The sequence below is a fragment of the Rahnella laticis genome (assembly GCF_015644585.1).
Taxonomy (GTDB): Bacteria; Pseudomonadota; Gammaproteobacteria; order Enterobacterales; family Enterobacteriaceae; genus Rahnella; species Rahnella laticis.
Genome location: NZ_JADOBI010000010.1, coordinates 57,672 through 173,014 on the forward strand (window position 1 = coordinate 57,672; position 115,343 = coordinate 173,014).

98 protein-coding genes, 1 tRNA gene, 1 other RNA gene and 1 pseudogene (2 of these 101 cut by a window edge) are annotated in these 115,343 nt (G+C 50.6%); 60 read left to right on the plus strand and 41 right to left on the minus strand.

The window, feature by feature from the left end; genetic code table 11:
- The 5 genes from IV433_RS19530 to malK all read right to left on the minus strand — a co-directional run.
- Nucleotides 1-340 carry the 5' portion of a DUF2000 domain-containing protein gene (locus IV433_RS19530; protein ID WP_195815621.1) on the minus strand. The gene continues 98 nt to the left of window position 1, outside the view, so the window shows 340 of its 438 coding nt (coding positions 1-340); the start codon lies at nucleotides 338-340; the stop codon falls past the left edge of the window.
- A 49-nt stretch (nucleotides 341-389) separates the two neighbouring features.
- Nucleotides 390-1,229, minus strand: a complete 840-nt coding sequence (locus tag IV433_RS19535) for an AraC family transcriptional regulator (protein WP_195815620.1) — start codon at nucleotides 1,227-1,229, stop codon at nucleotides 390-392.
- Nucleotides 1,230-1,473: 244 nt separating this feature from the next.
- Nucleotides 1,474-2,373 carry a maltose operon protein MalM gene (gene malM / locus IV433_RS19540; protein ID WP_195815619.1) on the minus strand — a complete coding sequence of 300 codons (900 nt, stop codon included), beginning with the start codon at nucleotides 2,371-2,373 and terminating at the stop codon, nucleotides 1,474-1,476.
- 240 nt (nucleotides 2,374-2,613) lie between these two features.
- Nucleotides 2,614-3,912, minus strand: coding sequence for a maltoporin (locus IV433_RS19545; RefSeq protein ID WP_195815618.1), 1,299 nt, complete (start codon nucleotides 3,910-3,912; stop codon nucleotides 2,614-2,616).
- Nucleotides 3,913-3,938: 26 nt separating this feature from the next.
- Nucleotides 3,939-5,048: a maltose/maltodextrin ABC transporter ATP-binding protein MalK gene (gene malK, locus IV433_RS19550; protein WP_195815617.1), complete on the minus strand. Its 1,110-nt coding sequence runs from the start codon at nucleotides 5,046-5,048 to the stop codon at nucleotides 3,939-3,941.
- A 376-nt stretch (nucleotides 5,049-5,424) separates the two neighbouring features.
- On the opposite strand from malK, the gene malE reads away from it, so the two are divergent.
- From malE to IV433_RS19580, 6 genes are all read left to right on the plus strand, one after another.
- Nucleotides 5,425-6,624: a maltose/maltodextrin ABC transporter substrate-binding protein MalE gene (gene malE, locus IV433_RS19555; protein WP_195815616.1), complete on the plus strand. Its 1,200-nt coding sequence runs from the start codon at nucleotides 5,425-5,427 to the stop codon at nucleotides 6,622-6,624.
- Between the two features lie 67 nt (nucleotides 6,625-6,691).
- Complete coding sequence (gene malF, locus IV433_RS19560) at nucleotides 6,692-8,251, plus strand: maltose ABC transporter permease MalF (RefSeq protein ID WP_195815615.1); 1,560 nt, start codon at nucleotides 6,692-6,694, stop codon at nucleotides 8,249-8,251.
- A 13-nt stretch (nucleotides 8,252-8,264) separates the two neighbouring features.
- Entirely contained in the window at nucleotides 8,265-9,155 is an 891-nt protein-coding gene (gene malG, locus IV433_RS19565) for a maltose ABC transporter permease MalG (protein ID WP_195815614.1), read from the plus strand.
- 363 nt (nucleotides 9,156-9,518) lie between these two features.
- Nucleotides 9,519-12,110: a type I restriction-modification system subunit M gene (locus tag IV433_RS19570; RefSeq protein ID WP_195815613.1), complete on the plus strand. Its 2,592-nt coding sequence runs from the start codon at nucleotides 9,519-9,521 to the stop codon at nucleotides 12,108-12,110.
- 22 nt (nucleotides 12,111-12,132) lie between these two features.
- Nucleotides 12,133-13,362, plus strand: a complete 1,230-nt coding sequence (locus IV433_RS19575) for a restriction endonuclease subunit S (RefSeq protein WP_195815612.1) — start codon at nucleotides 12,133-12,135, stop codon at nucleotides 13,360-13,362.
- Between the two features lie 14 nt (nucleotides 13,363-13,376).
- Nucleotides 13,377-16,598 carry a type I restriction endonuclease subunit R, EcoR124 family gene (locus tag IV433_RS19580; protein ID WP_195815611.1) on the plus strand — a complete coding sequence of 1,074 codons (3,222 nt, stop codon included), beginning with the start codon at nucleotides 13,377-13,379 and terminating at the stop codon, nucleotides 16,596-16,598.
- 249 nt (nucleotides 16,599-16,847) lie between these two features.
- Here IV433_RS19580 and IV433_RS19585 read toward each other — a convergent pair whose 3' ends face one another.
- From IV433_RS19585 to IV433_RS19590, 3 genes are all read right to left on the minus strand, one after another.
- Nucleotides 16,848-17,555 (minus strand): COG2958 family protein, encoded by a 708-nt coding sequence (locus IV433_RS19585; protein ID WP_229893559.1) that lies wholly within the window; start codon nucleotides 17,553-17,555, stop codon nucleotides 16,848-16,850.
- Between the two features lie 62 nt (nucleotides 17,556-17,617).
- A complete protein-coding gene (locus IV433_RS26205) occupies nucleotides 17,618-17,776 on the minus strand; it encodes a hypothetical protein (protein WP_229893561.1) in 159 nt (52 codons plus the stop codon).
- Between the two features lie 348 nt (nucleotides 17,777-18,124).
- Nucleotides 18,125-18,209: transfer RNA gene (locus tag IV433_RS19590), tRNA-Leu, on the minus strand.
- A gap of 219 nt (nucleotides 18,210-18,428) precedes the next feature.
- On the opposite strand from IV433_RS19590, the gene ampH reads away from it, so the two are divergent.
- On the plus strand, nucleotides 18,429-19,568 hold the full coding sequence (gene ampH, locus IV433_RS19595; protein ID WP_195815610.1) for a D-alanyl-D-alanine-carboxypeptidase/endopeptidase AmpH: 1,140 nt from the start codon (nucleotides 18,429-18,431) through the stop codon (nucleotides 19,566-19,568).
- Between the two features lie 75 nt (nucleotides 19,569-19,643).
- Here the strand turns inward: ampH and lptG are convergent, their stop codons facing one another.
- Nucleotides 19,644-20,714 (minus strand): LPS export ABC transporter permease LptG, encoded by a 1,071-nt coding sequence (lptG, locus tag IV433_RS19600; RefSeq protein WP_195815609.1) that lies wholly within the window; start codon nucleotides 20,712-20,714, stop codon nucleotides 19,644-19,646.
- Nucleotides 20,714-21,808 carry an LPS export ABC transporter permease LptF gene (lptF, locus tag IV433_RS19605; protein WP_195815608.1) on the minus strand — a complete coding sequence of 365 codons (1,095 nt, stop codon included), beginning with the start codon at nucleotides 21,806-21,808 and terminating at the stop codon, nucleotides 20,714-20,716. Before lptF ends, lptG begins: the two co-directional genes overlap by 1 nt.
- A gap of 278 nt (nucleotides 21,809-22,086) precedes the next feature.
- Between lptF and pepA the strand changes: the two genes are divergently transcribed.
- From pepA to IV433_RS19640, 7 genes are all read left to right on the plus strand, one after another.
- Nucleotides 22,087-23,598, plus strand: a complete 1,512-nt coding sequence (gene pepA, locus IV433_RS19610) for a leucyl aminopeptidase (protein ID WP_101075029.1) — start codon at nucleotides 22,087-22,089, stop codon at nucleotides 23,596-23,598.
- Nucleotides 23,599-23,717: 119 nt separating this feature from the next.
- Complete coding sequence (locus tag IV433_RS19615; RefSeq protein ID WP_101075028.1) at nucleotides 23,718-24,203, plus strand: DNA polymerase III subunit chi; 486 nt, start codon at nucleotides 23,718-23,720, stop codon at nucleotides 24,201-24,203.
- Nucleotides 24,196-27,051 carry a valine--tRNA ligase gene (locus IV433_RS19620; protein WP_195815607.1) on the plus strand — a complete coding sequence of 952 codons (2,856 nt, stop codon included), beginning with the start codon at nucleotides 24,196-24,198 and terminating at the stop codon, nucleotides 27,049-27,051. The genes IV433_RS19615 and IV433_RS19620 overlap by 8 nt, the downstream gene beginning before the upstream one ends.
- Nucleotides 27,052-27,213: 162 nt before the next feature.
- Nucleotides 27,214-27,717 (plus strand): GNAT family N-acetyltransferase, encoded by a 504-nt coding sequence (locus tag IV433_RS19625; RefSeq protein ID WP_195815606.1) that lies wholly within the window; start codon nucleotides 27,214-27,216, stop codon nucleotides 27,715-27,717.
- A gap of 36 nt (nucleotides 27,718-27,753) precedes the next feature.
- Complete coding sequence (locus IV433_RS19630; RefSeq protein WP_195815605.1) at nucleotides 27,754-28,494, plus strand: MurR/RpiR family transcriptional regulator; 741 nt, start codon at nucleotides 27,754-27,756, stop codon at nucleotides 28,492-28,494.
- Between the two features lie 147 nt (nucleotides 28,495-28,641).
- Nucleotides 28,642-30,174 (plus strand): PTS transporter subunit EIIC, encoded by a 1,533-nt coding sequence (locus IV433_RS19635; protein ID WP_195815604.1) that lies wholly within the window; start codon nucleotides 28,642-28,644, stop codon nucleotides 30,172-30,174.
- Nucleotides 30,175-30,231: 57 nt separating this feature from the next.
- Nucleotides 30,232-31,665 (plus strand): 6-phospho-beta-glucosidase, encoded by a 1,434-nt coding sequence (locus tag IV433_RS19640; protein WP_195815603.1) that lies wholly within the window; start codon nucleotides 30,232-30,234, stop codon nucleotides 31,663-31,665.
- Nucleotides 31,666-32,493: 828 nt separating this feature from the next.
- On the opposite strand, the gene IV433_RS19645 is transcribed toward IV433_RS19640, so the two are convergent.
- The 5 genes from IV433_RS19645 to IV433_RS19665 form a co-directional block, all read right to left on the minus strand.
- On the minus strand, nucleotides 32,494-32,871 hold the full coding sequence (locus tag IV433_RS19645) for a hypothetical protein (RefSeq protein ID WP_195815602.1): 378 nt from the start codon (nucleotides 32,869-32,871) through the stop codon (nucleotides 32,494-32,496).
- Entirely contained in the window at nucleotides 32,871-34,094 is a 1,224-nt protein-coding gene (locus IV433_RS19650) for a polymorphic toxin type 30 domain-containing protein (RefSeq protein ID WP_229893563.1), read from the minus strand. The genes IV433_RS19645 and IV433_RS19650 overlap by 1 nt, the downstream gene beginning before the upstream one ends.
- Nucleotides 34,087-35,019, minus strand: coding sequence for a DUF2169 family type VI secretion system accessory protein (locus IV433_RS19655; protein WP_195815601.1), 933 nt, complete (start codon nucleotides 35,017-35,019; stop codon nucleotides 34,087-34,089). The genes IV433_RS19650 and IV433_RS19655 overlap by 8 nt, the downstream gene beginning before the upstream one ends.
- Nucleotides 35,020-35,035: 16 nt before the next feature.
- A complete protein-coding gene (gene tssI / locus IV433_RS19660) occupies nucleotides 35,036-37,024 on the minus strand; it encodes a type VI secretion system tip protein TssI/VgrG (RefSeq protein WP_195815600.1) in 1,989 nt (662 codons plus the stop codon).
- A 75-nt stretch (nucleotides 37,025-37,099) separates the two neighbouring features.
- Nucleotides 37,100-37,618: an Hcp family type VI secretion system effector gene (locus IV433_RS19665; protein ID WP_104924329.1), complete on the minus strand. Its 519-nt coding sequence runs from the start codon at nucleotides 37,616-37,618 to the stop codon at nucleotides 37,100-37,102.
- Nucleotides 37,619-38,160: 542 nt separating this feature from the next.
- On the opposite strand from IV433_RS19665, the gene tssB reads away from it, so the two are divergent.
- From tssB to IV433_RS19740, 15 genes and pseudogenes are all read left to right on the plus strand, one after another.
- Nucleotides 38,161-38,658, plus strand: coding sequence for a type VI secretion system contractile sheath small subunit (tssB, locus tag IV433_RS19670; RefSeq protein ID WP_195815599.1), 498 nt, complete (start codon nucleotides 38,161-38,163; stop codon nucleotides 38,656-38,658).
- A gap of 20 nt (nucleotides 38,659-38,678) precedes the next feature.
- Nucleotides 38,679-40,163 carry a type VI secretion system contractile sheath large subunit gene (gene tssC / locus IV433_RS19675; RefSeq protein ID WP_195815598.1) on the plus strand — a complete coding sequence of 495 codons (1,485 nt, stop codon included), beginning with the start codon at nucleotides 38,679-38,681 and terminating at the stop codon, nucleotides 40,161-40,163.
- Nucleotides 40,164-40,165: 2 nt separating this feature from the next.
- Nucleotides 40,166-40,597, plus strand: coding sequence for a type VI secretion system baseplate subunit TssE (gene tssE, locus IV433_RS19680; protein ID WP_195815597.1), 432 nt, complete (start codon nucleotides 40,166-40,168; stop codon nucleotides 40,595-40,597).
- A 5-nt stretch (nucleotides 40,598-40,602) separates the two neighbouring features.
- On the plus strand, nucleotides 40,603-42,438 hold the full coding sequence (gene tssF / locus IV433_RS19685; RefSeq protein WP_195815596.1) for a type VI secretion system baseplate subunit TssF: 1,836 nt from the start codon (nucleotides 40,603-40,605) through the stop codon (nucleotides 42,436-42,438).
- Nucleotides 42,402-43,431, plus strand: a pseudogene (gene tssG, locus IV433_RS19690) (type VI secretion system baseplate subunit TssG). The gene tssF and the pseudogene tssG overlap by 37 nt, the downstream one beginning before the upstream one ends.
- A 25-nt stretch (nucleotides 43,432-43,456) precedes the next feature.
- Nucleotides 43,457-44,785, plus strand: a complete 1,329-nt coding sequence (gene tagH, locus IV433_RS19695) for a type VI secretion system-associated FHA domain protein TagH (protein WP_229893565.1) — start codon at nucleotides 43,457-43,459, stop codon at nucleotides 44,783-44,785.
- The gene (gene tssJ, locus IV433_RS19700; protein WP_195815594.1) at nucleotides 44,782-45,315 is read left to right on the plus strand and encodes a type VI secretion system lipoprotein TssJ; all 534 of its coding nucleotides are present in this window, start codon (nucleotides 44,782-44,784) and stop codon (nucleotides 45,313-45,315) included. The genes tagH and tssJ overlap by 4 nt, the downstream gene beginning before the upstream one ends.
- A gap of 2 nt (nucleotides 45,316-45,317) precedes the next feature.
- Complete coding sequence (gene tssK / locus IV433_RS19705) at nucleotides 45,318-46,661, plus strand: type VI secretion system baseplate subunit TssK (protein ID WP_195815593.1); 1,344 nt, start codon at nucleotides 45,318-45,320, stop codon at nucleotides 46,659-46,661.
- Nucleotides 46,662-46,665: 4 nt separating this feature from the next.
- Nucleotides 46,666-47,430, plus strand: a complete 765-nt coding sequence (gene icmH, locus IV433_RS19710) for a type IVB secretion system protein IcmH/DotU (RefSeq protein WP_370530271.1) — start codon at nucleotides 46,666-46,668, stop codon at nucleotides 47,428-47,430.
- Nucleotides 47,431-47,446: 16 nt separating this feature from the next.
- Nucleotides 47,447-50,095 carry a type VI secretion system ATPase TssH gene (tssH, locus tag IV433_RS19715; protein WP_195815592.1) on the plus strand — a complete coding sequence of 883 codons (2,649 nt, stop codon included), beginning with the start codon at nucleotides 47,447-47,449 and terminating at the stop codon, nucleotides 50,093-50,095.
- Nucleotides 50,083-50,793 carry a type VI secretion system-associated protein VasI gene (gene vasI, locus IV433_RS19720; RefSeq protein ID WP_195815591.1) on the plus strand — a complete coding sequence of 237 codons (711 nt, stop codon included), beginning with the start codon at nucleotides 50,083-50,085 and terminating at the stop codon, nucleotides 50,791-50,793. Before tssH ends, vasI begins: the two co-directional genes overlap by 13 nt.
- A 23-nt stretch (nucleotides 50,794-50,816) precedes the next feature.
- Nucleotides 50,817-52,238, plus strand: coding sequence for a type VI secretion system protein TssA (gene tssA, locus IV433_RS19725; protein WP_195815590.1), 1,422 nt, complete (start codon nucleotides 50,817-50,819; stop codon nucleotides 52,236-52,238).
- A gap of 80 nt (nucleotides 52,239-52,318) precedes the next feature.
- On the plus strand, nucleotides 52,319-55,801 hold the full coding sequence (gene tssM, locus IV433_RS19730; RefSeq protein WP_229893581.1) for a type VI secretion system membrane subunit TssM: 3,483 nt from the start codon (nucleotides 52,319-52,321) through the stop codon (nucleotides 55,799-55,801).
- A gap of 43 nt (nucleotides 55,802-55,844) precedes the next feature.
- Nucleotides 55,845-57,206 carry a VasL domain-containing protein gene (locus IV433_RS19735; protein ID WP_195815588.1) on the plus strand — a complete coding sequence of 454 codons (1,362 nt, stop codon included), beginning with the start codon at nucleotides 55,845-55,847 and terminating at the stop codon, nucleotides 57,204-57,206.
- 17 nt (nucleotides 57,207-57,223) lie between these two features.
- Nucleotides 57,224-57,703 (plus strand): Hcp family type VI secretion system effector, encoded by a 480-nt coding sequence (locus IV433_RS19740; protein ID WP_195815587.1) that lies wholly within the window; start codon nucleotides 57,224-57,226, stop codon nucleotides 57,701-57,703.
- A 456-nt stretch (nucleotides 57,704-58,159) separates the two neighbouring features.
- Here the strand turns inward: IV433_RS19740 and IV433_RS19745 are convergent, their stop codons facing one another.
- Nucleotides 58,160-58,945, minus strand: a complete 786-nt coding sequence (locus tag IV433_RS19745; protein ID WP_195815586.1) for a DUF4225 domain-containing protein — start codon at nucleotides 58,943-58,945, stop codon at nucleotides 58,160-58,162.
- Between the two features lie 1,348 nt (nucleotides 58,946-60,293).
- Between IV433_RS19745 and IV433_RS19750 the strand changes: the two genes are divergently transcribed.
- Both IV433_RS19750 and IV433_RS19755 read left to right on the plus strand, forming a co-directional pair.
- Nucleotides 60,294-60,938, plus strand: coding sequence for a hypothetical protein (locus tag IV433_RS19750; RefSeq protein ID WP_195815585.1), 645 nt, complete (start codon nucleotides 60,294-60,296; stop codon nucleotides 60,936-60,938).
- 131 nt (nucleotides 60,939-61,069) lie between these two features.
- A complete protein-coding gene (locus tag IV433_RS19755; protein WP_195815584.1) occupies nucleotides 61,070-61,426 on the plus strand; it encodes a hypothetical protein in 357 nt (118 codons plus the stop codon).
- A gap of 65 nt (nucleotides 61,427-61,491) precedes the next feature.
- On the opposite strand, the gene rraB is transcribed toward IV433_RS19755, so the two are convergent.
- A complete protein-coding gene (gene rraB, locus IV433_RS19760; RefSeq protein ID WP_195815583.1) occupies nucleotides 61,492-61,917 on the minus strand; it encodes a ribonuclease E inhibitor RraB in 426 nt (141 codons plus the stop codon).
- A gap of 168 nt (nucleotides 61,918-62,085) precedes the next feature.
- Between rraB and argF the strand changes: the two genes are divergently transcribed.
- Together argF and IV433_RS19770 are read left to right on the plus strand one after the other, a co-directional pair.
- The gene (gene argF / locus IV433_RS19765) at nucleotides 62,086-63,093 is read left to right on the plus strand and encodes an ornithine carbamoyltransferase (protein WP_195815582.1); all 1,008 of its coding nucleotides are present in this window, start codon (nucleotides 62,086-62,088) and stop codon (nucleotides 63,091-63,093) included.
- 164 nt (nucleotides 63,094-63,257) lie between these two features.
- Nucleotides 63,258-65,030, plus strand: a complete 1,773-nt coding sequence (locus tag IV433_RS19770; RefSeq protein WP_195815581.1) for an alpha-amylase family glycosyl hydrolase — start codon at nucleotides 63,258-63,260, stop codon at nucleotides 65,028-65,030.
- A 12-nt stretch (nucleotides 65,031-65,042) separates the two neighbouring features.
- On the opposite strand, the gene IV433_RS19775 is transcribed toward IV433_RS19770, so the two are convergent.
- Nucleotides 65,043-65,513 (minus strand): YhcH/YjgK/YiaL family protein, encoded by a 471-nt coding sequence (locus tag IV433_RS19775; protein ID WP_195815580.1) that lies wholly within the window; start codon nucleotides 65,511-65,513, stop codon nucleotides 65,043-65,045.
- 397 nt (nucleotides 65,514-65,910) lie between these two features.
- Between IV433_RS19775 and pyrB the strand changes: the two genes are divergently transcribed.
- The 7 genes from pyrB (at nucleotide 65,911) to IV433_RS19810 (ending at nucleotide 72,022) form a co-directional block, all read left to right on the plus strand.
- The gene (pyrB, locus tag IV433_RS19780; protein ID WP_195815579.1) at nucleotides 65,911-66,852 is read left to right on the plus strand and encodes an aspartate carbamoyltransferase; all 942 of its coding nucleotides are present in this window, start codon (nucleotides 65,911-65,913) and stop codon (nucleotides 66,850-66,852) included.
- Nucleotides 66,853-66,865: 13 nt separating this feature from the next.
- Nucleotides 66,866-67,330, plus strand: coding sequence for an aspartate carbamoyltransferase regulatory subunit (pyrI, locus tag IV433_RS19785; protein ID WP_101075010.1), 465 nt, complete (start codon nucleotides 66,866-66,868; stop codon nucleotides 67,328-67,330).
- Between the two features lie 53 nt (nucleotides 67,331-67,383).
- Nucleotides 67,384-67,770, plus strand: a complete 387-nt coding sequence (gene ridA / locus IV433_RS19790; RefSeq protein ID WP_101075009.1) for a 2-iminobutanoate/2-iminopropanoate deaminase — start codon at nucleotides 67,384-67,386, stop codon at nucleotides 67,768-67,770.
- A 300-nt stretch (nucleotides 67,771-68,070) separates the two neighbouring features.
- Nucleotides 68,071-69,531, plus strand: a complete 1,461-nt coding sequence (locus IV433_RS19795; RefSeq protein WP_195815578.1) for a circularly permuted type 2 ATP-grasp protein — start codon at nucleotides 68,071-68,073, stop codon at nucleotides 69,529-69,531.
- A complete protein-coding gene (locus tag IV433_RS19800) occupies nucleotides 69,525-70,466 on the plus strand; it encodes an alpha-E domain-containing protein (protein ID WP_195815577.1) in 942 nt (313 codons plus the stop codon). Before IV433_RS19795 ends, IV433_RS19800 begins: the two co-directional genes overlap by 7 nt.
- On the plus strand, nucleotides 70,466-71,260 hold the full coding sequence (locus tag IV433_RS19805) for a transglutaminase family protein (protein ID WP_195815576.1): 795 nt from the start codon (nucleotides 70,466-70,468) through the stop codon (nucleotides 71,258-71,260). The genes IV433_RS19800 and IV433_RS19805 overlap by 1 nt, the downstream gene beginning before the upstream one ends.
- A gap of 30 nt (nucleotides 71,261-71,290) precedes the next feature.
- Complete coding sequence (locus IV433_RS19810; protein WP_195815575.1) at nucleotides 71,291-72,022, plus strand: proteasome-type protease; 732 nt, start codon at nucleotides 71,291-71,293, stop codon at nucleotides 72,020-72,022.
- Nucleotides 72,023-72,081: 59 nt separating this feature from the next.
- On the opposite strand, the gene IV433_RS19815 is transcribed toward IV433_RS19810, so the two are convergent.
- The 6 genes from IV433_RS19815 to uxaC form a co-directional block, all read right to left on the minus strand.
- Nucleotides 72,082-72,231, minus strand: coding sequence for a hypothetical protein (locus tag IV433_RS19815; RefSeq protein WP_195815574.1), 150 nt, complete (start codon nucleotides 72,229-72,231; stop codon nucleotides 72,082-72,084).
- Entirely contained in the window at nucleotides 72,209-72,700 is a 492-nt protein-coding gene (locus IV433_RS19820; RefSeq protein WP_195815573.1) for a hypothetical protein, read from the minus strand. Before IV433_RS19820 ends, IV433_RS19815 begins: the two co-directional genes overlap by 23 nt.
- Before the next feature lie 163 nt (nucleotides 72,701-72,863).
- Nucleotides 72,864-73,424 carry a YgjV family protein gene (locus IV433_RS19825; protein ID WP_195815572.1) on the minus strand — a complete coding sequence of 187 codons (561 nt, stop codon included), beginning with the start codon at nucleotides 73,422-73,424 and terminating at the stop codon, nucleotides 72,864-72,866.
- Between the two features lie 92 nt (nucleotides 73,425-73,516).
- Complete coding sequence (locus tag IV433_RS19830) at nucleotides 73,517-75,007, minus strand: UxaA family hydrolase (protein ID WP_195815571.1); 1,491 nt, start codon at nucleotides 75,005-75,007, stop codon at nucleotides 73,517-73,519.
- Nucleotides 75,008-75,017: 10 nt separating this feature from the next.
- Nucleotides 75,018-76,469 (minus strand): tagaturonate reductase, encoded by a 1,452-nt coding sequence (locus tag IV433_RS19835; RefSeq protein ID WP_195815570.1) that lies wholly within the window; start codon nucleotides 76,467-76,469, stop codon nucleotides 75,018-75,020.
- Between the two features lie 139 nt (nucleotides 76,470-76,608).
- Nucleotides 76,609-78,021, minus strand: a complete 1,413-nt coding sequence (uxaC, locus tag IV433_RS19840; protein WP_195815569.1) for a glucuronate isomerase — start codon at nucleotides 78,019-78,021, stop codon at nucleotides 76,609-76,611.
- Nucleotides 78,022-78,978: 957 nt separating this feature from the next.
- On the opposite strand from uxaC, the gene IV433_RS19845 reads away from it, so the two are divergent.
- The 10 genes from IV433_RS19845 (at nucleotide 78,979) to IV433_RS19890 (ending at nucleotide 86,076) form a co-directional block, all read left to right on the plus strand.
- Entirely contained in the window at nucleotides 78,979-80,271 is a 1,293-nt protein-coding gene (locus IV433_RS19845) for an MFS transporter (RefSeq protein WP_195815568.1), read from the plus strand.
- A 190-nt stretch (nucleotides 80,272-80,461) separates the two neighbouring features.
- Nucleotides 80,462-81,238 (plus strand): transcriptional regulator ExuR, encoded by a 777-nt coding sequence (exuR, locus tag IV433_RS19850; protein ID WP_152327304.1) that lies wholly within the window; start codon nucleotides 80,462-80,464, stop codon nucleotides 81,236-81,238.
- 381 nt (nucleotides 81,239-81,619) lie between these two features.
- Entirely contained in the window at nucleotides 81,620-82,300 is a 681-nt protein-coding gene (locus tag IV433_RS19855; RefSeq protein ID WP_195815567.1) for a DedA family protein, read from the plus strand.
- Between the two features lie 11 nt (nucleotides 82,301-82,311).
- Complete coding sequence (gene mzrA, locus IV433_RS19860) at nucleotides 82,312-82,683, plus strand: EnvZ/OmpR regulon moderator MzrA (protein WP_370530270.1); 372 nt, start codon at nucleotides 82,312-82,314, stop codon at nucleotides 82,681-82,683.
- Nucleotides 82,684-82,812: 129 nt separating this feature from the next.
- Nucleotides 82,813-83,190, plus strand: coding sequence for a DUF1090 domain-containing protein (locus IV433_RS19865; protein WP_152327307.1), 378 nt, complete (start codon nucleotides 82,813-82,815; stop codon nucleotides 83,188-83,190).
- Between the two features lie 136 nt (nucleotides 83,191-83,326).
- Nucleotides 83,327-83,629, plus strand: a complete 303-nt coding sequence (locus IV433_RS19870) for a DUF883 family protein (protein WP_152327308.1) — start codon at nucleotides 83,327-83,329, stop codon at nucleotides 83,627-83,629.
- Between the two features lie 2 nt (nucleotides 83,630-83,631).
- Nucleotides 83,632-84,039: a phage holin family protein gene (locus tag IV433_RS19875; protein ID WP_195815565.1), complete on the plus strand. Its 408-nt coding sequence runs from the start codon at nucleotides 83,632-83,634 to the stop codon at nucleotides 84,037-84,039.
- Nucleotides 84,036-84,320, plus strand: a complete 285-nt coding sequence (locus IV433_RS19880; protein ID WP_152327310.1) for a YqjK-like family protein — start codon at nucleotides 84,036-84,038, stop codon at nucleotides 84,318-84,320. The genes IV433_RS19875 and IV433_RS19880 overlap by 4 nt, the downstream gene beginning before the upstream one ends.
- Nucleotides 84,321-84,563: 243 nt before the next feature.
- Nucleotides 84,564-84,956, plus strand: a complete 393-nt coding sequence (locus tag IV433_RS19885) for a DoxX family protein (protein WP_101074992.1) — start codon at nucleotides 84,564-84,566, stop codon at nucleotides 84,954-84,956.
- Between the two features lie 133 nt (nucleotides 84,957-85,089).
- Entirely contained in the window at nucleotides 85,090-86,076 is a 987-nt protein-coding gene (locus tag IV433_RS19890) for a glutathione S-transferase family protein (RefSeq protein WP_195815564.1), read from the plus strand.
- Between the two features lie 52 nt (nucleotides 86,077-86,128).
- Here IV433_RS19890 and IV433_RS19895 read toward each other — a convergent pair whose 3' ends face one another.
- Nucleotides 86,129-87,034, minus strand: a complete 906-nt coding sequence (locus IV433_RS19895; protein ID WP_195815563.1) for a LysR family transcriptional regulator — start codon at nucleotides 87,032-87,034, stop codon at nucleotides 86,129-86,131.
- A gap of 110 nt (nucleotides 87,035-87,144) precedes the next feature.
- Between IV433_RS19895 and IV433_RS19900 the strand changes: the two genes are divergently transcribed.
- On the plus strand, nucleotides 87,145-87,849 hold the full coding sequence (locus tag IV433_RS19900; RefSeq protein ID WP_195815562.1) for a pirin family protein: 705 nt from the start codon (nucleotides 87,145-87,147) through the stop codon (nucleotides 87,847-87,849).
- Nucleotides 87,850-87,925: 76 nt separating this feature from the next.
- On the opposite strand, the gene rnpB is transcribed toward IV433_RS19900, so the two are convergent.
- An RNA gene (gene rnpB / locus IV433_RS19905) (RNase P RNA component class A) lies at nucleotides 87,926-88,304 on the minus strand.
- 25 nt (nucleotides 88,305-88,329) lie between these two features.
- Complete coding sequence (rsmI, locus tag IV433_RS19910) at nucleotides 88,330-89,199, minus strand: 16S rRNA (cytidine(1402)-2'-O)-methyltransferase (protein ID WP_152327315.1); 870 nt, start codon at nucleotides 89,197-89,199, stop codon at nucleotides 88,330-88,332.
- Nucleotides 89,200-89,260: 61 nt separating this feature from the next.
- On the opposite strand from rsmI, the gene IV433_RS19915 reads away from it, so the two are divergent.
- The 4 genes from IV433_RS19915 to dolP all read left to right on the plus strand — a co-directional run bounded on the left by IV433_RS19915 (nucleotide 89,261) and on the right by dolP (nucleotide 92,929).
- Nucleotides 89,261-91,288 carry a penicillin-binding protein activator gene (locus IV433_RS19915; protein WP_195815561.1) on the plus strand — a complete coding sequence of 676 codons (2,028 nt, stop codon included), beginning with the start codon at nucleotides 89,261-89,263 and terminating at the stop codon, nucleotides 91,286-91,288.
- Nucleotides 91,289-91,354: 66 nt separating this feature from the next.
- Nucleotides 91,355-91,723, plus strand: a complete 369-nt coding sequence (locus tag IV433_RS19920; protein WP_195815560.1) for a YraN family protein — start codon at nucleotides 91,355-91,357, stop codon at nucleotides 91,721-91,723.
- A 30-nt stretch (nucleotides 91,724-91,753) separates the two neighbouring features.
- On the plus strand, nucleotides 91,754-92,344 hold the full coding sequence (diaA, locus tag IV433_RS19925) for a DnaA initiator-associating protein DiaA (RefSeq protein ID WP_013577230.1): 591 nt from the start codon (nucleotides 91,754-91,756) through the stop codon (nucleotides 92,342-92,344).
- 9 nt (nucleotides 92,345-92,353) lie between these two features.
- Nucleotides 92,354-92,929 carry a division/outer membrane stress-associated lipid-binding lipoprotein gene (gene dolP, locus IV433_RS19930; RefSeq protein ID WP_195815559.1) on the plus strand — a complete coding sequence of 192 codons (576 nt, stop codon included), beginning with the start codon at nucleotides 92,354-92,356 and terminating at the stop codon, nucleotides 92,927-92,929.
- A 64-nt stretch (nucleotides 92,930-92,993) separates the two neighbouring features.
- Here the strand turns inward: dolP and mtgA are convergent, their stop codons facing one another.
- Both mtgA and arcB read right to left on the minus strand, forming a co-directional pair.
- Nucleotides 92,994-93,716, minus strand: coding sequence for a monofunctional biosynthetic peptidoglycan transglycosylase (gene mtgA, locus IV433_RS19935; RefSeq protein WP_195815558.1), 723 nt, complete (start codon nucleotides 93,714-93,716; stop codon nucleotides 92,994-92,996).
- Nucleotides 93,717-94,611: 895 nt separating this feature from the next.
- The gene (gene arcB, locus IV433_RS19940; protein ID WP_195815557.1) at nucleotides 94,612-96,951 is read right to left on the minus strand and encodes an aerobic respiration two-component sensor histidine kinase ArcB; all 2,340 of its coding nucleotides are present in this window, start codon (nucleotides 96,949-96,951) and stop codon (nucleotides 94,612-94,614) included.
- A gap of 871 nt (nucleotides 96,952-97,822) precedes the next feature.
- On the opposite strand from arcB, the gene gltB reads away from it, so the two are divergent.
- Complete coding sequence (gene gltB, locus IV433_RS19945) at nucleotides 97,823-102,280, plus strand: glutamate synthase large subunit (protein ID WP_195815555.1); 4,458 nt, start codon at nucleotides 97,823-97,825, stop codon at nucleotides 102,278-102,280.
- 9 nt (nucleotides 102,281-102,289) lie between these two features.
- On the plus strand, nucleotides 102,290-103,708 hold the full coding sequence (locus IV433_RS19950) for a glutamate synthase small subunit (RefSeq protein ID WP_195815554.1): 1,419 nt from the start codon (nucleotides 102,290-102,292) through the stop codon (nucleotides 103,706-103,708).
- 137 nt (nucleotides 103,709-103,845) lie between these two features.
- On the opposite strand, the gene sspB is transcribed toward IV433_RS19950, so the two are convergent.
- From sspB to zapE, 5 genes are all read right to left on the minus strand, one after another.
- On the minus strand, nucleotides 103,846-104,340 hold the full coding sequence (gene sspB / locus IV433_RS19955) for a ClpXP protease specificity-enhancing factor (RefSeq protein WP_195815553.1): 495 nt from the start codon (nucleotides 104,338-104,340) through the stop codon (nucleotides 103,846-103,848).
- 3 nt (nucleotides 104,341-104,343) lie between these two features.
- A complete protein-coding gene (gene sspA / locus IV433_RS19960) occupies nucleotides 104,344-104,985 on the minus strand; it encodes a stringent starvation protein SspA (RefSeq protein ID WP_104924272.1) in 642 nt (213 codons plus the stop codon).
- 334 nt (nucleotides 104,986-105,319) lie between these two features.
- Nucleotides 105,320-105,712, minus strand: coding sequence for a 30S ribosomal protein S9 (gene rpsI, locus IV433_RS19965; RefSeq protein ID WP_013577238.1), 393 nt, complete (start codon nucleotides 105,710-105,712; stop codon nucleotides 105,320-105,322).
- A gap of 16 nt (nucleotides 105,713-105,728) precedes the next feature.
- Nucleotides 105,729-106,157 carry a 50S ribosomal protein L13 gene (rplM, locus tag IV433_RS19970; RefSeq protein ID WP_013577239.1) on the minus strand — a complete coding sequence of 143 codons (429 nt, stop codon included), beginning with the start codon at nucleotides 106,155-106,157 and terminating at the stop codon, nucleotides 105,729-105,731.
- Nucleotides 106,158-106,475: 318 nt separating this feature from the next.
- Nucleotides 106,476-107,615 (minus strand): cell division protein ZapE, encoded by a 1,140-nt coding sequence (gene zapE, locus IV433_RS19975; protein WP_195815552.1) that lies wholly within the window; start codon nucleotides 107,613-107,615, stop codon nucleotides 106,476-106,478.
- A gap of 285 nt (nucleotides 107,616-107,900) precedes the next feature.
- Here zapE and zapG point away from each other — a divergent pair, with 285 nt between their 5' ends.
- From zapG to degS, 3 genes are all read left to right on the plus strand, one after another.
- The gene (gene zapG, locus IV433_RS19980) at nucleotides 107,901-108,302 is read left to right on the plus strand and encodes a Z-ring associated protein ZapG (protein ID WP_013577242.1); all 402 of its coding nucleotides are present in this window, start codon (nucleotides 107,901-107,903) and stop codon (nucleotides 108,300-108,302) included.
- 158 nt (nucleotides 108,303-108,460) lie between these two features.
- On the plus strand, nucleotides 108,461-109,828 hold the full coding sequence (gene degQ / locus IV433_RS19985; RefSeq protein WP_195815658.1) for a serine endoprotease DegQ: 1,368 nt from the start codon (nucleotides 108,461-108,463) through the stop codon (nucleotides 109,826-109,828).
- Nucleotides 109,829-109,915: 87 nt separating this feature from the next.
- Nucleotides 109,916-110,983, plus strand: a complete 1,068-nt coding sequence (degS, locus tag IV433_RS19990) for an outer membrane-stress sensor serine endopeptidase DegS (RefSeq protein ID WP_195815551.1) — start codon at nucleotides 109,916-109,918, stop codon at nucleotides 110,981-110,983.
- 80 nt (nucleotides 110,984-111,063) lie between these two features.
- On the opposite strand, the gene murA is transcribed toward degS, so the two are convergent.
- From murA to mlaF, 7 genes are all read right to left on the minus strand, one after another.
- A complete protein-coding gene (gene murA / locus IV433_RS19995; RefSeq protein ID WP_195815550.1) occupies nucleotides 111,064-112,323 on the minus strand; it encodes a UDP-N-acetylglucosamine 1-carboxyvinyltransferase in 1,260 nt (419 codons plus the stop codon).
- Between the two features lie 65 nt (nucleotides 112,324-112,388).
- Nucleotides 112,389-112,643: a BolA family iron metabolism protein IbaG gene (gene ibaG, locus IV433_RS20000; RefSeq protein ID WP_152327328.1), complete on the minus strand. Its 255-nt coding sequence runs from the start codon at nucleotides 112,641-112,643 to the stop codon at nucleotides 112,389-112,391.
- Nucleotides 112,644-112,803: 160 nt separating this feature from the next.
- Nucleotides 112,804-113,112, minus strand: coding sequence for a lipid asymmetry maintenance protein MlaB (mlaB, locus tag IV433_RS20005; RefSeq protein ID WP_195815549.1), 309 nt, complete (start codon nucleotides 113,110-113,112; stop codon nucleotides 112,804-112,806).
- A complete protein-coding gene (mlaC, locus tag IV433_RS20010) occupies nucleotides 113,112-113,744 on the minus strand; it encodes a phospholipid-binding protein MlaC (RefSeq protein WP_152327330.1) in 633 nt (210 codons plus the stop codon). Before mlaC ends, mlaB begins: the two co-directional genes overlap by 1 nt.
- Before the next feature lie 41 nt (nucleotides 113,745-113,785).
- Nucleotides 113,786-114,352 (minus strand): outer membrane lipid asymmetry maintenance protein MlaD, encoded by a 567-nt coding sequence (gene mlaD / locus IV433_RS20015; protein ID WP_195815548.1) that lies wholly within the window; start codon nucleotides 114,350-114,352, stop codon nucleotides 113,786-113,788.
- Between the two features lie 3 nt (nucleotides 114,353-114,355).
- Nucleotides 114,356-115,138 carry a lipid asymmetry maintenance ABC transporter permease subunit MlaE gene (gene mlaE, locus IV433_RS20020; RefSeq protein ID WP_152327332.1) on the minus strand — a complete coding sequence of 261 codons (783 nt, stop codon included), beginning with the start codon at nucleotides 115,136-115,138 and terminating at the stop codon, nucleotides 114,356-114,358.
- 10 nt (nucleotides 115,139-115,148) lie between these two features.
- A protein-coding gene (gene mlaF, locus IV433_RS20025; protein WP_195815547.1) for a phospholipid ABC transporter ATP-binding protein MlaF crosses the window boundary here: on the minus strand, nucleotides 115,149-115,343 show its end. 609 nt of this gene lie beyond the right edge of the window; the window shows 195 of its 804 coding nt (coding positions 610-804); the start codon falls outside the window, past its right edge; its stop codon occupies nucleotides 115,149-115,151.

Here is a 115,343-nt window from a genome sequence, read left to right on the forward strand (position 1 = left end):
TGGCGACCGCTTCACGAAAGGCCGCGTAATCCGTGGTTTGCTGCCCTTCTACCGGAAAAATAATGCCGTCCATTTCATCATCATTCAGCACATGCTGATGAAGCTGTGTGAGCTGTTCGCTGTCGGCAACCAGCACGCTGATACCAATTGGGATCAGCCCCGGATGCTCGCGGTGATCGGCATCAATCAGCGGCGCACCGACCAGAGACGGATGGCGCTGGCCGAGCGTCAGCGCCATAACGGCGGCGGCATTGGCGGCGTGTCCGGCGGTCAGTTGCTGATTGATGACGATCACGCAGCGTTCAGGCGAAGAAGAAAGAAGTGTTGCAGGCGTATTCATTATTAGGCTCCGGTCTGGTTGAACCCCGAGCTTAGCCTGCCGGTTTTTTTCAATCTGGAAGATTTGTGCACAAGCGCCGGTAATTCGCGGGCGTGAGCTGATAAGCGCGGCGGAACCAGCGCCCGAGATGGCTCTGATCGGCAAAACCTAAATCTGCGGCAACCGCTGCCGGAGTCCGGCCTGACGCCAGTCCATCGCGGGCACAGGTGAGTTTTAGCTGAATAAAATACGCATGCGGCGGCAATCCGAATTCCGCTTTAAACGCGCGGCTGACCACAAAACGGCTTTCGCCGGTGGCGGCGGCCAGCTGTTCCAGGCCCATGTCTTCGTGCAGATGCGCATGCAAATATTCCCGCGCCCGGTGCGCGATACGTGACCACGGCGAGAATTGTTGCGGCTGCGGCGGCTGCCAGGTGAGATGCCCGCCCAGCGCGCTCAGCAAACCGTCGAGCGCCGTCTGGCGGACAATGCGCAGCTCTTTGCCATGCAGCGCCTGAAACGCCAGCGATGTGGCCTGCGCCAGACGCGGGTCATGCGCTAAGGTTTTTTCGAAACTCGGATCACCGGCAGAAGAAAGGGAATCGCGTCGCGCCGTCAGTTCACCGCTGAGCCATTGCGGGTCAAGATACAACATGTGGTAGGTGAAACCGCCGGGCTGCACGGCGTCACCGTCATGAATTTCGCCCGGTTCGAGCATAAACACTTTGCCCGGCAGGCTCTGATGTTTCTGACGACGGCAGCTGAACTGCTGCAAACCCTGCTGCGTGACGCCGACTAAATAGCTGTCGTGCCAGTGCGGATCGTAAGCATGGCCTTCGAAATGGGCGTGGATCGTTTCGATCCCGCTGTCTTTATCTTTCGACAAATCAACCCAGTTTGCAGACGTCATAAATACCTCACTGAACGTATTAACAGCAGAGTAACAAATAGGAGATATGAAGAAAACTCGATCGGCTCCCTCCCCTGCGAAGGGGAGGGTTGGGGTGGGGTATAAAGGTCAAAAACTAAAGTTGAAATGCGCTTAAGCAAAAATTTCTTCTGCTAAACCCCCTCCCAACCTCCCCCTTCGCAGGGGGAGGAGTTAAAAACTGTCTGCTTTATCTCCTGCACTTGCAGGGGGGAGCTAAGAAAACTTACCGTTTAACGCTTTCGATAAAGGTTTTACGGGCAGTTTTCGAGCCCAGACGTTCGGCTTCATCCAGCAGTTTCAGGGCCTTATCAACGTCACCGGCTTTCACGGCTTTCTTAATCGCGTCGTTGAAGTAGCTTTCAGAATCGCTGAGCATCGGTTCGGCTGGTTTCGCAGGCGTGGCAGCGGGCGCAGCGGCAGGCTGGGTATTGCCGACAACCACCGGCGTTGCCGCCGCCGGTGCGGAAGACGGGAAGATCTGACCAATCATCACGTTACCGGTTTTCTGCTCGGCGCTGACTTTCAGGCTCAGCGTACCGGTCGGCGTATGACGCGCAATCGGATCCGGGATATCCGGCACAGCGTTACCCACGCCTGCCGCAAAGGCTTTCGCCGGGTTGGTCATCTGCGTGGTGCCTGCCAGATCCTGACGTGTGGTGTAAACCAGCAGGTAAATTTGTTTCTGACCCAGTGCAGGTGTCAGTTTTAGTGTGCCTTCCAGACGATCGCTGGAGACAATGCCCGGCTTCTGGTACGGGAAATAGCTGGAAGGATAAAACGCCGCCGGACGCATCTGCTCATCGAGCACTAAGACGTTCGGCACATAAAGTGTTTTGCCGGTGGCAATGCTGGTCAGCGTGATTTCAAGCGAACCGCGATCGGCAGGCAGCGCAAACGCGCCCACAGCGCCCTGAATTTCACCCTGATTAATCTGAACGCTGGAGGTTCCGAGCGTCACATCCTGCGTCACTGGCGGAACCAGCGGCGTCCATGAAAGGTTGCGTAAGGTCTGGCTGGAAATCGCCGGTGCCGTATTGGCATCATTTTGCGCAGCGTGCCCGACCGCAGGGGCAGCAGCCATCAGGCTCAGCGACAGACACAGTGACAGCAGATTTTTTTTCATTATTGTTTCCTTTGAAATCACCATGAAGGCTGGCGGTCATCACCGATAATCCGCCAGCCAGCACATCTTCTTTACTGCGATTTTTTTAAAGCTTTCGTTTATGCAATGAGGAGCCGAACCTCTAAATCATTCGTGTCACAGGAAGGCGGCAAGCCTCCAAGCCCCCGGGAGCGTAGCCAACTACGTGACCGGGGCGAGGATGCGCAGCCAACGCACCAGTGGCATGAAGGATGACGAGGTTTACCACCAGATTTCCATCTGTGCACCGAACGTTACTTCATCGTCGTTGCCGCGGCTGAAGGTTCTTGTGCTGGTGTCATTCATCGCTAAGCCATTGTTTGCGCCGCTGTCGGTGTCATAACCCCATTTTTCATCCCAGTTCGCGTAGGTGGCGAAGACACGGATGGCCGGACGTGACCAGATGCTGTCGCCTGCCTGCCACTGTTGCGCCAGGGTGACTTTGTACTGACCGTTGCGGTCGCCGGTACGCTGGGATTTCACGTTGTCGTAGCCGACTTCCAACAAGGTACTCATGATTGGCGTCCATTTGTACATCGGGCGCACCCCCACGGTGTACCAGGTCGTACCGTTGTTGTTGTCGCGGTCAACGTCCTGATACATCGCCACATACATCAGGCTCCAGGTATCGTTGAAGTCGATGGCACCGTGGTCAAGTACGCGAATCATGCTGCCGTTGTTGTCGATGGCTGCACCGTTGGAGTGGCCGTTTGCTGCACCCTGGCCCGGATCGGTCATGGAGTCAGACGCATATTGCAGTACGAATTTGTTGTAGCCGTTGTAAATGCTTTGCGTGTGTTCAGCCGTTAACAGGAAACCGTCTTTGGTCGCATTATCAGCGAAAGAATAACCGTCACGCGCATTGGCACGACCGTAATCCACACCCAGTTCCAGCACGCCGCCAGGGTTAGTTTGCAGACCGGCCAGACGAACGTCGAACACGTCGTTGGAAGTCGGTACTTCATTACGCTGGTCGGCGATGTAACCGTAAGAGCCACCGCTTTCGGTGTTACGGGTCGCGGCCAGAGACAATTTACCGAAGCCCACATCGATATCTTCCAGACCTGCACCCGGGCCGGAAATATCCCAGTAGTAGAAGTCGATCATGTGAACGTCATGACGTTGGTAGAAACGCTTACCGGCCCAGATGGTGGAGCCCGGCAGCCATTCGATCAGGTTCTTACCCTTCACGTTTGCTTCGCGGAAAGCCGGATCGGTTGACTCCCAGTCGTTCTGTTGGGATACGGAATACGCCACGTTGGTGTCGAAGTAGAAGCTTTTATCCCCTTCTTTCCACACTTCCTGACCCAGTTTTAACTCTGCGTACGTCTCACATTCGTTACCGAGACGGTATTTGCTGTCTGCGCCTGTCGCTTTGAAACACTGTTGCTCGCCACCGCTGCCGGTCCAGCCAATACCCGAACGGGCATAACCTGTAAAATCAACCGCCATTGCTTGTGTAGAAAGGATGCCAGCAGCCACTGCCAGCGCCAGGGAAGAACTACGCATTGTAATCATCATTTTCTCCTGTAGGGGATCGCGTGCTTTCAAACACCAGGTTCGGGGTGTAACCGGCGACATGCAGTTCCGTCCTCGCGGAACAGATGGCAGCGGTGTGGCGGCAAACCGATGGCGAATGTTGCACCTTCTTCTACCAGCACCACGTCGTTCTGGCGGTACACCAGGTTCTGACGAATTGCCGGAATTTGGATGTGGATCTGTGTTTCGTTACCCAGTTGCTCAACCACCTGCACTTCGCCGGAAAGCGTCACTTCGGCGACGTCGCTTGGCAGAAGATGTTCAGGGCGGATCCCCAGTGAAAGGTTGCTGCCGACTTTAACGTCGGTGCCTTCCACCGGCAGCCAGACTTGCTGGCGGTTGGGCAATTCGACCTGCACGCGCGCAGGTTCGGCACCGGTGACTTTCACCGGCAGGAAATTCATTTTCGGAGAGCCGATAAATCCGGCGACAAAGCGGTTAGCGGGATAGTGATAAAGCTCAAGCGGCTTACCGACCTGCGCGATATGCCCGGCGTCGAGCACCACGATTTTGTCGGCCAGCGTCATCGCTTCGACCTGATCGTGCGTCACGTAAATCATGGTGCGTTTCAGACGCTTATGAAGACGGGAAATCTCGATACGCATCTGCACACGCAGCGCGGCATCTAAGTTGGAAAGCGGTTCATCGAGCAGGAAAACGGTCGGTTCGGCGACCAGCGTACGGCCAATCGCCACGCGCTGACGTTGTCCGCCGGAAAGCGCTTTCGGGCGACGGTCGAGCAGATGCGCCAGCTGCAACACTTCGGAGACCAGATTCACCCGCTGGTTGATTTCAGCTTTTTTCGCGCCCGCCAGTTTCAGGCCAAAAGACATGTTCTCCGCGACGGACAGATGCGGATACAGCGCATACGACTGGAACACCATGCCGATCCCACGTTCCGCAGGCGGCACTTCGTTCATACGTTTATCGCCAATTTTCAGTTCGCCGGAGGTGATGTCTTCCAGGCCGGCAATCATGCGCAGCAGCGTCGATTTACCGCAGCCGGATGGCCCGACAAACACTACAAATTCGCCCTCTTCGATTTCCAGATTGATGTCGCTGGAAATCACGGTTTCGCCAAAGGCTTTGTACACGCTGTTAAGGGAAACGCTCGCCATCCTGAACTCCTGTACTTGCTGCCAGCGGGAAAACTCAATACAACGAAGAGTGAAGGATTAGCGGTTAAGCGTAATCATCCGTAACAAAGTTTTTCATGGGGGAGGAGCAGGGAGGATGACGAATTCATGCAACCGGATGAAAGTTCACGTCAAAAATCAAATTCGTGATCTGAATGGCAAAAAACGAACCATTTTTTTGAGTGATAAGCCACATAACGCCTGAGAGTGTCGGCGGGATCACATTCTGAGGGACGGGGGCGTAGAGGGGGGGATGATGAAGCCCTGACGGGTTAAATCCACACTGGCGTCGTACCCTGCCTTTTCCGTCTAAGACGGGAAGAAAACCGACTCCTAACAGGAATAAAAGGACTGGATTATGACCCTCAGCATTAAGAAGATCGTGAAACATACACTGGCACTTTCGGCGCTGGCTACTCTGGTGCTGTCATCTTCCGCTTTTGCCAAAATAGAAGAAGGAAAGCTGGTCATCTGGATCAACGGTGACAAAGGCTATAACGGCCTGGCGGAAGTCGGTAAGAAGTTTGAAAAAGACACCGGTATTAAAGTCACGGTCGAACATCCGGACAAACTGGAAGAGAAATACCCGCAGGTCGCGGCGACCGGCGGCGGCCCTGACATCATCTTCTGGGCGCACGACCGTTTTGGCGGCTACGCACAATCGGGCCTGCTGGCTGAAATCAGCCCGGACCAGACCTTCAAAGACAAGCTGTTCCCGTTCACCTGGGACGCCGTGACCTTTAACGGCAAGCTGATCGGCTACCCGGTTGCGGTCGAAGCGCTGTCACTGATTTACAACAAAGACATCATCAAAGAAGCGCCAAAAACCTGGGAAGAAATCCCGGCGCTGGACAAAGAACTGCGCGCTAAAGGCAAGAGCGCCATCATGTGGAACTTGCAGGAACCGTACTTCACCTGGCCTATCATTGCCGCTGACGGCGGTTACGCGTTCAAGTATGAAAACGGCAAATACAACATCAAAGACACCGGCGTAAATAACGCAGGTTCTCAGGCCGGTCTGCAATTCATCATCGATCTGGTGAAAAACAAACACATCAACGCCGACACCGACTATTCCATTGCCGAAGCCGCCTTCAACAAAGGCCAGACCGCGATGACCATCGACGGCCCGTGGGCGTGGTCAAACCTCGACAAGAGCAAAATCAATTACGGCGTGACGCTGCTGCCCACTTTCCATGGCAAACCGTCTAAACCGTTCGTCGGCGTGCTGACTGCCGGGATCAACGCCGCCAGCCCGAACAAAGAACTGGCGAAAGAGTTCCTGGAAAACTATCTGATCAACAACGACGGTCTGGCTCTGGTCAACAAAGACAAACCACTGGGCGCCGTGGCGCTGAAAACCTATCAGGAACAGCTGGAAAAAGACCCGCGCATTGCGGCCACCATGGCGAACTCCAAAAACGGCGAAATCATGCCAAACATTCCGCAGATGAGCGCCTTCTGGTACGCAGAACGTAGCGCGATCATCAACGCAGTGAATGGCCGTCAGACCGTTCCACAGGCGCTGAAAGACGTCGAAACCCGCATTACCAAGTAAGCACTTTTCAAGGCAAACACCGGCGCGGAACTCACGGGTTCCGCGCCGTGAATAAAAGGATTTCCCTATGAATGCTCGAAAAAAACGGCCGTTCAGCACTGCGTTAAAATGGCTGGTGATCAGCCTGCTCGCCTGCTTTACCGGTTATCTGATCGTGCTGATGTATGCGCAGGGTGAATACCTTTTTGCCGTTCTGACGCTGATTTTGTCCAGCCTCGGCTTATACATTTACGGTAACCGTCACGCGTATTCATGGCGCTACGTTTACCCCGGTCTTGCCGGAATGGGGCTGTTTGTCCTGTTTCCGCTGATTTGTACCATCGCTATTGCCTTCACCAACTACAGCAGCACCAACCAGCTGACGTTCGAACGTGCGCAGTCAGTTCTCATGGGACGTGAGTTCCAGGGCGGAAAAGCGCTCAACTTTGCACTATTCCCTGCTGGTAAAGAGCCGGCCGGTGACAAATGGCAGCTGGCGCTGACGTCGGCCGATGACAGCGAGACGCTGGTTTCACCGCCTTTTGCGTTCGACGCTTCCGCACCCAAAACGCTGGAAATGCTCCCGCAAACCCCGCCGTCTGCTGATAAAGCCGGGCTGCGCGTGGTGACGCAAAATCGTCTGGCGCTCGGCCAGTTATCTGCAAAATTGCCTGACGGCGAGATCCTGCGCATGAGTTCCCTGCGCCAGTTCTCCGGCACGCAGCCGCTGTACAAGCTGGGCGAAGATCATAAACAGCTGACCAACGTACAGACCGGCACGATTTACCGCCCGAACATGGACACCGGTTTCTATCAGGCCGTGAACGCTCAGGGCGAATGGCAGGCTGAAAAACTCAGCCCCGGATTTACCGTGGGGATCGGCTGGGATAACTTCCTGCGCGTTCTGCACGACGAAGGCATTCAAAAACCCTTCCTGTCTATTTTCGTCTGGACGATTGTTTTTGCGCTGCTGACCGTGGTGCTGACCGTGGCCGTCGGCATGGTGCTGGCCTGCGTCGTGCAGTGGGAAGAGCTGAAAGGCAAAGCGGCGTACCGCATCTTGCTGATCCTGCCGTATGCGGTGCCGGCGTTTATCTCGATACTGATTTTCAAAGGGTTATTCAACCAGAGCTTCGGGGAAATCAACCTGATGCTGAGCGCCCTGTTTGGCATCAAACCGGCGTGGTTCAGCGATCCGATGACCGCCAAAAGCATGATCATTATCGTCAACACCTGGCTGGGTTATCCGTACATGATGATCCTGTGCATGGGCCTGCTGAAAGCCATTCCTGACGATCTCTACGAAGCTTCCGCAATGGACGGCGCGACGCCGATGCAGAACTTCTTCCGCATCACGCTGCCGCTGTTAATCAAGCCGCTGACGCCGCTGATGATCGCCAGCTTCGCGTTTAACTTTAATAACTTCGTGCTGATCCAGCTGCTGACCAACGGCGGCCCGGACATGCTCGGCACCACCACACCGGCCGGACACACCGATTTGCTGGTCAGCTATACCTACCGCATCGCCTTCGAAGGCGGCGGCGGGCAGGACTTCGGGCTGGCGGCGGCGATTGCCACGCTGATCTTCCTGTTGGTTGGCGCGCTGGCTATCGTGAACCTGAAAGCTTCACGCATGAAATTCGACTGAGGAGAAACACAAAATGCCAATGGTTAAACCTAAGTCGCAAAAAGTCAGATTACTGGTGACGCACCTTTTGCTGCTGTGCTTTCTGGCGCTGATCCTGTTCCCGCTGCTGATGGTATTCGCCATCTCGCTGCGCCCGGGTAACTTTGCAACCGGCAGCCTGATCCCCGATCAGGTCTCGTGGGATCACTGGAAACTGGCGCTGGGGATTGCAGTCACCAACAGCGACGGCAGCATTACGCCGCCGCCGTTCCCGGTGATGCTGTGGTTGTGGAACTCGATCAAGATCGCCGGGATCACCGCCGTCGGGATCGTGGCGCTTTCAACGACGTGCGCCTACGCCTTTGCCCGCATGAAATTCCGTGGCAAAAGTTCGCTGCTTAAAGGGATGCTGATCTTCCAGATGTTCCCGGCGGTGCTGTCGCTGGTGGCGTTATACGCCCTCTTCGACCGCCTCGGCATTTACGTGCCGTTCCTCGGGCTGAACACCCACGGCGGCGTCATTTTTGCGTACATGGGCGGCATCGCATTGCACGTCTGGACCATCAAAGGGTATTTCGAAACCATCGACGGCTCGCTGGAAGAAGCCGCCGCGCTCGACGGTGCCAGCCCGTGGCAAGCCTTCCGGCTGGTACTTTTGCCGCTGTCCGTCCCGATTCTGGCGGTGGTCTTTATTTTGTCGTTCATCGCCGCAATTACCGAAGTGCCGGTGGCATCGCTGTTACTGCGTGACGTGAACAGCTACACCCTGGCGGTGGGAATGCAGCAATATCTCAACCCGCAAAACTACCTGTGGGGCGACTTCGCGGCTGCCGCAATTCTGTCGGCAATCCCGATTACAGCGGTGTTCCTGATAGCACAACGCTGGCTGGTCGGCGGCCTGACGGCAGGCGGTGTGAAAGGTTAACTGTTTTAAAATCTAATGCGCTTTCCTCCAAAATAATTCGAGGTGCAGAAAGGCGGCAAGTGAGTGAATCCCGATGAGCTGACAATAAGTCAGTGATTCGGGTAAGCGAGTGCAGCCAACGCATCTGCAATTCGAAGTATGAAGGAGGGTTTGATTTCCCTGTGTCTTCAGCGGCTTAATAGGCCGCTTTTTTTTGTCTGAAAATTCATGGCTTACAGGGTGCTGAGGCGGGCGGCGATATCGCGCATGGCATTTCGCGCCGTCTGGCTGATTCCGCCAAGCTGGCAAGAAGCTCTTATCAAACGTACAATCAAAACCCTAAAATAGCCCTTTCCAAAAAAATTGCTTTTAACGGGACTCATTGTGAATAAACAGCAGCTTGCGGCAAAAATCTGGGAATCCGCCAACCAGATGCGTTCTAAAATTGAAGCCAACGAATACAAAGATTACATACTCGGCTTTATCTTCTACAAGTACCTAAGCGACCAACTGGTGCAGTTTGTCATCAGACAAGGTATGACCTCCGAAGACATCAAAGCCCTCAATGAAGATGACGCCGACAACGTTAAATACGTGCAAGACAATCTGGGTTACTTTATTTCTTACAACAATCTGTTTTCTACATGGGTTGATCCAACATCCGAATTTGATGAATCTAACGTGCGAGATGCGCTCTCGGCCTTTAGCCGTTTGATTTCGCCAACCTACAAAAAACTGTTTGAAGGCATTTTTACCACATTAGAAACAGGTTTGAGCAAGCTGGGGGAAAGTGCGGGCAAACGCACCAAAGCCATCAGCGACTTGCTACACCTGATCAAAAGCATTCCCATGAATGGGAATCAAGGGTATGACGTACTGGGCTACATTTACGAATACCTGCTTGAGAAATTTGCAGCCAATGCGGGTAAAAAAGCCGGTGAGTTTTACACGCCTCATGAAGTCTCGGTACTCATGTCGAACATCATCGCCCACGAGTTAAAACACAAAGATACCATCAAAATTTACGACCCTACCTCCGGCTCTGGTTCGTTGCTGATCAATATCGGTGAAGCGTTCGAAAAATACGCTAAAAGCAAAGACAGCATCACTTATTACGCACAAGAGTTAAAAGCCAACACCTACAACCTGACCCGTATGAACCTCATCATGCGCGGTATCAAAGCCAGCAACATTAAAACCCGTAATGGCGACACTCTGGAAGAAGATTGGCCGTATTTTGATGACAGCGATCCTCAGGGTTCATACTACGCCTTACATGTCGATGCCGTGGTGTCCAACCCACCTTACTCACAAAACTGGGACCCCAGCTTTAAGGGCAGCGATCCACGCTATTCACGTTTTGGCCTGGCACCTAAAACCAAAGCCGATTTTGCTTTTTTACTGCATGATCTCTACCACCTAAAACCCGATGGCATTATGGCTATCGTACTGCCCCATGGTGTCTTGTTCCGTGGCGGAGAAGAGGGGCAAATTCGGAAGCAACTCATTGAGCAGAATCACATTGATACTGTTATCGGTTTACCGGCCAATATCTTTTTTGGCACCGGCATTCCCACCGTGATTTTGGTCCTCAAGCAAAAACGTCAAAACACCGATGTATTAGTGGTCGATGCCTCCAAGCACTTTATGAAAGAAGGCAAAAACAACAAACTGCAAGCCAGTGATATCAAGCGTATTACCGATGCGGTGATTAACCGCGAAAGTATCGACAAGTTCTCGCGGCTGGTGAGCAAACAAACCCTGGTCGACAACGGCTACAATCTCAATATACCGCGCTATGTGGATTCATCTGCAGCGGCACAAAGCTGGGATTTACACGCCACCATGCTGGGCGGTATCCCCAACAGCGAAATTGCCGAGTTAGACAATTTTTGGCAAGCTTTCCCGCCATTGCACGACACTCTGTTTACGCCAAAATCCGCCGCTTACAGTGAGCTGGCTATTGCCAAACAAGACGTTAACGCAAGCATCAGTGGGCACCCGCAAGTGTTAACGTTTATCAATGCCTACAACCAGGCCTTTAATGGCTTTGATGACCACCTAAACTCCCAATTAATACAAAACTGGCAAAGCGTAAAGCGTAACCAACAAGAGTCGGCATTGAGTGCCGAGCTATTTACTCGCTTAGCCCCCATTACCTTAATCGACAAATATCAAGCCTATCAATTTCTAAACAATCAATGGCAAATCATCAATGCCGATTTAGAAATGATGCAAACCGAAGGCTTTGCCGCCACCAGACAAGTTGATCCTAATATCGTCATCAAGAAGAAAGACGGCAAAGACACCGAAGTACAAGACGGCTGGAAAGGCCACATATTGCCCTTCGATTTAGTGCAACAAACTTACTTAAATGATGACTTACAAGCCCTGGCAGCTAAAGAAACCCGCCTGGCAGAAATCGCCTTCACGCTGGAAGAAATTCTAGAATCCCTGGCCGAAGAAGAAAAAGAGCAAGATACGGTCAAAGAAAGCCAAGACGGCTTTGCCAATGCCGAAGTTGGTAAGGCGGCCAAAGTCTTCCTGAAAGAACAAAAAGACAGCAAAGTTAAATTTGCTGAAGAAAGCTATGAAGCCAAAATCATTCGTGCGAGCAAATTAATCGATGAAGAAAAGGCCCTGAAAAAAACGGTCAAAGATGCCGCCACTGCCCTGCACTTAAAAACCAAAACAACCATCGAAGCATTAAACGATGAGCAAGTGAACAACCTGCTGAACTTTAAATGGATTGCGCCATTAAGCACCGAACTCGCCACCATGCCAAACGCCGTGATTAGCCAACTTACCAGCCAGGTACAAGCCCTTGCTGATAAATACGCCGTCACCTATTCGCAAGTGGCCAATGAGATCAAAACCACCGAGCAAGAACTGGCGGAGATGATGGGCGAGCTCACAGGTAATGAATTTGATTTACAGGGCTTGGCAGAACTCACCAACTTATTGAAGGGCGAATAATAAGATGAGTACGGATAATAAGATGAGTACGGATAATAAGGTGCCAGAGATTCGCTCTAAAGGTTTTAGTGGAGAGTGGGCAGAGGAAATTCTTGGAGATGTAGCTGAAATCAAAACAGGCCCCTTTGGTAGTACATTACATGCTAAAGCATACGTAGAAGATGGACATGCCATTATAACAACTGAGCATTTTAAGTCAGGTGAACTTCCTGTTGATAAAAAAAATATTCCACAGGTCAGTGAAGATGATTATTTAAGGCTTAAAGCATACCTGCTTAAAGTTGGTGATATTGTATTTTCTCGTGTTGGTTCTGTTGATATAAATGCACTCGTAACAAACAAGCAGGAAGGATGGTTGTTTTCTGGGCGAGTATTACGAGTTCGATCTGGGAAAATTATTGATAGCGAATATTTGCATCATGAATTATCAACTTCGCGTGTAAAAAAGAGTGTGGTATCTAGGGCTGTTGGTCAAACCATGCCGTCGATCAATACAGAGATATTGAAGATCACACCCATTCATTTTCCTTTAGACACAACAGAACAAACCACCATCGGCAACTACTTCCAAAAGATAGACGCGCTGATCAATCAACACCAACAAAAGCATGACAACCTCAGTAACATTAAAAAAGCCATGCTAGAAAAAATGTTCCCCAAACAAGGCGAAACCATTCCAGAAATCCGCTTTAAAGGGTTTAGTGGGGAGTGGAAAAACCTAACTTTGGGTGATCTTGGTTCTGTCGCCATGAATAAAAGAATTTTTAAGCATCAAACGACCATAAGCGGCGAGATTCCATTCTTTAAAATAGGTACTTTTGGAAAGCAAGCTGATGCTTTTATTAGTAAAAACCTATTTGATGAATATAAAGCAAAATACCCATATCCAGTCGCAGGAGACCTTCTACTATCGGCTTCTGGAAGTATTGGTCGCGTTGTTGAATACAAAGGAGAAGAGCAATACTTTCAGGACTCAAATATTGTTTGGCTAAAACATGATGGAAAGATAGACAATGCTTTCTTGAAGGTTTTTTATTCTATGGTTAAATGGAGTGGGCTAGAAGGCAGCACTATCCAACGACTCTACAACAAAAACATCTTAGACACCGAAATTAGTACACCTGAAAGACAAGAACAAACAGCCATCGGCAACTACTTCCAAAAACTCGACAACCTGATAAACCAACACCAACAACAAATCACCAAACTCAATAACATCAAGCAGGCCTGCTTAAGTAAAATGTTTGTCTAACAGGGAGCGCCATCATGATCACCTTTAAAACCGAAGCGCAATTTGAGCAGGCCTTTATTGAAGTGTTGACCCATAAGGGCTGGGAAACCGAGATACTCAAAAATAAAACCGAAGCGGATTTACTGCAAAATTGGGCAAATATTTTGTTTGAAAACAATCGCCAGCGGGATCGCTTAAACGATGTTCCGCTTACCGCGACTGAAATGCAGCAAATTATTGAGCAAATCAAAGAGCTTAAAACCCCGCTCAAGCTCAATGGTTTAATTAATGGTAAAACCGTGGCCATTAAGCGCGATAACCCAGCCGATAACTTGCATATGGGCAAAGAAGTCAGCCTAAAAATATACGATCGCCAAGAAATCGCCGCAGGCCAAAGCCGTTACCAAATTGTGCAGCAACCCAAATTTGAACGCGGCAGCCCTTTGCGCAACGACAGACGCGGGGATGTGCTGCTACTGATTAACGGTATGCCGGTGATCCATGTAGAGCTGAAGCGCAGTGGTATTCCGGTTAGCCAGGCAGTAAACCAAATTGAAAAATACAGCAAAGAGGGTGTATTTAGCGGCCTGTTTTCTCTCATTCAGGTGTTTGTGGCCATGGAGCCCAATGAAGCCAAATACTTTGCCAACCCCGGGCTAGACGGCAAGTTTAATTCCGACTATCAATTTAACTGGGCCGATTTTAATAACGAGCCCATGAACCACTGGAAAGACATTGCCTCTACCTTGCTTTCTATCCCTATGGCGCACCAGTTGATTGGCTTTTATACCGTCGCCGACGATACCGACGGCGTACTTAAGGTCATGCGCAGTTATCAGTATTACGCCGCCAATGCGATATCTGACAAAGTGGCCAAAACCAACTGGCAGCAACTGGGTAGCGCGGCCAATAATCCCGATCGCCTCGGGGGTTATGTGTGGCATACCACGGGTTCGGGTAAAACCATGACCAGCTTTAAATCGGCGCAGTTGATCGCACAATCCAAAGATGCCGATAAAGTGATTTTTTTAATGGATCGCATCGAGCTAGGTACGCAATCTCTCCTCGAGTATCAAGGTTTCGCTGACGATAGAGATTCCGTACAAGCCACAGAAAATACTCACGTACTCATTACCAAATTAAAAAGCACCGCCCCCGCCGATACGTTAATTGTTAGCTCTATTCAAAAAATGAGTAATATTTTTGAAGCGGTGGACGATGAAGGCACGGCCACAAACTCTGCGGATATTGAAAAAATTCGCGCTAAGCGTTTGGTGTTTATTGTCGATGAGGCACACCGCTCTACCTTTGGCGATATGCTGATTATCATTAAACATACCTTTCCGCGCGCCTTATTTTTTGGTTTTACCGGTACGCCCATTCAAGAAGAAAACGAAAAAAACGGCAATACCACCAGTACCGTATTTGGCAACGAGCTGCACCGCTATAGCATTGCCGATGGTATACGCGATGGCAACGTACTCGGTTTTGACCCTTACAAAGTGCCTACTTTTAGAGACAGTGACCTAAGACAAGCGGTGGCGTTAGAACAAGCCAAAGCCAACACGGTGATGGAGGCCATGGATAACCCGGCCAAAAAGAAAAAGTTTAACCACTTTATGAAAGATGTACCTATGGCTGGTCATAAAGACGGCACAGGCAAGTACCACAAAGGCATTGAAGACCATGTGCCGAAAAGCCAATATTTAAGCGAAACTCACCAAGCCAAGGTGGTGGAAGATATTCTGCATAAATGGGATGTACTCAGCCAGGGCAATAAATTCCACGCTATTTTTGCCACTAACAGCATTGCCGAAGCCATTGACTATTACCGTCATTTAAAAGCTGCGAAACCTGAACTTAAAGTATCAGCCCTGTTTGACCCGAACATTGATAACGATGGCAGCGGTGACCGTGGCCCCACCTTTAAAGGTGATGGTCTGGACGAGATTATGGACGACTACAATAAGCGTTACGGCCAGGATTTTGATTTTGCCCGCCATGCGGCCTTCAAAAAAGATTTGGCGGCACGCCTTGCCCATAAAAAGCCCTACGAGCGCATTCATACCGAGCCTTCAAAGCAATTAGATTTACTGATCGTGGTGGATCAAATGCTTACGGGCTTTGACTCTAAATGGCTTAATACCTTGTATTTAGACAAGGTGATTAGATACCAAAACATTATTCAGGCGTTCTCACGCACCAATCGCTTATTTGGCCCGGACAAACCTCACGGTATCATTCGTTATTACCGCTACCCACACACCATGGAGCAGCATATCAATGACGCGGTAAAACTCTATTCCGGCGACAGACCTATCGGCTTATTTGTTGATAGGTTAGAAAGCAATCTAAAAGCCATGAATGAATTAGTCGTAGAAATTACCGAGCTGTTTGTCAGTACGGGTGTTGAGAACTTTGAAAAGCTGCCAGACGATATAGAAGCCTGTGCTCAATTCGCCAAATTATTTAACACCTTTAGCCAGCATCTGGAAGCGGCTAAAGTACAAGGTTTGCATTGGGAAGAGTTGGTATATTCCTTTACTGAGAATGATGTAGAACATGAGGTAACGCTGGCTATAGATGAACAAACTTACCTGAGCCTGGTCCTGCGCTATAAAGAGTTGGTCGGTAAAAGTGATGGCGGTGGCGAAGGTGGCGACGATGTGCCTTTTGATATCAGTGGTTATTTAACTGAAATAGATACCGGCAAAATCGATGCCGACTATATGAACAGCCGCTTTGATAAATTTTTAAAAGAGCTGAACCAACACCAGGACGCTGCGAGCATTGAAATCACATTAAATGAGCTACACAAGTCGTTTGCATCGCTCACCCAAAACGAGCAAAAGTACGCCAAACTCTTCTTGCACGACTTGCAGCGCGGCGATGCGCAGTTAATTGAAGGCCATACTTTCAGAGACTACATCAACACCTACAAAGATAACGCTGAAAATGCACAATTAAACGCAGTTGTTAATGCTCTTGGTTTAGATAAAGGACTGCTCGTGGCATTAATGTCTGATAGTGTTAAGGATAAGAATCTCAATGACTTTGGTCGCTTCGACGCGTTAAAAGATTCGGTAGATAAAGTGAAAGCCAAGATCTATTTCGAAAAACAAGACGGCGTAACCATCCCTCTGTTTAAACTGAATGTTCGTATTGAACAGTTTTTAAAACAGTTTATTTTTGCACAAACAGATGATTTCTTAAGCGACAGTGATGTTGTCGGCTTACCAGGTGAAATATTGGAATAACTCTCAGCGTGGGGGGTTATCAAAATGGCAATCTGGTGTTCACTCTTTGCAACTACCGATCTATTAGTTAATGGTGGCCGTTAAAGCGGCCGCCAGGCTCAATAATAAAACGACTCATCGCCAGTTCTGGATCGTCATACTCCATTTTTTCGATGCCGACTGGATCGCAATTTAAATCACTTTATGCACCGCGTCATTTGTCGGCAACACCTTATGCTTCTTTATTTACCTTGGATAAACTGAATCAACTTATCGATTCCACAACGCCTTATGTATTTTACCTGTCTGGTGATAATCAGACACCAGATCGATAAACTCTTTAAAATCCGTATTCTCGACCACCAGGCGGTTGACGGATTGCCAGTCAATACTGGTTCGCTCGCGCGCTGGGATCAGAGTCTGACTATTACCTGGATCTTGCGGGTTAAGCAGGATCACACCGATACCGTGCAATGCACACAGCATCTGCAACTCTCTTTCTACACCACGCTGTTTGTCTTCGTTAATCTCGGTGGCAACCAGATAACCAAAGTGAGCCCAACTGGAATTACTCACTGCCTGGAAGAAACATTCCCGAACATTGCTACGGTTTAGCTGGCGTTTTACTTCAAACGACCACAGGCGGGTTAAACGCCCTTCGCTATACCTTACGCAGTTTTGCACAATGCTATCCCAGCCTTTATCGAGAGGCTGCAATGCAACAATATCAGGATAAAGCCAGTGGTTTGCTCCAAGGCCTTTGTTGTTGCTTGAACGCTTTTCATCGATACGGCGGCAAAGCAGTTCCTCTTCCTCTGAAAGGTACTCAATCAAAAGCGGGTAAAGGGCATGCTCAGTGAAATGCGCTGTTTCTGCCGAAGGCACAGAGGGAACATCAGACAGCGGCTTTTCCAGAACGCTATCTGAAAGTTCACCTCCCCAATAGAATAATCGTGGTCGAGGTTTGTCCCGTGTCATTACTTGTAGGCTTTTGGATTTAGCCCGAGGCAAATCAGCGCCAATCTCAGCCGCTATTTGGCTTAGGAAATCCTCATCACAGGCAAAACGTGTATTTTTTCGTTTTTCAGCCAGCTCATCAGCATATGTTTCGATGATTTTTGTGCCAGTTGGCGAGCTGAGAACTGCTTACCAGGATTAGCCTGCAACACGTTGATAATCATTTGGGGACGACTTGTCATGGCTCCTGCCCTTAAACTTAACCTCATTACTCGGTTAATAACTTAGTTACATGCTCTTTTAAGACCTCATAGTGTAAAACCCTTGATTACCGGAACCAAGCTCACAATTACGATTTTGGTATCTAACACGGATCCACATTGGATTAATGAGTTAGACATTTCCAAAAAACACCATTTTTCCGAGGGTTAGCTTCGCTATTCCGATGTTGAAAAGCATTATTGAGTCGAAAACACCAGTTAGAAGCAGCAGATGATTTTGAGGGAGTTAATAAAAGAAATAATGTATGTAAATACCGAATTCCAGGCATAAAAAAAGCCACCCGTGGGTGACTTGATTTTCATACTATTTGGTGCCGAAGGCCGGAATCGAACCGGCACATCTTTCGATGGTTGATTTTGAATCAACTGCGTCTACCGATTTCGCCACTTCGGCACTGAAAGTAGTATGCGGAAAACGTGGGCATTATACCCAGCCCAGCCGGTCACGCAATAGTTATCCGGCGTTGTTCGGTTTAAGTGTTGAAAAAACAGACATCAGCCGCATGGCGGCGGGATTTTGCTGACAAAAATCTTCCGTTTGTGCTCGTTTTTCCAATGCCGATTTTTAAACTTCGCATTAGTATACAAATCACGAATAGTTTATGGCCTGTTGATGGATACCCGCTTGTTGAAAAAACTCTCCCTTTCGCTCCTCGCGCTGGCTTTTGCCAGTACGCCTTTATGGAGCCACGCGCAGCAAAATGCGCGTCTGGCGTCGCAGGTCGTGGATGACCATGCAGAACACATCTTTTACGGCAGCGGCGCGATGGGAATGGCGCTGGTGGTGGTGGATAACAATCAGCAGGTTTTCCGCAGTTTCGGGGAGACGCGTCCCGGCTCTGACCTGCGTCCGCGTGAAGACTCAGTCGTTCGCATTGCTTCCCTGACCAAGCTGATTACCAGCGAGGTGCTGGTCAAAATGGCGCAGCAGGGCAAAGTCAGCATTAACGATCCGTTGCGTAAATACGCGCCAGCCGGTGCGCGGGTGCCTTCTTACAGCGGCACAAACCCGATTACCCTGCTGAATCTGGCGACGCACACCAGTGGCCTGCCACGTGAGCAGCCGGGCGGTGCGGCGAATCGCGCGGTCTTTACCTGGCCGACAAAAAGCGATCGCTGGAGCTGGCTGAGCGTGGCCAAAATGACCACTCCGCCTGGCGCGCGCGCGTCTTACTCTAACCTGGCCTTTGACCTGCTTTCCGATGCGTTATCCAAAGCCGCCAATCAGCCGTATACGCAACTGTTGCGCGATCAGATAACGCAGCCGTTAGGTATGGTGGATACGACCCTGACGCCGAACGCCAGCCAGTGTTCGCGCCTGATGGAAGGTCTGCGTCCAAGTCCTTGCATTAACACCACTGCGGCCGCGGGCAGCGGTGGCATTTACTCCACGCCTGCCGATATGGGCCGCTGGATGCGTCAGTTCCTCGGGCAGCGCACTACCACAGCTGAAATGGCGCAGAAGATGTATTACAAGCGTACCGATCTGGTCTCGCTGAAAGGGATGGATGTGCCGGGCATGGCGGATTCACTGGGAATGGGTTGGGTAACGATGGCGCCAACGCCGTTGCTGCCGCGCATTATCCAGAAAACCGGTGGCGGTGGTGGCTTTATCACGTATGTCGCGATGGTTCCGCAGCGTGGCGTCGGCGTGTTCGTGGTGGTTACCCGCAGCGAGCTGACCAAGTTCAAAAATATGAGCGATGGCGTGAACGATCTGGTGGCCGATCTGGTGCGCAATAACGAGATCTGATGGCGAGATTAGCCCGGATTGCAGACGTAAAAAAAGCAGGCATTGCCTGCTTTTTGTTTATCCGGATTGTCAGATTTAGCGTTTTTTAAGCAGTAAGAACATGCTGATGACGAAGAATAATCCGCTCGGTAACAATGCGCCAAGGATTGGCGGAATGTTATAAACCAGGCTTAACGGCCCGAAAATCTGGTCGAGTACGTAGAACAGGAAGCCGAAGCAAATACCGGTCACCACACGTACACCCATCGGTACACTGCGCAGCGGCCCAAAGATGAACGAGAGCGCCATCAGCATCATCACGGCAACCGACAGTGGCGAGAAAATCTTGCTCCACATGTTCAGCTGATATCGTTTAGCTTCCTGCCCGCTTTGCTTCAGATACTTCACGTAATTATGCAGTCCGCTTATCGATAACGCGTCCGGGTCGAGTGCCACAACGCCGAGCTTGTCCGGCGTCAGGTTCGTTTTCCACACGCCTGTCAGCGTCTGGGAACCGGTGATTTGCAGATTATCCGTCAGGTCTGATTCATCGACCTGAGAAAGATTCCACACGCCTTTATCGAAGGTGGCTGAAGACGCATAACGCACCGACTGAAGTTTATTCTCTTTATCGAAGTGATAGATGTTGACGCCGGTGAGCTCATTTTCACCCGCAACACGTTCGATATAGATAAAATCGTGACCATCTTTCGCCCAGAGACCGTTCTGGGTGGAAAGCAGCGAACCACCGTACATCTGCTGCGCACGGTAGTTACGCGCCATCTGTTCGCCCTGCGGCGCAACCCATTCGCCGATCGCCATGGTCAGCAACACCAGCGGGATCGCGGTTTTCATCACCGACGCAGCAATCTGCATACGGGTAAAACCGGAAGCCTGCATAACCACCAGTTCACTGCGCGTGGCCAGCGTGCCCAGCCCCAGCAATGCACCGAGCAATGCGGCCATCGGGAAGAAGATTTCGACATCCTTCGGCACGCTCAGCAGGGTGTACAACCCGGCGCCCGCAGCGGAATATCCACCCTGCCCGACTTTACGCAACTGATCGACAAATTTGATGATGCCCGAGAGCGACACCAGCATGAAGAGCGTCATCATGATGGTGTTAAAGATAGTGCGACCAATGTACCGGTCTAATACGCCAAACATCAGGCAGCTCCTCTCAGACGCGCGCGGACCTTACGAACCGGCAAGGTATCCCATGCATTCAGAATCAATGCCAGCCCGAAGTAGAGCAGGTTCGTCCCCCACATCCAGATCATCGGATCCAGCTTACCTTTCGCACCGTTAGAGCGCAGCGAGGTTTGCAGCAGGAAGAAAATCAGGTACAGCAAAATGGCCGGCAGCATACTGAGAACGCGGCCCTGACGCGGGTTCACCACGCTGAGCGGCACCACCAGCAATGCCATGATGAAGACCGAAACAATTAACGTTAAACGCCAGTTCAGCTCTGCGCGGGCATCGGGTTCGGAAGATTGCCAGAGCTGGGTCATCGTCATCTGGTCAGACTCGTTCGGATCAAGCTGAACCGCCTGATGCCCGACAACGGCCAGATAATCGGTGAAGTCTGTAACGCGGAAGTCACGCAGCAGCGCGGTGCCTTCATAGCGCGTGCCTTTGTCGAGCATCACCTGCTGAGAACCGTCCGCACGTTGCAACATATGACCTTTATCTGCCACCACGACGGAAGGCCGCTGGTTGCCGTTCGGGCGTAACTGCGCGAGGAAAACGTTATGGAATTCTTTGCCTTTCACACTGCCGACAAACAGAACCGCATTGCCGTTCTGCGCCTGCTGGAACTGGCCTTCAACCATCGCCGCCATGCTCGGGTTAGCTTTCGCTTCCGCCAGAACCGCGTCCTGATGTTTTGACGACCAGGGGCTCAGCCAGATGGCGTTGATCCCGGCGAAAAATGACGTAAACAGCGCCAAAACCAGCGCTGCGATAACCAGTGAGCGTTTTCCAAGGCCGCACGCATGCATGACGGTAATTTCGCTGTCGGTATATAACCGGCCGAACGTCATCAGCAGACCGAGGAACAGGCTGAGTGGAAGAATAAGCTGCGCCATTTCCGGAATACCTAACCCCAGAAGTGACAGAACTAAATTTGTTGGGATATCGCCATCGACCGCTGCTCCAAGCACTCTGACCAGCTTCTGACAGAAGAAGATAAGAAGTAAAATGAACAGAATGGCAAATTGGCTCTTGAAGGTTTCCCTAACCAGATATCTAATGATGATCACGCTTAATACGCCTGTGAAAACTTGTCTTTTTGAAGGAAAATCGCTAGTTTCATCGCTAATCCGTCATTTATTCTCATCATATGGCAACCTTCGCAGCTAAAATAGTATTACAACACCGAGATTTGGGGTGTCCTATAGGAACTTGCTTATAGCCGCCAAAATAAAAACTAACGCCGTTTAAGGTTAACACAGGTCGTTAACACAATGACGGGAGAGTGTCTCCGGCGACTCATTCTAGCCGTACCTCCCGCCCTTGTCTTTAAGATTCAGGAGAGTGCATGGAGTTCAGCGTAAAAAGCGGTAGCCCGGAAAAACAACGCAGTGCCTGTATTGTAGTCGGCGTTTTCGAACCTCGCCGCCTGTCACCGATTGCCGAACAACTCGATAAAATCAGTGATGGCTACATCAGCGCCCTGCTCCGCCGTGGCGAACTTGAAGGCAAAGTGGGCCAGACCCTGTTGCTGCATCATGTACCGAATATCCTTTCCGAACGTATCTTGCTGATTGGTTGCGGCAAAGAGCGTGAGCTGGATGAGCGCCAGTACAAACAGGTGATCCAGAAAACGATCAACACCCTGAACGACACCGGTTCTATGGAAGCCGTTTGCTTCCTCACCGAGCTGCACGTTAAAGGGCGCAATACTTACTGGAAAGTGCGTCAGGCGGTCGAGACCTCCAAAGAATCGCTTTACACCTTCGATCAGCTGAAAAGCAATAAAACCGAACCCCGCCGTCCGCTGCGTAAAATGGTCTTCAACGTGCCGACCCGCCGCGAACTGACCAGCGGCGAGCGCGCAATTTCCCATGGTCTGGCGGTTTCTGCCGGTATCAAAGCCGCAAAAGATCTCGGCAATATGCCACCGAACATCTGTAACGCCGCGTATCTGGCGTCGCAGGCACGCCAGCTGGCTGATGCATTCAGCACCAATATCACCACGCGCGTAATCGGTGAGCAGCAGATGAAAGAGCTGGGGATGAATGCGTATCTGGCCGTCGGTCAGGGTTCGAAGAACGAATCATTGATGTCAGTGATGGAATATAAGGGCAATCCTAATCCGGACGCTAAGCCTATCGTGCTCGTCGGTAAAGGATTGACCTTCGATTCAGGCGGTATTTCCATTAAACCCGCCGCTGATATGGATGAAATGAAGTACGACATGTGCGGTGCCGCAGCGGTTTACGGCGCGATGCGTGTGGTGGCTGAACTGAATCTGCCGCTCAACGTGATTGGCGTGCTCGCAGGCTGTGAAAACATGCCAGGAGGACAAGCGTTCCGTCCGGGCGATATTCTGACGACCATGTCCGGCCAGACCGTTGAAGTGCTCAATACCGACGCAGAAGGCCGTCTAGTGCTGTGCGATGCACTGACTTACGTTGAACGCTTTGATCCTGAGCTGGTGATTGACGTCGCCACGCTGACCGGCGCCTGCGTGATTGCCCTTGGCCATCACATCACCGGTCTGCTATCGAACCACAATCCGCTGGCACACGAACTGATCGGCGCGTCCGAACAGGCCGGTGACCGCGCGTGGCGTCTGCCACTGGCGGATGAATATCAGGAACAGCTGGATTCCAATTTTGCGGATATGGCGAACATCGGTGGCCGTCCGGGTGGTGCAATCACTGCGGGTTGCTTCCTGTCGCGCTTCACCCGTAAATACAGCTGGGCGCATCTGGACATCGCCGGTACCGCATGGCGTTCAGGTAAAAACAAAGGCGCAACCGGTCGTCCGGTCGCACTTCTGGCGCAGTTCCTGCTGAACCGCGCTGGCCTTGATGGCGATGAATGATTCATTCGCTAAATAAGGTATAATTCCCCAATCAGGGTCTGGAAACATCCTCAGACCCTTCACAGGCGGGCGCACCCAGTTGCGCCCCTGTTTTTTCTCAGCAGCACAGTGAACTCATCATGAAACAGGCTACCTTCTTTCTTCTCGATGCGCCGGATGCAAGTGGCGAGCTCAGCTCACACGAAGCGCTGGCCTGTCAGGTCGCCGCTGAACGTTACCGGATGGGCAAACGTGTTCTGCTGGCCTGTGAAGATCAAAAACAGGCCGAGCGTCTGGATGAAGCGCTGTGGAAGCGCGATCCAAACCACTTTGTGCCACATAATCTGGCGGGCGAAGGCCCGAGATTTGGTGCGCCGGTGGAGCTTTGCTGGCCGGGTAAGCGCGGCAATGCGCCACGCGACCTGCTGATAAGCCTCCTGCCTGAATTTGCAGATTTTGCTACTGCTTTCCATGAAGTGGTAGACTTCGTTCCTTACGAAGATTCCCTTAAACAGCTTGCGCGCGAACGCTACAAAGCCTATCGCAGCGTGGGTTTCTCTTTGACGACGGCCACGCCGCCCTCAGTCACCACATCGACCGACGAAAATACGAAGCGAAATGGATAAGACATATAACCCGCAAGACATCGAGCAGCCGCTTTACGAGCACTGGGAACAACAGGGCTATTTCAAGCCACATGGTGATACCAGTAAAGAAAGCTTTGCCATCATGATCCCGCCGCCGAACGTTACCGGCAGCTTGCACATGGGTCATGCTTTCCAGCAAACCATCATGGACGCCATGATCCGCTATCAGCGCATGCAGGGTAAAAACACTCTGTGGCAGGCGGGCACCGACCATGCAGGCATCGCAACGCAGATGGTGGTTGAGCGTAAAATCGCAGCCGAAGAAGGCAAAACCCGTCACGACTACGGCCGTGAAGCGTTTATCGACAAAATCTGGGACTGGAAAGCAGAATCAGGCGGCACGATCACCCGTCAGATGCGCCGCCTGGGCGATTCCGTGGACTGGGAGCGTGAGCGCTTCACCATGGACGAAGGCCTGTCCAACGCCGTGCGCGAAGTCTTCGTACGCCTGTATAAAGAAGATCTGATTTACCGTGGCAAACGCCTGGTGAACTGGGATCCAAAACTGCGCACCGCGATTTCCGACCTCGAAGTTGAAAACCGCGAATCCAAAGGTTCCATGTGGCACCTGCGCTATCCGCTGGCTGACGGCGCGAAAACCGCTGAAGGCAAAGATTATCTGGTTGTCGCGACCACCCGTCCGGAAACCGTCCTCGGTGATACCGGCGTGGCCGTTAACCCGGAAGACCCGCGTTACAGAGACCTGATCGGCAAAGACATCATTCTGCCGCTGGTTGGCCGCCGTATCCCAATCGTGGCCGATGAACACGCCGATATGCAAAAAGGCACCGGTTGCGTAAAGATCACGCCTGCGCATGACTTTAACGACTACGAAGTCGGGAAACGTCACGGCCTGCCGATGATCAACATCCTGACTTTCGATGGCGACATCCGCCAGACCGCTGAAGTGTTCGACACTAACGGCGAAGAAAGCGATGCGTGCTGTAACGATATCCCTGAGCAATTCCGTGGCCTCGAGCGCTTTGCCGCACGTAAAGCCGTGGTTGCCGCGTTTGAAGAAGCCGGCCTGCTGGAAGAAATCAAACCTCACGACCTGACCGTTCCTTATGGCGACCGTGGCGGCGTGGTTATTGAGCCAATGCTGACCGACCAGTGGTACGTCCGTACCGCACCGCTGGCGAAAGTCGCGGTGGAAGCCGTTGAACAGGGCGATATCCAGTTCGTACCGAAACAGTACGAAAACATGTATTTCAGCTGGATGCGCGACATTCAGGACTGGTGTATTTCCCGTCAACTGTGGTGGGGACACCGCATTCCGGCGTGGTATGACGCCGAAGGCAACGTATTTGTTGGCCGCGACGAAGCGGAAGTACGCAGCGAAAACAATCTGGGCGCAGACGTTGTTCTGACTCAGGATGAAGACGTGCTCGACACCTGGTTCTCTTCCGGCCTGTGGACATTCTCCACGCTGGGCTGGCCTGAGCAGACGCCTGATCTTAAAGCCTTCCACCCGTCAAGCGTCGTAGTCAGCGGCTTCGACATCATCTTCTTCTGGATCGCGCGCATGATCATGATGACCATGCACTTTGTGAAAGATGAAGACGGCAAGCCACAGGTTCCGTTCCACACCGTTTACATGACCGGTCTTATCCGCGACGACGAAGGGCAGAAAATGTCCAAGTCCAAAGGTAACGTTATCGATCCACTGGATATGATCGACGGTATCTCGCTGGAAGACCTGCTGGAAAAACGTACCGGCAACATGATGCAGCCGCAGCTGGCAGAAAAAATCCGCAAGCGTACCGAGAAACAATTCCCGAACGGCATCGAACCACACGGCACTGACGCCCTGCGCTTCACGCTGGCGGCACTGGCTTCCACTGGCCGTGACATCAACTGGGACATGAAACGCCTCGAAGGTTACCGCAACTTCTGTAACAAACTGTGGAACGCCAGCCGCTTCGTGCTGATGAACACAGAAGACCAGGATTGTGGCCTGAACGGCGGCGAACTTGAGCTGTCTCTGGCTGACCGCTGGATCCTGGCGGAATATAACCGCACGGTGAAAGCGTACCGCGAAGCGATGGATAGCTACCGCTTCGATCTGGCCGCCGGTATTCTCTATGAGTTCACCTGGAACCAGTTCTGCGACTGGTATCTGGAACTGACTAAACCTGTGATGAACGGCGGCAGCGAAGCACAACTGCGCGGCACCCGTCATACGCTGGTTGAAGTGCTGGAAGGTCTGCTGCGTCTTGCGCATCCGATTATTCCTTTCATCACCGAAACCATCTGGCAGCGCGTGAAAACGCTGAAAGGCATCACAGCGGAAACCATTATGCTGCAGCCGTTCCCGGAATTTGACGCGGCGAAAGCAGACGAACTGGCGCTGGCCGATCTCGAGTGGATCAAGCAGGCGATCATCGCTATCCGTAACGTGCGTGCCGAGATGAACCTGTCTCCGGCCAAACCGCTGGAACTGCTGCTGCGCGGCGCAAGTGCCGATGCACAACGTCGTGTGGAACAGAACCTGAGCTTCATTAAATCTCTGGCGCGTCTGGAATCCATCACCATTCTGCCTGCTGGCGATAAAGGCCCTGTGTCTGTCACCAAACTGGTTGAAGGCGCTGAATTGCTGATCCCGATGGCCGGTCTGATTGACAAAGATGCCGAGCTGGCGCGTCTGGACAAAGAGATGGCGAAGCTGGATGGCGAGATTGCGTCTATCGAAGGCAAACTGTCTAACGAAGGTTTTGTGGCACGTGCGCCGGAAGCCGTTGTCGCAAAAGAGCGCGAACGTCTGGCAGCCTGCGGTGAAGCCAAAATCAAGATTGCAGAACAGAAAGCGACAATCGCTGCTCTGTAATTTTGGTGCCGGTTATCCGGGTAAATATTTGAGATGACAAAGGCCGCGAAAGCGGCCTTTTTTATTCTGCGATAACAGCCGGTAACGTTGCACCCACCTGCCCTTAGATGGTATTAAAACGGTCTGTTTATTTATCTTATTTTTTGAAACTGAGTGAGCAATATGACGACCTCCCTTCCTGTCAGCGTGCTGGTGCGCCCGATTCGCCCTGAAGATAACGCGGCTATCGCACACGTAATCCGCCATGTATCGGCTGAATTTGGCCTGACTGCCGATAAAGGCTATACCGTAGCTGACCCGAATTTGGATCATCTGTATGAAAGCTACAGTCAGCCACGTTGCGCTTACTGGGTGGTGGAAGTCGATGGTAAAGTCGCCGGCGGCGGCGGTGTGGCACCGCTTTCTGGCGGCGAAGATGATTTGTGCGAACTGCAAAAAATGTATTTCCTGTCTTCACTGCGTGGCCAGGGTCTGGCGAAACGACTGGCGTTACAGGCAATGGAACATGCCCGCCAGAACGGATTCGCGCGCTGCTATCTGGAAACAACCGCCAGCCTGACGCAGGCGATCGCGCTGTATGAGCGTCTGGGTTTTCAACATATTGATGGCTCGCTGGGCAACACCGGGCATGTCGATTGTGAAGTGACGATGTTAAAATACCTCTGATATCCTTTTCGCAATCCATAAAAAAACAGGCATCTCATGTTCACACACAAAGCCATTTCAGCGTTAAACGAACTGGAACTGACGGTCTATAACTACATCGTCAAAAATGGCGATAAAGTGATGTACATGACTATCCGTGAGCTGGCAGATGCCGCCGGTGTATCAACCACCACGATTCTGCGTTTTTGCAAAAAAATGGATTGCGACGGATATTCTGAGTTTCGTATCCGTTTTAAATTGTTTTTGGAACATGAAGAAAAGCCGCCGGTCTCCTTTGGTATTAGTGAAATCATCAGCTATTTCAAAAGTATTAATAACAGCGAATTTGATGAATTATTAGATGAGGCGGCAAAAAGAATTTCTAACGCGCAGCGGATTATATTTGTCGGGGTAGGAACATCAGGTTCATTAGGGAAATACAGCGCACGTTTTTTCTCTAACGTCGGGAAATTCAGTACATTTATTGATGACCCTTATTTCCCGATTAACAGCGATATGTATAAAGATGCCATCGCTATTATTCTTTCTGTCTCAGGAGAGACGGAGGAAGTATTACGGTTCGCCACACAGTTCAGCCAGCACAACTGCCAGATCATCAGCCTGACGAACAGCGAGAACTCAACGCTGGCGCGTATGGCAGACCTCAACATCTCCTACCACATGCCGCAAATTGTATTAGAAGGTCAGTACAATATTACAACGCAGATCCCCGTACTTTATATTATCGAAACGATTGGAAAGAAATTACCTTTAATAAAACGTGACTCAGCGCAATGAAAAAACAGGGTGTTTTAAAGATGTGACATATTACCTTTCCTGTTTTTTGTTATATCGTGACAATACCCTTTCTTTTGCTACACTCCTGCCAACGAGTAGAAAAACAAAAAAGCTCACCTCTGTATACCCGCAGGAGAATAATAAATAATGGCTATTGATTACGCTCAGACAGCTCAGGATATTGTTAAATATATTGGCGGCGAAAATAATGTGATTAGCATCACACATTGCGCTACCCGTTTACGCTTTGTTCTGAAAGATAATAGTTCTGTTGATAAAGAAGAATTAAAGCGCGTTAAAGGCGTTATCACCGTAATCGAAGCCGGTGGTCAGATGCAGGTGGTAATTGGTAACCACGTCAGCGACGCTTATAAACAGGTTCTGAAACTGATCCACGTCGATGAAAACGCACCGGTCTCTGCGCCGAACGTCGGCATCGTCAGCCGCGTGATGGATGTCATTTCCAGTATCTTCACCCCATTCCTTTATCAGCTCGCCGCTTGCGGTATTTTACAGGGGATCATTTCTTTCCTCGCAGCCGTCGGGATTATGGATGCAAGCAGCGGCACCTACCGTATTCTCAATTTCGTTTCCTGGACGGCGTTTACCTTCCTGCCGGTCATGATCGCGTTTACGGCGGCAAAAAAATTCAACGTTCATCCGTTTACTGCCGTCATTACGGCCTGTGCGCTGATCAGCCCTGATTATATGAACATGCTGACCGCGTTCAAAATCACCTCGATCAACTCCGCTGACCCGGCCATGCAGCAACTGATGCGCGAAGCCGTGAACAATCCGGAAATCGCCAGCATCCTGACTAACATTGTCGGCATTCCGCTGGCTTCGCCAACGCTCGATTTCCTCGGGATACCGGTGAAATATCTAAGCTATACCGCGTCCGTTATTCCGATCATCCTGATGGTCTGGGCGATGTCTTACGTCGAACGCTTCTTCAATAAAGTGTTGCCGGTCGTCATCCGCAATCTGTTCACCCCGATGTTTTGTATCGCCATTATGGTCCCGATGACGCTTCTGGTATTCGGCCCGATCGGCAACCTGATCGGCGGCGCGATTGGCGGCGTTTACAACTATCTCTATCACCTCAGCCCGACCATTGCCGGTTTCGTTGTCGGTGCTTTCTGGCAACCGCTGGTCACACTCGGCGTTCACTGGGGCATCACGCCGGTTACCGTCGGCAACTATGCAACGCTGGGCTACGACACCTTCACCGGTCTGCAAGCCTCGGCTGTATTCGCGATGACAGGCAGCATGTTTGGCGTTTACCTGAAAACCCGCAACCGTGAAATGAAAGGGATTTCCCTTTCCGCTGGCGTCACCGGCCTGTTCGGGATTACCGAACCCGCCATTTACGGTGTGGCTCTGCGTCTGAAAAAACCTTTCCTGTGCAGCTGCGTCGCCGGGGGTATCGGCGGTGCGATTGCCGGTTCTTTCAACGCGGTTTCATGGAGTTATTGCTTGCCCGGCATCGCGGTACTGCCGGTGTTCTTCAAAGAAGGCCACATGCCGCAGTTCCTCGGTTTTCTGCTGTCGATTACTGTCGCCTTTGTTCTCGGCGCCCTGTTTACCTGGCTGGTCGGTTTCAAAGATGAGCCCGATGTGGCGGCCACGAAAAAGATCCAGGCTGAAAGTCAGCGCGCCGCACAGGCAGAAATGAATTAAACCGGATATTACATTTACCACGCGGGCTGCTACAGCCCGCCTCAAGGGAGAACGAAAATGAGTCAACAGTTACCGAAAGATTTCTTATGGGGCGGCGCAGTTGCGGCACATCAGGTTGAAGGCGGCTGGAATAAAGGCGGCAAAGGCGTGAGCATTTGTGACGTGCTTTCCGGCGGCGCGCACGGCGTCGATCGCGTGATGACCGACGGCGTGCTGGAGGGTTACAGCTACCCTAACCACGAAGCTGTCGATTTTTATTCGCACTACAAAGAAGACATCGCGCTGTTTGCCGAAATGGGCTTCAGGTGTTTCCGCACCTCGATTGCCTGGACGCGCATCTTCCCGAACGGCGACGAATTACAGCCAAACGAAGCCGGGCTGCAATTCTACGACGATATGTTTGATGAACTGCTCAAACACAATATCGAGCCGGTGATCACCCTTTCCCACTTCGAAATGCCGTGGCATCTGGTGAAAGAATATGGCGGCTGGAAAAACCGTCAGGTCGTTGATTTCTTTGTGCGCTTCAGCCAGGTCGTGATGGAACGCTACAAAGGCAAAGTGAAATACTGGATGACCTTCAACGAGATCAACAACCAGCGCAACTGGAAGTATCCGTTGTTCGGTTATTGCTGCTCCGGCGTGGTGTTCACCGAGCAGGAAAACCCGGAAGAAACCATGTACCAGGTGCTGCATCACCAGTTTGTGGCGAGCGCCAAAGTGGTCAAACTCGGCCATCAGATCAACCCGGATTTCCAGATTGGCTGCATGATCGCCATGGTGCCACTGTATCCGTTCTCCTGCCATCCTGACGACGTCATGTATTCAGTCGAAGCGATGCACGAACGCTTCCTGTTCAGCGACGTCCATATGCGCGGTTACTACCCGGCGTATGCGCTGAAAGAGTGGGAACGCCGTGGTTTCAACATCAAAATGGAAGATGGCGATTTGCAGGCTTTGCGCGAAGGTTGCGCGGATTACATCGGCCTGAGCTACTACATGAGCAATGCGATTTCGGCGCATAACCCGAGCGATGACAACGGTTTGTCCGGCTTCGCAGGCAGCGTTCCGAATCCGCACGTAAAAGCCTCCGACTGGGGCTGGCAGATTGACCCGGTTGGCCTTCGCTACACCCTGAACATTCTGTATGAACGTTATCAGAAACCGCTGTTTATCGTCGAAAACGGTTTTGGTGCCATCGACAAAGCGGGCGAAGACGGCGTCATTCATGATGATTACCGTATCGCTTATCTGAAAGCGCATATCGAACAGATGAAGAAAGCCGTGCTGGAAGACGGCGTAGAGCTGATGGGGTACACGCCGTGGGGCTGCATCGATTGTGTGTCCTTCACAACCGGCCAGTACAGCAAACGCTACGGCTTTATCCACGTGGATAAAAATGACGACGGCACCGGTACGATGGCGCGCTCGAAAAAAGAGAGCTTCGGCTGGTATCAGAAAGTGATTGGCAGTAACGGGGAAGTGCTTTAAAAACTGGGGCCGGCTCCTGATGGGCTGGCCATATTGTCGATTATGGAAGTTACCCGATAATTTACAAAAATTATGACGACAAACTCTACCTAGCGTTCCCATTAACAATGTCCACAATGGCATCATAATTATACTGATAAACTACATTCTTTTTAAGAAACCTCATACACCCTATACACTTATATCTTCCCAAGTAATAAACTATTCATTTTTTTCGGTCAAGGCAGATTTTTTCATTGAGTATCCCGCCATCAAGAGCGTACAGACTTCGTAAAATTTTTCATTTAACACCCTGTCCATACACATTCATGATAGTTTATTCATCTTATCAAAGATAAAAGTAGATCAACTCATTCACATTTAGTAATCAAATTAATTAATCAAGTAAGTTCAGCATAAACTTCCTGAGGTGAAATGAATGTAATTTCTAACTATGAACCCGAATCTCGGCCGAATCCGCGAATGGTTAGATCAACATCAAAAATAAATTCGCAAATATCTTTCACATCTTCGTTACCATCATGTGCCACCCAACTCTTAGACAAATGGTCGTCAGACTTGGCACTTAGACCATTCCCCAAAAATATATAAATTACAATATTCTATAACGTCTTGACCTTTCTCTAGTAAAGCACCTTGTATTTTCATTATACATAATGTCTTACTTTTCCATTCAAATCGTTCTACCGTAGAATCTGGAAAACTCAAATTTTTAACCAGATCATAATGCATCTCCTTCATTTTAGGCGAAATCAATTTCAACACACCTTATCAATAAATACAAACATCCTCAATGCTTTATAACGCACATCAATTAGCGTTCTAAAACTACATTGCTAAAATATCATCAATTATTTCCAATACCTCTGATGTGATATCATTTTGATTACATTCAATCCGCCACTTTTTTAAAACGGATCTGTCAATATCAATTTCCCTTTGGTTTGCATACAGAGAAATATCACTCATAGCAAAAATAGCATCAAATTTGTTATCATAGGATGTGTCATGACAGAAAACTCTAAATAGAACCAACCACAAGTCCTTTATAACATTCGGTTCAGCCACAACACTATTGTTATACGGGGATGAAAACAAATCTTTAACAAATCCAATGTCCTCATAAAAATCATATTCATTGCAACTCAATGCTTTATTTATTGCAGTTATTTTATTAACTAAGTTATAGCTGTTATTTAAAATCATCAATTTACTCCAGGAAATTTTTCAGGGGTTGAGATCGGAATATGGACATCATTAATCAAAGATGGATCGTAGTTTGGGCTTGATTCATTGAATATACCAGGAGAGTGATAAACACCTCGAGAGTCCATACTTTTCTTTCCATCAAAGATTCTGACAATCCACCCACGATGAGCATTTGAGCCAGCAGGTGCTAAAGGATCAATTCCATGGATACGCACCGTCATTGTTCCTCCAGATAAACCTTTCCATTTGTATTCATAACCATATTCGCCAAGATAGCCACTTGGCGGTGTAAGTTTACGTACTTTCGACTCTTCAGAAATCACTATTAAAATACTACCATCTGGATTTCTAATCAGCCCAGAAAGTTCGAGTATCGCTATATTTTGGAATGCAACAACCTTAACTCCACTACTACCACCCCGCCCAATAAGCTTTATAGCCCCCTGAGCTAACCCCTTAATCAAAAACAGCAATTCCAAAGCAGCCTCAACGTTAGCACCCACTTCCTGTGCTTCATTCTCCAACTCCAGAAGCGGTTCGCTGGTATCTGTTTCTTCCAACACAGCTTTGTTCAGCTCGCTGGCGGCTTCCATGCTGCTGGTGTTAATTCCCATCGTACTCAAAACTGCCATTTGCTGGTCGGCTTCAATCGTACCATTCAGCATTCCGGCCTTTCCTAACATGTGCCCGAGCATATACCAGCCGTTTATAAAACCTCTCCCCATCCCCTCAAGAACATCTGGCATCTGCCTGCCGGCTTCCATCTCTGCCTGGGCTCGCTGCAATTGCATCTCACCCATCATGTCCCATAAGGAAAGGGTGCCCGTTACCGGTATTTCGCCATTGGCCGGGTTAATTTGCGTATAAAGCTTGCCGACGGTATTGCCGTTATTCATAGCAACCAGCGAATCCTGTCGTGCAACGGGTTTTCCTTTGCATTTAATATGCGGCACCCCCGTCATTATTGTGCAGTCGCCACTGCCAAGACTAGTGCCCGAACTGATCCCTTTTCCCGCATTACTTTGTGTTCCGGCGATCTCACAGCCCACGGTCAGGATGGGCTTACCGCGCGCCCTGACATTCGTGACATAACTTTTCTGATAAGAAAGGTCCTGAAAACTGTCAAAGGGTACCGGGATAATCCCGACCAGGCAGACATCGGGCGCAATGCTGATCACCATATACTGTGATTCCTGACTTCCGATGTGCTTCTCAGCCATGATTAGCCTCCCGATGCTTCAGCAATATCAGGCTGTCCGGGAGACTGTTCGACGGCAAAGTCAACCGCCACATCAGCGTGAGTTGTTCCTCGTCGGTGTAACAGGTAAGCGTATCCGCTAGCAGCAACCGTTGTTCTGGAGCCCGAGCACCCATGTACAACTCCGCCAACAAACGTATCCCGGGCAGGAAACCTGTAAATTTTGCCCTTGTCGGCAGAAGGCCGTTGAAAACAACTTTCTCATCACCTTTAAGAAAGCCGACATATTGCTGTTCAGGTGGGGCGCAGCTCAGGAAGGTAAAATCGAACTCATCGGGATAAAACGGACGGGTATGCTTTTGCCAGTGTGAATTGAAACCTTTGGCATAACGTGCTCTCGATGGCCAGCTCCGGCAAACCGCGCCCGGTGAGGACGATAATTGAGGAGCAGGGAACTCACATTGCGTGTCGGCATACTCTGGCAAGCGTCTTCCAACTGGGTTAAATTCGCTGAATGAGGCCAGCTCAAAACGCAACGGAACCCGATCAGTCAGTCCGGAGTGACCCAGTTTCCATTCATTATCTTTATATCGCCATTCGCATGGGCCACAGACAGAGATAGTCCGGCGGAAATCCCCCACCTGAAATTCAGCCAGCCATTCGCGAGAGCTTCCTGCTGCATTCCACGCGTTCCCCGTTAAAAGAATTTCTGATCGCTTCTTTTTACAAACAAGATCTGTCGCTGTTTTCAGGCTGCTCATTTCCGGTTCACCAAACCAGGTATCGGCCAAAACCGGCATACGTTGGGTATCAGCTATCTGACAAACTTCCCCATCGGATGAAAGATCGAATGTCTGGCTTACAACCACTACGCTAAAAAGTTCGCCAAAATATCCGACCTTTTCGAACTGTAAGAATGGGAATTCGGTGCCATTAGTAATGTTCATTAATCACTTCCCTGAATTAATCCATATCAATATCAGCACCGAAAATATTGATTTTGCTTTTCCCTGAGATCTGAACACTGGCACCGTTCAGCGTGATCGTCCCATCTTTATTCATTTTCAGTAGACATTCCCCGACCTGAATAGTCAGACTTTCCTTCACCGTCAGCGTGTAGCTTTCACCAATTTCGATGTTCTGAGACTTTGTGACTTTTCGAGTATCTGTACCTTTAACTTCACTGTTCTGGTCATTGCCGACTTTGGAATTTCGGTCATGTACCACTTCCAGGTGCTGGTCATTACCGATTGTTTTGTTGTGGTCATGTGCGACATCAAGCTTCTGATCATTACCAACTTTGACCTCACGATCATTGGCCACAGTGATCTTCTGATCATGCCCGGCCGCTTTCTCCTTCCCGACGGTGATCGTCTGCCCTTTCCCCACCGTTTCGGTATGGTCAACTGCCACGTCCGTCGTCCGGTTGTTCAGCACCTTAGTCTTCATGTCTTTCTGCGCGTGCATCGACAGGAGTTCCTGGCTCGCCGCATCCTCGAACATCAGCTCGTTGTAACCGCTGCCCTTATACGTTTGCGAGCGGATCGCCATCTGCGTTTTGGTTTCTGGCAGGCTGCCGGGAGCACGGTTGCTTGCGTGATAGGTGCGACCTGTGATGATCGGCTGATCCGGGTCACCATTGAGGAAGTCGACAATCACCTCCTGCCCGACGCGCGGTATCGCGATGTTGCCGAAACCGGTACCGGCCCACGCCTGAGAAACGCGTATCCAGCAGGAACTGTAATTGTCGGCCTGGTTATAGCGGTCCCACGCGAATTTGACACGCACGCGGCCGTGCTCATCACAGAAAATTTCTTCGCCCGGCGGGCCGGTGACTATCGCGATTTGTGGCCCGTCAACGCGGGGTTTGGGATGTGGCATCGCCCGCCACGTCTGGGTCGCGGGGATCACTTCAAATTCATTGAGCAGCGTCGTGCCCTGGCCTTCGTTGCCGATCCATGCCTGTGGCTGATCGCCGTGCATTTCACTGGCCACCACCTGCCAGTTCACATTCAGGTCTTCACGCGGATGGGCGCTCAGGGCAAAGCAGACACCGGGATACAGCTCCGGCGTATTGCTGCTGCCTACCGCGATATCGGCATTGTTACGCCAGCCTTCAATCTGATATTTGGCAAAATCCGCGCCGTGCTGTTCGTCTTTGAAACGCCCGGGATAATCGTAGATTTCATACAGATCGTGCTGGAACTTCATCCGCGGTGGCTGGGCCTGGTACTGCGCCTGCCAGTTGGGCGCGGCGAAGGTGTAATCCTGCGTAACAACTTCAGATGGCCTGATACTGGCGCTGCGGCGAAAATGGTTGATGCAATACGTCTGAGCCTCGGAGGCCGCATTCGGGTTATACGCAAACGAGCCGATATGGCTCAGCGCGCTGCAATTATCCGCAAAAGTGAGCTTCTGATCATTCGCCTTGAGGTATTCCTGCTCGTAAAAGAAGATCCCCTCTTCCGATGCCAGCCGGGAAATAAAGTCAAAATCGGTTTCCATAAACTGGACACAAAACTCCCGCCAGTTATGGCTGGCGCGAAATAACGTGTCGTATTTCACGATTTCCATTTCGCTGAGCAAAGGCTGGAGGATCGCGGAGATGTTCAGATTCTGAAAACTGCGGCAGTTGCGACGTAAAGAGCTCCGCCAGAAGTTGGGGCGGATTGTCATGCGGTACAGCGTCTGGTGTTTACCGGTGTCCCCCTGCTCGCAAAAAGTCACGATGCCGCGAACCCTGCGCTTTATTTCGTCACCCTGCCAGATCACCAGCGTCGCCACTTCATCCAGCACTTTTTCAAACCCGATAGCCGGGTCGCTGCTGACCAGCACAACACCCAGGGTAAAGAGTTCTGAGTAGCATTGGGAAAGGGTAAAATTCAGGACGGCAAATGTGTCTTTAGGGGTTTTTCCGACATTGATGGTAAAGCGGGTTCCATTGAGTGGCATGATGTCATTCCTTCGATGCACTGGGGATAACGCCCTGCATATGACATGCAGGGCGTTGACTTATAACCTGAGGGTTCAGGCTTCCAGCGGTGCGCGCCAGTCATCCGCGCCAGAAGTACCGGCAGAGACGTGTTCCCATTCAATTTTGCGATAAGCCAATGAGACTTCGATCAATTGAGTGAATTCACGTTTTGCTGGGTCCTGGCAGTGCGGCATATGGCAGTTGATATCCACGATAGTGGAATCAGTCAGACGGGTAGTGAAGAAATGCTCCTGCTTTCCTTCAACGGAAGTACGGAACCATTTTAGTTCGGTCGTAGGCAGCATTTCACCTGAGGCCAATGCGTTATAAAGCAACGGAACCGCTTTGTTCAGCGCCACGGTAAAAATAAATGGTTTATGTGCACGCTGACCTGCAGGCTGGCCTGATTGCGGATCAGTTGGAACGGTCACAATATGCTGAAATTCTTGTACCAGCATTTCATTTTCGTGTCCCTGGACATAAATATTACCCACTGATTCTGACGTGAAAGCGCCAGCGGTAATATTACCCTGAGTCTGACCATTCATTGAAATATAACATGGGGTTGGCATCGTAAAACTCCTTGTAAATAATACATACCACGGATTTTAAATTCCCCACAATCCATGAAACCCTATAGAGCCTGACATTTGTTATATGGAAAAGATAAAGAAACCATACATCAAAGATTAGGTTAATTTTCGGAAATAACTTTCCAAAACATCTGTATAGAAATGTATCCATGAAATGAGGTCGGCAGTAAAATAACACCTAAACGTAAACTAGCAAATAATAAAAAACGTAAAATCCTACAATTTAAAATATGAATAAACGCTCCATTAATCATATAAATAAACGATATATCCTTATTAAACAGAAATTAAATTCAACAAAAACAATGTGATAAACGCATGACCAAGACAACTACAAATCAGATTTTTATTTTTTTACTGATAGTTATGTACAAACAATTTTTTAAAATGGTAATTTAGTCAATCTTGAAATGGAAATAACGACCCATAAACCAAACCATAGCATATATAAAGCAACATAAACTTTATCTATGAAAGCCATCATATAACTGACAGGCATGTAACATTAAGGATGATTCAATATGAGCAATACCAAAGACGGCAGTGTCGCTCCTAAAGAGCGAATTAATATTCGCTATGTGCCAAAAGCGGATGGATTAAGTTCTGAAGTTGAGTTACCACTAAATCTCCTGGTAGTCGGTGATATGAAAGGCCGGCCGGAAGATGCGCCAATCGATGAGCGCTCTGCAGTATCTATTAATAAAAATAATTTTAACTCTGTGATGAGTGAAACAGGGATCAACCTGAACTTTAGCGTTGAAAACTCGCTTAGCGATAAGAAAGGGGAAGATATCCAGGTCGAGATGGATATTAAAGCGATGGAGGATTTCTCCCCGGATAACATCGTTAAGCAGGTGCCGGAGCTGAGAAAACTCCTGGAGTTGCGTGAAGCACTGGTTGCACTGAAAGGTCCGATGGGCAATGTCCCGGCTTTCCGGACTCAATTGCAAGCTTTGTTGGACCAGGAAGAGTCACGATCACAGCTCCTGAAAGAACTCGATATCGTCAATAAGCCATAATTTTAAAAGGGATTTTTACTATGTCATTACAGGAAGAACTGTCTGCATCCGTTGCTGAATCTGGCGTACAACAAAAGTCGCTTCTGGATGAGATTATGGCGCAAACACGCATCCAGCCGGAATCAGATGGTTACGATATTGCCAGACAAGGGGTTGCTGCATTTGTGTCCAGCATTCTTGAATCTGGCAGCCATGCAGAACCCGTAAACAAACTTGCCGTTGACCGCATGATTGCTGAGCTGGATAAAAAACTCAGCCAGCAGATGAATAACATTCTGCATGCTGATGCTTTTCAGCAGGTTGAATCATTCTGGCGCTCAATGAAGTTGCTGGTCGATCGTACAGATTTTAAAGAAAACATTAAAATCAATATCTTGCATGCAACGAAAGAAGAGTTACTGGAAGATTTTGAGTTTGCGCCAGAAATTGTTCAGTCCGGCTTTTATAAACATGTTTACTCATCCGGGTATGGCCAGTTTGGCGGTGAACCGATCGCTTCCATCGTCGGCAGCTACGCGTTTAACAACTCCGCACAAGATATGAAGCTGCTGAATTATGTCAGTGCAGTCGGTGCGATGGCTCATGCGCCGTTCCTGACTTCCGTCTCGCCAGATTTCTTTGGTCTTAACTCATTCACCGAACTGCCAACAATCAAAGACATTTCGTCTATTTTTGAAGGCCCGGCCTACACCAAATGGCGTGCGTTACGAGAAACTGAAGATGCGCGCTATCTGGGGCTTACAGCACCACGCTTCCTGTTACGTTTGCCCTACTCGCCAGTCGAGAACCCGGTTAAAAAATTCAATTATCAGGAAGATGTCAGTCATAACCATGAAGATTATTTATGGGGAAATACGGCATATCTTCTGGCAAGCAGCCTGACAGATAGTTTTGCCAAATACCGCTGGTGTCCGAACATCATCGGTCCTCAGAGCGGTGGTGCAGTGAATGACCTTCCGGTTCATATGTTTGAAGCCTTGGGGCAAACACAGGCCAAAATTCCCACTGAAATTTTGATCACCGATCGCCGCGAATTTGAACTGGCAGAAGAAGGCTTTATCACGCTAACGATGCGTAAAGGCAGTAATAATGCCGCATTCTTCTCCGCAAACTCCGTACAAAAACCGCGAAAATTCCCCGGCACCCCGGAAGGCAAAGTGGCTGAAACGAACTATAAGCTGGGGACACAACTCCCTTATATGTTCATCATCAACCGCCTCGCTCATTACATTAAAGTCCTTCAGCGTGAACAGATCGGCTCGTGGAAAGTGCGTAACGATCTGGAGCGTGAACTGAACAACTGGATTAAACAATACATCGCCGATCAGGAAAACCCACCTGCTGATGTGCGCAGCCGTAAACCATTACGCGCGGCCAAAATTGATGTGCTGGATGTCGATGGCGATCCGGGCTGGTATCAGGTCGCAATTTCTGTTCGTCCGCACTTCAAATACATGGGTGCCAACTTCGAACTTTCACTGGTTGGAAGACTGGATAAGGAATAAGCATGATGATGCCAGGCCGGAAAAGGGATGTCTCTGCCAGTTTGTTTGAGCGCATCGGGGGGGAAACTTCGGGTTTCTCCCATTCAGTGCAAGTCGAGAGCTTACAAAAATCGATTAAACGCAATCTGCGCAACATTCTTAATGCCCGACCTGGCAGTTGCCAGAGCACCTTAGAGCTGGGCGTTATCGACCTCAATGATGCAACGGCAACCTCTGCTGATTTCCGAAAAACGGTCGAGCATGCCATTCAGGAATGTATTGAGCATTATGAACCCAGAGTAAGAAAAGCTGAGGTCCAGGCACTCAATAACGAAGGATATAACCCGATGGATCTTAATTTCCATATTGTTGCCCATGTGGATTTTAATGGCCTCCGGGATGTCGTGGAATTCAATATGCAACTCGATAACCATCACCACTATCAACTGGATTAAGCACCATGTCATTTGAGGAAAAATATTTCCGGGAAGAGCTCGATTATTTACGTCAGTTGGGGAAACTACTGGCTAAAGAAAAACCTCATCTGGCCCCGTTCTTAGCAGAAAAAGAAGCCGATCCCGACGTCGAACGTTTGCTGGAAGGTTTTGCTTTTCTGTCTGGCAACATGCGTTCAAGAATTGAAGATGAATTCCCGGAACTCACGCATAGTCTGCTCAACATGCTGTGGCCCAATTATCTTCGTCCTACACCCAGCATGACCATCATGGAATATGTTCCCGATCCTAAAACTGTGACGACAGCATTTAAGGTATCTGAAGGCGCTCAGGTTATGAGCCCTTCGGGCGAAGCCACCGGTAAAAAATTAGATAACAGCTCAGGGGATCCGCTCCCTTCGTGTAAATTTAATTTAGGTCGTGATATCTGGTTGCTTCCTTTAAGTCTGGAGAGCGTTTCTTCAAATAACAGCCATAAACATGGCATGATCGACATTAATTTTCTGGCAGGAAAGCAACAAAACCTCAGCGCTCTGGACTTTGGGAAAATACGTTTATGGCTTGGCAACGACGATAATTACACTCGCTACCAACTCTATTTATGGTTCTGTGAGTATATGACCGATGTTGAGTTAATCGTTGGGGAGAAAATAATACACTTGCCCGATTTCAGGCTATATCCTGTTGGTTTTGAAAAACAGGATGCCTTGCTGCCGTATCCTAAAAACGTTTACAGCGGTTATCGCGTACTACAAGAATATCTCTGTTTTCTGGACAGTTTTTTCTTTTTCGATATCATCGGGGTACAATCTCTGCCTGAAGATTTAGTGGCCGAACAGTTTACTCTGCGTTTGCATTTCTCTCGCCCGCTGCCGGCGGATTTAAAATTAAGAAAAGACTCCCTGCGTTTATATTGCACGCCCGCTGTTAATCTTTTTTCAGAAAGTGCAGAAACGATTGTTCTGGATGATGCCTCTACCCAATATTTTTTGGAAGCTCATCATCAGACTGCAGAGTGCTACGATATTTTCTCTGTGGACAGCGTTCAAAGCGGCTTACGTAATATCAAAAGAAACGGAAAGTCTGCTGAGACTATTACGCACACTTATGTGTCCTTCGAAAGCTTTCAGCATCAGGTTGAATATGCTCAGCAACGCGAGGCTTTATATTATCGCGTGAAAACACAAAGCTCGCTCACCAATCCCGGCTTCGAGCATTACATTTCTTTCGTCCACGGTGACGGTACGTATCAGAAACAGCAATATATTGAAGATAATGAAGAAATTGTCTCCATTACGCTGACCTGTACAAATCGCGATCTTCCCGCACAACTCAAGATTGGTGATATTAATCTGGCAAGCGGAAAAGATCCGGCGATTACTTCATTCCGTAATGTGACCAGACCTTCATTGCCTTTATATCCAATTCTCGACGGCAGCCTTCACTGGTCTCTGCTGTCGAACATGAGCCTTAATTATTTGTCATTGCTGGATCTTGAGGCGTTAAAACAGGTACTGCGCACTTACGATTTACCCGGGATCCACCACCCTCAGGCGGCACGTTTATCGCAACAGAAGCTGGATGCAATGGAGCAGATTGAAACCCACCCTGTCGATCGTTTATTTAAAGGCGTGCCGGTTCGCGGTCTGGCCTCCACGATATCCATCCGGCAGACGCCTTTTGTCTGTGAAGGCGATCTGTATTTACTGGGTACCGTGCTCTCACATTTCTTTTCGCTCTATGCCAGCGTGAACAGTTTCCACATATTGAAAGTGGTCAATATCGATAATCAGGAGTGCTACGAATGGCCGGAAAGAATAGGTCAGCACGCGCTGATTTAATGACAAAGATCCCTTTCAGCGATGTTCGTCGTTATAACTTTTATGCGCTGGTAGAGGCCATTCATAAGCAAACCGGGACTTATGAAAAAATCTCCTTGCAGACTGAGCCTCATGAAGAAGCCGTTCGCTTCGAAGCTGATGCGAGTATTGCTTTTCCCATAAGCGATGTGCAGGAACTCAGGGTGAATCAATCAAATCATCATGACGACTGCATTTCTGGGCCTACATGGAAGTCAGTCTCCGATGCCGGGATATTACCTGGATAATCTTGCCTGGGAATCTGCGCAAGGCGAGAGAAAACTGACTGATTTTTTGGATATGTTTTCCCACCGCTGGACGCAGTTTATCTATCACATCTGGCGAAAATATCGGTACTACGTTTGTTTCCGCAACGGTGGAACTGATGATTTCTCCCAACGGATGTATGCCTTAGTCGGACTTGGCAGTCAGAGCATCCGAGGTCGCATGGCGATCAACCACAGCAAAATGCTGGCTTATGCCGGCGCGCTGGCCAATCCGGGACGCTCACCAGAAGTTATCTGCAGCCTGGTCTCTCACTGTTTTGATCTTGACGAAGTGACCTTGCAAGGCTGGCAGTTACGAAAGATGAATATTGCACCAGAGCAGCAAAACCGGCTTGGCAGCAGAGGCATTCTCGGCTGCAAAATTACTGGGAAGTCGGTGCTGGGCCAGAATTTTTCTATTGGCAGCACAGTGCCGGATCGTGGTGGCAAATTCCTGTTATGCATAGATAACTTATCCCGCGAACGTTTCCTTTCCTTTCTCCCGAACGGGGAGAACTTTCTGCCTTTGACACTTTTCGTCGCATTCATCTTACGCGATCAGTTTGCCTGGGATTTACGTCTCGGAATTGCACCTGACCAGGTAGGTGGAATGACGCTAGGCAATGAACAAAATTCCCTGCTGGGATGGACTAGCTTTCTTGGTAATCCCGCCCGGCATCCTCACGTGAAAATCGCCGTGAGATCGTAATCAAAACATATAAATGGAGCGCAGTATGGCAAAGGATACACAACAGCAGCCATCACTCTCATTACAGATTTTGAATGGTAATGAACTTGAAAGTGGCCGGGCGGCGAAATGCCTTTTCAATACCGACGGTGGTGATATTGGTCACGCTGAAAACTGCCACTGGTCAATTCAGGATCGGCAGAAAACAATCGGGGAAAAATCCTGCGCTATCAGCTGGCATGATGGCACGTTTTGCATGCAAAGCTTCGCAAAAAATCTGCTGATAAATCAGTCTGGTGTTACCCATAACTCCGGGTTAATCCGCCTCCGGCAAGGAGACGAAATCCACATTGGCTCACTTCGGATGAAAGCGCAGTTTCACCGTGGTGATGAGGTGGACTATGACATGCAAAACGCTACGCCAGAAACCATCGTGATGAACCGCGATCAACTGACAGAAACGTTGTTAACAACCGACGGGCAGCCCGCTTACCAAAATACGATGCCTTATCGTGAAACGGCACCGACCTTAGTTAACAGCTTTTCCCAGGATCCGCTTGCGGCATTGCAAAAGGAAAGTCTGACAACGCTCCATGCCGAGTTTTCTGCATTCGATGATCCTTCCTATATGCAGTATTCGCACCGTATCCATCCGACCGCACCCGGTTCTGATATTTCCCCAAATGGCGGAATAGATAATCCTTTTATGGACTTACCTGATACAAGAAATAATCCGTACACGCTCTCAGATGATGAAGTTAATCGTCAGAAGAATGATCTGACCTATCGGCACGTCGCCATCACACCTTTGATGCGCGGATTAGGCCACGCGGTGCCTTTGAATAATTCCCAGGATGCGGATGATTTTCTGGAACAGATTGGCCGTACGTTACAGGCCGCGGTCAAAGGGTTACTCGATTTACAATTTCAACAAAACAGCCTTTCCGATAAACATCTGCGCCCTTTAGAAGACAATCCGTTACGTCTGAATCTCAATTACGAATCGGCGCTGAGTGTGTTGTTTGCCGATCAAAAAAGCCCGGTGCATCTGTCAGCCCCGGCGGCAGTTTCAGAAAGTCTCCGCAATATGAAATTGCATAATCAGGCAAATCAGATAGCCATCGTTGAAGCCCTGAGGATGATGCTTGACGCATTTTCACCCGAGCAATTGATGAATCGTTTTGCTCAATATCGCCGCAGCCACGAACACCGTCACGATATGGATGATGCATGGGCATGGCGCATGTACTGCAATTACTACACGGAACTGGCATCAAGCCGCCAGCTCGGTTTTGAAAAACTCTTTAACGAAGTGTACGCCCAGGTTTATGACCGTGTATTGCGCCAGGCGAACCGGGAGACAAGCACATCATGAGATGGCGTTTTCTCCTGTCGATTTCGCTGATATGCCTGATGTCCGGCGCTATCACGGGTTGCCAGACCATAAAAAAAATAGGCCAGGTTATCGGTGATCCCGACATCAAGGTGGGTGAAAACGCGGCTCAACCCTCTGACATGACCGTAATGTTGCTTACCGAGCCAGACATCAACCCAAATGACAGCGGTGAGCCTTCTCCGGTGAGCATCCAGCTTATTTACATGAGTGAAGATTCTAAGCTCAGGGAAGCAGATTTCGATCAGATCACGACCAACAAGCTGGATGACGTTCTGGGTAAGAACTACATCGATCATCAGGATTTCAATTTATTGCCAGACACCATGAAAACATTACCGCTTACGAAATTAGAACCCACCACGCGCTATATCGGCGTAGTGGCCTATTTTTCTGACGATCAGGTAACCGAATGGAAATCAATTGAGCGCGTTACAGGCATCGGCCATCACTACCACCTGCTGGTACATGTTCGTGACAACAGTATCGAATTAAAAAATGAGGATGAATGATCGTGGCAACCATGAAAAATAAAGTGATCTGGCAGGAAGGGATGTTTGTGAAGCCTCAACATTTTCAGCAACTTCAGCGTTATAACGACTATGTGGTTCACAACCGTTTGTCAGCTATCAGTAATTCGAACTGGGGATTCACTGAGCTCGATATTGATGAAACGCAGCTAAAACACGGCAAAATCAGTATTAACAAGGCGACCGGCTCAATGCCAGACGGCACGGTATTTAGTATTCCTGATCAGGATATCCTGCCTGTCCCGCTGCTCGTTACTGGCATGAACTCCACCGCCAGCCGGGATATTTTTCTGGTTTTTCCTATCATCAGTGACGTCATCAATGAAGTGGAAGGCATGCACAGTGCCGGACAAAGCTCCGGCCGTTACCGGATTAATTACAGTGACGTTCGCGACCTGCACACCAATGAAGGTGATGCCAGCCAGCTGGCATTAGGCCAGCTCATTCCTCGGTTAATGACCGCCGCAGATGATTTGAGTGCCTGGGTTACAGTCCCGGTTTGCCGCATCAAAAATCGCCATTCTGATGGACGCCTGGAACTGGATCCTGATTTTATTCCAGGCAGCCAGACTGTTCAGGCCAGCGCAGCATTACGCAGATATCGGGATGAAATTACCTCCGCGCTGGCGAGCAGAGCTTCAGAACTGGCCGGCAGGATTGGCTCCCCTTCACAACAGGGTATCGCCGACGTCGCTGAATTTATGATGTTGCAAATGTTCAACAAAAATCAGACCAGGTTTACTCACCGCGCAGCCTTATCGAGGCTGCATCCTGAAGCGTTTTATCTGGATTTAATCTCGCTGTATGGCGAACTGGTGACATTTACCGAAGACACCCGATTGCCCGATAAACTTGAATCCTACCAGCACGATAACCTGACTGCGACGTTTGGCCAGATAATGCCACGTCTGCGAAAAGCGCTGGGAACCGTTCTTGCACCAAGAGCCATGAACCTGCCATTTAGCTACATGGATGGCATCTACGTTGCCCTCGTAAACGACGCGACATTGCTTCAGTCGGCAAACTTTGTACTGGCAGTCAAATCGCAGTTGCCGCACGAGATATTGCAACGTCAGTTTATACAGCAATCGAAGATCAGCTCAGTCGAAAAAATACGCAATGTCGTCAGCGTTCAGGTGCCAGGTGTTCCGTTAGTCACTCTGTCAACCGCCCCGCGGCAGATCCCTTATCACGCCAATTACGTTTACTTCTCCCTGGATAAAAACAGTCCTGCATGGTCAGAAATCATGAAACAAAACGGCATTGCGCTGCACGTATCGGGATCATTCCCTGAACTGGATCTGCAGCTCTGGGCAATAAGAGGATAACGTAATGAGCGAGATGCCATCAGTTTCCGCGATCCCTCCGGAAGAGGTCAGTGAAGAAGGCCAGCGCCAGTATCGCCTGACATTACGTGGTAACAGCCTGAATACAATGATTGATGCCGCGACTCCGCTGCTGGGTATGGTGCTTCGTCTGAAAAGCATGAGTAGCCGTGGATTACCGGAGCACCTCTTTGGTCAGGTTGTGACAGATATACGCGCCATAGAACAGCTTCTTCAAAACCACGGTTACGAGCCGGGTACGATCATTTCTTTCCGTTATGTGCTGTGTACTTTTATCGATGAAACAGCGTTGGGTCAGGGCTGGTCAACACAGAACGACTGGATCAAACAGTCCTTACTCGTGCATTTCCATAACGAAACCTGGGGCGGGGAAAAAGTCTTTATCCTGCTGGAAAGGCTGATGGGTGAACCCAAGCGATATCAGGATCTTCTGGAGTTTTTATATCTGTGCTTTTCACTCGGATTTCGTGGTCGCTACAAAGTCAGCGCTCAGAACAACGATGAATTTGAGCAAATTTTTCATCGTCTTCATCACATCCTGCACCAGCTCAGAGGTGAAAGCGCTTTCCCTCTGCTTCATCAGAACAAGAAAGGGGCAAATGGCGCTTACCGGTTAGTCCAGCGGCTGAGTATTAAGCACCTTCTGGCGGGTGGTATCACCATTCTGGTTGCGACCTACCTGTTCTATTTGCTTCGTCTGAACACACAGACTCAGGACATTTTGCATCAACTGAATAACCTACTGAGATAGGAAAAAGGAGTTTTCTATGATCCAGATAGACCTACCTGTATTAGTCAACCGACTGAATATCATATCAAAACAGGCATTAGAAATGGCTGCTGCTGAGTGCGTGACTCAACAGGCAATCGAAATTACTGTTGCTCAGGTACTGTCGCAAATGCTGATGACGCCACGCAGCGATGTCCGCGTCATCATCGAACAAACTGACATCGATATTGATGAATTGCATGATGCACTCATATTGGCCGGGGAAGGCCGCAGCCAATCAGCCGACAGCTACCCGAGTTTTTCGCCACTACTGGTCGAATGGCTGAAAGATGCGTGGCTTCTGGCTTCAGCAGAAATGCAGCTTTCGCAATTACGCGGAGGGATACTCCTCCTTGCTTTACTTCACACGCCGCTCCGCTATGTTCCCGCAGATGCAGCGCAGTTACTGACACGCATAAATCGCGACCTGCTGAAGCAGGAATTTGCCAACTGGACGAAAAGCTCAGCGGAATCAGTCATCTTAAATGGCGAAACGCAAAGCCGTAGCCTGATCTCAGGCGAAGAGAGTCTTCTGGCCCGCTATTCCAGCAATGTTACCGATGACGCCCGAAATGGAAAACTCGATCCCGTCCTGTGCCGCGATAACGAAATTGATCTGATGATCGATATCTTATGCCGCCGGCGAAAGAACAACCCTATTGTTGTCGGTGAAGCGGGGGTGGGAAAAAGCGCACTGATTGAAGGCCTGGCGTTGCGTATGGTTGCAGGTCAGGTGCCGGAGAAATTGCAAAATACCGATCTGGTTACGCTGGATTTGGGCGCGCTTCAGGCGGGAGCCTCTGTTAAAGGCGAATTTGAAAAGCGTTTTAAAGGAATTATGGCGGAGATCCGGCAGGCGGCACGTCCGGCGATCCTTTTCATTGATGAAGCCCATACGCTGATTGGTGCCGGGAATCAGCAAGGCGGGCTGGATATTTCCAATCTGCTCAAACCTGCTCTGGCACGTGGTGAGCTTAAAACAATCGCAGCCACGACCTGGAGCGAATACAAAAAGTATTTCGAAAAAGACGCAGCTCTCTCGCGGCGTTTTCAGCCGGTTAAAGTCTCAGAACCTACCGCAGCAGAAGCCACTGTTATTCTCCGGGGCCTGGCGTCCGTGTATGAACAATCTCATGGTGTCCTCATTGACGATGAAGCTTTGCGCGCAGCGGCCATACTCAGCGAACGTTATATATCGGGACGTCAGCTACCTGATAAAGCCATTGATGTTCTCGATACAGCGTGCGCGCAGGTAGCGATAAATCTGTCTTCTCCACCGAAACAGATCTCAGCGTTAACTACCGCAAACCATCAATACGAAGCAGAAATTCGTCAGCTTGAGCGCGAACAACGTATTGGTTTACAGCAGAATAGTTCGCGGTTAGAAGAACTGCATCAGCTTCACGAAGACGTTCAAATCCAGCTGAACGAACTGGATATCGGCTGGCAGAATCAGCGCGATTTAGTTCATCAAATCATTACGTTGCGCCATGAGCTTTTACACGCCGAAGATGCAGAATCAGAAAATGAAGCCTTTGTGCAAAAACGCGAAAGACTGGCCGCACTGATGAGTGAACTGGAACCTTTGCATCAGCAAAGAACGCTGGTCTCTCCACATGTCGATAAAAGCCAAATCGCTGCTGTTATTGCTGAATGGACAGGGGTACCTCTGAACCGTTTATCGCAAAGCGAAATGTCACTGATTACCGAATTGCCAGAATGGCTGGGCCAAAAAATTCAGGGACAGCCGCTGGCGATTGCTCATTTGCATAAACATTTGCTGACGGCAAGAGCAGACTTACGCCGGCCGGGGCGTCCGTTGGGTGCATTTTTGCTGGCAGGGCCAAGCGGCGTTGGCAAGACAGAAACCGTACTCCAGCTGGCAGAAATACTGTTTGGCGGACGCCAGTATCTTACGACAATCAACATGTCTGAATTTCAGGAGAAACATACCGTTTCCCGCCTGATTGGCTCCCCACCGGGATATGTCGGGTACGGTGAAGGAGGAGTTCTGACAGAGGCTATCCGCCAGAAGCCTTACTCTGTCGTACTTCTTGATGAGGTGGAAAAAGCACATCCGGACGTACTGAATCTTTTCTATCAGGCATTTGATAAAGGTGAAATGGCCGATGGTGAAGGCAGGCTGATCGACTGTAAGAATATTGTATTTTTCCTGACGTCAAACCTCGGGTATCAGGTCATTGTCGAGCATGCCGACAATCCGGAAATGATGCGTGAAGCGCTGTATCCAATTCTGGCTGACTTCTTCAAACCGGCGCTGCTTGCACGAATGGAAACGATTCCATTCCTGCCTTTATCTGATGAAACACTCAAAACCATCATCGCTGCAAAATTACAGCGGTTAGAAAATGTGTTCAATCAGCGTTTCGGTGCGACGGTCAAAATTGATGCAAAAGTCAGTGATGAAATCATGCTCCGGGTTACCCGTGCTGAGAACGGGGCTCGCATGCTGGAATCTATCATCGACGGCGAAGTGCTCCCCCCACTCTCATTGCTGCTGCTTCAGAAACTGGCAGCAGGCTCTGCCATCAATCATGTTGAGATTGGCGTAGAAGCACACCAGTTTACTGCGGATATTCAGGAAGAAACCACGGTCAACAGTGAAGGCGTGTTATGCGCAGAGTAATACTGTTTTTCCTGTTATTGCCGTTCACTTCAGGAACGGCATTTTCTGCATCGCCGAAATCAGAAACAGACACCGGGGAAGCCATGCTAAAAGCAATGACTCAGTGTCGGGCAGAGCCCTCTTCACTGGTGCGGCTTGATTGTTATGACCGTCTGTTTACTCCGGCTTACCCCGATTTTTCAGGGGCGCTGGTGAAAGCTCAGGTACAAGGCGAAGCCTGGCAGCGTGCATTCGGGCAGGAAAGCCAGCGTGATGATCACTCCACACACTTTCTGATCACGCAAACAGAAGGAGAACATCCTTCTGTCGTGATTACAACGCCAGCACTGGGCAGCCTTCCACCGCGGCCAGTCCTGATGTTCAGCTGTATTGATAACATTACGCGCATGCAAATTGCGTTACCCAAGCCCCTCAGCAGTGAGCCTGATCTGGCTATCACGACGGAAAAGTCACATACCAATGCGCACTGGTTTCTGAGGGAAAACGACTCTCTTCTCGACTCCAGCCACGGGCTGCCCGGGATTGATGAAATTAAACAATTATTTGGGGCAAAAATGCTGACGATCGCCTTGAGCTTCCCGGCTCAGGCCACATCAGCCTATAAAAATACGTCATCTCAGCCACTGACATTTGACATTAATGATCTGGAAAAAACGCTCGCGCCCTTAAGAGTTGCCTGCCATTGGGCAAACGAGTAATACGGAATTTAGAAAGGGAAATTATGGACATACAAAAATCAGAGGCATGGTTCACGCATGTCCTTGCGTCTTTACCAGAAGATAAGATTCGTTCAGAAATGAGTGAGTCGAATGCTGACTGGGAATACATCGACAGCGAAATGGTCAAGCTGGGTTCACTGACGCATGGTCAGCTTGATCTGGAAGCAATCCAACAGCGTACATTGAAATTACTGTCGACTGAGAGCAAGGATTTTCGTCTGGTCGTTCATTTACTGCGCTCCTTGCAGCATGGTGGAAAAGCCGCTGAATTGCTTTTAGCGATGCAACTTCTGACAAAATATCTTGAGCATTACTGGGAGCAGGCTTGGCCGCAAAAGATCGCCCACAAAAATCGCTTTGCGCTGCAAATAGTAAAAAGATTTGAAACAGCTGCAATCAGTTTTGCAAACGACACCACGCCGGTACAACGTGATGCCATGCTGGGTGAATGTGCTCATCTCGCGCAACTTTGGAAGAAAACAGACAACCTTCTTCTTTCTGATGCTGCTGACGCGTTATTCCTGCTTTATCAGCGCCGTATTCAGGCGCAGGCGGCAGAACAAGTCAGATTGAGTGAGCAGCCCATACCCGATCCTCTTGAAACCGGTACAAAGGGCGCCATCGATAATGCCCTCCCTTCCCTTCCTGTCAGCATTGAAAACCATGATGATAAATCATGGCGGCAAACGCAGCTGAAAGTCGCTGAGCAATTGTGTAAACAACATCCCCAAAGCACTACCGGATACCGCTTACGCCGGCACGCACTCTGGCAAAATATCATGACCGCGCCACCCGCTGAGCAAGATGGCCGGACACCCCTTGCGGCTTTCCCGGCCGATCTGATGGCGGATTATCAAACACGCCTGCCCTCTGCGACTCACGAGTTTTGGGAACAGGTCGAGAAAAGTCTATTACTGGCACCTTACTGGTTTGATGGTCATTACCTCTCCGCGTGTATCGCTTCCCGGCTGGGGTTCTCTGATACCGCAGAAGCCATTCGCGATGAGTTGAATCTTTTTCTTAACCGCATTCCCATGCTGAAAACACTGCAATTTACTGACAAGACTGCTTTTCTCGCAGACCAGACTCAGAAATGGCTGGCGGAAAATAGCCCAAATAAAAATACGTCAGATCCCTCTTCAGGCAGTGTTAGCTGCACCAGAGATATCTGGGAGTGCTTTTCGGAACAGGGACTGGTTCCCGCATTACAACGCATTGATGCGCTTTTGCAACAAACCTGCGAACCCCGGCAACAATTTTACTGGCAATACCTTGGCGCTCAACTGCTTGAAAAAACAGGGATGTTGGCCTCAGCACATCAGCAATATACCACTCTGCATCAGACTGCACGCCAGATGACACTACCCGATTGGGAACCTGCGTTGCTTGAACAATTAAAAGTAAAAATCACGACGGAACAGTGAAGTAAAACAGGAGTTTTAACGTGTTCAAAATATCAAAACCGGGTTTTCTCCGGGCATTAAAACCCACACTCAGACCAGCAATGCCGCGGTTGAAGATCTCTGCAATGATCTTACTGATCGTCGGATGGGTACTCTCATTAGTCTGGATTTGGTGGAAAGGTCCCTCCTGGACGCTGGGAGAACAGCATCCCCTTGCACCACAGGCTAACCGCTGGCTGGCAACATCCGTTTGGGTGCTCATTGCGCTCGCCTGGCTGACCTGGCGAGTGGTAAAACGCCTGCAGCATCTTGAAGAAATCCAGCGCCAACAGCGTCAGCATGAAAAAGATCCGCTGAGCCTGGAGATTCATCAGCAACAACGGCATCTGGATCGCTGGCTACTTCGTCTGCAACGCCACCTGGCAAAGCGTAATTATCTCTACCAGCTTCCGTGGTATATGGTCATCGGCGTTTCAGGCAGTGGTAAAACGACATTACTGCACGAAGGATATCCGTCAGATACGATCTATATTCCTGAAAAAGTGCGTGGAGAAAATAATGCAACCTGGCAGATTTCCCCACGCGTCGGCGAACATGCCATTATTTTTGATATTGACGGTAAGCTGATAGAACAGCCTGTCAGCGGTCAGGATGAGGCCAATGTCTACAATCGGCTCTGGTCGCACTGGTTGTCATGGTTAAGTCAGAATCGCCCCCGTCAGCCTCTTAACGGCATTATCCTTTCTCTGGATTTGCCTGAATTACTGACGGCCAGCAAACACCAGCGCGAACACCAACTGACGATATTACGCCAGCGACTGCAAGATATTCGCCAGCATTTGCATTGTGAATTACCGGTTTATTTAGTTCTGACAAAACTGGATTTACTGTACGGTTTCGCACCGCTATTTCAGCCGCTGGATAAACAGCAGCGCGATACTATTTTGGGTGTCACTTTCACCGACGGCTCACACGAAAACGACCACTGGCGTGATGAATTACAGACATTCTGGCAGGGATGGATGCAGCTTTTTAATCAGGCGCTTCCTGACTTATTACTGAACCACGTGGAAAGCAGTCAACGCAGTATGCTGTTCAGCTTCAACCGTCAGATGCAGGGAATCAATGAGTATCTTGAGTCCCTGATTTGCGGGCTGCTGGCGGGCGATAATATGTCAGTTATGCTGCGGGGTGTTTATCTCACATCATCACTTCAACGCGGTCAGGTTGACGATGTATTTATTCAGTCTGCAGGCGCGCAATATCGACTGGGCCAGACTGCGCTTTCCTCATGGCCGATTGTAGAAACTCAGCCTTACTTTACCCGTAATTTGTTCCCACAAGTCTTGCTGTCAGAACCTAATCTCGCCAGCGAAAACAGCGTCTGGTTAAATAAGAATCGCCGCAGACGCACTGTATTTACAGCTATTGGGGCTGCAGCCATCGTGGCTTGCATCACTGGCTGGCATCATTATTACCGGTCCAACTATCAGGCCGGCGTCACGGTGCTGGCACAAGCAAAATCCTTTATGGAAATACCGCCCCCGCAGGGAATTGATGAGCAGGGCAATCTGCAATTGCCTCTTCTTAACCCAATGCGCGATGCCACACTGGCATACGGTGACTACCGCGAACACAATTCTCTGACCGATATGGCGCTCTATCAGGGTGTCAAAATCGGGCCTTATGTTGAAAAAACCTACCTCCAGCTGCTTGAGCAACGCTATTTACCCGCTCTGCTTAACGGCCTGATCAAAGACTTAAATGCCGCCCCTCCCGGCAGCGAGCAGAAACTCGCCGTATTGCGGGTCATCCGTATGCTGGAAGATAAAACCGGTCGGGACAATAAAGTTGTAGAGCAATATATGGCTCAACGCTGGAGCACCCAATTCCACGGTCAGCGTGCCTTACAAACTCAGCTGATGTCTCATCTGGATTATGCTCTGGATCACACTGACTGGCACGGACGCAGAATGAGCGGCGATAACGATGCAATCAACCGCTTTGTTCCTTACGACAAACCCATCGCCAACGCGCAACGTGAGCTGAGTAAACTGTCTATCTACCAGCGGGTTTACCAAAGTTTGAGGGCAAAAGCGCAGGGCGTTCTGCCTGCCGATCTTAATCTCCGGGATCAAATCGGCCCAAGCTTTGACAAAGTTTTTGTGGCTAACAAAGAAGAGGAACTGGCAATACCACAGTTTCTGACCCGTTACGGGCTGCAAAGTTACTTTGTTAAACAACGCGATAGTCTGGTGGAACTCACGGCACTGGACAGCTGGGTGCTGAATATCACGAAAGATGTCACCTTCAGCGATACCGACAGGGAAGAGATCCAAAGGCACATCACTGAACAATACATCAGCGATTACACCGCAACCTGGCAGGCGGGGATGAATAATCTGGATATCCGGGACTATGAAGATATTCAGGAAGTGACGGATGCGCTGGAGCAAATCATCAGCGGAGATCAGCCATTCTATCGTGCGCTGCAAACACTTCGTGATAACACGCAACTCCCACCGCCGCCGGCAAACCTGCCGGATAAAGCGCGTGACGAGATGATGTCTTCGCTCGATTTCCAGTTGCTGACGCGCTTAGGCCGCGAGTTCGCCCCGGAAAACGGCGTACTGACCGAGACAAAAGATAAGGAAAGCACGTTGCAGGCTGTCTATCAGCAACTGACCGAGCTGCACCGCTATCTGCTGGCAATCCAGAACTCGCCAGTACCGGGCAAATCGGCGCTGAAAGCCGTACAGATGCGCCTCGATCAGAACAACAGCGATCCAATCTTCGCCACCCGCCAGATGGCAAAAACACTGCCTGCACCGCTAAACCGTTGGGTGGGCAAAATGGCCGATCAGGCCTGGCATGTTGTAATGATTGAAGCCGTTCATTACATGGAAGTAGAGTGGAATGACAAAGTCGTAAAAACCTTCCAGGACACGCTGGCCGACCGCTATCCGTTTAATCCGGAAGCCACGCAGGATGCTTCTCTGGACGCCTTTAACCGGTTCTTCAAACCCGACGGTATTCTCGACAGCTTCTATCAACAGAACCTGAAGTTGTTTATCGAAAATAAACTGACGTGGGGTGAAGATGGCGACGTGCTAATCCGTCCGGATGTGCAGGAGCAATTGGAAACCGCGCAGAAAATCCGTGAAACCTTCTTCACGCAGCAAAGTGCGTTGGGCACTCAATATGCTATTGAAACAACAGAACTTTCTTCCAACAAACGCCGCAGCGTTCTGAACATGGACGGTCAGTTACTTGATTACAGCCATGGCCGTAATTACACAGCCCATCTGGTCTGGCCTAACACCATGCGCAATGGCACGGAGAGCAAGCTGACGCTCGTCGGCACCGACAGCGGATCACCGCGGAGCATCAGTTTCAAGGGGCCGTGGGCGCAGTTCCGTTTAATCGACGCAGGCAGCCTGACTAACGTAGACGACGGCTCATTCGATGTCCGTTTCAACGTCGACGGAGGGTACATGGTTTATCGCTTGCATTTCGACACACAGGATAATCCGTTCACAGGCGGCCTCTTTAGCGGCTTTACCTTGCCGGATACTTTGTATTAAAGGACTCACCCCGGCTGCAATGCCGGGGTATTAAGGAAAAACTATGAGTGACGAAACACACACCATCAAACTGGGCGACGACCCGCGCTTCCTTCCAGAATTCAGTGCCATTCGTGAGGAGATCAATAAATCCAACCACCCTTCCCAACCGGAGGTTAACTGGCGGCTGATCGAATCCGTGGCCCTGACATTGTTCAAAACCAACGGCGTCGATTTGCACACGGCAACCTACTACACGCTGGCGCGAACGAAAATTAACGGATTGTCGGGATTTTGCGAAGGTTGCGAACTGCTGGCCGGTTTGATCACCGCCGAATGGGAGCGTTTTTGGCCGCAAAACTATCAGGCACGTACAGATATGCTGGAATGGTTCAATACCCGAATCGGCAATATTCTGCGTAAAAACCCTTCCCTGGCACTCGGTGATGCCCCGTTACTGTACCGCACCGAACGCACGTTACAGCTCATCTGCGACAAACTCCAGCAGGTAGAGCTCAAGCGCGTTCCGCGAGTTGAAAATCTGCTCTATTTTATGCAGAACATCCGTAAACGCACTGAAGCAGAACAACAGGCTCACAGTGCTCAGGCTCTGCAATATGCCTCGCCAACATTGGTGTATATGCCAGAACCAGCCTCGCATTCAGACCCTGTCTATTCCCCATTGCCCAGCATGGAGCCGGCGAATCAGGCACCAAAAGTTAAAGTATATTTCACGGATTCAGAAAATAAAAAACGCGCGCCGCGAATGCCGGTCACCTGCGGTTTTCTGGCGGGTATAGCCTGCGCAGCATTGGTCTTCGGAGGATTATGGTGGTGGCAGGTCAATCCTATACAGCAGCAAATTGCCCTGGTTAACGACACCCCGCAAGGCAGCGCAGCGCTCTGGCTGACATCACCTGAACTGAAAACGTATCCGCTGCGCCTGAGCCGTTTGCTGAATACGTCACCACTGCAGGCGCTGGAGACCGGAGAGCACCTGACAAAAATGGCCGCCTCCGTCTGGCCCGAAAATGAATTGCAACAACAGGCGACTGCGCGCTGGCATAACACCCTTAAACTGCGCGCTGACAACAGCCCGACCCTGCGCGGCTATCTTCAGGTTCAGCAAGATCTGCACGAGTTTGCCGCGCTGTTGCTGCAACGGGAAAAAAGCAAAGAAGGTGTCACACTTTCCTATCTCAAAACCGTCGCCTATCAGGCCGAAACGTTACTGAATCAGGAAATTCCGGTTGAAGCGTTATTAACCCAGCTCGAAGACGCCAAAAAGCAGAATAAAAATACGCAAACGTTAGAGAAACAAGTAAACGAAAGACTTGACGCTTTATCCAGTCGTTATCTGCTAATCAAAAATACCGGCATGCCGGATAGTGCGCCTCTAAATAATACACCTAATATTCATGACTAAGATAAAGGAATAACATCATGGCAAATCTTATTTACTTAACCCTCAACGGCCAAACCCAGGGTCTGATTTCAGCAGGGTGTTCGTCTCTGGATTCAATAGGGAATAAAGCCCAGATCGCGCATTTGGATCAGATTATGGTTTATGACCTTTCACATGCTATTTCACGAGAAGAAAACGCCAATCACCACCCGGTATTTATCACGAAGCCAATCGATAAATCATCGCCTTTACTTGGGAAGGCAGTGTCAGAAAATGAAATACTCACATGTGACTTTGATGTTCACAGGATAAATAAATTTGGCATTAACGAGTTATTCTACAAAGTTAAGTTAACTAAAGCTCGAATTACCAACATTGAAGTAATTTTCCCTAACGTGATACTTAACAGTAATGGCCTGCCTCATGAAACACTAACACTTTCATACGAAACAATCACTTGGGAACATATCACTGCAGGGACGAGTGCCTACAGCCTATGGAATGATAGAGTTCTGTGACGTTCAAGGCATCAATTTACCATAGCAACATGAGATGAATATTGGCTGATAGATAGCGCTAAAATATCAACGATATCTATCAACCATTTCCAATTTTTTCACAGGTACGCAACACGATATAAATATTTAAACTACCACCACTTCCACTTCAACGGTCCACTGGCCTTTGGAATTAACGACATATATAAAAAAGAAAAAAGAAAACATGAATACTGCAAGTAAGAGTATTCTAGGAAGTCAATTATCTTTGTAAAACCATTTCCATAAATTCCAGCATACAAATATGAAGCAGATATACATAAGTTTATAATTAGTGCAATAATAAACAAAGGAGCATTTCTGACAGATAAAGAGAATGATCTAACCCAATAAAGAAAAATCGCGATACAAAATGAAAAAGAAAAATATAATAATATAGGGATATATGAAAAAGAATCTATGACGATGTCTCTGGAGTTAGTGATTATCAAAACTGTTACCTACTCTAATTTGTTTGAATTGGCTATAGCTTGAATATATTGTCGCACTATCAACCCCTGCCTCTGTCAATAGAGGAATAACCCCCATATCCTGCCAACCATAGATCCAGTCATTATTCATAACGGTCCAGAGCTTCCAAGATTTTTCGCGAGGTTTGATTATTTTACCCGCAACACCATAAGCTGAAAGTCCAAGGTCAAGAATAGCATATGCATAGTCCCCAACATCTTCTTTTGCACCTGCTGAAACCGCTATTGTTCTATATCCATCTCTAATCCAGCCGGGCGAATTTTTCCTGAATAATAGGTAGTATCCATTTTCATACATGTTATTAACCCCATGTGTTATCAACGGAATACCCCATGTTTTACAACGCATACCCAAAGAAGCAAGACAAACATCAAAACCAGTATATATCTGTGTGCCACCACCTACGAAACCTGCCTGAGCAAGTAAAACATTTACTTCATTATTTTTCTTTTTTAATTTTACGGCAGCATATTGTTCAACTCTTTGATTTTGTATCTGGCGAGATTGATTTTTAAGGGAATCAATTTCAGCCTGGATTTTTTGAATTCCTCCAACATTTGTCAAACAATTCGTTTCAACATCATAAAGGACTCGTTCTATAAAATCAGACACCATCTTTCTGAACTCTAATTTAGAACGATAGCTGGATAAATAATCATATGATAAAAACCTGACTAACTGTGTTAGTTCATCGGATTTTAACTTTAATTGAATCTTATTACTTTCAATCATACATCCCTCTCTAAAATATAAATTGTCAACATGATTTATTTATAACTAAAGATAGTATTTGTTTGTAAATCGGCACATCACCACACGGATAACCTCCTAAATGCCTACCTCAGTTCATCCGGTAACGTGATTACTCCTAATTCGCTTTTCATTTAATGACATCCCTATTATCTAATGATGAGATACCCATAATACGCTCAAATAATTTCTAATTTTTGATCTGCATTAGACTTATGAGAACATAAAAAATAAACTTAGTTAGATATTAGATAGTTAATAATGCATACATCAATATCGTGAATGTATTTGATAAATATATTATTAATATTACTTACACATACAGATAATAATCTTTACTCGGTTTAAACAAATAATCTCACCCGTGAAGTTATCATGCATCAATAAAATTTTAGTTTTTCTACAAAAGAACATTGATGAGTTTAACATCAAGTAATATGATATATTAAAAGTAGAAGTTTCAAGCCAAGATACATAGCATCCGAGTTAGCATCGGCATAATAAAATTCCATTTTTAGAAAAATTAATGAAGCGAATTATAATCAACATGTTGTATTTTATAAAACCTATGATTTATAGTCACAGTCCTGTAGCTAAAAAAAACAACGGTCAGACACTATAGTCTCACTAGTTATACAAACTAATGAGCCCCCTAATCATTGTTGACGCGCCTCCACTTAAATGTGCGGAACATCCTTTGGAAGAAGATTAGATAGTTAAACGAACAGAATTAATTTGCATTGTTAAGATAACTAGAACCAATAACTGGATCAAATATTCATGAAAAACAGATATTCGCAACCAATAATTTTCTTTAGTTTAACAATTTTTCTGTTAAATGTTACGATAATAAATGGTTTGTTTTATAACTTAACAGATTTGGTTTTAATTTTCATTAATAAAAAACTTGGAATACTAAGTGAAAGTTACGAAAACCAATATTTGGAAAAAATGGTATATTATGGTTTTGTAATAGCATTCGTCATACCAACACACATAACAATGATTAAGATAATGACTATCACTAGCATTACTTCGAAATCAAAAAACATCTTTTTTAATAAAATAGCCTATTATATTTTAGTTTATTATATAAGCTTTAGTGTTACATATTTTTTAACTTCATCTGTAAACAATTTAATCCCTCTAGATACGCTCGCGAGTTATGGCTATGAATACACCCATGACCAATTGGGTTGGTATAACAGCGAACGATATGATTTTAATCCATTCCTAGCTGATGCAATAATCTTAACTTTTACAGTAATTCCATTTTCATTTTGTTATTTCATTAGCAAGTCAATAAATGAATTTACCGCGAGGATATCCGATGAAGAAATTAAATAAAAAAATCATAGGTGAGAAATTTTATGAACTTTTAAATTATGCCATCGACATTGACTCAGTTATTAAAAATAATGATATGGAATTACTTGATCGCAAAGTTGAAACAAAATTTACGGATTATGTAACTGTTATCTTTTTCCAAAAAAACTTCATGGCGCTTTCCGTCGCTTTGTTTTTGATGATGATTTCATGGTTGTTTGTTCTCTTTACAGCTCTAAAAGGAATAAATACAAAAGAATCACCAGGACTTTACTATGGTCTATACATGGCATTTGCCATGACGTATGGGTTTATATATATAAGCTCAGTTTTCCTGCTGGCAAGAGGGATAGTAGCTGGACTAAAACTAATTTACTATACTTTTAATTTTGTTGTAATTATGGCTGGTTTTTTTTCATTATTTTATCTATATAATTTTTTATGTTCCGAAGCAACCACGGCTTCCGACATTGTTTTTTTCGTTTTTATAACAACACCTCTCTATCCGGCACGGTTAATTTTAAATTCGAAATTAATCAAAACAGCATTAGAGTGGACCATCAATGAACGCGCCAGGAAAGCTTACTTGAAACTATTTATCGATAACTATCAAAGCCCCAGAAAAAAAAGAAAGCTCAGGGTTGGGTAAATATAATATCTTGAAATCATCTATAAAAAACGCTTTGCCTTTAATTATGAACTTTATCATTTACCTACAGGTTAGCATTAGATAATTTCAATATTAAAATATTTTTATGAATTTTATTAATGGAAAACAAAATGACATTTAAACTCTCGGCGATGATTTTTACTACTGCTGTTGTTACCTCATTCTATTCACAGGCAGATGAAATGCAGGATCCTTCCATTTTACTGGTCAAAAAAACTGTTGAGCACGAGAATTTGGTCTCTGATATTCATTGTGTAGATTACTCCCTGACGAAAAATATTGAGCAAGGAGTAGATTTGGTAAATATATTAGAGAAACATGGCGGAAAATGTGGGGGTGATCCACAAGCTCAGCATCGTATATTTAGTGTTTATGTTGATCAAAAAACTCATGAAATGGCTAGTGACAAAGATGATATGTCTGGGGACGGTAATCTTACCCACCTATTACCAACCATTCAGAAATAATTATCCATAAAAAAGGCCGCCGTCTCCGGCAGCCTTTTGTCTAAGATTCAATATTTACGAATCGATTAATGACGCTTCCCGTCATCATCTTCATCGACGAAATCTTCGTCTTCGCCTTCCTCACCTTCTTCGTCGTCATCGCCTTCGAAGTAAGTGCCCCAGCCGTCATAATTGACGCCGTTGGCTTCGGCCAGATTCATCAGTTGTTCAACCTGAGCGTCGATCAGTTCCGCTTTCAGCGCGATTTCGCTGATTACGTCAAAACACATCAGTACAGAACCGTCTTCGACTTCTAACTCTTCAGGGTCGGTGACTTCATAACCCAGCTTGAAAGCCTCAACCGCCGCTTTCTCCAGAACTTCGAACTTCTCTGAAGATAAGTGATGTTCAATGGTGTAAAGCGCGTCAGGATCGCTGCCATCGTCCAGCAGCTCTTCGATGATTAAGCGAGTCTCTTCACGTTGTTCGTCCAGCAATTCACGGTTTGCCATATCTCAGTCCTCAATCAATGTGACGTTTGACCGCTATTTTCACACACCACAGGGCGCGCCTCCACTATAAACGACAAAGTTTTTGCTTCGGGGTTGTAATTGCATATTCATACAGTTAAATTGAATTTAAATTCAATCCGAAATGCTAACGCGCTATGGAGCGACATCATGAGTTTGTTGAGTAAACGTCATTTTCTCAGGTTACTGGATTTTACCCCGTCAGAGATTTCGTCCCTGCTGAAACTCTCCGCAGAATTAAAAGCCGCTAAGAAAAACGGCACCGAGAAGGCCAGCCTGCAAGGCAAAAACATCGCGCTCATCTTCGAAAAAGACTCAACACGCACCCGATGCTCTTTCGAAGTTGCCGCATACGATCAGGGGGCGAAAGTCACCTACCTTGGCCCAAGCGGCAGCCAGATTGGCCATAAAGAATCCATGAAAGATACCGCCCGTGTGCTTGGCCGGATGTATGACGGTATTCAGTATCGTGGTTACGGTCAGGATAAAGTAGAAATACTGGCACAATATGCCGGTGTCCCGGTCTGGAACGGTCTGACCAACGAATTCCATCCAACCCAGTTGCTGGCGGATTTGCTCACTATGCAGGAGCATCTGCCGGGTAAACCACTGAAAGGTATGCGTCTGGCCTATCTGGGCGATACCCGTAATAACATGGGGAACTCGCTACTGGAGGCGGCGGCGTTGTGCGGGCTGGATTTGCGCCTGGTTGCACCTTCCGCCTGCTGGCCGGAAGCCGGACTGGTCGCCACCTGTGAACATCTGGCAAAAGAAAATGGCGGCAGCATAACGTTGACTGAAGATATCGCGACCGGCGTGAAGGATGCCGATTTTCTTTATACCGACGTTTGGGTCTCAATGGGCGAACCGAAAGAAGCCTGGAAAGAGCGTATTAATCTGCTGCGTCCGTATCAGGTTAACAGCGCAATGCTGGCGCTGACCGGCAATCCGAAGGTGAAGTTCCTGCATTGTCTGCCTGCGTTTCACGATGACCAGACCACACTCGGCAAGCAAATGGCGGAAGAATATGGCCTGCACGGCGGCATGGAAGTCACCGATGAAGTGTTCGAATCAAGCCACAGCGTGGTCTTCGATCAGGCTGAAAACCGTCTGCACACCATCAAAGCCGTGATGGTCGCCACCCTCGGCAACGTCTGATTTTATCCGGCATCATTTTGCGACAAGCCAAAGTGATGCCGTTTTATTCCCCCGGAATCCTCTGCTATATCGCCCTTCCGCTGCCCGCGCCCCGTATTTTCAACTAACCTTTTCAGAGCGCTGTTATTTTTCATACAAAAAGAATGCTGTAAGAAGGAACCGCTATGAGCTCAGTTAATCTCGAGTATGTCCTGCGGCTGGAAAGTCTTTTAAGCCGGATTTACCCCAGAGAACACATTGCTGACCTGCTGAAAAAAATCCTGCATCTTGCTGAAAAATGGAATTATGGCAAACACCGCACGACAAGTTGGGTCGATGGAACCAATATTTATCTGATCACCTACGGCGACAACATTCGTCACGGTGAGCAACCGCCGCTGGCGACCTTAAACCATTTCGCCAATATCTATCTGCGCGAGATCGTCAGCGATATCCACATTCTGCCGATGTATCCCTACAGCTCGGACGACGGTTTTAGCGTTATTGATTACCGCCGGATCGACGAACATCTCGGCGGCTGGTCCGACATTCATCACCTTTCGGCTCATTTCAATCTGATGTTCGACTGCGTGATCAACCACATCTCACGATCCAGCGAATGGATGAAGGGCTATCTGCACGACGATCCGTATTACAAAGATTACTTTATTGCCTCGAATCCCGAGCTGGATTACAGCCGCGTGGTGCGTCCGCGCGCCTCGCCGCTGCTGACGCCATTTATCAAAGCCGACGGCACCGAGCTGTATCTGTGGACCACGTTCAGCGAAGATCAGGTGGATATCAATTTCAAAAACCCGCAGGTTCTGCTGGAGAGCATCGACGTACTGTTGCAGTACGCGGCCAGCGGCGGGCAATCCATTCGCCTCGACGCCATCGGGTATATCTGGAAGGAAGTGGGCACGCGCTGCATTCATATGCCGCAGGCGCACAATATTATTAAAGTCTGGCGCACGATCCTCGACGAAGTGATCCCCGGCACGCGGCTCATTACGGAAACTAACGTACCGCATCACGAAAACATCAGTTATTTCGGTGAAGGTGATGAAGCGCATATGGTGTATCAGTTTCCGCTGCCGCCGCTGACGCTTCATGCATTTTTACGTCAGGACACCACGACGCTGACCCAGTGGGCACAAAGCCTGAATGCAGAAGCGCGCTACCCGGACACCACCTATTTCAACTTTCTGGCGAGTCACGACGGCATCGGGCTGCGCCCGACGGAAACCTTTCTCAGCGATGATGAACGTAAATACATGGCGCAGGAAACGCTGCGCAAAGAAGGTCGGGTCTCTTATAAAGACAACGGCGATGGCACACATTCGCCGTACGAGCTGAATATTAATTACCTGAGCGCGCTGACCGAACCGGGAGATGATGTTGACCTGAAAGCCCGTAAGTTCCTGGCGGCGCAGGCGTTGTTGCTGTCTTTTATCGGCGTGCCGGCCATTTACATCCACAGCCTGCTCGGAAGCGAGAACGATCTCGACGGTATGCATCAGTCCGGGATCAACCGCCGCATCAACCGTAAAAAGCTGGAACTGGGCACGCTGGAAGCTGAACTTGAGAAGAAAGACAGCCTGCGTTCCCGCGTGTTCTACGGCTTACAGGAACTGATTAAACACCGCCGCGCGCATCCGGCATTTTCGCCGCAGGCTGGCCAGCGTGTGTTTGATCTGGGCAAATCGTTATTCGCCATGGAACGTTATGATCCGAAAAGCGAAGATCGGATCACCTGCGTATTTAACATCAGCGATCATTCCCAAATGCTGAAACTGGCGGTGGAAGGCAAAGATCTGATTGGCGGAGAAGTGTTTAACGGCCAGATGAGGCTCCAGCCGTGGCAGGTCGTGTGGATCAAACATAAACTCAAAGCGCCAGAACGTCTCGGCAGACTGCGTCGCTGGCGGATGAAATTGTTTAAACGAACAAAGCGTTAAGCAGACGAAGCCTTAAGAAGACAGCGTATTGACGTCCATTTTGACGACCGCTTTGCGCACGTTAGCCGGTTCGCCGACGGCGCACAGCGGTTTATGCACTTCACCCGGATAAAACACCACGAAATCACCGGCCTGCATAATCATGGTTTTTTCCTGCTCGCCGGCAGCCAGAAACGCGATGTCTTTATCTTCCAGCCAGTCGGTATCAATGTATCCCGCCGGAAGATTGCTGAACGTCATCCCTTCCGTTCCGTTCAGGACAATCTGGATATCCAGATAACGGGCATGAAACTCCGCACGACGCTCTGCCTGTGGCGCGGTTGAATCATTTGAAATCAGGACAAACGCGTCATTGCCGTGGATATCGTGTTTACCCAGCGGTGTTTCCGCCGTGATATTTTTCTTCACATACTCAATGGCTTCGCGCAGCTCAGCGGGAAGGTAAGGCACTAAATGCAGTTGATGGATGTTTCCGGTGATCATGGGTTTCCCTTCATGAAAATAAAAATGAAATGATGTTTCAATGTAGCAACATCATAATGCACTCTGATGTCCCGCCATTTGATCCAGTTAACAGTTTTGGTCTCCGGATGTGTCTGTAGCCAACCGTTTGCTTTCGTCTATTTTTCCGCTTGATGTCACCGGTGACGCGCGTATAATGCGCCACAATTTGCCGGGAGAACCTATGAACAATTGCCACGTTTTGTGCTCAGATGATCGACCAAACACCGTGCCATCAGGCAGCCCGCTGCCGTTGTTCTTCCGTGGTATTACCGTTTTACAGAAAGCCCCTCATTGAGGGGCTTTTTTTTGTCCGGAATTTAAGAACATCGGTTTTTGAGCGCATTTCTTTTAAGAACAAAGAAACAGGAGAATGACTATGGCCAACCCGCTATATCAAAAAGACATCATTTCTATCAACGATCTCAGCCGCGAGGAGCTGGAGCTGGTGCTCGACACCGCGGCCAGCCTGAAAGCGGATCCGCAACCGGAATTGTTGAAACACAAAGTGATCGCCAGTTGTTTCTTCGAAGCCTCAACCCGTACGCGGCTGTCGTTTGAGACGTCTATGCATCGTCTCGGGGCTTCCGTCGTCGGTTTCTCTGACAGCAGCAATACGTCGCTCGGCAAAAAAGGCGAGACGCTGGCCGATACCATTTCGGTGATCAGCACTTACGTGGATGCCATCGTGATGCGCCACCCGCAGGAAGGCGCGGCGCGTCTGGCGACGGAATTCTCCGGCGGCATTCCGGTTCTTAACGCCGGTGACGGCGCGAACCAGCACCCGACGCAAACCTTGCTGGATTTATTCACCATTCAGGAAACGCAGGGACGTCTTGATAACATCAAAATCGCGATGGTCGGCGACCTGAAATATGGCCGTACCGTTCACTCTCTGGCGCAGGCGCTGGCGAAGTTTAACGGCAACCGCTTCTACTTTATCGCCCCCGACGCGCTCGCTATGCCGGGCTATATTCTGGCGCTGCTGGAAGAGAAAGGCATCGAATACAGCCTGCACAGCAGCATCGATGAAGTCGTGCCGGAAATTGACATTCTGTACATGACCCGCGTACAGAAAGAGCGTCTGGACCCGTCTGAATATGCCAACGTCAAAGCGCAGTTTGTCCTGCGTGCGGCGGATCTGAACGGCGCTCAGCCACACCTGAAAGTCCTGCACCCGCTGCCACGCATCGACGAAATCACGCCGGATGTCGATAAAACGCCATACGCCTGGTATTTCCAGCAGGCCGGTAACGGGATTTTTGCGCGTCAGGCTCTGCTGGCGCTGGTGTTGAACGCAGATACTGCACAGTCAGCTTGAGGAGAAAACGATCATGACTCACGACAATAAACTTCAGGTTGAAGCCATTAAATGTGGCACGGTGATCGACCATATTCCGGCGCAGGTCGGCTTTAAATTGCTGTCACTGTTTAAATTTACGCAGACAGAACAACGCGTTACCGTCGGCCTGAATTTGCCTTCCGGCGAGCTTGGCCGCAAAGACATTATCAAAATCGAAAACACCTTCCTGACCGACGAACAGGTTAATCAGCTGGCGGTCTATGCCCCGCGCGCCACGGTGAACCGCATCGATAATTATGAAGTCGTGAAGAAGCTGATGCCGACTTTGCCGGACCGCATTATCGGGGTTTTACGCTGCCCGAACGGCAACTGCATCAGCCGTTTTGAACCGGTGGATTCCAGCTTTGCGGTGAAACAGCGCGCAGATGGCGTTCATCTGAAATGCAAATACTGTGAGAAAGAGTTCGAACATCAGGTTGTGCTCAACAACGACTGAGCAGGTATACTGGCGACCAGATTTTTACCCATAACCCAAAATCAGGAGACATTATGTCCCGCGAAATCAGTACTGAAAACGCACCCGCCGCAATCGGTCCTTATGTTCAGGGCGTGGATCTGGGCAGCATGATCATCACTTCAGGTCAGATCCCTGTTGATCCTAAAACCGGTGCTGTGGCCGACGACATCGCCGCTCAGGCGCGTCAGTCTCTGGAAAACGTCCAGGCTATCGTTGAAGCCGCTGGCCTGAAAGTGTCAGACATCGTGAAAACGACCGTTTTCGTGAAAGATCTGAACGACTTCGCCACCGTTAACGCCACGTATGAAGCTTTCTTCACCGAACACAAAGCGCCTTTCCCGGCCCGTTCATGCGTTGAAGTTGCCCGTCTGCCAAAAGACGTGAAAATCGAAATCGAAGCCATCGCCGTCCGCCGTTAATCGCGTCAGCCGGACTTCGTACAGACCAGCCTCCGGGCTGGTTTTTTTTCGCCTGTCCGTTACGGTTTCTTATGTTTTCCTGCCGCCGGTGGCGGTTGCTTCATCAGCGACCATACTTACGGTAACCCGATCATTTTTGCCCTCTTTTCACCCAATCCAAAATGTCACCGCACCAAAACGGGGCAGTCCGGGCTCTTTTCCCCTGATTTTCAGCAGGTTTTGCACGCTGGCACACTTTATGCCTGATCTTCATTGTTATTGAACGATTCAATTGCGGCCTGTCCAGTTTGTGAGGTGATGATGATCAAGATTGACCTTTCCGATTCACCCTTTTTTGATGAGATGTTAATGGCTGACGGGACGCACCGCAGCCATTATCAGGCCTACTGGCAATGGTTGCAGCAAGCCGATCAACAGGCGGTTCAGCGCAAAAAAGAGGAAGCGGCGCTGTTATTCCACCGGGTGGGGATTACCTTTAATGTTTACGGCGAAGATGATGGCGCGGAGCGGCTGATCCCGTTTGACAGCGTTCCGCGGATCATCCCGGCCAGCGAATGGCAGATGCTCGATCGCGGTATTCGTCAGCGCGTTCAGGCGCTGAATGCTTTTCTGCACGATATCTATCACGATCAAAAAATACTCAAAGCGGGGATCGTTCCGGCCGAACAGGTTCTGGCAAACGATCAGTATCAGCCTTGCATGCAGGGCATCGATCTTCACCGGGATACGTACGCGCACATCGCCGGAACCGATATGGTGCGGGGCGGCGACGGCGAATATTACGTGCTTGAAGATAACCTGCGCACGCCGTCCGGCGTTTCTTACATGATGGAAAACCGCAAAATGATGATGCGGTTATATCCGGAACTGTTTGCAGAACAACGCATTGCACCGGTTTCCCGCTACCCTTCCCATTTGCTGCAAACCCTGCGGGAAAGCACCACGGTGAATGATCCGACGGTAGTCGTTCTGACGCCCGGCCGCTTTAACAGCGCGTATTTCGAACACAGTTTCCTCGCGCAGCAAATGGGCGTTGAACTGGTGGAAAGCGTCGATTTATTCGTGAAAGACGGCGCGGTGTTTATGCGCACAACCGCAGGCCCGTGCAAAATCGATGTGATCTACCGCCGTATCGACGACGCATTCCTCGATCCCCTGGCGTTCCGCGCGGATTCAATGCTCGGCGTGCCCGGCCTGTTGTCGGTATATCGCGCCGGTGGCGTGGTGCTGGCGAATGCGATTGGCACCGGCGTCGCCGATGACAAATCCATCTATCCATACGTACCGGAGATGATCCGCTACTATCTGGCCGAAGATCCGATACTAAACAACGTTCCGACCTGGCAATGCCGCAAGGAATCTGACCTGTCGTTTGTGCTGGCGAATCTGGAAAGAATGGTGGTGAAAGAGGTCCACGGCGCAGGCGGTTACGGCATGTTAATCGGCCCGACCGCCAGCAAGGCTGAAATCGAACGCTTCCGCCAGCTGCTGAAAACGCGGCCCGAAAACTATATCGCCCAGGAAACGCTGGCACTCTCAACCTGCCCGACGTTTGTGGAAAACGGTCTGGCTCCGCGGCATATCGATTTACGGCCTTTTGCGCTGACCGGCGCTGAAATTCGTCTGGTGCCGGGCGGCTTAACCCGCGTTGCGCTGGCGGAAGGCTCGCTAGTGGTGAATTCATCTCAGGGCGGTGGCACCAAAGATACCTGGGTGCTGGAAGAAGAGTCGGAAGTTCCGACGGAGGGTGACGCATGCTAAGCAGAACAGCCAGCGAACTGTACTGGATGGCGCGTTATCTGGAACGCGCCGAAAATATCGCACGCCTGCTGGACGTGACAAACAAGCTGTCGATGATGTCGATCCGTGACGTCAGCGCCCGCGATGAAAATAACGATCTGCTGGTTCCGCTGACCATGACCGGCACCCGTACATTATTCAATGAACACTATCCGCAGGAAACAATGGGCAATCTGCTCAACTTTTTCGCGCTGGACAGTTTCAACCACAGCAGCATTTTCAGCTGTCTGCAAATGGCCTGGAACAATGCCCATGCGGTGCGTGGAAGTCTGTCTTCCGAAGTGTGGGAAAGTATTAATGCCACCTGGATTGAGATGAAACTGATCCGCCGTCAGGGCGTCGGCTCTGCGGGCGCGGATTCCTTCTTCGACTGGGTTAAGGAGCGCTCACATCTGTTCCGTGGCGCGATGTTTGGTACTTTGCTGCGCAGCGACGCGCTGAATTTTATCCGTCTTGGCACCATGCTCGAACGCGCTGACAGCACCGCAAGGCTGCTGGATGCCAAAAATCAGCTACTCAATGCCGATGAAGATCCGGTGCGCGAATACTACCGGATGGACACCTTATTGCGCGCCGTCAGTGCCCGTGAAGCATTCCATACGCTCTACAAGCAGCAGCTCAGCCAGAAACGCATTGCCGAACTGCTGGTGCTGCGCCGCGAACTGCCGCGATCCCTGTTGTCCTGCGTAGAAATCATGGCCGAACAGCTGGAGGAAATCGGCGGGTCAGCGGGAAATTTGCCGCGCCGCCGCGTTCATACCCTGCATGCTCAGCTCCGCTTCACCGAAATGGACGAGATAGTCGAAATGGGCCTCAGCCCCTGGTTAATGCAGTTTCTTGACCAGACCAACGCCATCGCTGAGAGCATTCATCAAACCTATCTGGAGGCACAATAATGAAACTGAATGTCAGTCATCAGACGCATTACACCTATGCGCAACAGGTCAAACACAGTACGCAATATCTGCGCCTGACACCGCAGGATTCCAGCCATCAGAAAATCCTGTCATGGGATCTGACGCTTCCGGAATACGCCACCCGCACACTGGACGCTTACGGCAATGTGTTACACGTGCTGACGCTGGATCAGCCGCATCAGGCGATCACTATCGAAGCCAACGGCGTGGTCGAAATTGAAGACAACACTGAAGACGATAATTGCGGGCATTTATCACCGCTGGTGTTTTTGCGCACCAGCCCGCTGACACAGGCCGACGGTGCGATCCGTGATTTCGCCAACCGCTATTATCGTCCGCAGGATCAGCACGAAAGTCTGTGCAATCTGATGGGCGAATTGCTGCTGAAAATGCCTTACAGCCCCGGCACGACGAGCGTAAAAGACAGCGCATCGCAGGCGTTTTCCGCACAACAGGGCGTGTGTCAGGATCATACCCACGTTTTCCTCGCCTGCTGCCGCATTCTGGGGATCCCGGCGCGTTACGTCAGCGGCTATCTATACTCAGAAGATTCGACGCATGTTGCCATGCACGCCTGGGCGGAAGCCTGGCTGGACGACCGCTGGCAGAGCTTTGATGTCACCAACAACACCTGCAAACCGAATCAGCATTTGAAACTGGCTATCGGCATAGATTATCTTGATGCGTGCCCGGTCCGCGGTATCCGGTTAGGGGGAGGAAGCGAAGACATGCGCACTGTCGCGGCCGTTGCCATGCTTGACGTTCCGCAATAATCCTGACCATCTGAATGGGAAGATTTTTCTATGACTTACTGTGTGGCCATGCGCTTGTCCTCTGGCCTGGTGTTTGTTTCAGATTCACGCACCAACGCCGGAGTGGACCATATTTCCACCTTCCGCAAACTGCACGTATTTCATCAAAGCGATGAACGCGTGCTGGTGATCCAAAGCGCCGGTAATCTGGCGACCACACAGAGCATTATCAGCCTGCTGCACCGGCGCTGTCTGGACGACGAGCGGGAAAACCTGCTCAACGTGAAATCCATGTATGACGCCGCGAGCCTGCTGGGTGAAACGGTCCGCGAAGTCATCGCCCGCGACAGTGGTGCGAACCAGGGCGGGAACACGGATTTCAGCTGCAACTTGCTGCTGGGCGGCCAGATAAAAGGCGAAGGTCTGCGGTTATTCCATGTTTATCCGCAGGGGAACTTCATCGAAGCCACGCACGATACGCCGTATTTCCAGATTGGCGAAAGTAAGTACGGAAAACCGATTATTGACCGCGTGCTGAACTTCGAAACGCCGCTGGATCAGGCAATGCAATGCGCGCTGATTTCGATGGACTCTACGCTGCGCAGCAATCTTTCCGTCGGTCTGCCACTGGATGTGATGACCTATCCGACAGACAGTTACAGCACCGCACAGCAACACCGGATCACCGAAAGCCATCCGTATTTCGACATGATCCGCAAAGGCTGGGGCGAAGGCTTACTGAGTATATTTTCTCAGTTGCCGCCGCTGAAACTGGAAGAGTAAATCTTTAACCGGAAGCCATGGCGATTGATATAGTAAATCACCATGGCGCCCGGAAATAATTATTGATGATTCAATTTAGCTGTTTCATTAAGCTTATTTATTTCAGCCATGCTTTTATCATAAGCCGATTTAAATAACTGCATTCCCAATATTTGACGTTCACGTAACGTCATCGCGCGGTATTGTTCAATAGTGGGCAGTGATGGCATATCCATTTCCTCCATATCCAATATTTGACACTATTGAGTATTTCAATGAGTGCCGGTGTTTTCTTGCTAAGCGATCATAGAAATGTTTTAGTCTGGGATTATCGGCAATGGCCAGAAAGAGTTGTGAATGATATTTGATTACGTGTTTTTCAAGAATGATTTCTAACACGTTACCCAGCGCCGCCATCCCCTTCGCATTTAGCTGTTCGTCCGGTTGTGCTGGCGCGTAGTATTCTTCCTTATCAACATTATTTTGTCTATCGAATTTCACGTCGAAGCTTCCGGCAGGGAGAGGGAAGCCGACTTCTTTTTCACGCTCACATAAATACCCGAAATCACTCCTCAATATTTCAAAGAAAACCATAATAAATGGGAATCCATTTATTATAAATCTGAATGATTGATAGTAAAATCCATTTTCTTGCGACTCATTAAAACCACTACTTAGCTGAAAAGGCATATTATCCATCCTGAAAAATATCATTAAATTTTAAAAGCCATAATTTAATGTTTTATTTCAGCATGCCAATAATGAGATTAAAAAAATTAATGACGGATTCAGGTAAAAAATGACCGTTACACGTTTGCACAGGAATTTTCAGACAGAGATCCACAATTTGTGGATCTCTCGATTATCCGGCCTGATTCTCTTCCATCTTCTTCACGATCTTTTTCTCAACCTCAAACGGATCGATACCGCGCAGCTGTAACCGGCGGAAGCGGATAATGTTAAAGCCGTTCATGACGAGGAAGCTGCCTTCGATAAGCGAACCGCCTATCGAACCGAGCCAGATGTTGTGGAATACCCAGCAGCAGGTCGAGCACCACATGATGCAGCGCGTGGTTAGCCCGCTGGTGCGAAACAGCGCCCAGGTGCTGACGACCGTTGCACCGACCGGCAATAATTCCACCCAGTGATGCGCACGGCTCAGGCCGAGAACCAGCGTCAGCACGATGAAAATCACCATGATCCACTGATTGCGCGTACGCAGGGAAATCAGGGTTCGCAGGGAGTTCAGCAAGGCGCTCATGCCTGCCGGTGCGGCTCCCATCATCAGGAAATGCACGCCGATAATGGCGCTGTAGGCGGAAAGCTGCTGTTTAAAGCGACGGTCGCTGCGGTTGAAAAACATCGTGATACCGACCACAAAGGCCAGAACACCGACTGACTGGGCAAACCAGTAATACGTCATTTTTCGGAGATCTCATTCGTAGGATGCGTAGAAAAAGCAAACGGCGCTTCATATTTGAAACGCCGTTTCATTCTAACGAGTATCCGGAAGTGTTACAATGTGACCCCGCTTTTAAAGATCGCCAGTTCGCGGAAATCATTAATTTCGTTTTTGGCTTTACGGCCATCCGCGATCGCAACGATCAAATTCACAAACTCACCCAGCAGCTGATCCATGCTGACATCGTGGATCAGGCGCCCTGCATCAAAGTCGATCCAGTGCGGTTTTTTCGTCGCCAGTTCACTGTTAGTCGCCAGTTTTACCGTCGGCACAAAACCGCCGTAAGGCGTGCCGCGACCGGTACTGAACAGCACCATATGACAACCGGCACCGGCCAGCGCGCTGGTTGCCACGGCGTCGTTACCCGGCGCACTCAGCAGATTCAGGCCGGGCGTCGTCAGACGTTCACCGTATTTCAGCACGTCCATCACCGGGCTTTGCCCTGCTTTCTGCGTGCAGCCCAGCGATTTCTCTTCCAGCGTGGTGATACCGCCCGCTTTGTTGCCCGGCGACGGGTTCTCGTAAATCGGCTGATTATGCTCGATGAAATACTGTTTGAAATCGTTGACCATGTGAACGGTCTTTTCAAACGTCGATTCATCGCGGCAGCGGCTCATCAGAATGCGTTCCGCACCAAACATTTCCGGCACTTCAGTCAGTACGGAAGTCCCGCCGTTGGCGATCACGTAGTCGGAGAAACGTCCGAGCAGCGGGTTCGCGGTGATACCGGACAAGCCGTCAGAACCGCCGCATTCCAGACCAAACTTCAGTTCGCTGAGTTTGCCGGTTTCACGTTTGTCGTCACGCATAACCGCATACAGTTCGCGCAGACGTTCCAGACCGGCTTCCACTTCGTCGTCGAATTTTTGCAGCGTCATAAAACGCACACGATCTTCGTCAACTTCACCCAGCGTTTCACGGAAGACGTCCACCTGATTGTTTTCACAACCCAGACCAATCACCAGCACCGCGCCCGCGTTCGGATGGCGCACCATATTTTGCAGCATGGTGCGGGTGTTCACGTGGTCATCACCCAACTGTGAACAGCCAAACGGATGGGTGAACAGGAAGACGCCGTCGGTGCCTTCTGCGTCATTGGTTTCTTTCAGAAAACGCGACTGGATCTGGCGGGCAATACCGTTAACGCAGCCCACCGTTGGGATCAGCCAAATTTCATTACGGATCCCGACCTGACCGTTTTTACGACGGTAGATCTGCACTTCGCGATCGGCCATTTGATCCGGCAGCGTCGCGAAATCCGGCTGATACTGGTACTGATCCAGATCGCTGAGATTGGTTTTGCCGTTTTGTGAGTGAATATGCACACCCGGCTCAATCGCGGTCAGCGCATGCCCAATCGGCAGGCCGTATTTAACAATGTTTTCCCCGGCCGCAATCGGGCTCAGGGCAAACTTATGGCCCCGCACAACCGGCTGAGCCAGAACGACGGTGTGACCGCCTGCTTCAACCCGCTCACCAGCATCAATATCGCGAAGGGCAACGGCGACGTTATCGGCAGTATGAATTTGAATGATACTTTGCATAGTTGCTCTCTTAGCTGTAAGCCGCCAGCGCATCGCGCATGCCACGGTCTTCAATCGCCTGCAGTTGTTCGGTGATTTTTGCCGTCAGGCCAGGCACGGTGTTCAGGTCCCGTCCCCAGTGTTCTTCATCGGCGAGCACGGTTTCAACCAGCCCGACCAGCGGCAGGTTACCGCTGCGCACGCTTGCCCACAGTTCGGAGAAACGGCTCAGCCAGTGTGCATCGTCCTGCAACGGATAGATTTCGCCGTGACGTTCGCCACGGTAAAACGCCAGCAAGGCGGCCAGTGCGAAAGTCAGGCGCGGAGGCAAAATGCCTTTTTTTTCCTGACTCGCCAGCAGCTGCGGCAAAATACGGGTGCGGTATTTGGTCATGCCGTTCAGCGCGATAGACAACAGCTGATGCTGAATGAACGGGTTGCGGAAACGGCTGAGAACCGCCTGAGCAAATGACGTCAGTTCATCCTGCGGCAGATCCAGAACCGGTGAAATCTCTTCGGCAATCGCCAGCTCTACAAAGCGGCTGATTTGCGCGTCATTCATCGATTCGCCGACGGTGTTCAGCCCGGACAGAAATGCCACCGGCACCAGCGCCGTGTGCGCACCGTTAAGGATCGCCACTTTGCGTTCTTTATATGGTTTGATGTCATCAACAAGACGGATATTCAGCGGCAGTTTGTCCAGACGCAGTTCCTGCGCCAGACTTTTTGGCCCCTGGATCACGAACAGATAGAAGTGTTCGGCACTGTCGAAGAAGCTGTCCTGATAACCGAGTTCTTCCTGCAAACTGTCGATTTCGCTGCGCGGGTAACCCGTCACAATGCGGTCAACCAGCGTCGAGCAGAAAGTATTGCTGTTTTGCAGCCACTGGGTGAATGCCGCCGGTAATGCCCATTGCTGTGCATAGCGCAGCACCAGTTCCTGCAAGGCTTCGCCGTTATAATCGATCAGTTCACACGGCAGTAAAACCCAGCCTTTATCGGCGGCGCCGGAGAAGTGAGTGAAGCGCTCGAACAGCAGTCGGGTCAGTTTGGCCGGGAAGCTGGCCGGAGGCGCATCATTCAGGCTGTCGCTTTCGACATAGCTGATACCCGCTTCGGTAGTGTTCGAAAACACAAAGCGGATATTCGGGTCGCGGGCCAGCGCCAGATATTCGTCAAACTGATGGTAAATATTGATTTCGCGGTTTACGGAACGAATGATGCGCGTGTCGCGCACGGTTTCGCCCTGCTCATTCAGGCCGCTGATGATCGTGGTGTACAGACCATCCTGCGTACTCAGTGAAGGTGGGAAATCGGTGTCAATCGGGCGAACGACCACGATACCGGCATCCAGATCGGTATGTTCATTGAGCAAATCTATCTGCCAGTCGACAAACGCCCGCAAAAAGTTGCCTTCACCGAACTGGATAATTTTGTCTGGATGTTGACGGCCTGGGAAGTCACGGCGATTTAACCTTTGCATCTCACATTCACCTTAATTTGGTCAGACGCCGGTCTTTGAGGACATCAGTTTGTCCCGTGGCCGTCGTTCTTTATTGGGATAATAGTTTGTTATTTCTGTGTTTTATCTGGAGCGCAGGAATCTGCGCTCCGTTGTGCTTTTAGTTCAGTTCAATCTGGAAATACTGTTTGGCGTTATCGAAGCAGATATTTCTCACCATGCTGCCCAGCAGTTCGATGTCTGCCGGCGCTTCGCCCGCTTCCACCCAGTGGCCGATCATCTGGCACAGGATGCGACGGAAATATTCGTGGCGTGTATAAGACAGGAAGCTGCGGCTGTCGGTCAGCATGCCCACGAAGCGGCTCAGCAAGCCCAGATTGGCGAGCTGTGTCATCTGACGTTGCATACCATCTTTCTGGTCGTTGAACCACCAGCCGGAGCCGAACTGCATTTTGCCCGGCATCCCTTCACCCTGGAAGTTACCGACCATGGTGCCGATCACTTCGTTATCACGCGGGTTCAGGCAGTACAGAATGGTTTTCGGCAGGCCACCGGCCAGACCTTGCGCGCCCAGCAGTTTGGACAGCGGTTCTGCCAGCGGCTGGTCATTGATGGAGTCGAAACCAACGTCCGCGCCGATCAGCTGGAACATACGGGTGTTGTTATTGCGCAGAGCGCCAATGTGGTACTGCTGCACCCATTCACGACGCTGATATTCAGAAGCCAGATACAGCAACACGCCGGTTTTGAACTGAGCGATTTCTTCTGTGGTTGGCGTTTCACCGTTCAGGCGGCGGGCCAGAATGCCGTCCAGCGTGGCGTCATCCGCTTCGCCGTACACCACAACGTCCAGCGCGTGGTCGGAAACTTTGCAGCCGTGCGCCGCGAAGTGATCCATACGTTTTTTCAGCGCATCACGCAGATCGCTGAAACGGGTGATGGAAACGTCAGCCGCAGCTTCCAGTTTCTTCACGTAATCCGCAAACGTGGCGGCTTCAATGTTGAAAGCTTTGTCCGGGCGCCAGCTTGGCAGCACTTTGATATCAAAGCTGGTGTCCTGAGCGACGGCTTTATGATGTTCCAGAGAATCGATCGGGTCGTCGGTTGTGCCGACCATTTTCACGTTCATCTGTTTCATGATGCCGCGGGCAGAGAAGTTGTCCTGCGCCAGCAATTCATTCCCGCGTTCCCAGATTTCACCTGCGGTGGACGGGGAAAGCAGTTTGCCGGTAATGCCAAACGGACGACGCAGCTCAAGGTGCGTCCAGTGATAAAGCGGGTTACCGATGGTGTGAGGAACCGTGGCGGCCCACGCGTCAAATTTCTCGCGGTCAGTGGCGTCGCCAGTACACATACGTTCAGGAACACCGTTGGTGCGCATCGCACGCCATTTGTAGTGATCGCCTTTCAGCCAAATGTCATACAAGTTTTTGAATTTGTAGTTCTGAGCGATCAGCTCAGGCGGCAAATGGCAGTGGTAGTCGAAAATTGGCTCATCTTTCGCATAGTCGTGATACAGGCGACGTGCGAATTCAGTGTCGAGAAGGAAGTCTTCTGTTAAAAACTGCGCCATCTTAGGTTCCTCATCATGAAATCTGTAGAGTTGTCTCTCAATGGTGCGAAGTTATCACACCAATTCAGGTTGTCGTCCAGCTCTTTTTAGGGGTATATGCCGGTAATAGCAGGCAATTCAGGACCCAATAAACTCACTAACTCTCTGTAAAATAATAGCGTTGAAGCCTTACTGCACGGGTGCTTATTATCCTCACAATCAGAGTGTCATTTTGTGATGTCACTCAAACTTTAAATCTGTATGACAGGTTATTTCGTACCAAATGTGACAAAACCAGTTTCACCGTTTCTACGCAATGCCGCCATTTACTCAGCCTCTTACGCCCGGCGCCTGCAGCCATTCCATCGGGTTCTTCTGATAAGAAGCGCAATAGAACGCGCAATCTGTACTCAAAACGCCCCGCGTTAAGCGTGCGGACGAAATGTGATCAATCCGTAAAGTTGTTACACCAATTAAGTTTCAGTGATCTGGTCCCTGATGTTAATCCTTCATTGAAAAGTGTGAACAGGATCAACCAAAAAGCCATTTTCTCAGTAAATTCAAGTAAATAAGTGTGTAGTTAAAAAAGTTAAGTAAGCACACAAATTAAATGTGGTTTTGTGATGTCATTCAAATTTTAAATATGTATGACAAGTTATCTTTGCTTCGCCCGGACAAGAGCGTCAGAGATTACCTGCCACGTCCTTTCGCTGTTGCCCGGGCAAAACACTTCCCAGGCGCAGTCAGCCTCATGGCGAAGCAACAATTCTGGTGTTCAGGACGCTCATCGGATCTTACGCACAGATAACAATAAACCAGTGCGTAAACATCGGGCCGCTCCCAGTGAAATCATCTGGCGGCGATATCCCCGGAAAACACTTTAAGGAAGCCAGAAGCCCATGCTCAGGCAGCGTGGTGCGAAATACGCCATGACAGCGTGCGTTGTCATTGCCGGATTATTTACTGGGAGAGAGTTAAATGGGTAAGATTAAAGGGTTACGCTGGTACATGATCGCACTGGTGACATGCGGCACTGTATTAGGCTATTTAACACGTAACGCCATTGCCGCCGCAGCACCGACGCTGATGACTCAGCTCAACATTACCACTCAGCAATATTCTTATATTATCGCCGCTTATTCCGCCTGCTATACCCTGATGCAGCCGGTTGCCGGTTATGTTCTTGACGTCATGGGCACGAAAGTCGGTTACGCCATGTTCGCCGTTATGTGGGCCATCTTCTGTATGGCGACCGCGCTGGCCAGCAGCTGGGGTGGTCTGGCGATCGCCCGCGGTGCCGTTGGTATGGCTGAAGCCGCGATGATCCCTGCCGGCCTGAAAGCCAGCAGCGAATGGTTCCCGGCCAAAGAACGTTCTATCGCCGTGGGCTACTTTAACGTCGGTTCTTCTATCGGCGGGATGATTGCGCCACCGCTGGTTGTCTGGTGCATCCTGATGCACAGCTGGCAGCTCGCCTTTATCATTACCGGTGCTTTGAGCCTGATCTGGGCACTGAGCTGGCTGGTATTTTACAAACACCCGAAAGACCAGAAAAAGCTGAGCAACGAAGAACGCGATTACATTCTTGATGGTCAGGAAGCACAGCACCAGACCACCAACGGCAAGAAAATGTCGGCCTGGCAGATCCTGCGTAACCGCCAGTTCTGGGGCATCGCGCTGCCGCGCTTCCTGGCTGAACCTGCCTGGGGCACCTTCAACGCCTGGATCCCGCTGTTCATGTTCAAGGTGTATGGCTTTAACCTGAAAGAAATCGCGATGTTTGCGTGGATGCCGATGCTGTTTGCTGACCTCGGTTGTATCCTCGGCGGCTACCTGCCTCCGCTGTTCCAGAAATACTTCAAAGTGAACCTGATTGTCTCCCGTAAACTGGTGGTTACCATGGGTGCGGTCCTGATGATCGGCCCTGGCATGATCGGCCTGTTCACCAGCCCGTACGCGGCAATCGCTTTACTGTGCATCGGTGGTTTTGCTCACCAGTCACTGTCCGGCGCGCTGATTACTTTGTCTTCTGACGTGTTTGGCCGTAACGAAGTGGCGACAGCCAACGGTCTGACCGGGATGGCGGCGTGGATGGCAAGTACCATGTTTGCTCTGGTGGTGGGTGCGCTGGCCGATACCATCGGTTTCAGCCCGCTGTTTGCCGCTCTTGCCGTCTTCGACCTGCTCGGCGCCATCATTATCTGGACCGTACTGCAGAACCGTTCCGCAGTAGAAGCTGTACCGGCCCCGCTGAAAACCGCGAAAGCCTGATCCGCCAATCACAAGCCCGGTAAAATTCTTTGCCGGGTTTGTCTCTTTCTCACATTTCTCCAGTGCCTTTGTGGCCGATGCACGGTGCATCAACCTTTCGTAAATCGTATACTGGTAGTTGTATAATAGGTTTGCAGGTCTGTCCGACACTCGCATCTTGCAGGTTTCACTACTTTTAAAGAGCACTCATATGGAATCCACAGACACCAGACGCCTCTACCAACAACTGGCTGCCACGCTCAAGGAACGAATCGAAACGGGTGTGTATCCGGTTGGCGAGAAGTTACCTGCTGAACGTCTCATTTCAGATGAGATGGACGTCAGCCGCACCGTGGTGCGCGAAGCGATCATCATGCTGGAAGTTGAAGGTTATGTGGAAGTCCGTAAAGGTTCGGGCATTCATGTGATGTCAAATCAGCAGCGCCATCTGGTGGTGCCTGATAATGGCATCGAGTTTGGTACCGCCGGCCCGTTCGAGCTGCTTCAGGCGCGTCAGCTGATTGAAAGCAATATCGCGGAGTTCGCCGCCACGCAGGTGACCAAACAGGACATCATGCGCCTGATGGAAATTCAGGAGCACGCGCGCCAGGAAGATCGTTTCCGTGATTCAGAATGGGATTTGAAATTCCACGTGCAGGTAGCGCAGGCCACGCAGAATAATGCGCTTTCAACTATCGTTGAAAAAATGTGGAGCCAGCGTTTGCATAACCCTTACTGGCGTAAGCTGCACGAGCACATCGATGAGAAATCAATTGAAAGCTGGTGCGAAGATCACGACCTGATCCTTAAAGCACTGATTCGCCGTGATCCGCATGCATCGAAACTTGCCATGTGGCAGCATCTGGAAAACACCAAACAAATGCTTTTCCGCGCCACCAGCGATGATTTCGAATTTAACGTAGACCGTTATCTCTATTCAGAAAACCCGGTTGTACATCTGGATCCGCCGCTGCTGAATACTAAATAAATTCCCTTTAAGGCCGGAAATTCCCCCCAACCGGCCTTTTCTCCACTTCTGCGTGATTTCGCATTATCCTGTCAGACACTGTCGAGTAGTGTCAGCCAATGTAAAACCCCTTTCCATTACGTGCGCCGGACTTAAATGATCGGTCTCAACGCGCTATATTTACCTGTCTGAGTTATTGTTATTTTGTTACAGTTAGACCCGTTTTTTTACGCGTTTACGAGGCATGAAACAGCGCTTTAAACGTGTAAATCCCCGATGAATTCAAAACCAGATAGCCCGCCAGGGAAATGGCGACCTTATCAGCTTACAGGCCGCGTCGAGACATATTCTCCGCTGATGTCAATGCTGACCCACTGAAAATGATGGAGTTTTACACGACAGATGGAAATTATCAGCTCGCTTATCGATGCCCTCTGGCAACAAGATTATGTCACCCTCGCCAACCCTTCTCTGGTTTGGGCGTTGTACCTGATTTTATTCATGATCATCTTTCTGGAAAACGGTTTACTGCCTGCGGCTTTTTTACCCGGCGACAGCCTGCTGATCCTCGTGGGCGTACTGATTGCCAAAGGTGCCATGAATTTCCCGCTGACGATTTTCCTGCTGACGACCGCCGCCAGCCTTGGCTGCTGGCTCAGTTACGCGCAGGGAAAATGGCTGGGGAATAACCGGATAGTCCAAAGCTGGCTGGCCCATTTGCCGGTGCAATATCACGAACGCGCGCACGCCTTGTTCCATAAACACGGGCTTTCCGCACTGCTGGTAGGCCGTTTTCTGGCCTTTGTCCGCACCCTGCTGCCCACAATTGCCGGTTTATCGGGCCTGAGCAACAGCCGTTTCCAGTTTTTCAACTGGGTGAGCGGTCTGCTCTGGATCCTGATCCTGACCTCGTTAGGTTATTTCCTCGGCAAAACGCCACTGTTCCTGAAATACGAAGATCTGGTGATGAATTGCCTGATGCTGCTGCCGGTGCTTTTGCTGATTGGCGGGCTGGTCGGTTCCATCGTCGTTCTCTGGCGTAAAAAGCACGCTGACCGCCAGAACAAAGGCAAAAGCGCATAATGAATCGCCTGTTGAGAAAACACTCATTTATCTGGCCAGCGCTGTTTATTCTGCTGGCCGCTGCGGCCATGATCGGGCTGGCGATATCGCGCCTTCCGGCACCGGCCAGCGCGCTGCAAATCCGCCCGGCACGTTCTGGCGTGGCCCTGCCCGATGGTTTTTATGTTTACCAGAGCCTGACCGAGCGCGGCATTCACATCAAAAGTATTACGCCGCTGGAAGATGGTCTGGTCGTTCAGCTCGATTCCGCTGCTCAGCGCAAAATGGCAGAGGACGTGTTGCAAACCATTTTGCCCGCAGGCTTTGTGATTCAGTATTGTGAACCGCCTCATACCAAAGCCTGGCTGACCAAGCTGGATCGTGATCGTTTAAAGTTTGGGTAACTGACAGCGGATTTGTCTGATATCACTACCCATTTGTCGGTGATATGCTTTCAAAGCTAGTTATTCAAAAAATCTATACTCACGGAAATAAGTGCCACAATCACTTAACCATCAAAAGGAAGCCCGACGATGAAAATCACTTTATCTGCACTCGTTTTAGCCCCTGCAATGTTATTCACTACCGCAAGCTTTGCTGCGCCTCAGCCAGAAAGCTGCGTGACCAAACAGCACGAAATTCAGAAACAGATCGACGAAGCCCGCCTGCACAAAAACGAGAACCGCGTCGACGGTTTGGAAAAAGCACTGCGCGAGAATAAAGCGCACTGCACCGATGCAGGGCTTAAAGCTGAAAACCAGAAACGTGTCGAAGAAAAACGTGAGAAAGTCCGCGAACGTGAGCAGGAACTGAAAGAAGCTCAGGCGAATGGCAATCACGAAAAAATCGCCAAAAAGCAGCAAAAACTGGAAGAAGCACAGTCTGAACTTAAACAGGCTCAGGGTCTGTAATCCCCTTTCTTAAAGCGCCCGGTGGGCGCTTTAATGCGGGATCTTGCTTTTTAAAACAGACAATTCGCATTTGCGATCACCTGAATATCCGCTATGTTAAAAGTTCGAATCAGTTAACGTATGGAGTGACTTACACATGGCTAGTAATACATCAGAACAACTGCGCGCTGAATTAAAGTCATTGGCAGATACGCTGGAAGAAGTTCTTCAGACCTCTACCGATAAGCCGAAAGCTGAACTCGATAAGTTACGCGGCAAAGCAGAATCCCTGCTGAAAGACACCCGCGAACGTCTGAGCGATACGGGCGATAAGATTGCCACTCAGACCAAAGAAATCGCCGGTAAAGCCGATGATTACGTACATGAAAAACCGTGGACAGGCGTCGGTATTGGTGCCGCTGTCGGTGTTGTGATTGGCGTTCTGTTAGCCCGTCGCTGATTATGCAAGAACCGATAAAACCGGCACCACAAGGACCGGGTAAAGGGCTTTTTGACATCGTTTCACGCATCGCCACCGTGGTGGTGGGCATGGTTGAAACGCGTGTCAGGCTGGTGGTTGTTGAGCTGGAAGAGGAAAAGGCCAATATTTTCCAATTGCTGCTCATGGCTGGCATTACCCTGATTTTCACCGCCTTTGGTCTTATGAGTTTGCTGGTTCTCCTTTTCTGGGCGATTGACCCGGCGTATCGCCTGATTGCGATCGGCACGGCGACCGGTGTTTTGCTGTTCCTTGCTGTGGTTTTAGGCGCGATGACGCTGGCAAAAGCCAAACGTTCAACGCTTTTGAGCCTCACCCGCAAACAGCTGGATATCGACCGGGCGCTGCTGGAAAAGGATGAAAATCTATGAGTATCCCAAACCGCGCTATCGAAAAAGTCAGACTTCTGCGCCAGATTGAGCGCCAGCGCGCCGAGCTGTCTGAGGCGGGTTCTGACTGGCTGGATGCCACAGCGAAAATTGATCGCGGCTGGGTGAAAATCGTGGATATGCGTAAGTATCTGGTCGTGGGCTCCAGCCTGATTGCCGTTTACGGCATCCGCCATCCCAGCAGCATTGTGCGCTGGTCACGGCGGGCATTTGGCATCTGGGGCACCGTCCGGCTGTTTCGCAAGACTTTCGCCAGCAAATAAGCTTAGCGACATTCACATCAAAGGGTCGGGTGATTATTCATCCGACCCTTTTTCTTTTTGAATAACAATCCTTCCGCCGTTCAATTTATTTGAATCATTACAACAGTTTTACTTGCTAACAAAGCGTAATCGTTCGACTTATTATCTCGTCATCAACTGATGCGGTAACGGCGAGAAACATTTTCTGACCGGACCGGTAACACTTTAAGCTCAATTTGAGCACACTACGTTTTGGAGAAGAAAATGACTAAGTTACAAGACACAGCTTTACTGGTAGCCCGTATCCTGATGCCAATTCTGTTCATCGTTGCCGGTTGGGGAAAAATTAACGGTTACACCGCAACTGCGGGTTACATGACGTCCATGGGCGTTCCAAGCTTCTTCCTGCCACTGACTATCCTGTTGGAGTTTGGCGGCGGTCTGGCAATCCTGTTCGGCTTCTTCACCCGTACTACTGCGCTGATCACAGCCATCTTCACCATCCTGACGGCGCTGATCTTCCACACTGATTTTGCACAGGGCGTGAACCAGATGATGTTCATGAAAAACCTGTCCATCGCTGGCGGTTTCTTCGTCCTGTTCGCTTCAGGCCCGGGCGCATTCAGCATCGACCGTCTGATCAAGAAAAACTGGTAATCACTGCTCCGGCACCAGGGCGCTGTAACCAGGCTATAATTAAATAAGACAATAAAAAGCACCTGCAGGGCGATGTGATTAATCACCTCGCCCTTTTTAATTCTGAAAGATCACTGACAGTAAGGAAAATATCATGGGACAACTGGTCGAAGGCAAATGGCAGGACACCTGGTATGACACCAAATCTACCGGCGGTCATTTCAAACGTTCTGCGGCGCAGTTCCGTAACTGGATCACACCTGATGGCGCACCGGGCGAGCACGGCGTCGGCGGTTTTACCGCTGAGCGCGACCGCTATCATCTTTATGTTTCACTGGCCTGTCCGTGGGCACACCGGACACTGCTGATGCGCGCCCTGAAAGGGCTCGAAGACATTATCCCTGTTTCCGTCGTACATCCGCTGATGCTGGAACACGGCTGGACGTTCGGAACCGATTTCCCGGCCGCTACCGGCGATGATTTGTATCACCTGAATTATGCGTATGAAATCTATCTGCGTGCGCAGAATGATTACACAGGCCGCGTGACCGTGCCGATCCTCTGGGACAAAAAGCAGCAGACGATTGTCAGCAACGAATCTTCAGACATCATCCGTATGTTCAACAGTGCTTTTGATGCAACCGGGGCGAAAGCGGGCGATTATTACCCGCAAAACCTGCGCACTGAGATCGACGCGATTAATGAGTGGGTCTATCCGCAGATTAACAACGGCGTGTATAAAGCCGGTTTTGCGACCTCTCAGGACGCATACGACGAAGCGGTAAATGGCGTGTTTGATGCGCTGGAACGCGCTGAGAAATTACTGGGTAAACACCGTTATCTGACGGGCAACAAGCTCACCGAAGCCGATCTTCGTCTGTGGACCACGCTGGTTCGCTTTGATCCGGTCTACGTCACGCATTTCAAATGCGACCGTCACCGCATCAGCGATTATCCGAATCTGTACGGTTTCCTGCGCGATATTTACCAGATGCCGGGAATTCGTGAAACCGTGGATTTTGCGCATATCCGCAATCACTATTACCGCAGCCACGCCACGATTAACCCTTACGGAATTATCTCTACCGGGCCGGCGCAGGATTTAGATTCACCGCACGGCCGCGATACCCGCTTCAGCTAATCGCTCGGGCATTCTTCCTTTCTGAAAGGGGAAGAATGCCCGTCACGTTGATTCACTTCGCTTCGCGCGTCGCCAGCAACCGTGGAATTTCGCGCAGGAACCAGGCTTTTGCCTCGCCCATGCTGTCGCGACGCCACGCCATAATGATGTCGGTTTCACGGTTATATTCTGCACTGACCACCCGCAAACGCCCTTCGGCAATATCCTGTTCAACCATCGGATAAGGCATCGTCGCGACGCCCAATCCGGCCAGCAGCGCTTTGCGTTTTTCTTCGATGGTACTGACCGTCAGACGTTGTTGCTTATCGAGCAACTGCACGGTGAGCACCGGGCGCTCACGCGCCGTATCCGCCACCGCAATCCCGCGGTATTTCACCCGACTGACTTCAGAAAGCGGCTCGGCTTCCAGATGAATCGGATGATCCGGCGCAGCCACGTAAACGCTGACCAGCTTGTAAAGTTTGCGGCTGTTAATTTCTGTCGAGGAACGGAAATGCATATCGGGGGCGATGACAATATCCGCACGCCCCTGCTCAAGACGCTCCCACGCCCCCGCCAGCACTTCGGTAATCAGCGAAACCTGGGTGCTGGCTTTCAGCGCCAGCTTTTCAATCAGCGGGAATAACTGCGCAGCCGGGGATAAGGCTTCGCAAACGATCGTGATGTGGGTTTCCCAGCCACGTGCCAGCGCTTCGGCATCGACGGTCAGTTTGTCGGCGGCTTCGAGCAGCACACGGCCACGCTCAAGCAGCATCCGGCCCACATTGGTGAATTTTGTCCGATGACCTGAACGGTCAAACAACACCACGTCCAGCTCTTCCTCCAGCTTTTGCATGGTGTAGCTCAATGCAGACGGGACGCGGCCCAGCTCATCAGCGGCGGCGGCAAAACTTCCTCTGCGGTCAATCGCATCCATGACCCGTAATGCTTCCAGTGTGAGTGCGCGATCCTTAGCCATTCTTTTCTCTGTCAGGAAATTTGAATATAGCGACCAGATTAACTGGCTAACAATCACACGTCCAGACGCTTACCATTTATACATCGAAATTTTTAAGAGAGGCGACCGCCATGATCACCAGCAGAACGGCAAAAGAGTGCGGCACCGCTGACTTTGGTTGGCTGCAGGCACGTTACACTTTCTCCTTTGGACATTACTTTGATCCGAAGCTGATGGGCTATGCGTCGCTGCGCGTCCTGAATCAGGAAGTGCTGGCGCCGGGTGCGAGTTTCCAGCCACGGACTTATCCGCGCGTTGATGTTCTGAATCTGGTTTTGCAGGGCTCGGCGGAATACCGCGACAGCGAAGGTAACAGCGTGAGGGTCGAAGCCGGTGAAGCGGCGCTGCTTTCCACGCAGGCAAACGTCAGTTACAGCGAGCTGAATACCCGCGCGAACCAGCCGCTGACGCGCATGCAGTTATGGCTGGATGCCTGCCCCGAGCATGAAAATCCGCTAACCCAGAAAATGACGCTGCCGGATGCAAAACATTTCCTGCTGGCATCACCGGACGGCGAAAACGGCAGCCTGCAATTGCGGCAAAATGTCTGGATACATCATCTGGATTTAAAACCGGGTGAACAGATTTCCCTGCCAATTCGCGGCCCGCGGGCGTATCTGCAATCGATTCACGGGCAAGTTGATGCGCTGGGCGCGGTCAGCCACGAATCACAAAAACTGGCCTGCGGCGACGGGGCGTTTATTCATCAGGAAAACAGCCTGACCGTTTCTGCCAGCACGCCGTTACGCGCTTTGCTGATCGACATGCCGGTTTAACATTCGCGGTTAACGGATTTTACGGATAACAGAAAGGCGAAAGCCCGCGCAGTTTCCTGCGCGGGCTTTCTTTTGACGAGGGAGTTGACCGTTAAGCCGGGTTCTGTCGTGGACAGTCATTCGTCTAGGCCAGCAATCGCTCACTGGCTCAAGCAGCCTACCCGGGTTCAGTACGGGCCGTACCATGTGAACCCCTATTTGGCCTTGCTCCGGGTGGAGTTTACCTTGCCACGAACTGTTGCCAGCCGCGCGGTGCGCTCTTACCGCACCCTTTCACCCTTACCTGATCCCACTTGCGTGGGCCATCGGCGGTTTGCTCTCTGTTGCACTTGTCGTAAGCTCGCGCTTCCCAGGCGTTACCTGGCACCCTGCCCTATGGAGCCCGGACTTTCCTCCCCTCCACCTGTCTCCCCCGAAAGGGACGGCAGTGAAGCGGCGACTGTCTGGTCAACTCCGCGGCGGATAATAGGGTATTACGCCCTATTTGTCACCCTCTTGCTCATCAAGCGCGTATTTATACAACGCGTTCTTCTTCACGCCGTGGATTTCTGCGGCCAGCGCGGCGGCCTTTTTCAACGGTAACTCTTTTTGCAGCAGCGCCAGCGTACGCAGGGCCTCAGCGGGCAACGCTTCCACATCGACTTTATGGCCTTCCACAATCAGCACCATTTCGCCACGACGACGGGTTTCCACTTCCTGCACCCATGCAAGCAGTTCGCCGACCGGCGCGCCGTGAATGTTTTCCCAGGTTTTGGTCAGTTCGCGCGCCAGCACCACATAACGCTGCGGCCCCCAGACTTCGACCATATCCTGCAAACTGTCGATCAGACGATGCGTGGATTCATAGAAGATCAGCGTGCGCGGCTCTTCGATCAGCGCCAGCAAAGTGTCTTTACGGGATTTGGTTTTGGCAGGCAGAAATCCCTCGTAACAGAAACGGTCGGAGGGCAAACCGGCGGCGCACAATGCGGTAATGGCAGCACATGCCCCCGGCAAAGGCACGACACGTATGCCCGCTTCACGACAGCGGCGCACGAGGTGATAACCCGGATCGTTAATCAGCGGCGTACCGGCATCAGAAACCAGCGCGATAGTCTGGCCTTCCTGCAATTTCGCCAGTAAATGCTCGGCTTTCTGCTGTTCGTTGTGGTCATGCAGCGGGAACATTTTGGCGCTGATCGCGAAGTGTTGCAGCAGCAATCCGGTATGGCGGGTGTCTTCTGCGGCAATCAAATCTACACTGTTGAGTACGGCCAGCGCGCGTTGGGTAATATCCCCTAAATTGCCAATTGGCGTCGGTACGATATACAGCGTTGAGGCAGAAATATCTGCTTGATCGTCTTGATTCATTGTTTCATCCGGATTGCCGATTTAATATTGAGCATCTTGAAAAAACATCACTGGAAACTGAATGCCTTCCTCAATGACTTTTCGTACCCGTTCGGGACGTTTACTCCCTGCCATCATCGTGGCTATGCTTCTCGCCAGCTGTTCCGGTCAGGCGCCGCAGGCACCGACTGAAAGTGTCCAGGGTGCAGCGTCCGGCAGCTCTGATTATTATCTGCAGCAGGCACAACAAAGCGGTGATGATAACAAGGCTGACTGGCAATTGCTTGCAGTCCGTGCCCTGATACGTGAAGGCAAAGTGCCTCAGGCCGCCGAACAACTCGCCAAAGTGCCGCAAAATCTGACCGCAGCACAAACAGTTGAACAGCAGCTGACCAGTGCAGAAGTTCAGGTTGCCCAGAAGAATTATCCGGCAGCGGCAACCAGTCTGAGCCAGGTCGACCCGGCCAAACTGAACAATGACCAGAAAGCCCGTTACTATCAGGCGCAAATCGATGCCAGCCAGGGCCGTACCAGTCTGGGGCTGATCCGTGCTTACATCGCGCAGGAACCGCTGTTGCAGGGCCAGCTTCATCAGACGAACATTGATGAAACCTGGACCGCGCTGACGCAAATGTCTGCGCAGGACGTTAACAGCATCGTGATTAACGCGGATGAAAATACCCTGCAAGGCTGGCTGGATTTGCTGAGTGTCTGGCAGAGCAACAAACAGGATCCGGATTTACTGAAAGCCGGTATCAAAGACTGGCAGCGCCGTTATCCGGTCAATCCGGCGGCCAAAAACCTGCCGACACAGCTGAATAACGTGCTGACTTTCCAGCCTGCGTCTACCGGTAAAATCGCGCTGTTCCTGCCAATGAGCGGGCCTGCACAGGTTTACGGCAATGCTATTCAGCAGGGCTTCAATGCGGCGATGAACGGCCAGGTCAGCCAGGCCGCATCACAACCGGCAACGCCAGCCGATCCTAACGCACAAGCGCAGACAACGCCGGTTGATCCGAATGCGGCGGTCAGCACGTCCGCTCCGGATGCCACTGCGCAGCCACAAACCGCACCAGTACAGCCTGCGCCAGCGCCTGACGTTGCGCCGGTTGCCAGCAGCAATGCGCAGGTAAAAGTTTATGATACCAACGGTCAGCCTCTGGCGGCGTTACTGACGCAGGCACAGCAGGATGGCGCCACGCTGGTGGTCGGGCCATTGCTGAAAGATCAGGTGAATGAGCTGGGTAACACCCAGACGCCTCTGAATGTTTTAGCGCTCAATCAGCCAGAAACTGAGAAAAACAGTGCGAATATCTGTTACTTTGCGCTCTCGCCGGAAGACGAAGCGCAGGACGCCGCCCGCCACATGTGGGCAGAACAGAAACGTTCGCCACTGTTGCTGGTCCCACGCGGTGCCTTCGGTGACCGTATTGCACAGGCATTTGCCAATGAATGGCAGAAACTGGGCGGACAAACTGTCCTGAAACAAGGGCTGGGCTCTGCCGGTGAATTACGTTCATCTATTGGCAGCGGCATCCGCCTGACCGGTACGCCGGTTACCGCAAGCAACAGTGCAGTTCCGGCGCAAGCGCAGGGTGTCACGATTGGGGGTATTACCATTCCGGCTCCGCCAACCGATGCGCAGATTACGCAAGGCAGCACTGGCGGTGCGGTGGATTCCGTTTACGTCGTAGCGACTCAGAGCGAACTCACGCTGATTAAACCGATGCTGGATCTGGCGGTTAGTGGCCGTTCTCATCCGTCTGTCTACGCAAGTTCACGCAGCTATCAGGCGGGAGCGGGCCCGGACTATCGTCTGGAAATGGAAGGCGTGGAATTTAGCGACATTCCTTTACTGGCGGGTTCCAACCCTGCGCTGATGCAGCAGGCCGCAGCGAAATTCGGCAACGATTACTCGCTGGTTCGTTTGTATGCGATGGGGATTGATGCCTGGAGTCTGGCAAATCACTTCTCACAAATGCGGACGCTGCCTGGCTTCCAGGTCTCCGGCAGTACCGGTGATTTAAGTGCCAATGAAAACTGCGTGATCCATCGCAAACTGCCGTGGCTGCAATACCGTCAGGGTTCGCTGGTTCCGGTTTCTTCATAAGAAACGCGGTTCACTTGCGCAGAGAAACCGGAATTCTCCGCACGAAATAAGTACAAGGACGTACTGATGATAAAATTTTTGTCAAAAACGCGGTCGTGCGGAGCCGAATACGAAGCTTACGCGCGACGCTATCTTGAAAGAGCCGGATTAACCTTTGTGGCGGCCAATGTGGCCTGTCGTGCAGGTGAAATTGACCTGATCATGCGTGACCAGCAAACCTGGGTGTTTGTTGAAGTTCGCTACCGGCGCAATGCAAATTTTGGCGGCGCTGCGGCCAGCGTAACGCGTCAAAAACAACAGCGCTTGTTACGCGCGGCATCTTTCTGGCTTGCAAGCCATAACGCAAGCTTTGACACATCACCTTGCCGTTTTGATGTTTTAGCCATCACCGGCAGCCAGTTAGAATGGCTGCCCGATGCGTTCAATGCGGAATAAATATTACGACGACTGACTGGACGAAAACCCGTGCTGGATAGAATCAAAGTCTGCTTTACCGAAAGTATCCAAACCCAGATTGCAGCGGCTGAAGCCTTGCCTGACGCGATTTCACGTGCCGCGATGACGCTGGTGCAATCGCTGCTCAACGGCAACAAAATCCTATGCTGCGGTAACGGCACCTCTGCGGCAAATGCGCAGCATTTTTCCGCTAGTCTGATTAATCGTTTTGAAACTGAACGTCCGAGCCTTCCTGCAATCTCACTATGTGCAGACAATATTGTTCTGACGGCGATTGCTAATGACCGTCTGCACGAAGAAATCTATGCCAAACAGGTGCGCGCTTTAGGTCAGGCTGGCGATGTTTTGCTGGCGATTTCTACCCGCGGCAACAGCCGTGATATTGTCAAAGCCGTTGAAGCAGCGGTCACCCGCGATATGACGATTGTCGCATTGACGGGTTATGACGGCGGCGAACTGGCGGGCTTACTGGGGCCTCACGATGTTGAGATCCGTATTCCCTCCCATCGCAGCGCCCGCATTCAGGAAATGCATATGCTCACAGTAAACTGCCTCTGTGACCTGATAGATAATACGCTGTTCCCACACCAGGACGATTAAGGAGATCCAATGAAGGCGAGCCCTCTCTTAGCTGTATTGTTAAGCGCCCTTCTGTTACAAGGCTGTGTTGCTGCTGCGGTTGTTGGTGCAGCCGGTGTCGCAACCAAAACCACTACTGACCCGCGCACTGTGGGCACTCAGGTTGATGACAGCACGCTGGAAGCTCGTGTTTCCAACGCGATAAGCAAAGATAAACAACTGAAAGATGAAGCCCGTGTTGTCGCCACCGCGTATCAGGGCAAAGTCCTGTTAACCGGTCAGGCGCCGTCTGCTGATATGGCCTCCCGTGCGAAACAAATTGCGATGGGCGTAGAGGGCGCAACGGAAGTGTATAACGAGATCCGCACCGGCAAACCGGTCAGCATGGGCACGGCCTCTGTGGATACGTGGATCACCACGAAAGTTCGCTCTCAGTTGCTGACCAGCGATTCCGTTAAATCTTCCAACGTCAAAGTGACGACCGAGAATGGCGAAGTGTTCCTGCTCGGCCTGGTCACGCAGGAAGAAGGTAAATCCGCGGCGGGGATTGCTGCCGGTGTCAGTGGCGTGAAACACGTGACGACAGCGTTTACTTACGTTAAATAATTCAGTCAGTTAAAGCAAAAGGACAGCTCAGGCTGTCCTTTTTTACGTCCTGAAACCGCATGAATTAATGCAGCTTATGCTCTTGCAGGAAAGATTCCCCACCGAGCTGGCTCATTTGCCTCAGGATCCACTGCTGACGACGCAGCACGTAGGCCGACGGTGCGTTGACTTTAAACAGGTGAGGATTCGGCAATACGGCGGCCAGCAATGCGGCCTGCGAAGCCGTCAGGCGGCTGGCGGGTTTATGGAAGAAATGCTGTGAGGCCTGCTCGACGCCAAACACACCGTCGCCAAACTCAACAATGTTCAGGTAAACCGTCAGGATCCGGCGTTTCGTCCAGACCGTTTCAATCCCCACGGTCAGACCCGCTTCCAGCCCTTTTCTCACCCAACTGCGGCCATCCCACAGAAAGAGATTTTTAGCCGTCTGCTGGGAAAGCGTAGATGCTCCGCGCATTTTTCCGCCGTCTTTATCCAGAACCGACTGGATGGCATCCACATCAAAGCCCCAATGCTCGGGGAATTTTTGATCTTCCGCGGCCATCACCGCCAGCGCCATTGGCGCAGAAATTTCGCTCATCGGCACCCAGTCGGAATGCGCCACATACCCGAAATCACCGGTGAGCCAGGCGGAAACCTGACGTTCGACCATCACGGCGGAGAAAGGAACGGGTAAAAAAGCGAAAAGTACGATGCCCGCAACCCATAAGCCAAGCAACAGTATTACGGCACGTTTCAGCCATAATACCGGTTTTCCACAAATGCCCTTTCCAGCAAATTTCTTCATTCTGCGGTTTCCACAACACATCTGACCATCTAATCAATCCCAACGGAGACCCGATAATGCGGGCTAGCGAAATGCTCCACAATCCTGCTAACAATTGTGCGAAAAAGCGTAACTCATCCTTAAAAACTCCATTTCAAAATTGCGTTTTGATCACTGGCATCAAGGGGTTCCGTCATTGTAGTGGGCATTTCCAGTTTTTCATTCATCGGGTATTTAAAGACAGCATGTAAATTATTTGTGAATAAATCCAATAAATAAACATTAACAATGCTAATGAATGAAAATGCCAAAAGTGAACGAATTTTCACCATTTACCGGTTTGCCGTGGCGCTGACTAAGTCAAATCGCACAGTAAAAAATGGCAGAAAACTGCCTGCAGACTGGCGACTTAACCCGATAAAAACCTGATCATCCTAAGTGAAATTTTTTCACTCATCACAATTCTTAAAAATGGATCGAAATCAAAATACTGAAGACAACGCAATAATCGCATAAATGATGAATAACAGGCACTTGGCAGTGAATGCAGCCATTCCAACGCCGGTTTTCAGGTTAAATTAACGGCGAAACAAGCAGCAAAATGGCATGACATTGTTCACTTCCATAAGCAAAATTGCATGACACCGGTACAACATCAACAGGCTTCATTTGTATTCTGTCAAAAATCCTGCGATAAAGACTTGATGTTTTGTATAGACAAAGACTAATCTACATCACAGTTTTTAATGAATGTTGTAACAGTCCTGCTTATATTTGTTATGTTGATTGCTACAGGATGTATTAGACTTTAAGACTGAATTCCAAGACCTGCGAAAACCGAACCCTTATAACTATCGTGGGTTACCTCTTTCCCTGGTGTTGGCGCAGTATTCGCGCACCCCGGCTTCGGCTGGGGTTATTTTTTTTCAGCGTTTGCCGTCCAGTCACGTAACACCTGTATGTCATGACGCCATTCCGCTTTAAGCTCATCAATCCATTCCTGAACGTTATCCCACCACGCAGGCAACGTCGGCGTCTGAATTTGTTGCGCCAGTTGTTGCAGGTGCTTAAGCCCTACGGAACCCGCCGCTCCCTTGATTTTGTGGCCTTCTTCCGCAATCCCTTTCTGATCGCGTGCGGTCATGTTGGAATCCAGCACCGCGAGATAGCCCGGCATCATTTTTTCGAACATATCAGCGCTCTGATAAATCAGTTTCGGCCCGACCAGATCGATGTACTGTTCAAGCATGGCGGTATCAAGCAACGTTTCGCTGTTTTTCATTTCGACAGGTTCCTTTTCCATTACTGAAACTTCAGGCTGGTGATCCCAGAACTGCTGGATCATGGCGGTCAGCGCAGAGACGGACAGCGGCTTACTCAGCACATCGTCCATTCCGGCGTCGAGATACTCTTTCTTATCTTTGAGAACGTTGGCGGTCAGCGCAATCAGCGGCGGCAGATGTTTGCCTGCATAGTCGGTACGCAGTTTGCGGGCGATATCCAGCCCGGTCATGTCCGGCAGCTGAATATCGAGCAGGACGAGGTCAAATTCGTCCGGATCGAACATCTCCAGCGCGTCGTGACCGTTCATCGCCACTTCCACGCTGTTCCCGAGCTTCTCCAGCACCGAACGCGCCACAATCACGTTCAGCTCGATATCTTCCACCAGCAGCACGTGCAGCGCGGGCAGCGGCATATCCTCTTCTTCATCCACTTCGGCGACCGGCGCATCGAGCGTTGGCGCGCGTACGGTCAGCGTGAAGCAGGAACCCTTACCCGGTTCGCTGCTGACGGTGATATCGCCGCCCATGGTTTGCGCCAGACGTTTTGAAACGGCCAGCCCGATACCGGTTCCTGTCGCCGGTTTGCCGCCGTTCTGATCTTTCACCTGATAATACATGGCGAAAATTTTGTCCTGCTCGTCCTGCGGGATGCCCATGCCGGAATCGCGGACGACAAAACGCAGCATGTCGTTGGCTTCGTAATGGACGCTCAGCACAATCTCACCTTCGCGGGTGAATTTGACGGCGTTACCAATCAGGTTCCACAGGATTTGGCGTAAACGCGTGCCGTCCGTCGTGATACTGCGCGGCAGCGGTAAATCCGGATCCATAACGAATTTCAGGCCTTTCGGTTGTGCCAGAAGGCCGGAGAGGTTTTCGAGATCGGACAGGAACTCGGTGAAATCCACCGGCTGATTGTCGAGCTGCACTTTGCGGCGCTCGATTTTGTCCATTTCGATAATGTCGTTGAAGATATTCCCGAGCGTGATGGCGCTGACGTGAATGGTTTTCAGATAACTGTGCTGTTCTTTGTCGAGTTCGGTGTCCAGCAGAATGCGGCTCAGCCCGACGATGCCGTTAAGCGGCGTACGCAGCTCGTGGCTGATCGTAGAGATGAAAGTGGTCTTTTCCCTGCTGGCGTTCTCTAACGCGTCCTGATAACGCTTACGCTCGGTGATATCGCGGCCAAAGCCCATCAGACCATGCCGTTTGCCAATGCGATCGTAGAACGGCACTTTGCGCAGTTCGAAGCAGGCTTTACGCCCGTCCGGATAGACCAGCCATTGTTCGTAAGTCAGGGAAACGTTGTGGCGGAAGACTTTCTCATCGGTTTCCACCACTTTTTCGGCGATGTCCGGGGTATACACATCATTTGGCGTGAGGCCGATCAGCTGTTTTTCGCTTTTACCGGTCAGTAATTCCATCGCACGGTTACAGCCCGAAAATTCTTTATCTTCATTGCGGTAGTAAACCAGGTCCGGGGAAGCATCGAGGAATGAGCGCAACAGCGCCGATTGCTGGCTGAGTTCGATTTGCGCCTGTTCGCGGTGATGCATTTCAAGCTTCAGCTTGTCGACCACCGCAAGACGCGCCTCTTCGGCTTTCACACGGTCGGCGATTTCCTGATTCAGCTGCGTGATATTGTCCTTAAGCTGCTGGTTCAGTTCGAGATCGCGGTGGCGCATTTCTTCGAGCTTATCCACCAGACGCGCTAAACGCTGGCGTGATTCCTCAAGCTGCTCAACGACCACCGACAGGAAATACACCGCCCAGGGCGTAATCAGCAAACCAAAGAAGATGGAGCGAACCACGTCGATACTTTCAACCTGCCCGCGCAGGAGCATGGTCACCGCCATCTGGACAATCATCGCCAGCACCACCAGCGCGGACGCCAGCAGCAGTGAAAATCTCACCAGCCCCAGCTTGACCATCAGATCGACATAATACTGCGCTAAAACCCGGATTTGCTTCATAACGGTTCCCTTAAAACGAAGTCGCGTGAATCATACCGCAAAACCTCGCTGTGGTGAGTCTGCGGGCAAGATAGAACGTGAAGTTTGTGAGATGCACCTTGCGGGGGCTTGTCATGGTGCAATGCAGGAAATAAGGGCAGAGTTATTGACTAATTTACGCCGTGATATTATTAATATCGGCCGGCTTAATTTCGTCACAGGCTTTGCCAACTGCCGCGCAGCAAACATCTTTTCCTTATACTCTCCGAATTCATTCTCAGTCGGCGCACTCCGCGCAGGCATAATTATTCATTATTACTGCAAATAAAATCATTCACGTCAGTATAAATAATTCTTATTACGAAGAGCCGATTAGTACATTATTACTGTCAGGTTAAAAACAGTGACAAACCGCATGCCCGCAGTGTTTTCCAGTATAAAATACTGGGAATTACGGACCTGCCAGCACGGTTCGGAGATATGAAGCTTTTCCCATAGTGAGTCAGCTCACACTTTACACGCATTACCCCACCGACATTACGCCATTAAAAACACCATAAATCATTTATATTTCAAATAATTAAATGTCTTTATATCACTTTTAATATAAGTTAATTCGCCATTTGACCTCCTTGTGCTTTCTCGCTAAGTTGGGAGTCCGCTGGAAGCAATCTCGACGGGTGAGCAACTCGTCATATTTATGCAGTAATTGAAGACTCCCTCATTAAAACAAGTCAACCACCACTTGTGAGAACCATCACGAGAGGCCTTTGACGGAGATGCCCGGGCAATTAACGCACCGCAAGAGTGCGCGAAATTGCGGGTCCGCTCTGTGAATAAGTCCGCTCGCGGTTGGTGTGAGAGTCTCGCAGAGCCTGGGGAGGTTCACGTTATGTTGTACGATAAATCCCAAGAGAGGGACAACTGTGGTTTCGGCCTGATCGCCCATATAGAAGGCGAACCTAGCCATAAGGTCGTGCGTACCGCGATCCACGCACTGGCCCGTATGCAACACCGTGGCGCGATCCTTGCTGACGGCAAGACCGGCGACGGTTGCGGCCTGCATTTACAAAAACCTGACCGCTTCTTCCGCATGATTGCCGAAGAGCGCGGCTGGCGCCTGGCGAAAAACTATGCCGTCGGCATGCTGTTCCTCAGCAAAGATGAAAAAGAAGCTGAGGCGAGCCGTCGCATTGTTGAAGAAGAGTTGCAAAACGAGACGCTGTCCGTGGTGGGCTGGCGTGACGTTCCGACTAACCCGGACGTACTCGGTGAAATCGCGCTTTCCTCCCTGCCCCGCATCGAACAAATTTTTGTTAACGCGCCCGCCGGCTGGCGTCCGCGTGACATGGAACGCCGTCTGTATATGGCGCGCCGCCGTATTGAGAAACGCATTCAGGATAAAGACTTCTATGTGTGCAGTTTCTCCAACGTGGTTACGATCTACAAAGGCCTGTGTATGCCTGCGGATCTGCCACGCTTCTATTTAGATCTGGCCGACCTGCGCCTGGAATCAGCAATTTGCCTGTTCCACCAGCGTTTCTCGACCAACACCGTACCGCGCTGGCAACTGGCTCAGCCTTTCCGCTATCTGGCGCACAACGGCGAAATCAACACCATCACCGGTAACCGCCAGTGGGCCCGCGCCCGTGCGTATAAATTCAAAACGCCGCTGATCCCCGATCTGCAAGATGCCTCACCGTTCGTGAATGAAACCGGTTCGGACTCCAGTTCGCTGGACAACATGCTGGAACTGTTCCTGGCCGGCGGTATGGATTTGCTGCGCGCCATGCGTTTGCTGGTTCCGCCAGCCTGGCAGCAGAATCCGGATATGGACGACGATTTACGCGCGTTCTTTGACTTTAACTCCATGCACATGGAGCCGTGGGATGGCCCGGCCGGTATCGTGATGTCAGATGGCCGCTACGCCGCCTGTAACCTCGACCGTAACGGTTTGCGTCCGGCGCGTTATGTCATCACCAAAGACAAGCTGATCACCTGCGCGTCAGAAGTCGGGATCTGGGATTACCAGCCTGATGAAGTCGTTGAGAAAGGCCGCGTTGGCCCGGGCGAACTGATGGTGATCGATACCCGCAGCGGTAAAATCCACCACTCGGCAGAAACCGATAACGACCTGAAAGGCCGCCACCCCTATAAGCAATGGATGGAGAAAAACGTTCAGCGTCTGGTGCCGTTTGAAGATCTGGCTGAAGATCAGGTCGGCAGTCGGGAGCTCGATGACAGCACGCTGGAAACCTTCCAGAAACAGTTTGGCTACAGCAGCGAAGAATTAGATCAGATCATCCGCGTGTTGGGTGAGAACGGTCAGGAAGCCGTCGGTTCAATGGGCGACGATACGCCATTTGCCGTGCTATCCAGCCGTCCGCGCATCGTGTATGACTACTTCCGCCAGCAGTTTGCGCAGGTGACCAACCCGCCAATCGACCCGCTGCGTGAAGCGCACGTGATGTCTCTGGCGACCAGCATTGGCCGCGAGATGAACGTATTTTGCGAAGCTGAAGGTCAGGCGCACCGTCTGAGCTTCAAATCGCCAATCCTGCTGTGGTCTGATTTCAAACAGCTCACCACGCTCGACAGCAAACACTATCGCGCGGAAACGCTGGATCTGACTTACGATCCGACCGAGCAGAATATGGAGCAGTTCGTCCGGAAGCTCTGTGACGAAGGCGAACAGAAAGTGCGTAACGGCGCGGTTCTGCTGGTGCTGTCTGACCGCAACATTGCGCCAAACCGCTTGCCGCTGCCTGCGCCAATGGCCGTCGGCGCGTTGCAGTTGCGTCTGGTTGAAAAAAGCCTGCGCTGCGACGCCAACATCATTGTTGAAACCGCCAGCGCACGCGACCCGCACCACTTTGCCGTGCTGATCGGCTTCGGTGCGACCGCGGTTTATCCATATCTGGCCTACGAAACGCTGGCCAAGCTTGTGGATTCGCAGGTCATTGAGAAAAAATACCGTGAAGTGATGCTGAACTACCGTAACGGCATCAACAAAGGTCTGTACAAAATCATGTCCAAAATGGGCATTTCCACCGTCGCCTCTTACCGTTGTTCGAAACTGTTTGAAGCCGTCGGCCTGGCGAAAGATTTGTGCAACTCCTGCTTCAACGGCGTGGTCAGCCGCATCGGCGGTGCCGGTTACAGCGACTTTGAACAGGATCTGCTGAACCTGTCCAAACGCGCCTGGCTGAAACGCAAAACATTGGATCAGGGCGGTCTGCTGAAATTTGTCCACGGCGGCGAATATCACGCGTACAACCCTGACGTCGTCACCACGCTGCAAACCGCAGTGAACAGCGGCGATTACGACGACTATAAAGTCTACGCAAAACTGGTGAACGAGCGTCCGGTAGCAACCTTGCGCGACTTGCTGAAAGTCACGCCGAAAGGCCAGCCGATTCCGGTTGATCAGGTAGAACCGGCAGAAGGTCTGTTTACCCGTTTCGATACCGCGGCAATGTCTATCGGTGCGTTAAGCCCGGAAGCGCATGAGTCTCTGGCCGAAGCAATGAACAGCATCGGCGGACGTTCTAACTCCGGCGAAGGCGGCGAAGATCCTGCGCGTTACGGCACCAATAAAGTGTCACGCATCAAGCAGGTCGCATCGGGTCGTTTCGGTGTTACGCCAGCGTATCTGGTGAATGCTGACGTAATTCAGATCAAAGTGGCGCAGGGTGCAAAACCAGGCGAAGGCGGCCAGTTGCCGGGTGATAAAGTGACGCCGTACATCGCGAAGCTGCGTTATTCCGTGCCGGGCGTGACCCTGATTTCTCCACCACCGCACCACGATATTTATTCCATCGAAGATCTGGCACAGCTGATCTTCGACCTGAAACAGGTCAACCCGAAAGCAATGATTTCGGTGAAACTGGTTTCAGAACCGGGCGTGGGCACCATCGCGGTCGGCGTGGCAAAAGCGTATGCAGACCTGATCACCATAGCAGGTTACGACGGCGGTACAGGCGCAAGCCCGCTGTCATCGGTCAAATACGCGGGCTGTCCGTGGGAACTGGGTCTGGTGGAAACACAACAGGCGTTGGTGGCTAACGGCCTTCGCCACAAGATTCGCTTACAAGTGGATGGCGGCCTGAAAACCGGTCTGGACATCATCAAAGCAGCAATCCTTGGCGCTGAAAGCTTCGGTTTCGGTACCGGCCCGATGGTGGCGCTGGGTTGTAAATACCTGCGTATTTGTCACCTGAATAACTGCGCAACAGGCGTGGCAACTCAGGACGACAAACTGCGTCGTAACCATTATCACGGCCTGCCAGAGCGCGTGACGAACTACTTCAAGTTCATCACGCAGGAAACCCGTGAAATCATGGCCGAACTGGGAGTCAGCCAGTTGGTGGATCTGATTGGTCGTACCGATCTGCTCACCGAACTCAATGGCTTCACCGCGAAACAAAACAATCTGGATCTGTCTGCGATGCTGGCAACCGCGACGCCGCACGAAGGCAAAGCGGTGTACTGCACTGAAGGCAACCCGGCGTTCGACAAAGGCCAGCTCAACAAAGACATTCTGGAGCAGGCTGCGCCACATATCGATTCTAAGCAGAGCAAAGCGTTCTACTTCGATATCCGCAACACTGACCGTTCAGTCGGTGCGACATTGTCCGGCGCGATTGCTGAAAAGCATGGCGATCAGGGTATGGCGGCAGATCCGGTGCGTATTAACTTCAACGGCACCGCAGGCCAGAGCTTCGGCGTCTGGAACGCAGGCGGCGTAGATTTAATGCTGACCGGCGACGCGAACGACTACGTGGGCAAAGGCATGGCCGGTGGCCGTATTGCGATTCGTCCACCAATCGGTTCAGCGTTCCGCAGCCACGAAGCCAGCATTATCGGCAACACCTGCCTTTACGGCGCAACCGGCGGCAAGATGTTCGCGGCCGGCCGTGCGGGCGAGCGTTTCGCCGTACGTAACTCCGGTGCTATCACCGTGGTTGAAGGCATCGGCGATAACGGTTGTGAATACATGACCGGTGGTATCGTGTGTGTTCTGGGTCGTACCGGCGTTAACTTTGGTGCAGGTATGACCGGTGGTTTCGCTTACGTTCTTGATGAAGATGGCGAATTCCGCAAACGCGTTAACCCGGAACTGGTTGAAGTCCTGGAAGTGGCCGATCTGGCTATCCATGAAGAGCATCTGCGCGGTTTGATCATCGAACACGTACAGTTGACCGCATCGACCCGTGGTGAAGAGATTTTGGCGAACTGGCCGGAATGGGCGCCTAAATTTGCCCTGGTAAAACCGAAGTCCAGTGATGTCAAAGCATTGTTGGGTCACCGTAGTCGTTCCGCAGCTGAGCTGCGGGTACAAGCGCAGTAAGAGGTTAAGATGAGTCAAAACGTTTATCAATTTGTCGACTTACAGCGTGTTGATCCGCCTAAAAAAGCGCTGAAGATCCGTAAAATTGAGTTTGTGGAAATTTACGAGCCGTTCTCAGCAACTCAGGCTGCATCGCAGGCAGACCGCTGCCTGTCTTGTGGCAACCCCTACTGCGAATGGAAATGTCCGGTACATAACTACATTCCGAACTGGCTGAAGCTGGCAAACGAAGGCCGCATCATGGAAGCGGCAGATCTTGCGCATCAGACCAACAGCCTGCCGGAAGTTTGCGGACGCGTTTGTCCGCAGGACCGGCTCTGCGAAGGTTCCTGCACGCTGAATGATGAATTCGGCGCGGTGACTATCGGTAACATCGAGCGCTACATCAACGATAAAGCGATCGAGATGGGCTGGCGTCCGGATATGTCTCACGTACACCCGACCGGTAAGCGTGTGGCAATTATCGGCGCAGGTCCGGCAGGCTTAGCCTGTGCTGACGTGCTGACCCGTAACGGCGTGAAAGCAGTGGTTTACGATCGTCACCCGGAAATCGGTGGCTTGCTGACATTCGGTATTCCGGCCTTCAAGCTGGAAAAATCAGTGATGACCAAGCGTCGTGAAATCTTCACCGAGATGGGTATCGAGTTCCAGCTCAATACGGAAGTCGGCAAAGACATCACGATGGAAGCCCTGCTGGCAGAATATGATTCTGTCTTCCTCGGCGTCGGAACTTATCAGTCAATGCGCGGTGGCTTACAGAACGAAGATGCGCCGGGTGTTTACGACGCCCTGCCGTTCCTCATCGCTAACACCAAACAGCTGATGGGCTACGACGACAGCCAGGAAGAGCCTTACGTCACGATGGATAAGAAACGCGTTGTGGTTCTGGGCGGTGGTGACACCGCGATGGACTGTGTGCGTACTTCAATCCGTCAGGGCGCAACGCATGTGACCTGTGCGTATCGCCGTGACGAAGAGAACATGCCTGGCTCACGCCGTGAAGTGAAGAATGCCCGCGAAGAAGGCGTTGATTTCAAATTCAACCTGCAACCGCTGAGCATCGAACTGAACGATTCTGGCCGCGTGTGTGGCGTGCGGATGGCCCGCACTGAACTCGGTGCGCCAGATGCTGCCGGCCGTCGCCGTGCAGAAATCGTGGCCGGTTCCGAGCATGTGATGGAAGCTGATGCCGTGGTGATGGCGTTTGGTTTCCGGCCTCACAAAATGGAATGGCTGGCGTCGCACGACGTAGAACTCGATTCATCCGGACGCATTGTGGCACCGGAAGGCAGCGATAACGCTTTCCAGACCAGCAACCCGAAAATCTTCGCCGGTGGCGATGCGGTTCGCGGTTCTGATCTGGTGGTAACGGCGATTGCCGAAGGCCGTAAGGCCGCAGAAGGCATCATGAATTACCTCGAAGTGTAATTTCATTTTGCCCTTCACGAAGGCCGCGAAAGCGGCCTTTTTTATGGGGTACGGTGATGCCCGTCGCTAAATTCAGGCAATAAAAAACCCCGCGTAGCAACGCAGGGTTTTAGCCGGACAACATGACAAGCGCGGTGTTATTTCACAACGCGCAGTGCCGGGCGACCACCGCGTGGCGGAGCCGGCGGCTCATCATCCGGATCTTCTTCAGCCACATCGGGCAAATCGCCATCAATGACTGACATGGTCGGCTCTGAGGGCTCTTCCGCACTCAGATCGCCATCAAAAGCGCCTTCGGCTTCGTAAGCAGGTTCAGGCTCGAACATGGTACCGGCACCGTTTTCACGGGCATAAATTGCCAGAACGGCGGCAATCGGTACAAAAACGTTACGCGGTACGCCACCAAAACGTGCATTGAAGCGTACATCGTCGTTGCCCAGTTCGAGATTGCCGACAGCGCGCGGCGCAACGTTCAGAACAATTTGTCCGTCACGCGCAAACTCCATCGGCACCATCACACCAGGCATCGTCACGTCAACCACCAGATGCGGGGTTAACTGGTTGTCGAGCAACCAGTCATAAAAAGCCCGCAGCAGATAAGGGCGACGCGGAGACATGTCGGTCATCTCCATACCTTAACCTCGGGTATGCAAACGCATTTCGCGCTCGGGTTCGGTCAGGGAAGCCAGGAATGCATCACGCTCAAAGACGCGAGTCATATAACCTTTCAGCTCTTTAGAACCGGCACCTGACAGCTCAATGCCCAGTTCTGGCAAACGCCACAGCAGCGGAGCCAGGTAGCAATCGACCAGGCTGAACTCTTCGCTTTTGAAGTAAGGCATGTAGGAGAAGATTGGCGCAATCGCCAGCAACTCTTCGCGAAGTTGTTTACGCGCGGCATCCGCTTCGGTCGCAGAACCTTGCTCGATTTGACGCATCAGAGAATACCAGTCGTTTTCGATGCGATGCATCATCAGACGGCTCTCGCCACGGGCAACCGGATAAACCGGCATCAGTGGTGGATGCGGGAAACGCTCATCAAGATATTCCATGATGATGCGGGATTCGAACAGCGTCAGCTCACGATCGACCAGCGTTGGCACGGTGCGATAAGGGTTGAGGTCAATAAGATCCTGCGGCAGGTGATCCATCTCAACCTGCTCGATCTCGACACTGACACCTTTCTCCGCCAGTACGATACGTACTTGATGGCTAAAAATGTCGGTCGGGCCGGAAAACAGCGTCATTACCGAACGTTTGTTGGCAGCGACAGCCATGAAAACCTCCAAGTTTATCTAGAATATTACAGCGAGTTATCGCCAGCCTGCAGTTTTTGTCCCGTAGTTTCATAGACAACCATTGGCAAGGCGAACCCAGCCAGGAAGCGCGGCAACGTCAACTGCTCGGCGAATAGGCACAAAAGTGTGTGATAGTTTACCAGATTTTACGCACGCTGTGGGGGACGCTGAGACGATTTCATGGTGAATTGTGTGTCAGGAGATCTTTTCTTCGGAAAAACCGGAATAGCGGGCATAAAAAAACCCGGTGAAACACCGGGTTTTTGACGCTGATTTTCGTGCCGAAGCACTGAGCTGCATAAGCAGCAGAAAATTAACGTTTGGAGAACTGAGGACGACGACGTGCTTTACGCAGACCGACTTTCTTACGTTCAACCTGACGAGCATCGCGAGTTACGAAGCCTGCTTTACGCAGTTCGCCACGCAGATTTTCGTCATATTCCATCAGTGCACGGGTGATACCGTGACGGATAGCACCAGCTTGACCGGAGATACCACCACCTTTAACGGTGATGTACAGGTCGAATTTCTCAACCATGTCGACCAGTTCCAGTGGTTGACGAACTACCATGCGGGCAGTTTCACGACCAAAGTACTGTTCCAGGCTACGCTGGTTAATTACGATGTTACCACTACCCGGTTTGATGAAAACACGAGCGGCGGAGCTTTTGCGGCGACCAGTGCCGTAGTATTGATTTTCAGCCATTGCCTATAATCCCGAATTAAATGTCAAGAACTTGCGGTTGTTGCGCCGCATGAGTGTGCTCGTTACCCGCGTAAACTTTCATTTTACGGTACATTGCACGACCCAACGGGCCCTTTGGCAACATGCCTTTAACCGCGAGCTCGATCACGCGTTCAGGACGGCGAGCGATCATCTCTTCAAAGGTCGCTTGCTTGATACCACCGATGTGGCCGGTGTGATGGTAATAAATCTTGTCGTTACGCTTGTTGCCGGTTACAGCAACTTTTTCTGCGTTCAGAACGATGATGTAATCACCAGTATCAACGTGCGGAGTGTATTCCGCTTTATGTTTGCCACGCAGACGGCGGGCCAGTTCAGTGGCCAGGCGACCTAAGGTCTTGCCGGTAGCGTCAACTACGAACCAGTCACGTTGTACGGTTTCCGGTTTAGCTGTAAAAGTTTTCATTAAAAGCTTACCCAATTAAAGTTACACGTTGGCGAACACCCGAACGCTTACTTGTTTATAAAATAAGTATTTGAGGTTCACACGACCATCGTCCAGCAAACCTACCCCTTCGAATAGCCAATGCTGGCACTTATAAAGTTTCGGGAAAAAAACTTTGTAGTAACGTGGGGTCGCAAGATTATAGAGAAGTCCACAGCAAAGATCGAACCCTTTTTCGACAAAAAGAAAGATTTCCCTCAAGTCGCCCGAAGGGTTCGCTTTGCAAAAATGACAAACGCTTTTATATCATATATCGAACAAATAATAACCAACCTAAAATCACGGCAGATGTGGGCGTATGAGGTATTCCTCGCTTTGCATCTCCTGAAGACGCGAGAGACAGCGCTGATATTCAAACTTCAGGCGTTCGCCCTGATAAATCTCAAACATCGGCACTGCCGCTGAAATCACCAGTTTCACATGACGTTCATAGAACTCATCGACCAGCGCCAGAAAACGCCTAGCCGCATTCTCGCTGTCAGCAGCCATTACCGGAACGTTATGCAGCAATACGCTGTGATAGATTTTCGACAGCGCAATATAGTCGAGCTGGCTGCGCGCCTCTTCACATAATGTATGGAATTCTACCGCCAGTACGCCGTCTACCGCTGCGAGCGCCTGCAACGGCCGGTGATTCACTTCCAGCATGACCGGTTCAGCACCGGAATCTCCGCTGTGATTGCCGGTCAGTTTCCCCAGCATGCTTTGCATCGCCACCGTCGCTTCCGGGCCCGCCGGAGACAGCCACAAATTCGCCTGCGTTAATGTGCGCAAACGATAATCAATGCCCGCATCCACATTCAGCACGTCACAGTATTCTTTAATCAGATCGATAGCGGGCAGAAAACGCGCGCGCTGCAACCCGTTTCGGTACAGCTGATCAGGCGGAATGTTAGACGTCGCAATCAGCGTGATACCGCGCGCAAATAGCGCCTGTAACAGCGTCGCCAGCAGCATCGCATCGGTAATATCCGAAACAAAAAACTCGTCGAAACACAGAACATCTGTTTCGGCTTTGAATTTATCCGCGATCACTTCCAGCGGATCTTCCTGCCCCTGAAGCTGCGTCAGTTCTTCATGCACACGCTGCATAAAGCGGTGGAAGTGCAGGCGCAGTTTGCGTTCGCCGGGCAGACTGTGGAAAAACAAATCCATCAGCCAGGTTTTACCGCGCCCGACGCCGCCCCACATATAAAGGCCCTGAACCGGGCGTTGGGTCGTTTTAACCGGCGCTTTGCCGAACAAGCGCCCCAGCAAGCCACTGCGTGCTGCCGTGGCAGGCGCCGCCGCTGGGAGAGCGGAAAGCGCCTGATAAATAACATCCAGCTGCGCGACGGCCTGCTTCTGAACGGCATCCGGCTGGAACTCACCGGCATCAACTGCACTCTGATAAAGGGTAAGGGGTGATTTGGGTTGCATCGTAGTTAACGTCCCTGAGAAAAAAATTTTAAGTTTTTCACGTTGTTTAGCCGCTTTTTTGCCGTGGGTTCGCCGCATTTCCCTGCTGTCTGTGTATGAAAAAAACGACAGGTGGCAGTGATTTTCCCGGCAGGATTCCACTCTGACAAGGTTAACGGTTATAGTGGAGCTATTGCATGACGAATTCGTGTGACAATTACGTTAAAACCATTGTCCAAAAAAGTTAAGTCATAAAAGTTACGTGAAAAAGCCCTGCGGGACAACGAAGTCAAAATAGGAGTCATTATGACCTGGGAGTATGCACTCATTGGATTAGTGGTCGGTATCGCGATTGGTGCGGTGGCGATGCGCTTTGGTAATCGTAAATTACGTGATCAACAAGTCATGAAAAACGAGCTGGAGAAAAGCAAAGCAGAACTCGATGAATATCGTCAGGAACTGGTGGGCCACTTTGCCCGCAGCGCCGAGTTGCTGGATAACATGGCGACTGATTACCGCCAGCTTTATCAGCATATGGCCAAAAGCTCTAACAACCTGCTGCCGGATATGCCTGAGCAGGATAATCCGTTCAACTACCGTCTGACAGGGTCTGAAGCCGATAACGATCAGGTTCCGGTTCAGATGCCACGCGATTATTCTGACGGCGCATCAGGTCTGTTGCGCGGCGAACGTCCTGTTCGTAAATAACAGACGTCATTAACCGGTGCGGTCCACTGCACCGGTGCTTATAACGGCGCATGTCTCCTGCATGTGCCGTTCTCCTGACCTGATCCTTCCCGTGCTGTGAATCACTGTTCTATTGTCCATAACTGACGTCCATTACAGAAAGCGAGAGAGTTATCGTGATGAAGAAAAAGTCATTTTTGCTCAGTGTGTTAGCTGTTAGCCTTGGATTAACTTTCGCTTCTGCGCCTATGGCGAATGCTGCTTTACCTACGGAAGTTCAGGGACAGCCCCTGCCCAGCCTGGCTCCGGTGCTTGAAAAAGTGCTGCCCGCGGTGGTTGGCGTTCAGGTTTCCGGCACGCAGCCGCCAAGTGCGGACGTTCCTCCGGAATATAGATTCTTCTTCGGCCAGCAAGATCCTGAGCCGAATACCGGGCCGCAGCCTTTCGAAGGGCTGGGTTCCGGTGTGATTATTGATGCGGCAAAAGGCTACGTGCTCACCAACAACCATGTGGTAAATAACGCCGATAAAATCAGCGTTCAGCTCAACGATGGTCGCGAATACAAAGCCAAACTGATCGGCAAAGACGATCAGTCAGACATTGCCGTGATCCAGCTGATTGATGCCAAAAATCTGACCCAAATAGCGATGGCAGATTCCGATAACCTCCGCGTCGGCGATTTTGCGATTGCCGTGGGTAACCCATTTGGCCTCGGCCAGACCGTTACATCCGGCATTGTTTCGGCGCTGGGTCGCAGTGGTCTGAATCTTGAAGGGCTGGAAAACTTTATCCAGACCGATGCTTCGATAAACCGCGGTAACTCCGGCGGCGCGTTGCTTGACCTGAAAGGTGAACTGATTGGTATCAACACCGCCATTATTTCCTCTCAGGGCGGCAGCGTCGGTATCGGTTTTGCCATTCCGGTTAACATGGCCAAAAATCTCAGCCATCAGTTGATCGAATTCGGCGAAGTGAAGCGCGGCCTGCTGGGGATCCGTGGCAGCGAAATGACTCCAGAACTGGCTCAGGCATTTAAGCTGGACAGCCAGCGCGGGGCTTTCGTCAACGAAGTTCTGCCTGATTCTGCTGCGTCGAAAGCGGGCATTAAATCCGGTGACGTGCTGGTGACGTTACAAGGAAAAACCCTGAGCAGTTTCGCTGAATTGCGGGCGAAAGTCGGAACCGCGGGGCCGGGCGTCACCATGCAAATCGGTTTATTGCGCGACGGCAAACCCATGACCGTCAGCGTCACGCTGGATAAAAGCCCGGCGGTGGAAGTCAGCATTGAGAAACTCAATCCGGCACTTCAGGGTGTCACGCTGAGTGACCCGACCGATAAGAACACCAAGGGCGTTCATGTCGATGACGTGAAAAAAGGCACGCCAGCGGATCAGATCGGCCTTCAGAAAGACGATGTCATTATCGGCGTAAACCGTGAGCCTCTCGAGAATCTGGCGGCATTCCGCAAAATCCTCGAAAGCAAACCCGATCTGATCGCGCTGAGTATTTTGCGTAAAGGTCAAAATATCTATTTATTCATGCCGTAATGCGTTGAAAATCGGACGCAGATGCTGCTGCGTCCGATTAACTCATGCTATCCTTCAGCCACTTTTCCTCTCGCATCCCATATATCCATGTTTGTTAAGCTATTGAGATCTGCTGTTATCGGCCTGATTGTTGCTGGCATTTTGCTGGCGGCGGTCCCTATGTTGCGTAAAAACATCTCAGAACCGATATTTAACCGTAATTTCAATCAGGACAGCGAACAACCTGTCAGCTTTAACGGCGGTGTCCGTCATGCGGCGCCTGCGGTTGTGAATGTCTACAATCGCAATATGGGAAACAGTTCGCAAAACGAGCTGGCGATCCGCACGCTGGGTTCCGGCGTGATCATGAATGACAACGGCTATATCCTCACCAACAAACATGTGGTGAATAATGCCGACCAGATTATTGTTGCCTTGCAGGATGGCCGCGTTTTTGAAGCCCTGCTGGTGGGTTCAGACAGCCTGACCGATCTGGCCGTTCTGAAAATCAACGCCGGCAACTTGCCGGTAATTCCGATTAACCCGCGCAGAACGCCGCACGTTGGCGATGTGGTCATGGCGATCGGCAACCCCTACAACCTCGGCCAGACGGTGACACAGGGCATTATCAGTGCCACCGGTCGTATCGGCCTCAGCCCTTCAGGCCGTCAGAATTTCCTGCAAACCGATGCTTCAATCAACCAGGGGAACTCCGGCGGTGCGCTGGTCAACTCACTGGGTGAGCTGATGGGCATCAATACCCTGTCCTTTGACCAAAGCAACGACGGCGCGACGCCGGAAGGCATTGGCTTTGCCATCCCGACTGCGCTGGCGACCAAGGTGATGGGCAAGCTCATCCGCGATGGTCGCGTCATTCGCGGGTATATCGGCATCAGCGGGCGTGAAGTTTCACCACTGCACGGGCCGAACAGCGGGCTGGATCATATTCAGGGAATTGTGGTTAACGAAGTAACCGCCAACGGCCCGGCGGCGAATGCGGGAATGCAGGTCAGCGATGTAATTGTTAACGTGAATAATAAGCCTGCGATTTCCGCCATCGAAACCATGGATCAGGTGGCCGAAGTCCGTCCTGGCACAGTGATCCCGGTTGAGATTATGCGTAACGGGCAGAAGCTGACGTTGCAGGTCACCGTACAGGAATATCCTGAACACTGATTGACGTAACCGCTGAACAGATAACGAAAAAGCCGGAAAGGTTTCCCCTTCCGGCTTTTTTAATGCGTGCGGCGTAAAGTTTACTCGCCTTTAAAACGCTCAATTTTAGCGCCGAGCTGACGCAGTTTATCTTCGATGCGCTCGTAACCACGATCGATGTGATAAATACGGTCAACGACGGTCACGCCTTCTGCGATGCAACCGGCCAGAACCAGGCTGGCAGACGCGCGTAAATCCGTCGCCATTACCTGCGCGCCAGACAGTTTCTCAACGCCGTGGCAAATCAGGGTGCTGCCTTCGATTTCAGCATGCGCGCCCATACGGATAAGCTCAGGGATGTGCATGAAGCGGTTTTCGAAGATAGTTTCGGTGATCACACCGGTACCTTCCGCCACCAGATTCAGCAGGCTGAATTGTGCCTGCATATCGGTCGGGAAGCCCGGATGCGGCGCAGTGCGGAAGTTGACTGCTTTAGCGCGTTTGCCATGCATGTCGAGACTGATCCAGTCTTCGCCCACTTCGATATCGGCACCGGCTTCACGCAGTTTTGCCAGTACGGCATCCAGCGTGTCAGGACGGGCTTCACGGCAGGTAATTTTGCCACCGGAAATGGCCGCTGCAACCAGGAAAGTCCCGGTTTCGATGCGGTCAGGAACAACACGGTAAACACCGCCCCCCAGACGGGCGACGCCTTCGATGGTGATCTTATCGGTGCCCGCGCCGGTGATTTTTGCACCCAGCGTGTTAAGGAAATTAGCGGTATCGACAATTTCCGGCTCACGCGCGGCGTTTTCGATAATGGTCGTGCCTTCCGCCAGGGTCGCTGCGCTCATGATGGTCACAGTCGCGCCCACGCTGACTTTGTCCATTACGATATGCGCGCCTTTCAGACGGCCATCAACGGACGCTTTCACATAACCTTCTTCCAGCACGATAGTCGCACCGAGCTGTTCCAGGCCGGTAATGTGCAGGTCAACAGGACGCGCGCCAATCGCACAGCCGCCCGGCAGGGAAACTTCACCACGACCAAAACGCGCCACCAGAGGACCGAGAGCCCAGATGGAAGCACGCATGGTTTTCACCAGATCATACGGCGCGCAAAACTCGTTTACCGCGCTGGCATCCACGAACACAGAACCGTTGCGTTCGATTTTGGTGCCTAACTGGCTCAGTAATTTGATGGTGGTATCGATGTCTTTCAGGTGAGGAACGTTCTGGAGTTCAACAGGTTCCTCAGCAAGCAGTGCGGCAAACAAAATAGGAAGTGCGGCATTTTTTGCACCAGAGATAGTAACTTCGCCACTCAGACGAGTCCCACCCTGTACACGAAATTTATCCATTATGACTGCTCTCTTAAATTTCAACTCTGATTAAATACGAGGAAGCTGCCGGCGCTCCGGCAGTCTTATAAACCGCTCAGTTTACGGTCACGCGCCCATTCTTCCGGGGTATAAGCCTTAATAGACAGCGCATGAATTCGATTGTCGGCGATGTATTCCATCAGCGGGGCGTAAACGGTCTGCTGTTTTTTCACGCGGCTCATGCCATCAAACATCGCACCAACGACAATGGCCTGAAAATGACTGCCATCGCCAGTAATGTGGGCTTCATCCAGTGCCAACGCGTTCATCAGCACTTCTTTAATTTCACTCGTTTCCATAGGGATCTATTCTTCTGAAGAATCATAACAGCCCGATATCTTATAGGGATCGGACCAAATCTTAAACCACGAAAAAGCCCCTGAGGAAGAGTTTCGCACAGGGGCTTTATGGACATTAAGGCAACGATTTACATCACGCCGCCTAACCTCCCGTAACTGTTCACTTATTTGCCAGTGAGTCAGTCGGGATAATGTCCTGAAGATTATACAAAGCAATCAGCGTATGCAGCCGGTCGGTAATGCCCGCGATGGTCAGCGAACTACCCTGCTGGCTAGCTTCTTCACGAAGATGCACTAACAGCGCCAGACCCGAAGAATCCACGCGTTCCAGCCCGGACACATCCAGAGTGGTCACGCCGGACATCAGTTTTTTACGCGCATCCCAAAAAGCCACCAGCGTTTCGCGATCCAACTCACCCTGCAAGGTCAGTCGCGGCGGCTGCGATTCCCAGCGCAGAGCTTCACTCATTATTGCTTATCCAGGGTGATCGGCTGAGCAGCGGCTTGTTTCAGACGGGCAGTCAGGCCATCAATACCTTTCTGACGCAGGATATCCGCCCACTCGTTTTGCTTGGTCGAAATCATGCTCACGCCTTCTGCGATCATGTCATATGCCTGCCATTCACCTGTGCGGCTGTTTTTACGCCACTGGAAATCCAGACGTACTGGCGGACGGCCATTGGGATCGGTGATGGTGACGCGGATGGCGATGATATCTTTGTCCGCATAAGACTGTTCAGGCTGCACGGTGTAGCTCTGGCCGTTGTACATCGCCAGCGCCTGACCATAGGCCTGCTGCAAATATTCAGAGAACGCTGCAAAATATGCGTCACGTTGTGCAGGCGTTGCCTGTTGGTAATAGCGGCCTAATACCAGCGCACCGGCATATTTAATCTGCACGTACGGCAGCAGTTCATCACGAACAATCTGGCGCAGGTAGTTAGGATCCTGCTTGATTTTCGGCTGTTCGGTTTTCAGGCGGGTGAAGGTTTTGTTCGCCGCTTCATTCATCACGCTGTAAGGGTTGGTTTTGTCCACAGCGGCGTTGGCCAGCGGAGCCATAACCACCAGCAGTGCAGCGATCACTAAACGTTTAAACATACTTTTTTTCCTCTTTTATGGAGAATCCGTGATGGCAATTCTTAATGGGCAGCCGGCTGTGGCGCCGTATTAGCGTCAGGTGCAGGTGCGGCATTCCCTTCAGGTGCTGCCGGAGCAGCCGTTGCATCAGGGTCAGCCTTGCCGTCGCCGCTCTTATAAAGGAACTGGCCAATCAGGTCTTCGAGAACCAGTGCGGATTTCGTGTCCTGAATGACGCCACCATTTTTAAGGATAGTCGTTCCCATCTCCGGGTCTTCAAATCCAATGTTCAATGCCAGGAATTGTTCACCCAGTAAACCCGAGGTGCGGATAGCCAGTGTACTGGTGCTTGGGATCTGGTTGTATTTCTGGTCGATATCCATTTCCACACGCGGAGAATAATTTTTATCCAGCGTAATGCTGCTGACGCGACCAATCACCACGCCGCCAACTTTCACCGGTGAGCCGCTTTTCAGGCCGCCGATATTGTCGAAGTCCGCAGAAATACGGTAAGTCGGATCCGAACCGATAGAACGGATGTCAGCCACTTTCAGGCACAAAAAGACCACCGCGATCAATGCGATGATTAAAAATGCGCCAACCCAAATCTCACTCTTTTTCGTTTGCATGGTTTAATTTCCAAACATCAGTGCTGTCAGCACAAAATCCAATCCCAGCACCGCCAGTGACGAATGCACCACAGTACGTGTCGTTGCCCGGCTGATCCCTTCGGATGTCGGGATCGCATCATAGCCATTGAACAACGCAATCCAGGTCACGGTGATAGCGAAAACAAGGCTTTTAATCAGGCAGTTAAGCAGATCTGTCCGCCAGTCTACGGCAGTTTGCATCGCAGACCAGAAGAAACCGCTGTCGATACCCTTCCAGTCCACGCCAACCAGTGAACCGCCCCAAATCCCGACAGCAACGAAAATCGCCGTCAGCAGGGGCATGGAAATCAGACCGGCCCAGAAGCGCGGTGCCACAACGCGGCGCAGCGGATCAATCGCCATCATTTCCAGGCTGGAGATTTGCTCAGTGGCTTTCATCAGACCCAGTTCAGCGGTTAACGCAGAACCCGCGCGCCCGGCAAACAACAGCGCGGTCACGACCGGGCCAAGTTCACGCAACAGCGACAGCGCCACCATCATGCCCAGACTGGCTTCGGCACTGTACGTGGTCAAAATGAGGTATCCCTGCAACCCCAGAACCATGCCGATGAACAGCCCGGAAACCAGAATGATTAACAGAGAAAGCACGCCAACACTGTAGAGCTGCTTTATCAGCAGCGGCCATTGTTTGGCAAATTGCGGCTTACCGACTAATGCCCGGAAGAGCATTAAACCGGCACGGCCAAAGGACGCACAGGTGTTTATCCCGCTGCGCCCGACTGAGGCTAATGCCTTAATTAACATGGGTACTCCATCATCCGAGCAGCTCGGTTTTGTAATCACCGGCAGGGAAACGGAAAGGAACCGGTCCATCGGCAATACCATCAAGGAACTGGCGAACCCGCGGATCTGGATTATTTTGCAGCTCCTCAGGCGTTCCTTCAGCAATAACATGTTGTGCTGCAACAATATACGCGTAATCCGCAATACTCAGCACTTCAGGAACGTC

What these genes read in the sequence shown, in the direction of transcription:
- IV433_RS19535 (WP_195815620.1), bottom strand. Translation starts at nt 1,229, where the DNA reads ATGACGTCTGCAAACTGGGTTGATTTGTCGAAAGATAAAGACAGCGGG.
- malM (WP_195815619.1), bottom strand. Translation starts at nt 2,373, where the DNA reads ATGAAAAAAAATCTGCTGTCACTGTGTCTGTCGCTGAGCCTGATGGCT.
- IV433_RS19545 (WP_195815618.1), bottom strand. Translation starts at nt 3,912, where the DNA reads ATGATGATTACAATGCGTAGTTCTTCCCTGGCGCTGGCAGTGGCTGCT.
- malK (WP_195815617.1), bottom strand. Translation starts at nt 5,048, where the DNA reads ATGGCGAGCGTTTCCCTTAACAGCGTGTACAAAGCCTTTGGCGAAACC.
- malE (WP_195815616.1), top strand. Translation starts at nt 5,425, where the DNA reads ATGACCCTCAGCATTAAGAAGATCGTGAAACATACACTGGCACTTTCG.
- malF (WP_195815615.1), top strand. Translation starts at nt 6,692, where the DNA reads ATGAATGCTCGAAAAAAACGGCCGTTCAGCACTGCGTTAAAATGGCTG.
- malG (WP_195815614.1), top strand. Translation starts at nt 8,265, where the DNA reads ATGCCAATGGTTAAACCTAAGTCGCAAAAAGTCAGATTACTGGTGACG.
- IV433_RS19575 (WP_195815612.1), top strand. Translation starts at nt 12,133, where the DNA reads ATGAGTACGGATAATAAGGTGCCAGAGATTCGCTCTAAAGGTTTTAGT.
- IV433_RS19580 (WP_195815611.1), top strand. Translation starts at nt 13,377, where the DNA reads ATGATCACCTTTAAAACCGAAGCGCAATTTGAGCAGGCCTTTATTGAA.
- IV433_RS19585 (WP_229893559.1), bottom strand. Translation starts at nt 17,555, where the DNA reads ATGACACGGGACAAACCTCGACCACGATTATTCTATTGGGGAGGTGAA.
- IV433_RS26205 (WP_229893561.1), bottom strand. Translation starts at nt 17,776, where the DNA reads ATGACAAGTCGTCCCCAAATGATTATCAACGTGTTGCAGGCTAATCCT.
- ampH (WP_195815610.1), top strand. Translation starts at nt 18,429, where the DNA reads ATGGATACCCGCTTGTTGAAAAAACTCTCCCTTTCGCTCCTCGCGCTG.
- lptG (WP_195815609.1), bottom strand. Translation starts at nt 20,714, where the DNA reads ATGTTTGGCGTATTAGACCGGTACATTGGTCGCACTATCTTTAACACC.
- pepA (WP_101075029.1), top strand. Translation starts at nt 22,087, where the DNA reads ATGGAGTTCAGCGTAAAAAGCGGTAGCCCGGAAAAACAACGCAGTGCC.
- IV433_RS19615 (WP_101075028.1), top strand. Translation starts at nt 23,718, where the DNA reads ATGAAACAGGCTACCTTCTTTCTTCTCGATGCGCCGGATGCAAGTGGC.
- IV433_RS19620 (WP_195815607.1), top strand. Translation starts at nt 24,196, where the DNA reads ATGGATAAGACATATAACCCGCAAGACATCGAGCAGCCGCTTTACGAG.
- IV433_RS19625 (WP_195815606.1), top strand. Translation starts at nt 27,214, where the DNA reads ATGACGACCTCCCTTCCTGTCAGCGTGCTGGTGCGCCCGATTCGCCCT.
- IV433_RS19630 (WP_195815605.1), top strand. Translation starts at nt 27,754, where the DNA reads ATGTTCACACACAAAGCCATTTCAGCGTTAAACGAACTGGAACTGACG.
- IV433_RS19635 (WP_195815604.1), top strand. Translation starts at nt 28,642, where the DNA reads ATGGCTATTGATTACGCTCAGACAGCTCAGGATATTGTTAAATATATT.
- IV433_RS19640 (WP_195815603.1), top strand. Translation starts at nt 30,232, where the DNA reads ATGAGTCAACAGTTACCGAAAGATTTCTTATGGGGCGGCGCAGTTGCG.
- IV433_RS19645 (WP_195815602.1), bottom strand. Translation starts at nt 32,871, where the DNA reads ATGATTTTAAATAACAGCTATAACTTAGTTAATAAAATAACTGCAATA.
- IV433_RS19650 (WP_229893563.1), bottom strand. Translation starts at nt 34,094, where the DNA reads ATGGCTGAGAAGCACATCGGAAGTCAGGAATCACAGTATATGGTGATC.
- IV433_RS19655 (WP_195815601.1), bottom strand. Translation starts at nt 35,019, where the DNA reads ATGAACATTACTAATGGCACCGAATTCCCATTCTTACAGTTCGAAAAG.
- tssI (WP_195815600.1), bottom strand. Translation starts at nt 37,024, where the DNA reads ATGCCACTCAATGGAACCCGCTTTACCATCAATGTCGGAAAAACCCCT.
- IV433_RS19665 (WP_104924329.1), bottom strand. Translation starts at nt 37,618, where the DNA reads ATGCCAACCCCATGTTATATTTCAATGAATGGTCAGACTCAGGGTAAT.
- tssB (WP_195815599.1), top strand. Translation starts at nt 38,161, where the DNA reads ATGAGCAATACCAAAGACGGCAGTGTCGCTCCTAAAGAGCGAATTAAT.
- tssC (WP_195815598.1), top strand. Translation starts at nt 38,679, where the DNA reads ATGTCATTACAGGAAGAACTGTCTGCATCCGTTGCTGAATCTGGCGTA.
- tssE (WP_195815597.1), top strand. Translation starts at nt 40,166, where the DNA reads ATGATGATGCCAGGCCGGAAAAGGGATGTCTCTGCCAGTTTGTTTGAG.
- tssF (WP_195815596.1), top strand. Translation starts at nt 40,603, where the DNA reads ATGTCATTTGAGGAAAAATATTTCCGGGAAGAGCTCGATTATTTACGT.
- tagH (WP_229893565.1), top strand. Translation starts at nt 43,457, where the DNA reads ATGGCAAAGGATACACAACAGCAGCCATCACTCTCATTACAGATTTTG.
- tssJ (WP_195815594.1), top strand. Translation starts at nt 44,782, where the DNA reads ATGAGATGGCGTTTTCTCCTGTCGATTTCGCTGATATGCCTGATGTCC.
- icmH (WP_370530271.1), top strand. Translation starts at nt 46,666, where the DNA reads ATGAGCGAGATGCCATCAGTTTCCGCGATCCCTCCGGAAGAGGTCAGT.
- tssH (WP_195815592.1), top strand. Translation starts at nt 47,447, where the DNA reads ATGATCCAGATAGACCTACCTGTATTAGTCAACCGACTGAATATCATA.
- vasI (WP_195815591.1), top strand. Translation starts at nt 50,083, where the DNA reads ATGCGCAGAGTAATACTGTTTTTCCTGTTATTGCCGTTCACTTCAGGA.
- tssA (WP_195815590.1), top strand. Translation starts at nt 50,817, where the DNA reads ATGGACATACAAAAATCAGAGGCATGGTTCACGCATGTCCTTGCGTCT.
- tssM (WP_229893581.1), top strand. Translation starts at nt 52,319, where the DNA reads ATGCCGCGGTTGAAGATCTCTGCAATGATCTTACTGATCGTCGGATGG.
- IV433_RS19735 (WP_195815588.1), top strand. Translation starts at nt 55,845, where the DNA reads ATGAGTGACGAAACACACACCATCAAACTGGGCGACGACCCGCGCTTC.
- IV433_RS19740 (WP_195815587.1), top strand. Translation starts at nt 57,224, where the DNA reads ATGGCAAATCTTATTTACTTAACCCTCAACGGCCAAACCCAGGGTCTG.
- IV433_RS19745 (WP_195815586.1), bottom strand. Translation starts at nt 58,945, where the DNA reads ATGATTGAAAGTAATAAGATTCAATTAAAGTTAAAATCCGATGAACTA.
- IV433_RS19750 (WP_195815585.1), top strand. Translation starts at nt 60,294, where the DNA reads ATGAAGAAATTAAATAAAAAAATCATAGGTGAGAAATTTTATGAACTT.
- IV433_RS19755 (WP_195815584.1), top strand. Translation starts at nt 61,070, where the DNA reads ATGACATTTAAACTCTCGGCGATGATTTTTACTACTGCTGTTGTTACC.
- rraB (WP_195815583.1), bottom strand. Translation starts at nt 61,917, where the DNA reads ATGGCAAACCGTGAATTGCTGGACGAACAACGTGAAGAGACTCGCTTA.
- argF (WP_195815582.1), top strand. Translation starts at nt 62,086, where the DNA reads ATGAGTTTGTTGAGTAAACGTCATTTTCTCAGGTTACTGGATTTTACC.
- IV433_RS19770 (WP_195815581.1), top strand. Translation starts at nt 63,258, where the DNA reads ATGAGCTCAGTTAATCTCGAGTATGTCCTGCGGCTGGAAAGTCTTTTA.
- IV433_RS19775 (WP_195815580.1), bottom strand. Translation starts at nt 65,513, where the DNA reads ATGATCACCGGAAACATCCATCAACTGCATTTAGTGCCTTACCTTCCC.
- pyrB (WP_195815579.1), top strand. Translation starts at nt 65,911, where the DNA reads ATGGCCAACCCGCTATATCAAAAAGACATCATTTCTATCAACGATCTC.
- pyrI (WP_101075010.1), top strand. Translation starts at nt 66,866, where the DNA reads ATGACTCACGACAATAAACTTCAGGTTGAAGCCATTAAATGTGGCACG.
- ridA (WP_101075009.1), top strand. Translation starts at nt 67,384, where the DNA reads ATGTCCCGCGAAATCAGTACTGAAAACGCACCCGCCGCAATCGGTCCT.
- IV433_RS19795 (WP_195815578.1), top strand. Translation starts at nt 68,071, where the DNA reads ATGATCAAGATTGACCTTTCCGATTCACCCTTTTTTGATGAGATGTTA.
- IV433_RS19800 (WP_195815577.1), top strand. Translation starts at nt 69,525, where the DNA reads ATGCTAAGCAGAACAGCCAGCGAACTGTACTGGATGGCGCGTTATCTG.
- IV433_RS19805 (WP_195815576.1), top strand. Translation starts at nt 70,466, where the DNA reads ATGAAACTGAATGTCAGTCATCAGACGCATTACACCTATGCGCAACAG.
- IV433_RS19810 (WP_195815575.1), top strand. Translation starts at nt 71,291, where the DNA reads ATGACTTACTGTGTGGCCATGCGCTTGTCCTCTGGCCTGGTGTTTGTT.
- IV433_RS19815 (WP_195815574.1), bottom strand. Translation starts at nt 72,231, where the DNA reads ATGCCATCACTGCCCACTATTGAACAATACCGCGCGATGACGTTACGT.
- IV433_RS19820 (WP_195815573.1), bottom strand. Translation starts at nt 72,700, where the DNA reads ATGGATAATATGCCTTTTCAGCTAAGTAGTGGTTTTAATGAGTCGCAA.
- IV433_RS19825 (WP_195815572.1), bottom strand. Translation starts at nt 73,424, where the DNA reads ATGACGTATTACTGGTTTGCCCAGTCAGTCGGTGTTCTGGCCTTTGTG.
- IV433_RS19830 (WP_195815571.1), bottom strand. Translation starts at nt 75,007, where the DNA reads ATGCAAAGTATCATTCAAATTCATACTGCCGATAACGTCGCCGTTGCC.
- IV433_RS19835 (WP_195815570.1), bottom strand. Translation starts at nt 76,469, where the DNA reads ATGCAAAGGTTAAATCGCCGTGACTTCCCAGGCCGTCAACATCCAGAC.
- uxaC (WP_195815569.1), bottom strand. Translation starts at nt 78,021, where the DNA reads ATGGCGCAGTTTTTAACAGAAGACTTCCTTCTCGACACTGAATTCGCA.
- IV433_RS19845 (WP_195815568.1), top strand. Translation starts at nt 78,979, where the DNA reads ATGGGTAAGATTAAAGGGTTACGCTGGTACATGATCGCACTGGTGACA.
- exuR (WP_152327304.1), top strand. Translation starts at nt 80,462, where the DNA reads ATGGAATCCACAGACACCAGACGCCTCTACCAACAACTGGCTGCCACG.
- IV433_RS19855 (WP_195815567.1), top strand. Translation starts at nt 81,620, where the DNA reads ATGGAAATTATCAGCTCGCTTATCGATGCCCTCTGGCAACAAGATTAT.
- IV433_RS19865 (WP_152327307.1), top strand. Translation starts at nt 82,813, where the DNA reads ATGAAAATCACTTTATCTGCACTCGTTTTAGCCCCTGCAATGTTATTC.
- IV433_RS19870 (WP_152327308.1), top strand. Translation starts at nt 83,327, where the DNA reads ATGGCTAGTAATACATCAGAACAACTGCGCGCTGAATTAAAGTCATTG.
- IV433_RS19875 (WP_195815565.1), top strand. Translation starts at nt 83,632, where the DNA reads ATGCAAGAACCGATAAAACCGGCACCACAAGGACCGGGTAAAGGGCTT.
- IV433_RS19880 (WP_152327310.1), top strand. Translation starts at nt 84,036, where the DNA reads ATGAGTATCCCAAACCGCGCTATCGAAAAAGTCAGACTTCTGCGCCAG.
- IV433_RS19885 (WP_101074992.1), top strand. Translation starts at nt 84,564, where the DNA reads ATGACTAAGTTACAAGACACAGCTTTACTGGTAGCCCGTATCCTGATG.
- IV433_RS19890 (WP_195815564.1), top strand. Translation starts at nt 85,090, where the DNA reads ATGGGACAACTGGTCGAAGGCAAATGGCAGGACACCTGGTATGACACC.
- IV433_RS19895 (WP_195815563.1), bottom strand. Translation starts at nt 87,034, where the DNA reads ATGGCTAAGGATCGCGCACTCACACTGGAAGCATTACGGGTCATGGAT.
- IV433_RS19900 (WP_195815562.1), top strand. Translation starts at nt 87,145, where the DNA reads ATGATCACCAGCAGAACGGCAAAAGAGTGCGGCACCGCTGACTTTGGT.
- rsmI (WP_152327315.1), bottom strand. Translation starts at nt 89,199, where the DNA reads ATGAATCAAGACGATCAAGCAGATATTTCTGCCTCAACGCTGTATATC.
- IV433_RS19915 (WP_195815561.1), top strand. Translation starts at nt 89,261, where the DNA reads ATGCCTTCCTCAATGACTTTTCGTACCCGTTCGGGACGTTTACTCCCT.
- IV433_RS19920 (WP_195815560.1), top strand. Translation starts at nt 91,355, where the DNA reads ATGATAAAATTTTTGTCAAAAACGCGGTCGTGCGGAGCCGAATACGAA.
- dolP (WP_195815559.1), top strand. Translation starts at nt 92,354, where the DNA reads ATGAAGGCGAGCCCTCTCTTAGCTGTATTGTTAAGCGCCCTTCTGTTA.
- mtgA (WP_195815558.1), bottom strand. Translation starts at nt 93,716, where the DNA reads ATGAAGAAATTTGCTGGAAAGGGCATTTGTGGAAAACCGGTATTATGG.
- arcB (WP_195815557.1), bottom strand. Translation starts at nt 96,951, where the DNA reads ATGAAGCAAATCCGGGTTTTAGCGCAGTATTATGTCGATCTGATGGTC.
- gltB (WP_195815555.1), top strand. Translation starts at nt 97,823, where the DNA reads ATGTTGTACGATAAATCCCAAGAGAGGGACAACTGTGGTTTCGGCCTG.
- IV433_RS19950 (WP_195815554.1), top strand. Translation starts at nt 102,290, where the DNA reads ATGAGTCAAAACGTTTATCAATTTGTCGACTTACAGCGTGTTGATCCG.
- sspB (WP_195815553.1), bottom strand. Translation starts at nt 104,340, where the DNA reads ATGGAGATGACCGACATGTCTCCGCGTCGCCCTTATCTGCTGCGGGCT.
- sspA (WP_104924272.1), bottom strand. Translation starts at nt 104,985, where the DNA reads ATGGCTGTCGCTGCCAACAAACGTTCGGTAATGACGCTGTTTTCCGGC.
- rpsI (WP_013577238.1), bottom strand. Translation starts at nt 105,712, where the DNA reads ATGGCTGAAAATCAATACTACGGCACTGGTCGCCGCAAAAGCTCCGCC.
- rplM (WP_013577239.1), bottom strand. Translation starts at nt 106,157, where the DNA reads ATGAAAACTTTTACAGCTAAACCGGAAACCGTACAACGTGACTGGTTC.
- zapE (WP_195815552.1), bottom strand. Translation starts at nt 107,615, where the DNA reads ATGCAACCCAAATCACCCCTTACCCTTTATCAGAGTGCAGTTGATGCC.
- zapG (WP_013577242.1), top strand. Translation starts at nt 107,901, where the DNA reads ATGACCTGGGAGTATGCACTCATTGGATTAGTGGTCGGTATCGCGATT.
- degQ (WP_195815658.1), top strand. Translation starts at nt 108,461, where the DNA reads ATGAAGAAAAAGTCATTTTTGCTCAGTGTGTTAGCTGTTAGCCTTGGA.
- degS (WP_195815551.1), top strand. Translation starts at nt 109,916, where the DNA reads ATGTTTGTTAAGCTATTGAGATCTGCTGTTATCGGCCTGATTGTTGCT.
- murA (WP_195815550.1), bottom strand. Translation starts at nt 112,323, where the DNA reads ATGGATAAATTTCGTGTACAGGGTGGGACTCGTCTGAGTGGCGAAGTT.
- ibaG (WP_152327328.1), bottom strand. Translation starts at nt 112,643, where the DNA reads ATGGAAACGAGTGAAATTAAAGAAGTGCTGATGAACGCGTTGGCACTG.
- mlaB (WP_195815549.1), bottom strand. Translation starts at nt 113,112, where the DNA reads ATGAGTGAAGCTCTGCGCTGGGAATCGCAGCCGCCGCGACTGACCTTG.
- mlaC (WP_152327330.1), bottom strand. Translation starts at nt 113,744, where the DNA reads ATGTTTAAACGTTTAGTGATCGCTGCACTGCTGGTGGTTATGGCTCCG.
- mlaD (WP_195815548.1), bottom strand. Translation starts at nt 114,352, where the DNA reads ATGCAAACGAAAAAGAGTGAGATTTGGGTTGGCGCATTTTTAATCATC.
- mlaE (WP_152327332.1), bottom strand. Translation starts at nt 115,138, where the DNA reads ATGTTAATTAAGGCATTAGCCTCAGTCGGGCGCAGCGGGATAAACACC.